109 protein-coding genes and 1 tRNA gene (2 of these 110 cut by a window edge) are annotated in these 115,343 nt (G+C 28.8%); 51 read left to right on the top strand and 59 right to left on the bottom strand.

The features are described 5' to 3' along the window. The 4 genes from M2325_RS04300 to mptN all read left to right on the top strand — a co-directional run. Positions 1-392 carry the 3' portion of a class III signal peptide-containing protein gene (locus M2325_RS04300; protein ID WP_209631784.1) on the top strand. It extends 280 nt beyond the left edge of the window, so only the last 392 of its 672 coding nucleotides appear in the window; its start codon lies off the left edge, out of view; the stop codon is at positions 390-392. A 247-nt stretch (positions 393-639) separates the two neighbouring features. Next, positions 640-1,974 (top strand): non-hydrolyzing UDP-N-acetylglucosamine 2-epimerase, encoded by a 1,335-nt coding sequence (gene wecB, locus M2325_RS04295; RefSeq protein ID WP_259051492.1) that lies wholly within the window; start codon positions 640-642, stop codon positions 1,972-1,974. 243 nt (positions 1,975-2,217) lie between these two features. Beyond that, positions 2,218-2,622 (top strand): pyridoxamine 5'-phosphate oxidase family protein, encoded by a 405-nt coding sequence (locus tag M2325_RS04290; RefSeq protein WP_209631786.1) that lies wholly within the window; start codon positions 2,218-2,220, stop codon positions 2,620-2,622. Between the two features lie 257 nt (positions 2,623-2,879). Beyond that, on the top strand, positions 2,880-3,794 hold the full coding sequence (mptN, locus tag M2325_RS04285) for a tetrahydromethanopterin:alpha-L-glutamate ligase (protein ID WP_209590880.1): 915 nt from the start codon (positions 2,880-2,882) through the stop codon (positions 3,792-3,794). Positions 3,795-3,840: 46 nt separating this feature from the next. Here the strand turns inward: mptN and M2325_RS04280 are convergent, their stop codons facing one another. The 8 genes from M2325_RS04280 to M2325_RS04245 form a co-directional block, all read right to left on the bottom strand. Beyond that, a complete protein-coding gene (locus M2325_RS04280) occupies positions 3,841-5,106 on the bottom strand; it encodes an MnmC family methyltransferase (protein ID WP_259051490.1) in 1,266 nt (421 codons plus the stop codon). Positions 5,107-5,258: 152 nt separating this feature from the next. Then, entirely contained in the window at positions 5,259-6,128 is an 870-nt protein-coding gene (locus M2325_RS04275; protein WP_259051473.1) for an Mrp/NBP35 family ATP-binding protein, read from the bottom strand. Positions 6,129-6,388: 260 nt separating this feature from the next. Continuing rightward, a complete protein-coding gene (locus M2325_RS04270) occupies positions 6,389-6,781 on the bottom strand; it encodes a Zn-ribbon domain-containing OB-fold protein (RefSeq protein WP_209590877.1) in 393 nt (130 codons plus the stop codon). Positions 6,782-6,916: 135 nt separating this feature from the next. Continuing rightward, a complete protein-coding gene (locus tag M2325_RS04265) occupies positions 6,917-8,095 on the bottom strand; it encodes an acetyl-CoA acetyltransferase (protein ID WP_209590876.1) in 1,179 nt (392 codons plus the stop codon). 166 nt (positions 8,096-8,261) lie between these two features. Then, positions 8,262-9,311: a hydroxymethylglutaryl-CoA synthase gene (locus tag M2325_RS04260; RefSeq protein ID WP_209590875.1), complete on the bottom strand. Its 1,050-nt coding sequence runs from the start codon at positions 9,309-9,311 to the stop codon at positions 8,262-8,264. A 221-nt stretch (positions 9,312-9,532) separates the two neighbouring features. Beyond that, entirely contained in the window at positions 9,533-10,222 is a 690-nt protein-coding gene (locus tag M2325_RS04255) for a helix-turn-helix domain-containing protein (RefSeq protein WP_209590874.1), read from the bottom strand. A 429-nt stretch (positions 10,223-10,651) separates the two neighbouring features. Next, on the bottom strand, positions 10,652-11,971 hold the full coding sequence (locus tag M2325_RS04250; protein ID WP_259051906.1) for a nucleotide sugar dehydrogenase: 1,320 nt from the start codon (positions 11,969-11,971) through the stop codon (positions 10,652-10,654). Between the two features lie 568 nt (positions 11,972-12,539). After that, positions 12,540-13,796, bottom strand: a complete 1,257-nt coding sequence (locus tag M2325_RS04245; RefSeq protein WP_209631788.1) for a cation:proton antiporter — start codon at positions 13,794-13,796, stop codon at positions 12,540-12,542. 925 nt (positions 13,797-14,721) lie between these two features. Here M2325_RS04245 and M2325_RS04240 point away from each other — a divergent pair. The 3 genes from M2325_RS04240 to purQ all read left to right on the top strand — a co-directional run bounded on the left by M2325_RS04240 (position 14,722) and on the right by purQ (position 16,568). Then, positions 14,722-15,432 carry a (5-formylfuran-3-yl)methyl phosphate synthase gene (locus M2325_RS04240; protein ID WP_209590872.1) on the top strand — a complete coding sequence of 237 codons (711 nt, stop codon included), beginning with the start codon at positions 14,722-14,724 and terminating at the stop codon, positions 15,430-15,432. Between the two features lie 139 nt (positions 15,433-15,571). After that, positions 15,572-15,645 (top strand) — tRNA-Arg (locus tag M2325_RS04235). Positions 15,646-15,890: 245 nt separating this feature from the next. Further along, on the top strand, positions 15,891-16,568 hold the full coding sequence (gene purQ, locus M2325_RS04230) for a phosphoribosylformylglycinamidine synthase I (protein WP_259051470.1): 678 nt from the start codon (positions 15,891-15,893) through the stop codon (positions 16,566-16,568). A 146-nt stretch (positions 16,569-16,714) separates the two neighbouring features. On the opposite strand, the gene M2325_RS04225 is transcribed toward purQ, so the two are convergent. After that, a complete protein-coding gene (locus tag M2325_RS04225; protein ID WP_259051468.1) occupies positions 16,715-17,035 on the bottom strand; it encodes a hypothetical protein in 321 nt (106 codons plus the stop codon). Between the two features lie 258 nt (positions 17,036-17,293). Then, positions 17,294-17,815, bottom strand: a complete 522-nt coding sequence (gene rplJ, locus M2325_RS04220) for a 50S ribosomal protein L16 (RefSeq protein WP_209590870.1) — start codon at positions 17,813-17,815, stop codon at positions 17,294-17,296. Between the two features lie 519 nt (positions 17,816-18,334). On the opposite strand from rplJ, the gene M2325_RS04215 reads away from it, so the two are divergent. The 3 genes from M2325_RS04215 to M2325_RS04205 all read left to right on the top strand — a co-directional run bounded on the left by M2325_RS04215 (position 18,335) and on the right by M2325_RS04205 (position 21,118). Beyond that, complete coding sequence (locus M2325_RS04215) at positions 18,335-19,114, top strand: 4-phosphopantoate--beta-alanine ligase (RefSeq protein ID WP_259051464.1); 780 nt, start codon at positions 18,335-18,337, stop codon at positions 19,112-19,114. A gap of 420 nt (positions 19,115-19,534) precedes the next feature. Beyond that, positions 19,535-20,194 carry a hypothetical protein gene (locus tag M2325_RS04210; RefSeq protein WP_259051462.1) on the top strand — a complete coding sequence of 220 codons (660 nt, stop codon included), beginning with the start codon at positions 19,535-19,537 and terminating at the stop codon, positions 20,192-20,194. Positions 20,195-20,230: 36 nt separating this feature from the next. Next, positions 20,231-21,118 (top strand): tyrosine-type recombinase/integrase, encoded by an 888-nt coding sequence (locus tag M2325_RS04205; protein WP_013179680.1) that lies wholly within the window; start codon positions 20,231-20,233, stop codon positions 21,116-21,118. Here M2325_RS04205 and M2325_RS04200 read toward each other — a convergent pair. Further along, positions 21,109-21,417: a hypothetical protein gene (locus M2325_RS04200; RefSeq protein WP_259051459.1), complete on the bottom strand. Its 309-nt coding sequence runs from the start codon at positions 21,415-21,417 to the stop codon at positions 21,109-21,111. The genes M2325_RS04205 and M2325_RS04200 overlap by 10 nt on opposite strands. A 197-nt stretch (positions 21,418-21,614) precedes the next feature. Here M2325_RS04200 and M2325_RS04195 point away from each other — a divergent pair, with 197 nt between their 5' ends. Next, positions 21,615-21,776, top strand: a complete 162-nt coding sequence (locus M2325_RS04195) for a hypothetical protein (protein WP_209591519.1) — start codon at positions 21,615-21,617, stop codon at positions 21,774-21,776. A 12-nt stretch (positions 21,777-21,788) separates the two neighbouring features. On the opposite strand, the gene cobK is transcribed toward M2325_RS04195, so the two are convergent. Together cobK and M2325_RS04185 are read right to left on the bottom strand one after the other, a co-directional pair. After that, on the bottom strand, positions 21,789-22,676 hold the full coding sequence (gene cobK / locus M2325_RS04190) for a precorrin-6A reductase (protein WP_209631876.1): 888 nt from the start codon (positions 22,674-22,676) through the stop codon (positions 21,789-21,791). 156 nt (positions 22,677-22,832) lie between these two features. After that, the gene (locus M2325_RS04185; RefSeq protein ID WP_259051456.1) at positions 22,833-24,317 is read right to left on the bottom strand and encodes a sodium:solute symporter family protein; all 1,485 of its coding nucleotides are present in this window, start codon (positions 24,315-24,317) and stop codon (positions 22,833-22,835) included. An 817-nt stretch (positions 24,318-25,134) separates the two neighbouring features. On the opposite strand from M2325_RS04185, the gene M2325_RS04180 reads away from it, so the two are divergent. From M2325_RS04180 to cbiB, 5 genes are all read left to right on the top strand, one after another. Next, positions 25,135-26,397, top strand: coding sequence for a dicarboxylate/amino acid:cation symporter (locus M2325_RS04180; protein ID WP_209591516.1), 1,263 nt, complete (start codon positions 25,135-25,137; stop codon positions 26,395-26,397). Between the two features lie 137 nt (positions 26,398-26,534). After that, positions 26,535-27,398, top strand: coding sequence for a UPF0280 family protein (locus M2325_RS04175; RefSeq protein ID WP_209591515.1), 864 nt, complete (start codon positions 26,535-26,537; stop codon positions 27,396-27,398). Positions 27,399-27,572: 174 nt separating this feature from the next. Continuing rightward, positions 27,573-27,962 carry a CBS domain-containing protein gene (locus M2325_RS04170; protein WP_209591514.1) on the top strand — a complete coding sequence of 130 codons (390 nt, stop codon included), beginning with the start codon at positions 27,573-27,575 and terminating at the stop codon, positions 27,960-27,962. A gap of 202 nt (positions 27,963-28,164) precedes the next feature. Next, the gene (locus tag M2325_RS04165) at positions 28,165-28,644 is read left to right on the top strand and encodes a YqaA family protein (protein ID WP_209591513.1); all 480 of its coding nucleotides are present in this window, start codon (positions 28,165-28,167) and stop codon (positions 28,642-28,644) included. 115 nt (positions 28,645-28,759) lie between these two features. Next, positions 28,760-29,683 (top strand): adenosylcobinamide-phosphate synthase CbiB, encoded by a 924-nt coding sequence (gene cbiB, locus M2325_RS04160; RefSeq protein ID WP_259051454.1) that lies wholly within the window; start codon positions 28,760-28,762, stop codon positions 29,681-29,683. Positions 29,684-29,731: 48 nt separating this feature from the next. Here the strand turns inward: cbiB and M2325_RS04155 are convergent, their stop codons facing one another. Both M2325_RS04155 and rbr read right to left on the bottom strand, forming a co-directional pair. Next, complete coding sequence (locus M2325_RS04155) at positions 29,732-30,136, bottom strand: DUF1894 domain-containing protein (RefSeq protein WP_209591511.1); 405 nt, start codon at positions 30,134-30,136, stop codon at positions 29,732-29,734. Positions 30,137-30,344: 208 nt separating this feature from the next. Continuing rightward, positions 30,345-30,923, bottom strand: a complete 579-nt coding sequence (gene rbr, locus M2325_RS04150) for a rubrerythrin (RefSeq protein WP_209591510.1) — start codon at positions 30,921-30,923, stop codon at positions 30,345-30,347. A 234-nt stretch (positions 30,924-31,157) separates the two neighbouring features. Between rbr and M2325_RS04145 the strand changes: the two genes are divergently transcribed. Further along, complete coding sequence (locus M2325_RS04145; RefSeq protein WP_259051431.1) at positions 31,158-33,116, top strand: hypothetical protein; 1,959 nt, start codon at positions 31,158-31,160, stop codon at positions 33,114-33,116. Between the two features lie 306 nt (positions 33,117-33,422). On the opposite strand, the gene M2325_RS04140 is transcribed toward M2325_RS04145, so the two are convergent. From M2325_RS04140 to M2325_RS04095, 10 genes are all read right to left on the bottom strand, one after another. Beyond that, the gene (locus tag M2325_RS04140; RefSeq protein ID WP_209591508.1) at positions 33,423-35,000 is read right to left on the bottom strand and encodes a COG1361 S-layer family protein; all 1,578 of its coding nucleotides are present in this window, start codon (positions 34,998-35,000) and stop codon (positions 33,423-33,425) included. 124 nt (positions 35,001-35,124) lie between these two features. Continuing rightward, positions 35,125-36,291: an efflux RND transporter permease subunit gene (locus M2325_RS04135; protein ID WP_209591507.1), complete on the bottom strand. Its 1,167-nt coding sequence runs from the start codon at positions 36,289-36,291 to the stop codon at positions 35,125-35,127. 417 nt (positions 36,292-36,708) lie between these two features. Then, positions 36,709-37,326, bottom strand: a complete 618-nt coding sequence (locus M2325_RS04130; protein WP_209591506.1) for a TetR/AcrR family transcriptional regulator — start codon at positions 37,324-37,326, stop codon at positions 36,709-36,711. A gap of 234 nt (positions 37,327-37,560) precedes the next feature. Next, positions 37,561-38,667 (bottom strand): sodium:calcium antiporter, encoded by a 1,107-nt coding sequence (locus M2325_RS04125; protein WP_259051428.1) that lies wholly within the window; start codon positions 38,665-38,667, stop codon positions 37,561-37,563. 281 nt (positions 38,668-38,948) lie between these two features. After that, positions 38,949-39,347, bottom strand: a complete 399-nt coding sequence (locus M2325_RS04120; protein WP_209591504.1) for a translation initiation factor IF-5A — start codon at positions 39,345-39,347, stop codon at positions 38,949-38,951. 771 nt (positions 39,348-40,118) lie between these two features. After that, positions 40,119-40,631: a hypothetical protein gene (locus tag M2325_RS04115; protein ID WP_259051425.1), complete on the bottom strand. Its 513-nt coding sequence runs from the start codon at positions 40,629-40,631 to the stop codon at positions 40,119-40,121. Between the two features lie 663 nt (positions 40,632-41,294). Then, positions 41,295-42,140: a CBS domain-containing protein gene (locus M2325_RS04110; protein WP_209591502.1), complete on the bottom strand. Its 846-nt coding sequence runs from the start codon at positions 42,138-42,140 to the stop codon at positions 41,295-41,297. 209 nt (positions 42,141-42,349) lie between these two features. Further along, on the bottom strand, positions 42,350-43,006 hold the full coding sequence (locus tag M2325_RS04105; RefSeq protein ID WP_209591501.1) for a CBS domain-containing protein: 657 nt from the start codon (positions 43,004-43,006) through the stop codon (positions 42,350-42,352). A 425-nt stretch (positions 43,007-43,431) separates the two neighbouring features. Beyond that, positions 43,432-44,061 carry a helix-turn-helix domain-containing protein gene (locus M2325_RS04100; protein WP_259051421.1) on the bottom strand — a complete coding sequence of 210 codons (630 nt, stop codon included), beginning with the start codon at positions 44,059-44,061 and terminating at the stop codon, positions 43,432-43,434. A 521-nt stretch (positions 44,062-44,582) separates the two neighbouring features. Beyond that, positions 44,583-45,143: a 16S rRNA 3'-interacting factor aDim2p gene (locus M2325_RS04095; protein WP_209591499.1), complete on the bottom strand. Its 561-nt coding sequence runs from the start codon at positions 45,141-45,143 to the stop codon at positions 44,583-44,585. A 335-nt stretch (positions 45,144-45,478) separates the two neighbouring features. Here M2325_RS04095 and M2325_RS04090 point away from each other — a divergent pair, with 335 nt between their 5' ends. Further along, positions 45,479-46,120: a CatB-related O-acetyltransferase gene (locus M2325_RS04090; RefSeq protein ID WP_245314927.1), complete on the top strand. Its 642-nt coding sequence runs from the start codon at positions 45,479-45,481 to the stop codon at positions 46,118-46,120. Positions 46,121-46,191: 71 nt separating this feature from the next. Here the strand turns inward: M2325_RS04090 and M2325_RS04085 are convergent, their stop codons facing one another. Beyond that, a complete protein-coding gene (locus tag M2325_RS04085) occupies positions 46,192-46,758 on the bottom strand; it encodes a cupin domain-containing protein (RefSeq protein ID WP_209591498.1) in 567 nt (188 codons plus the stop codon). A 325-nt stretch (positions 46,759-47,083) separates the two neighbouring features. On the opposite strand from M2325_RS04085, the gene M2325_RS04080 reads away from it, so the two are divergent. After that, positions 47,084-47,584 (top strand): 6-carboxytetrahydropterin synthase, encoded by a 501-nt coding sequence (locus M2325_RS04080; RefSeq protein ID WP_209591497.1) that lies wholly within the window; start codon positions 47,084-47,086, stop codon positions 47,582-47,584. A gap of 258 nt (positions 47,585-47,842) precedes the next feature. Next, positions 47,843-49,819 (top strand): DNA topoisomerase VI subunit B, encoded by a 1,977-nt coding sequence (locus M2325_RS04075; RefSeq protein WP_209591496.1) that lies wholly within the window; start codon positions 47,843-47,845, stop codon positions 49,817-49,819. A gap of 165 nt (positions 49,820-49,984) precedes the next feature. Here M2325_RS04075 and M2325_RS04070 read toward each other — a convergent pair whose 3' ends face one another. Continuing rightward, positions 49,985-50,704, bottom strand: a complete 720-nt coding sequence (locus M2325_RS04070) for an MIP/aquaporin family protein (RefSeq protein ID WP_310572592.1) — start codon at positions 50,702-50,704, stop codon at positions 49,985-49,987. 314 nt (positions 50,705-51,018) lie between these two features. After that, on the bottom strand, positions 51,019-52,518 hold the full coding sequence (locus tag M2325_RS04065; RefSeq protein ID WP_209591494.1) for a DUF2193 domain-containing protein: 1,500 nt from the start codon (positions 52,516-52,518) through the stop codon (positions 51,019-51,021). A gap of 408 nt (positions 52,519-52,926) precedes the next feature. Here M2325_RS04065 and M2325_RS04060 point away from each other — a divergent pair, with 408 nt between their 5' ends. Continuing rightward, positions 52,927-53,415 (top strand): peptidylprolyl isomerase, encoded by a 489-nt coding sequence (locus M2325_RS04060; RefSeq protein WP_209591493.1) that lies wholly within the window; start codon positions 52,927-52,929, stop codon positions 53,413-53,415. 119 nt (positions 53,416-53,534) lie between these two features. Here the strand turns inward: M2325_RS04060 and M2325_RS04055 are convergent, their stop codons facing one another. The 8 genes from M2325_RS04055 to M2325_RS04020 all read right to left on the bottom strand — a co-directional run bounded on the left by M2325_RS04055 (position 53,535) and on the right by M2325_RS04020 (position 62,648). Beyond that, a complete protein-coding gene (locus M2325_RS04055) occupies positions 53,535-54,284 on the bottom strand; it encodes an exodeoxyribonuclease III (protein WP_209591533.1) in 750 nt (249 codons plus the stop codon). A 592-nt stretch (positions 54,285-54,876) separates the two neighbouring features. Further along, positions 54,877-55,476, bottom strand: coding sequence for a class IV adenylate cyclase (gene cyaB, locus M2325_RS04050; protein WP_209591492.1), 600 nt, complete (start codon positions 55,474-55,476; stop codon positions 54,877-54,879). After that, positions 55,473-55,907 (bottom strand): Rrf2 family transcriptional regulator, encoded by a 435-nt coding sequence (locus tag M2325_RS04045; protein WP_209591491.1) that lies wholly within the window; start codon positions 55,905-55,907, stop codon positions 55,473-55,475. The genes cyaB and M2325_RS04045 overlap by 4 nt, the downstream gene beginning before the upstream one ends. 69 nt (positions 55,908-55,976) lie before the next feature. After that, complete coding sequence (locus M2325_RS04040; protein WP_259051419.1) at positions 55,977-56,807, bottom strand: AAA family ATPase; 831 nt, start codon at positions 56,805-56,807, stop codon at positions 55,977-55,979. A gap of 200 nt (positions 56,808-57,007) precedes the next feature. Beyond that, positions 57,008-57,739 (bottom strand): METTL5 family protein, encoded by a 732-nt coding sequence (locus M2325_RS04035; protein ID WP_259051890.1) that lies wholly within the window; start codon positions 57,737-57,739, stop codon positions 57,008-57,010. A gap of 261 nt (positions 57,740-58,000) precedes the next feature. After that, a complete protein-coding gene (locus M2325_RS04030) occupies positions 58,001-59,302 on the bottom strand; it encodes a hypothetical protein (RefSeq protein ID WP_259051407.1) in 1,302 nt (433 codons plus the stop codon). A 13-nt stretch (positions 59,303-59,315) separates the two neighbouring features. Then, positions 59,316-60,971, bottom strand: a complete 1,656-nt coding sequence (locus M2325_RS04025; protein WP_259051404.1) for a right-handed parallel beta-helix repeat-containing protein — start codon at positions 60,969-60,971, stop codon at positions 59,316-59,318. Between the two features lie 174 nt (positions 60,972-61,145). Continuing rightward, entirely contained in the window at positions 61,146-62,648 is a 1,503-nt protein-coding gene (locus tag M2325_RS04020) for a NosD domain-containing protein (protein ID WP_259051396.1), read from the bottom strand. A gap of 256 nt (positions 62,649-62,904) precedes the next feature. On the opposite strand from M2325_RS04020, the gene M2325_RS04015 reads away from it, so the two are divergent. The 4 genes from M2325_RS04015 (at position 62,905) to purF (ending at position 67,147) form a co-directional block, all read left to right on the top strand. Further along, positions 62,905-63,087: a hypothetical protein gene (locus M2325_RS04015; protein WP_209591486.1), complete on the top strand. Its 183-nt coding sequence runs from the start codon at positions 62,905-62,907 to the stop codon at positions 63,085-63,087. Positions 63,088-63,660: 573 nt separating this feature from the next. Next, positions 63,661-64,491 (top strand): 2-amino-3,7-dideoxy-D-threo-hept-6-ulosonate synthase, encoded by an 831-nt coding sequence (locus M2325_RS04010; protein WP_259051388.1) that lies wholly within the window; start codon positions 63,661-63,663, stop codon positions 64,489-64,491. 287 nt (positions 64,492-64,778) lie between these two features. After that, positions 64,779-65,444, top strand: coding sequence for a triose-phosphate isomerase (gene tpiA / locus M2325_RS04005; protein ID WP_259051889.1), 666 nt, complete (start codon positions 64,779-64,781; stop codon positions 65,442-65,444). A gap of 323 nt (positions 65,445-65,767) precedes the next feature. Next, complete coding sequence (gene purF, locus M2325_RS04000; RefSeq protein WP_259051357.1) at positions 65,768-67,147, top strand: amidophosphoribosyltransferase; 1,380 nt, start codon at positions 65,768-65,770, stop codon at positions 67,145-67,147. 77 nt (positions 67,148-67,224) lie between these two features. Here the strand turns inward: purF and moaC are convergent, their stop codons facing one another. Together moaC and tfrB are read right to left on the bottom strand one after the other, a co-directional pair. Then, positions 67,225-67,704 (bottom strand): cyclic pyranopterin monophosphate synthase MoaC, encoded by a 480-nt coding sequence (gene moaC / locus M2325_RS03995; protein WP_259051354.1) that lies wholly within the window; start codon positions 67,702-67,704, stop codon positions 67,225-67,227. Positions 67,705-67,791: 87 nt separating this feature from the next. After that, positions 67,792-69,420, bottom strand: coding sequence for a fumarate reductase (CoM/CoB) subunit TfrB (tfrB, locus tag M2325_RS03990; RefSeq protein WP_259051344.1), 1,629 nt, complete (start codon positions 69,418-69,420; stop codon positions 67,792-67,794). A gap of 344 nt (positions 69,421-69,764) precedes the next feature. Between tfrB and M2325_RS03985 the strand changes: the two genes are divergently transcribed. Further along, positions 69,765-70,217 carry a DUF2178 domain-containing protein gene (locus M2325_RS03985; protein ID WP_209591480.1) on the top strand — a complete coding sequence of 151 codons (453 nt, stop codon included), beginning with the start codon at positions 69,765-69,767 and terminating at the stop codon, positions 70,215-70,217. A 53-nt stretch (positions 70,218-70,270) separates the two neighbouring features. Further along, positions 70,271-70,465: a helix-turn-helix transcriptional regulator gene (locus tag M2325_RS03980; protein WP_209631895.1), complete on the top strand. Its 195-nt coding sequence runs from the start codon at positions 70,271-70,273 to the stop codon at positions 70,463-70,465. 91 nt (positions 70,466-70,556) lie between these two features. Here M2325_RS03980 and M2325_RS03975 read toward each other — a convergent pair whose 3' ends face one another. The 5 genes from M2325_RS03975 to mch form a co-directional block, all read right to left on the bottom strand. After that, complete coding sequence (locus tag M2325_RS03975) at positions 70,557-71,054, bottom strand: DUF61 family protein (RefSeq protein WP_209591478.1); 498 nt, start codon at positions 71,052-71,054, stop codon at positions 70,557-70,559. Between the two features lie 152 nt (positions 71,055-71,206). After that, positions 71,207-72,169 (bottom strand): DMT family transporter, encoded by a 963-nt coding sequence (locus M2325_RS03970; protein ID WP_209591477.1) that lies wholly within the window; start codon positions 72,167-72,169, stop codon positions 71,207-71,209. 76 nt (positions 72,170-72,245) lie between these two features. After that, entirely contained in the window at positions 72,246-72,821 is a 576-nt protein-coding gene (locus M2325_RS03965) for a winged helix-turn-helix domain-containing protein (RefSeq protein WP_259051341.1), read from the bottom strand. Between the two features lie 287 nt (positions 72,822-73,108). Then, positions 73,109-74,692, bottom strand: a complete 1,584-nt coding sequence (locus M2325_RS03960; RefSeq protein ID WP_209591475.1) for a Na+/H+ antiporter NhaC family protein — start codon at positions 74,690-74,692, stop codon at positions 73,109-73,111. Positions 74,693-75,034: 342 nt separating this feature from the next. Next, positions 75,035-76,009: a methenyltetrahydromethanopterin cyclohydrolase gene (mch, locus tag M2325_RS03955; protein WP_209591474.1), complete on the bottom strand. Its 975-nt coding sequence runs from the start codon at positions 76,007-76,009 to the stop codon at positions 75,035-75,037. An 829-nt stretch (positions 76,010-76,838) separates the two neighbouring features. Between mch and M2325_RS03950 the strand changes: the two genes are divergently transcribed. The 3 genes from M2325_RS03950 (at position 76,839) to M2325_RS03940 (ending at position 79,509) form a co-directional block, all read left to right on the top strand. After that, positions 76,839-77,300 carry an FKBP-type peptidyl-prolyl cis-trans isomerase gene (locus M2325_RS03950; protein ID WP_209591473.1) on the top strand — a complete coding sequence of 154 codons (462 nt, stop codon included), beginning with the start codon at positions 76,839-76,841 and terminating at the stop codon, positions 77,298-77,300. 251 nt (positions 77,301-77,551) lie between these two features. After that, positions 77,552-78,259 (top strand): ribose-5-phosphate isomerase RpiA, encoded by a 708-nt coding sequence (gene rpiA, locus M2325_RS03945; protein WP_209591472.1) that lies wholly within the window; start codon positions 77,552-77,554, stop codon positions 78,257-78,259. 293 nt (positions 78,260-78,552) lie between these two features. Then, positions 78,553-79,509, top strand: a complete 957-nt coding sequence (locus M2325_RS03940; protein ID WP_209591471.1) for a damage-control phosphatase ARMT1 family protein — start codon at positions 78,553-78,555, stop codon at positions 79,507-79,509. Between the two features lie 160 nt (positions 79,510-79,669). Here M2325_RS03940 and M2325_RS03935 read toward each other — a convergent pair whose 3' ends face one another. Together M2325_RS03935 and M2325_RS03930 are read right to left on the bottom strand one after the other, a co-directional pair. Beyond that, positions 79,670-80,539, bottom strand: coding sequence for a PLAT/LH2 domain-containing protein (locus M2325_RS03935; RefSeq protein ID WP_259051340.1), 870 nt, complete (start codon positions 80,537-80,539; stop codon positions 79,670-79,672). A gap of 228 nt (positions 80,540-80,767) precedes the next feature. After that, positions 80,768-81,616 carry a PLAT/LH2 domain-containing protein gene (locus M2325_RS03930; RefSeq protein ID WP_209591469.1) on the bottom strand — a complete coding sequence of 283 codons (849 nt, stop codon included), beginning with the start codon at positions 81,614-81,616 and terminating at the stop codon, positions 80,768-80,770. A gap of 488 nt (positions 81,617-82,104) precedes the next feature. Here M2325_RS03930 and M2325_RS03925 point away from each other — a divergent pair, with 488 nt between their 5' ends. The 3 genes from M2325_RS03925 (at position 82,105) to M2325_RS03915 (ending at position 84,670) form a co-directional block, all read left to right on the top strand. Continuing rightward, the gene (locus M2325_RS03925) at positions 82,105-82,866 is read left to right on the top strand and encodes an ABC transporter permease (protein WP_259051338.1); all 762 of its coding nucleotides are present in this window, start codon (positions 82,105-82,107) and stop codon (positions 82,864-82,866) included. A gap of 105 nt (positions 82,867-82,971) precedes the next feature. Then, positions 82,972-83,730 carry an ABC transporter ATP-binding protein gene (locus M2325_RS03920; protein ID WP_209631897.1) on the top strand — a complete coding sequence of 253 codons (759 nt, stop codon included), beginning with the start codon at positions 82,972-82,974 and terminating at the stop codon, positions 83,728-83,730. A 517-nt stretch (positions 83,731-84,247) separates the two neighbouring features. Further along, the gene (locus M2325_RS03915; RefSeq protein ID WP_209591466.1) at positions 84,248-84,670 is read left to right on the top strand and encodes a winged helix-turn-helix transcriptional regulator; all 423 of its coding nucleotides are present in this window, start codon (positions 84,248-84,250) and stop codon (positions 84,668-84,670) included. 97 nt (positions 84,671-84,767) lie between these two features. On the opposite strand, the gene thpR is transcribed toward M2325_RS03915, so the two are convergent. Continuing rightward, a complete protein-coding gene (gene thpR / locus M2325_RS03910; RefSeq protein ID WP_209591465.1) occupies positions 84,768-85,349 on the bottom strand; it encodes an RNA 2',3'-cyclic phosphodiesterase in 582 nt (193 codons plus the stop codon). A gap of 111 nt (positions 85,350-85,460) precedes the next feature. Here thpR and M2325_RS03905 point away from each other — a divergent pair, with 111 nt between their 5' ends. The 4 genes from M2325_RS03905 to M2325_RS03890 all read left to right on the top strand — a co-directional run bounded on the left by M2325_RS03905 (position 85,461) and on the right by M2325_RS03890 (position 89,377). Beyond that, positions 85,461-86,237 (top strand): HesA/MoeB/ThiF family protein, encoded by a 777-nt coding sequence (locus M2325_RS03905; RefSeq protein ID WP_259051336.1) that lies wholly within the window; start codon positions 85,461-85,463, stop codon positions 86,235-86,237. Between the two features lie 199 nt (positions 86,238-86,436). Further along, the gene (locus M2325_RS03900; RefSeq protein WP_259051335.1) at positions 86,437-87,096 is read left to right on the top strand and encodes a selenouridine synthase SelU-like subunit; all 660 of its coding nucleotides are present in this window, start codon (positions 86,437-86,439) and stop codon (positions 87,094-87,096) included. Between the two features lie 184 nt (positions 87,097-87,280). Next, positions 87,281-88,012: a rhodanese-like domain-containing protein gene (locus tag M2325_RS03895; RefSeq protein WP_209631899.1), complete on the top strand. Its 732-nt coding sequence runs from the start codon at positions 87,281-87,283 to the stop codon at positions 88,010-88,012. Positions 88,013-88,291: 279 nt separating this feature from the next. After that, positions 88,292-89,377: a M42 family metallopeptidase gene (locus M2325_RS03890; RefSeq protein WP_209591461.1), complete on the top strand. Its 1,086-nt coding sequence runs from the start codon at positions 88,292-88,294 to the stop codon at positions 89,375-89,377. Between the two features lie 117 nt (positions 89,378-89,494). Here M2325_RS03890 and M2325_RS03885 read toward each other — a convergent pair whose 3' ends face one another. Beyond that, positions 89,495-90,484 carry a hypothetical protein gene (locus M2325_RS03885; RefSeq protein ID WP_259051333.1) on the bottom strand — a complete coding sequence of 330 codons (990 nt, stop codon included), beginning with the start codon at positions 90,482-90,484 and terminating at the stop codon, positions 89,495-89,497. A 214-nt stretch (positions 90,485-90,698) separates the two neighbouring features. Between M2325_RS03885 and glmM the strand changes: the two genes are divergently transcribed. From glmM to M2325_RS03850, 7 genes are all read left to right on the top strand, one after another. Continuing rightward, on the top strand, positions 90,699-92,078 hold the full coding sequence (gene glmM / locus M2325_RS03880; protein WP_259051331.1) for a phosphoglucosamine mutase: 1,380 nt from the start codon (positions 90,699-90,701) through the stop codon (positions 92,076-92,078). 321 nt (positions 92,079-92,399) lie between these two features. Continuing rightward, positions 92,400-92,753: a 50S ribosomal protein L7Ae gene (rpl7ae, locus tag M2325_RS03875; protein ID WP_013179781.1), complete on the top strand. Its 354-nt coding sequence runs from the start codon at positions 92,400-92,402 to the stop codon at positions 92,751-92,753. 84 nt (positions 92,754-92,837) lie between these two features. Further along, positions 92,838-93,068: a 30S ribosomal protein S28e gene (locus M2325_RS03870; protein WP_013179782.1), complete on the top strand. Its 231-nt coding sequence runs from the start codon at positions 92,838-92,840 to the stop codon at positions 93,066-93,068. A gap of 129 nt (positions 93,069-93,197) precedes the next feature. Beyond that, on the top strand, positions 93,198-93,389 hold the full coding sequence (locus M2325_RS03865) for a 50S ribosomal protein L24e (protein ID WP_209591458.1): 192 nt from the start codon (positions 93,198-93,200) through the stop codon (positions 93,387-93,389). A 324-nt stretch (positions 93,390-93,713) separates the two neighbouring features. Beyond that, entirely contained in the window at positions 93,714-94,616 is a 903-nt protein-coding gene (locus tag M2325_RS03860; protein WP_209631901.1) for a DMT family transporter, read from the top strand. A 96-nt stretch (positions 94,617-94,712) separates the two neighbouring features. Then, positions 94,713-95,366 (top strand): class I SAM-dependent methyltransferase, encoded by a 654-nt coding sequence (locus tag M2325_RS03855; protein WP_259051329.1) that lies wholly within the window; start codon positions 94,713-94,715, stop codon positions 95,364-95,366. 403 nt (positions 95,367-95,769) lie between these two features. Further along, the gene (locus M2325_RS03850) at positions 95,770-96,150 is read left to right on the top strand and encodes a hypothetical protein (RefSeq protein WP_209591455.1); all 381 of its coding nucleotides are present in this window, start codon (positions 95,770-95,772) and stop codon (positions 96,148-96,150) included. Positions 96,151-96,400: 250 nt separating this feature from the next. On the opposite strand, the gene argF is transcribed toward M2325_RS03850, so the two are convergent. After that, positions 96,401-97,327, bottom strand: a complete 927-nt coding sequence (gene argF / locus M2325_RS03845; RefSeq protein WP_209591454.1) for an ornithine carbamoyltransferase — start codon at positions 97,325-97,327, stop codon at positions 96,401-96,403. Positions 97,328-97,915: 588 nt separating this feature from the next. Between argF and M2325_RS03840 the strand changes: the two genes are divergently transcribed. Further along, entirely contained in the window at positions 97,916-100,282 is a 2,367-nt protein-coding gene (locus M2325_RS03840) for a beta-propeller domain-containing protein (RefSeq protein ID WP_259051327.1), read from the top strand. An 82-nt stretch (positions 100,283-100,364) separates the two neighbouring features. Here the strand turns inward: M2325_RS03840 and M2325_RS03835 are convergent, their stop codons facing one another. From M2325_RS03835 to M2325_RS03790, 10 genes are all read right to left on the bottom strand, one after another. Beyond that, entirely contained in the window at positions 100,365-101,315 is a 951-nt protein-coding gene (locus M2325_RS03835) for a Gp37-like protein (protein ID WP_209591452.1), read from the bottom strand. Positions 101,316-101,352: 37 nt separating this feature from the next. Beyond that, positions 101,353-102,204 (bottom strand): hypothetical protein, encoded by an 852-nt coding sequence (locus M2325_RS03830; protein ID WP_259051326.1) that lies wholly within the window; start codon positions 102,202-102,204, stop codon positions 101,353-101,355. A 103-nt stretch (positions 102,205-102,307) separates the two neighbouring features. After that, positions 102,308-105,151 carry a phage distal tail protein gene (locus M2325_RS03825; protein WP_259051324.1) on the bottom strand — a complete coding sequence of 948 codons (2,844 nt, stop codon included), beginning with the start codon at positions 105,149-105,151 and terminating at the stop codon, positions 102,308-102,310. A 148-nt stretch (positions 105,152-105,299) separates the two neighbouring features. Then, positions 105,300-106,004, bottom strand: a complete 705-nt coding sequence (locus M2325_RS03820) for a hypothetical protein (protein ID WP_209591449.1) — start codon at positions 106,002-106,004, stop codon at positions 105,300-105,302. A gap of 32 nt (positions 106,005-106,036) precedes the next feature. Next, entirely contained in the window at positions 106,037-106,375 is a 339-nt protein-coding gene (locus M2325_RS03815) for a hypothetical protein (protein ID WP_209591448.1), read from the bottom strand. Then, positions 106,368-106,664 (bottom strand): hypothetical protein, encoded by a 297-nt coding sequence (locus M2325_RS03810; RefSeq protein ID WP_209591447.1) that lies wholly within the window; start codon positions 106,662-106,664, stop codon positions 106,368-106,370. The genes M2325_RS03815 and M2325_RS03810 overlap by 8 nt, the downstream gene beginning before the upstream one ends. A 70-nt stretch (positions 106,665-106,734) precedes the next feature. Beyond that, positions 106,735-107,508, bottom strand: a complete 774-nt coding sequence (locus tag M2325_RS03805; protein ID WP_209591446.1) for a hypothetical protein — start codon at positions 107,506-107,508, stop codon at positions 106,735-106,737. 110 nt (positions 107,509-107,618) lie between these two features. Then, complete coding sequence (locus M2325_RS03800; protein WP_209591445.1) at positions 107,619-107,957, bottom strand: hypothetical protein; 339 nt, start codon at positions 107,955-107,957, stop codon at positions 107,619-107,621. A gap of 86 nt (positions 107,958-108,043) precedes the next feature. Beyond that, a complete protein-coding gene (locus M2325_RS03795) occupies positions 108,044-108,817 on the bottom strand; it encodes a hypothetical protein (RefSeq protein ID WP_259051322.1) in 774 nt (257 codons plus the stop codon). A 194-nt stretch (positions 108,818-109,011) separates the two neighbouring features. Then, positions 109,012-109,251 (bottom strand): hypothetical protein, encoded by a 240-nt coding sequence (locus tag M2325_RS03790; protein WP_209591443.1) that lies wholly within the window; start codon positions 109,249-109,251, stop codon positions 109,012-109,014. A 324-nt stretch (positions 109,252-109,575) separates the two neighbouring features. Between M2325_RS03790 and M2325_RS03785 the strand changes: the two genes are divergently transcribed. The 6 genes from M2325_RS03785 (at position 109,576) to M2325_RS03760 (ending at position 114,915) form a co-directional block, all read left to right on the top strand. Continuing rightward, positions 109,576-110,028 carry a hypothetical protein gene (locus M2325_RS03785; protein WP_209631907.1) on the top strand — a complete coding sequence of 151 codons (453 nt, stop codon included), beginning with the start codon at positions 109,576-109,578 and terminating at the stop codon, positions 110,026-110,028. Between the two features lie 46 nt (positions 110,029-110,074). After that, complete coding sequence (locus tag M2325_RS03780) at positions 110,075-110,209, top strand: hypothetical protein (RefSeq protein ID WP_259051320.1); 135 nt, start codon at positions 110,075-110,077, stop codon at positions 110,207-110,209. Positions 110,210-110,356: 147 nt separating this feature from the next. Beyond that, positions 110,357-110,821, top strand: coding sequence for a hypothetical protein (locus tag M2325_RS03775; RefSeq protein ID WP_259051312.1), 465 nt, complete (start codon positions 110,357-110,359; stop codon positions 110,819-110,821). Positions 110,822-110,898: 77 nt separating this feature from the next. Next, entirely contained in the window at positions 110,899-112,575 is a 1,677-nt protein-coding gene (locus tag M2325_RS03770; protein WP_259051303.1) for a hypothetical protein, read from the top strand. 40 nt (positions 112,576-112,615) lie between these two features. Beyond that, positions 112,616-114,568 carry a hypothetical protein gene (locus M2325_RS03765; RefSeq protein ID WP_259051301.1) on the top strand — a complete coding sequence of 651 codons (1,953 nt, stop codon included), beginning with the start codon at positions 112,616-112,618 and terminating at the stop codon, positions 114,566-114,568. Between the two features lie 2 nt (positions 114,569-114,570). Then, positions 114,571-114,915, top strand: coding sequence for a hypothetical protein (locus M2325_RS03760; protein ID WP_209591438.1), 345 nt, complete (start codon positions 114,571-114,573; stop codon positions 114,913-114,915). A 43-nt stretch (positions 114,916-114,958) separates the two neighbouring features. On the opposite strand, the gene M2325_RS03755 is transcribed toward M2325_RS03760, so the two are convergent. Continuing rightward, positions 114,959-115,343, bottom strand: partial view of an aldo/keto reductase gene (locus M2325_RS03755; RefSeq protein ID WP_259051292.1) — the final stretch only. 860 nt of this gene lie beyond the right edge of the window; 385 of the gene's 1,245 nt are visible here — the last part of the coding sequence; its start codon lies off the right edge, out of view; it ends in the stop codon at positions 114,959-114,961.

Here is a 115,343-nt window from a genome sequence, read left to right as displayed (position 1 = left end):
ATTTATCGTTTAAAGAATGCCCCCTTACTAAAAAAAGTAACGGTAACTACTTATTTAGATTAAGAAACGGTAGTTCAAATAAATGGGACTATAGGATTAATCCCGCTACAAATGAATTATGTATTAAAAATGGGGATTCATTTGTAAAAAAATTACCGATTGGCGACTCTTTAACTTTAAAATTAAACAGTGGCTCAATAACTGCAGATATAGACGATAAAAATGGCAAATATCATTCAATAACACCTGCCCCTAAGTCTAACAAAAGAACAAATATTATCGATACTACATCATCTAAACCTTTTGAAGTCATAATATCAAAAACAGAAGATGGATACTCGATTAGCACTAATATGGAAAGTGATACTACGGACTTTCCATATTATATATAATTAAAATAATTAAACTAATCAAAATAATTAACTTTTATTTTATATTTTTACATATTATTTACATATTATATATTATATTTTAATATTTATTTCAATTTTTTAGTATTTTTTCATTGTCATTTTGCTCTATTTTTGTATATTTTTGTATATTTTTTTCATTTTGAGTTTTTAAAATCCATTTAATAACTAATAAATAGTATAAAAGCTTAAATTTTAATAATTAAAAATTAAAAAAGCGGGAAAGAAAATGAATAAGTTAAAAATTGCAGTTTTATTGGGTACGAGACCCGAAATTATCAAAATGTCACCCATAATACGATATTTAGAGAATGTTAACGAACTTCAAAGGATAAAAAAATTAAGTAAAATGGCAGGTTATGATTTATCCTCCGATAGTTCGAAATCAAATGCTAATGAAAATAATGAAAATAATGAAAATAATGAAAAAAAGGATAACGTTTTGTCTAAAAATACCTTGGATATTTTAGATATCGATAATACACGGGTAGAGTATATAATTATCCATACAAATCAACATTATTCTCAAAATATGGATAAAATATTTTTTGATGAATTAAATTTACCAAAATGCAAATATAATTTAAAAATTGGCTCGGGAAGACACGGTGAGCAAACAGGAAATATGATGATAGCACTTGAAAAAGTACTAGTTGAGGAAGAACCTGACGTTTTATTCGTACAAGGGGACACAAACACCGTGTTAGCTGGTGCAATCACTGCATCAAAAATGGGTATAAATGTAGCTCATGTTGAGGCAGGATTAAGAAGTTTTGATAGGACCATGCCTGAAGAATTAAATAGGATAATGGCAGACCATATTTCCGACTTTTTACTTGCACCTACAAATTTGGCAAAGCAAAACCTGTTAAATGAAGGTATCGATGAAAATAAAATTTTTGTTGTAGGTAATACTATAGTTGATGCTACATTGCAAAATTTAAAAATAGCCAAGAAGAAAATTGAAAATTTGGAAAGCTCCGAAAATATGTTATCAAACCTAGCAAGTGAAAAAAACGCGGATTATTTCTTGTTGACATTACATAGGGCAGAAAATACCGATTATTTCGATAGGCTATCAAATATAATTGAAAATATTGTTAATATAGCAGATAATTATTCAAAAATAGTATTCCCGATTCATCCTAGAACTTTCAAGAAATTAAAAGAATATGATTTACTTTCAAAGTTAGAGAATAACCCAAACATTCAATTAATAGAACCTGTAGGTTATTTGGACTTTTTGTTGTTGGAAAATAACTCTAAATTAATACTCACTGACAGCGGAGGGGTGCAGGAGGAAGCATGTATTTTGGGCGTACCTTGCCTTACAATACGTCAAAATACCGAAAGACCCGAAACCGTGGACGTTGGTAGTAACATAATAGTTGGTTATGATTATGATAACTGGGTAAATGGTCTAAATAAAATATTGGGTTTGGATTTAGAGAAGGATACCGATAGATGTACGCCTTGCAGTGCAAAAAAATGGGATAATCCATTCGGATGTGGAAATTCTGCCGAAAAAATACTTGAAATAGTATTTTCAAAACTTAAAAACTAAAAAATACAACTTAAAAATACAACTTAAAAATAAAAATTAGACATTAAAATTACATATAAAGTAAAAAAATTAAAATTAAATCATTTATTTTTTATATTATTATACAATATATACAATTTATATTTAACACAAATGTGGTAAATGTCAAAATCCAATATTAAACTTATTTAAATGTTGTAAACTATAACATATAAAATATACATACATTTTAAAGTTTTAATCAAAAACATCGAGAGGGAAAACATGGTAAAACTAAACGAAGAAATGCAAAAAGCTTTAAGTGGTTTATTATTCTTAGCAACTGCTTCAAAGGAAGGAATCCCTAACGTAGCACCAATGGGTGCAAATATAATCGTAGATGACGAAACTTTGATTATCTCCGATAATTTCATGAAGAAAACAATTGCAAATATTAAGGAAAACCCACTCGTAGCAATAAATGTTGCAGATTGTAGAGCTTGCTCATTACAATTCAAAGGAAAAGCTGAGTACGTTACAGAAGGAGATTACTTTGAAATTACAAAAAAATGGATGGCAGAAAAAATGCCAAACATTAAACCAAAAGGAGCAGTCGTTATTAAATTTGTAGAAATTTACAGCGTAAAACCTGGTGACAACGCAGGTAAATTACTCGAAACTGATGATTAAGTGATATATAATTAATATTTTAGTAATATTCTAAAAATATTAATTTTATTCTTTGTAATTTCTTTTTAATTTTTTCATTTCTTTTTTATTATTTTTAAGATTATTAAATGGAAATTATCCACTATTAATTTTAAAATACGATTAAATACCTTTTTATAACTTGTTTTAGATATACTATTGATACTAATGAGTTTCTATTTACTATTATATTTAGTATACGACTACAATTTAAGATTTTAACATTATGTGTGATATTTATGAAAATGGGCATTATTTCTGAGGAAAGAGACTGGATAACCGATGAATTAAAAAATAAACTGGAACAAAACGATATAGACCCAATACTTATAAAGCCATCCAAAATAGTAAACACCCTATCAAAAAAAGGCATAAAATTTGAACATAACAGTAGAAATTTATTCGATTTAGAATGTGCCTTTGTAAGAAATATTGGATTTGGCGATGAAATGATGCACAGATTCGATATAATAGAAAATTTAAGCCATTTTATACCTATTATAAACCCAACTCAGTCAATACAGGACGCAGGTAATAAGTACAGGACATCTTTTTTATTGGCAAAAAATGAAATACCTCAAGCAGAAACCATAATCTCCGAAGATATTAATAAAATATTGGCTTATTCAGATAAATTTGATGATAGTGTTTTAAAACCATTTTTTGGAAATGGAGGACAAGGTTTAGTTCGTTTAAAAGGTAGGTCTACAGTTACAAAACTAAATACTTTAAATACATTCAAAGAATCGAATCCTGCTTTTTATATGCAGAAATTCGTAAATAATCCAAATAACGTCTATAGGGATATTAGGGCTTTTGTAATAGGTGATAGGGTAGTTTCAGCTATGTACAGAGAATCTGACAATTGGATAACGAATATTAAACAAAATGGTACGCCCAAACAATGTGAAGTAACCCGAGAAATAAGTAAATTGGCATTAGCTGCAAAAGAAGCACTCGGTTTATACTACGCGGGCGTAGATTTAATAGAAAGTGAAACCGGTTTAAAAGTAATCGAAGTTAACGCTTGCCCTTCATGGGAAGGTCTTTCAAAAGTTTCCGAAGAAGATATTACACAATTATTGGTCAACGAAGCCAATAGAATTGTTAAAAAACATAAAATGGATAAATTAACTGAAAAATATGTTAGATAATATAGTACCATAAAATAATAAAATAGTAATAAAATAATAATTTAAATTATTTAAATAATTCTTTTTTTAATAAGTTAATACATTCAACAGAGTTTTTAGAATTTTTTTGTATTTTTAATAATTTTTCATCAATTTTACCAGATTTTATACGTTTTGTAGAATATATATAACTATTATGTTCATTATAACCCTCTATTGACAAATTATTTTTAAATTCATCTCGCATAATATCTCTATTGAAAATTATTTCTTCAGAAGTTTTATCTAATTTTTCATCATGATATGGAATCCCAATAGGTGATAGAGCAATAAGTCTTTCATCAACTTCCGAAATCCTTTGAAGTTCGCAATTATTATTCGTATTATGGTTATCGTTTTCGTTTTTATCTAACTTATTCTCATTAATGGCATTGTCATTGTTACAAATAGTATGATAAATAGGTTTACCTTTAAAAGCTATCGTAATACCCCTTTTACGACCCACAGATACACCTTCATATACGTTATATCCTATTTCAAACAAAGCACTCCTAAATGGAATTGAAGAAGAGTAGGAAATAACCATGCCTCCGTCTTTAAGTTTTTTATACATTAAATCTAAAAATTCAACCGTATAAAGCACAGGGTCACGAGCTGGGGAAAAAGCATCATGACAAACTATATCGTAGTAATTATTGGGCATTTTTTGTAATATAACTCGTGCATCGTCATTAAAAACTTGAATATTACCATTAAACTCTCTTTTGGAATTACTTTCCTTTTTTACCATATCCTTATCAATATCCTTATCAATATCCTTATCAATATCCTTATCAATATCAATATCGTTAAAATTATTAAAAAACTCAAAGTATGCCTCTTTGATAAGTTCATGCTCTTTTAATGGAATATCTAAACATAGGGAAAGAAATAAAGTTTCTTTACTTATTTCAACCATATCTATATTACAATTTTTGTTTTTAGAAAGGCAAGCCATTGCGTTATAGCCCATACCACTACAAAGGTCAAGTATATTGCAACTATCCCTCATTTCTACCATTGAAGGGATTGCAAACTTTTCAATGCCTTCAGTAAGTGCTCCGACTCTAGAGTGCATTAATTCGTCAGTATCTTCTGATTTTAAAGTATACGTTCCATCATCGGTTTTAACAAGCATATCTATTTCATTACTAGTTAATTCATCTATTAAATTCTTTGAAAGTTCCAAAAGTCCATTAGAATGTATGTCTTTTATTTCTTGAGTCCTTAACATTTCTAAGAATTTTCTTATATATTTATCAATTATTTCCGTAGCTTTTGAGTTGGGTAACATAATAACACCAAATAATTTATAAAAAATTATAAAAATTTCATAATTGAGTATAATATATAATGGCCATAACGGTATAAAAATAAATCTAAAAATAAATCTAAAAATAAATCTAAAAATAAAATATCTAAAATAAAAAAAGTATGGGAAGAAATTTATTGTTTTTTAACTATTTTAACAATTTTGTCAACAATCTTTTTAAATTCTTCTGAAGCTTTACAATCTAATGTAACCATTGGGATACCTTTGTCTGAAGCCTCTCTAGCTCTTACATCTAATGGGATAGGGCCAAGGAAGTTAACGCTTAAAGCTTTTGCTGCTTTTTCTCCCCCACCTTTTCCAAATACGTCTACTACTTCATCACAGTGTGGACATACGAAACCGCTCATATTTTCAACTAATCCGATAATAGGTATTTCGAGAACTTTCGCAGTTCCTACGGATTTTCTAGCATCCATAACTGAAACTTCTTCAGGGGTTGTAACAATAACCATACCATCGATGTCAGGTATTGACTGCAATGTGGTTAATTGTATATCTCCAGACCCTGGCGGTGTATCGATTAATAAGAAATCAAGTTCGCCCCATGAAACGTCGCTTAAAAACTGTTTGATAGCTCCGCTTGCTTTTGGACCTCTCCAAATAATAGGTGAATCTTGGTCAGGTAAGAAATAGCCAATTGACATTGTTTTTATGCCTTGTTGTGTAACGATTGGCATAATTCCGTTTTCATCACCTGTAGGTTGTACATCATGGACTCCTAACATTTGGGGAATGTTTGGACCGTGAATATCTCCGTCGAGTACACCAACAGAATAGCCCATTTGGTTTAATGTAGCTGCAAGGTTTACAGTAACTGTTGATTTACCAACTCCACCTTTACCACTTACAATAGCTATTTTATGTTTTATTTTATCCATTTTTTCTCTAATTACTCTATTTTGTTGTTCCATCATCTTTTTGGTGTCAGAACATGCGGAACTTTCTCCGCAAGAGTCGCAATTTCCACTGCATTCTTCTGCCATGGTTTCACCTTATATTTAATTAAGTTATTATTTATGAAATTTTAATATTTTTATCAATTTACCATAATTTACTATTTAATAATATCTTTGGTATTATTTAAATATTTAAACTTAAATCATTATGGATATTATTAAATAATATGTCATCCAATATAAACAGTTCTACAAAAAACACATATGCGTATAATTGAAAAATAAAACTAAATAAAAAAATAAAAATATTAAAATATTAAAATATTAAAATATTATGGTAAATAATATTAGTGTACTGTAGGTACAAATTTGTAACCGTAGCTGATTACACCTGATTTACCATCTTCTTTGATTTTTCTGAATTCTGTCTGAACAGGCATTCCAATTTCAATTTTATCAAGGTCACAGTCGATTTGACCAGTTATCTTTGTTCCTTCTTCTAATGCAATGATTCCCACGATGTACGGTGACTCTTTTTGGAAATCTTTAGGTGGTGCTCTTACAATTGAGTATGTGTACACAATACCTTTACCTGAGAGTTGGATATCTTCCATTTCTCCTTTTCTTCTACATTCTGGGCATACTTTTCTTGATGGGAAGTATACTTTACCGCAAGTCGTACATTTTTTACCGATTAAATTATATCGTTCTTGCATATGTCTCCAAGTTCTAACAACCATTATTCCACCAAATTTTTATTTATAATATCGTTGTTTAATTTAATATTCATTTCAATATTTATTTAATGATTAATTAATGATTAATTTTTAATAATATTCTATTTTCCGCTCTATTTTCCGTTTCTATTATATATTTTATCTGTCAACTGACAATAAGTGTGTACAAACAGTACCGCCGGTACCTCCTACGTTAGCAGCAATACCGTATCCGTTGTTAATAGCACTTTGTCTGTCTTTACATTCTTTATCTTGTTTAAGTTGCCAGTAAAGTTCCCCAACTTGTCTAATACCTGTAGCACCTAAAGCGTGACCAGCAGCTTTTAAACCACCACTTGGGTTGATTGTAACGAACTTATCGTTGTCAATTCTTGTGTTTCCTTCTTCGATGAATTTTCCAGCTGTACCTTTTTTACAGAATCCTAAATCCTCGGTTAAAACTAAACCGTTAATTGCGAAACAGTCGTGAACTTCTGCAACATCGATTTTATCAGCTCCAACGCCCGCCATTTTGTAAGCGTAGTTTGAAGCTACTTTTGCAGCCTCGAGTGTTGTCATATTTGGTCTGTCGTGTAAAGCAATTGTATCGGAAGCTTGTGTAAATGCTTTAATGTAGATAATATCGTCCTTATCTGCGTAATCTGTGGCTTTATCAGCGTCACATACAATCATTGAAGCAGCACCATCTGAAACAGGTGAACAGTGCAAGAGTGTTAATGGGTCAGCAACTGGTGAAGCTCTCATAACTTGTTCAACTGAAACTTTTGACCTAAATTGTGCGTATTTGTTGTTCACTGCGTTTTCGTGTGCAATTGAGCTCCATGTAGATAATTGTTCGAGTGTTAAGCCGTACTCATACATGTACCTTTTAGCCATCATTGCGTATAATGAAGGGAATGTAGCACCAACGAATGCTTCCCATTCCTGGTCTGAAGCTGTTGCAATAGCTCCTGTAGGGTCTGCAACATCAGTCATCTTTTCTACACCGCCAACAAGTACAACATCGTGTTGACCTGCTGCGATTGACATACAAGCACTTCTTAATGCTAAGCTACCCGAAGCACAAGCTGCTTCTACCCTAGTACATGGAATAGGATTTAAACCTGCATAATCTGCAATTAATGAAGCTGTGTGTTCCTGTCCAACGAATAAACCACCGCTCATTGTACCAACGTACATTGCATCGATGTCGTCACCATCTACTTTTGCGTTTTCAATTGCTTTTACTCCTGAATCTACGAGTAATTCTCTAAATGAACTTTCCCATAATTCACCGAATTTAGTTTGACCATATCCTATAATCGCTATATCTTTCATTATTTTCACCTAATAGGTAGGTTTTTTAATTTATTATAATTTATTATATATTCAATTTTATTAATTTTTCCAAATTTTATTCAATCATTCCGCAATTTAAAATATTCATTAAATAATACTTAAATAAATGATTAATCATTAAATAAATGATTAAATCTTAAAATCCTTACATTCTAATTTTTTCTCTGTATTTCATGTACACAGCATAGTCGATGTACTTTTTGTGTGCCAATAAAGTCTCTGTTGTAACTGCCTTTTCAGCTGCGCCTGCAATGTTGTCTGTAACAGTAATATCGAAAGCATCACTACCTGCACCACTACCGTATGAAACCGCAAAAATCCTGTCTCCTGCTTCTGCATGGTCTAAAATATTTGATAATCCCAAAGGAACAGCTCCTGAGTAGGTGTTTCCTAAGTATGGAGTTAATAAACCGTATTTCCATTGTTCCTGGTTGAATCCTAATTTTTTAGCTGCGTTAATGTAGAATTTACCGTTTGGTTGGTGGAATACACAGTAGTCGTAATCTGCTGGTGTTGTACCCATTTTTTCAAACATTCCTTTAGCTGCGTTTAAAACGTGCTTAAAGTATGCTGGTTCTCCTGTAAATCTACCGCCGTGTTTTGGGTAGTGTTCATGTTCTCTTCTCCAAAAGTCTGGCGTGTCTGTTGTAAAAGAGTATGTACCATTGAATTTTGCTAAAATTTCGCTTTTTTTGTTACCGATAATGTAAGCTGCACCACCTGCTGCTGCTGTATACTCTAAAGCATCACCTGGAGCACCTTGCGCGGTATCTGAACCTACGGCTAAACCGTATTCAATCATTCCACTACCTACAAGACCCATACACATCTGAATACCTGCGGTACCTGCTTTACACGCAAATTCTAAGTCTGCAGCTGTGTAATCTGGTGTAGTACATATAGCTTCTCCAACAATACCTGATGTAGGTTTAACTGCGTAAGGGTGGCTTTCACTACCTACGTATATAGCTCCAATCTTTTCAGGGTTAATATTTGCCCTAGCAAGTGCTCTTCTTGCAGCTTCTACTGATATTGTAGCTGTATCTTCGTCTGGTCCTGGAACGCTCTTTTCATTTACTACTAAACCTCTTTTAATAGCGTTAGCTTCTTTTCCCCAAACTTTAGCGATTTCTTCAACTTGTATTCTGTATTTTGGTATATGGCTTCCATATCCTACGATACCCACTTCGTTCATTTACTCACCATCATAGTATTTTTAGATTTTAATTGATGATATTTACTAATTTATCGATTTTATCGATTATTTAGCTGTTAATCTGTTAATTCATATATTTAGTTAATATATTGATATGATATTATCAAATAATTTTTGCTGTATTCTCAACAAAATAAACGTTATAACAAGAAATAATTATAATTTTAATAGCAATAAATAATTATATAATTAAAAAAAGCTTAACAAGCTTCTTTCAATTTTTTAAGTAAATCATTTGTATTCAATTCCGTTGTTATAAGGGTAATACCCTCTAACTCCGCTAGTTTAACGGCCAATCTGTCAAGATTTGATACTCCGTTAAATATTACAACTCTTGGCTTGATGTTGCTTACTCTTATCGCAACCATCGGACTCCTACCTGCAGAAACTTCTGTAAATACCAACGCCCTTTCACTTGTCCAACCATACAAATTGATGAAATCTTGACCATTCATTTCTAAAATCGCCTTTTTACTATCAATAACTGTATGTCCAAATATTTGGTGGCTAATACCAGACTCTCCGCAAATAATTTTGCCGCCTATGATTTCTAACATCTTCCCAACGGTTTTTGGATTTTGATACTCTTTTAACTGAAGTATCGCATTCATAGAAGTTGGATTTAAGACATTTTTAAGAGCTTTAATAGTATGCCCACCCTTTTCCTTGTCAAGTGCTATAAGTGCGTTTACGTATTTTTTAACAATGTTTACTCCAGGGTTTTTTCTTCTTCCGACCTCGTAATCACTTATGACTGATGGAGAGACATCCAAGTTTCGAGAAATCTCAACCTGGGGAATGCCAAACATTTCTCTCCATTTTTTCATAGTTTTACCGATATCGTCGGAATAGACTATTTCACCCATAATATGCACAGCTATTTTTTCCATATAACACTTATACCTAAAAAATACTATATAAATATTTCGATTGTAAATGTATAGGTTTTCGATAAATGACGATGTTTATATATTTGCAATATCACTTAAAACAAAATGAAAAAATAATATTTATTAAAAATCTCGATAAAATAGGCTATATTTTATATACTAATTTAAAAATTACCCAAATATTATATAATGATTACATAAATTTTACATTATTTTACCAAATATCTAAGAAAAATTATTATTTTGACGTAATTCAACGCAATTTTAAAAAAAATTTACAAAATATTTTGACTTAATCTATTTAACAAATTGACGAATTATACTATAATCACCCGATTAATAAAATAATATGAAATAAAATAATAATAAATAAAATAAAATAACATAAGCTATGAAATAAAGAATAAAAATAATAAAATAGTAAATAAATTAATATATTCTACCATTTCCTAATAATTTGTATTTAAATCCAAATTTTTCCCATAATTCTTGATTTAGTATATTTTTAGTATCAATAATATGCTTATTTCTAATTTTTGACTCGATAAATTCTATTTTTTCCGAAGTAGTTTCTTTAAACACATCATGGTCAGTTAAAACCAATATGCAATCTGCATTTAAAACACAAGTCTCTAAATCATAGAGTGGGTATTTAAATAATTCCGCGTGCGGGTCGTATGTCATTACTTTGTATCCTGCATCAGTTAATAAATCAACAACCTTTTCAGAAGGACTTTCTCTTGTATCCTCAACATTTCCTTTGTATGTAGCCCCAAATATACAAATTTTCATGTCTTTTTTGGATAACTTAAATTCTTCTTTATAATCTCTTAATTCGTCTTCAACTTTTTTAAATACGAAATTTGGCATATTATCGTTTAATTCACGAGCAGATTTGATAAATTTGGCATTATCTGAAACTTCAACGATAAACCATGGGTCAATACTAATACAGTGACCCCCTACGCCAGGCCCTGGGTTTAAAATATTAACACGAGGGTGCTTATTTGCTATATCTATAGCTTCCCAAACATTAACGCCTATTTCGTCACAGATTTTCGAAAATTCGTTGGCAAGAGCGATGTTAATATCTCTATACGTGTTTTCCATTAATTTTACCATTTCCGCAGTTTTCGAGTTTGTAGTGTAGATATTACCTTCTACAAATGACTTATATATATTTTTAGCCATTTCCGCAGATTTTTGGTTTATACCGCCAATAATTCTATCGTTACCAGATAATTCTTTTATTATCCGACCTGGTATAACTCTTTCCGGACAATGAGCAACGTAGATTTCGTTAACTGATTTTCTAAGCTCTTTGTAAACTTTTTCAGTAGTTCCTGGCGTAATGGTACTTTCAATAATAACTAAGTTACCATCTTTTACATAAGGTCTGATATTCTCTACAGCACTATTTATGTACTTCAAATCGCAACTTTTGGAACCATCGCTATTTGTACGAGCAGGGGTAGGCACACAGATTATAAAAACGTCTGCAGGTGCTGGTTGAGTATTAACTGTTAAATTCTTAGAGTTTATGGCTCCTTTCACAATTGTAGCTAGACCAGGTTCTTCAATTTTTAAGCTACCGTTTTTAATTTGATTAACTTTGTTTTGGTCAATATCAACACCTAAAACATTATAGTTATAGTTCGCTAACATTGAAGCCGTAGGTAATCCTATATATCCAAGACCAACGACGCAAATGTTGTTAATCCCGAATTCTTGTTTTGGGCGTAAATCCATCTCGGAATTTACTTCTTTATCACTTGCCATATTTCCAATGCCTGAATTTTCAATTTTTTGTAATTCTTTAATATTTGAATTTGAGCCACATGCCTCAATTCCTGAATTTTCCAACTCTTCTATTTCATTTATTTCCATATCATAAGATAAACTTTTAATTCTTTTTGAATCATTCATACTGTTAGATTCACTTAATGAAGTGTTTTCAAATTTTTCGTTTTTTTCAGTAAAATCCTTTTCCCCCTTATTATTGCCCAATTTAAGATTAGAATTTTCTACCTCCATTTAATCACCTACTAATTTGATATTGCCCATGTTAAGTACACTAATTGTAATTTTAATATGATATATTTTAACTTATTTTTAAGATTTTAATATATATTATATCGGTTATAAAATTAATTATAAAATATATAATTTTTATTAAGTAATTTATTTTTAAGTAGTTTACAAAATGCCTTAAAATTTTATAAATCCCATATCTCATCTATATACTATTTTTTTATATTTATCGGTTTTTATTTTTAATATAACTCATTATTTTTTAACCAATATATTAACCAATATATTATACATTAAATAGCTTATTAGCAAGACGGTAAGCCCAAGAACCTTCAATAATTACGCTGAAGAATATTGTTACAAAAGTAGTAACCAATATGGACCCTGCAATTGCTTCTGCAGGCATGTACGCGGTTATTGTGGATGGTATTATGGAAGGATTTGCCATAATGTTTGAATATATCATAGCACCCATTGCTGCAGGAACTACTCCACGAGGAGCCTCTAAAGCAAAGTAAACCCTTTCTTTGAGGGTATTTACGTTAGGGTATGCTGTACTTATTAAAACACCGATAGGTCTAGCAATGAATAAAGCAGCTAATGCACAAACTGAACCTATTAAGGCATATTCTTTCAATACCGTAAGACTTATACTTGCACCCAAAAATACGAATATTAGAACTCTAATAAACACAGATAAATGGTTACCAAATTCTGCCAAATTGTCAAGTTCCTCGGTTTTTGCCGGGTTTTTAGTGACTACGTTACCAATGTATAATCCCATGATGGCAACAGCCATATATCCGCTAAATCCATAACCTGTCAAACTTGGTATTACTTCTTCGCCTACATACCATATTAAAAATGCTATACCCATAGTTAATGGTGATATATACTCTCCAAAGTTCCTATTTCTAACTATATATTCGTAAATCTTTCCGCCAAGGTACCCGAGCCCTAAACCGCCTATAGCAAGAGTAAAAAATTCAATTATCGGATTTGCAGTACTTACAAATCCTAAACTCGTAAGGATTAATGAAGTGGCAACAATACCTAAAGGGTCGTTAAATACGCTTTCAGCTTCTAACGTAACAGCAATGTTTGGGTCAATATCAGAATTTGCAAATATCGGAATCAAAGTAGCCGGGTCTGTAGCACTGGTTACAGCACCAAATAAATAACCCACTGGGCTTAAATTTGGAATTCCAAATATTATGTTAAACAATAATCCTGATATAACAAGATAAATGATTAAGCCAACTGTATCAAGCCTTAGAACTGTACTTAAAACTCTTTTTAGTACAATCCATCGCATTTCAAAAGCTCCCATTAGTAGTAATACAATAAGACCTGCAGAGCCAATAAATGAGAATATTGTTTGAGCATCTATTGTTGATACAATCCCTAAAAATGGACCTACAAAAAGCCCGAAAGTTAGAAGTACCGGTATGTCCGGGATTCCCAATTTTTTTGCTATTTTGGCTAAAAATGACCCAAATACAAATAATAAGGCCATATAACCGATTAGTATCGGAACATCCATAGTAACACCCATTAATCCATATAACAAGTAATGTATATAATTGGTAATTTAATAAATTTTTAATAAGTTATTTTAATCTACTTTAATTTATTTTTAATTTTCAGTTAATTTATTCCACTTTACTTTATTAATTTATTATATGCGCTATTTATCATAATATTCGCGATAAGAGTAATAATTTAGTAATCAAAAAGTTTAATTATAATCTGATTATTTAATATACACATATAATCGTTTATTTTTTCATTTGTTAAATAGTTTTTGATTAATTATATATTGTATATGATATAACAGATTTTTTAAATTATTGAACTTACCATTTTCAGTTTTTTTTAATTTTGCCAATCCTAACTATATTAACGATATTTTAAAATATATAATAACTAATATTTGTTAATATTGGTTATTATAACGTGTTATACAATGTTTTTACCGTTAAATATATTTTATAGTCTATTTGTGGTTTAAAACTGGCTTTTTTATACTCGATAGAATTATATAATAATCTACATTAAACTATTTATAGTTAATTAGCCCTTTTAAATTAAAAATAATATTTTAAAAAATATATTTTAAAATTCCAAAATGCAATCTATAACTTTATAGGCACAATAATGAGCAGTATTAAAATAATAAAGTATAATTTATAAATAGTAAGGTTTAAAAACTATGATATAATATACTATTCAGCAAAACAATTTTAAAATATCCTTTAATAATTTAACTAATAGCTACAATTTAGTAATTATAAACTTTAAAATTTAAAATTATACCAATCATAAATATTATAAAACTAACAATATTAAAACTAACAATATTAAAAATATTACTAACTAATATACTGTAAAATAATATAAGTATATAAATAAGTAATAAAAATACAACTATTAACAAGATACTAACATACTAACAATATGGTGAAATCGTGATTATACTCGTAAGTCCTAAAAATATTGAAGAAGCAAAAGAAGCTAACGCAGGAGGGGCAGATATCATAGATGTTAAAAACCCACCTGAAGGTTCATTAGGTGCAAATTTCCCTTGGGTAATCAAAGAAACAAGAGAAGTAACCCCTAAAGATAAATTAGTTAGTGCAGCAATTGGAGACGTACCATTTAAGCCAGGTACAGTTACTTTAGCAGCTTACGGTGCTGCTTTAAGTGGTGCAGACTATGTAAAAGTAGGTTTGTGGGGTACAAGGTCATACCAAGAAGCTGTAGAAGTTATGAAGAATGTTTCAAAAGCTGTTAAATCAGCCGGTGAAGATAAAATCGTTGTGGCTGCAGGATATGCTGATGCGTACAGAATTGGCGCTGTAGACCCATTGGTAATCCCAAAAGTAGCAAGAGATTCAGGCTGTGACGTTGCAATGTTAGATACTGCTGTTAAAGATGGAAAAACATTATTTGACCACTTAAGCATTGATTTGTTAAAAGAATTCGTAGAAGAATCACACAAATATGGTTTAAAAGTAGCATTGGCTGGCTCAATTAAAAAAGAAGAAATCCCAATGTTAAAACAGATTAACTGTGATATCGTAGGTGTCAGGGGCGCAGCTTGTACCAAAGGCGATAGAAACGAAGGAACTATTCAAAGAGACTTAGTTGAAGAATTAGTAAAAATATGTAGAGAATAATTTAATTAAATTAACATAAAATTTCTCTCATAATTTATTTTTTATAAAAAGCTTTAAATAAAATGGATTACAAGGCAATATATTAGCAAGTCATTTGACGAATGTATTATTTTAATTAATTAAGTAAAACATTGATTATGCCCTCGTAGGCTAGTTAGGATAGACTCGTGGACTGCGGATCCATGGACTCGGGTTCGAATCCCGACGGGGGCGTTTTAATTCAAATTATATTAATCTATTTTTTAAAATACAATATTAACTTTTGAAAATAATATTTATACAAATATTTATTTATACAAATATTTATTTATAAAAATTTTTATACAAATATATTTTTATATAAGTATACAGTTATATACTCCTAATTCAAGATTTTAATCTTTTATCTTATGATAATCAGTAGGAAAATCAACAAACGAAATAATATACCTTAAAATATGGTTAATCACGGTGTAAAAATGAAAGTAGCAATCACAAAATTTTTGGGTACAAACTGCGACGGCGATGTATTCCACGCGGTAGAATTGGCAAAAGGAGAACCTGAATACGTATGGTTTACCGAACAAAACTTAGATAACTTTGGCGGAGCAGTAATTCCAGGCGGTTTTTCATACGGTGACCACTTGAGAGCAGGTGCAGTTTCAAGTAAAACCCCAATTATCGAAGCATTAAGGAAAATGGTAGATGATGGTAAGCCAGTTTTAGGTATCTGTAACGGTGCACAGATAGGACTCGAAGCAAACTTCTCAAAAGGAATTCTCACAGATAATAACTGTGCTCACTTCATTTGCAAATGGGTTTACATTAAAGTAGAAAACAACGAAACACCTTTCACAAAACAATATGCAAAAGGAGAAGTTTTAAAAATACCTATAGCACACGCAGAAGGTAAATTTTACGCAGATGAAGAAACTATCAAAGAAATGTACGAAAAGAACATGATAGTATTTAAATACTGTGACGCTGAAGGAAACGTTACAGAGGAAGCAAACCCTAACGGTTCAATTGATAACATCGCAGGTGTATGCAACGAAGCTGGAAACTGTGTTTTATTAATGCCTCACCCGGAAAGAGCAAGCGAAATTGAACTTGGTTCTGAAGACGGTTTAAAAATGTTTTTATCAATGAATGAATAATAATTAAATAAATAACCAATATAAATTATATAATAGCATATTATAATTTTAAATTAATCATTTATATCATTTTTATTAATTGATATTAAGTTTATTTATATAAAAATATCATATTTTGAATCGTCTGTTTTATCGTTACTTCTATACTAATCACGTTGATATTTATTGTTAATTTCTTGTAACTGATTAGTACTAATACTAAGTGATGAAGTAATATTTGATAAATTTTCATTTTGAATGTCTAAAATTTCATTTTGCTCAATTAAATTATTTTTGATATGTTCTAAAATTTCATTTTGTTTTTCAATTTGTGGATTAAATAATGGTTGAATAGATATAACTTCTGAAGATTCTTCATCTTCTATCATTAAAAATGAAAAACCATCTATTTCAATTTTTGAAAATATATGTTTACAACCCATTATGCCATCGTCAACTCGATATACATTTAAACTCTTGTTATCCATTTCCACTACCTCATTTACAAATATCATTTATTATTAATATATTGTATTAAATCATTTAATTCATTTTTGATTTTTTCAAAATAATCAATATAAAATAATATTCTTTTATTTAAATTTAAAAATAATGTAGCATAAATAGTATAAATAGTATAAAATAACAAATTTTCAATAAATATAAAAAATATTCAATAAAACAGTTTTTAATTAATGTAATTAGTAATATTAAAAAAGTAAATTTAGTAATGATTATTTAAAAAATTAATCTTTTACTAAGTCACTACCTTTTCTGAGTTCAATTTTACATGGTGTTGGCATTTTCATTGAACATCTTCTTAAAGCTTCTTTTGCAATGTTTGCTTTCTCAACTGTTGTTGAAATGGTAATGATTTCTTGTCCTTTTCTAACTCTTGCAGCTGTACCTGTAGCTTTACCAAATGACAATCTCATACCGTCAGAAATCCTGTCCGCACCAGCTCCCGCAGCCATTTTATTTTCTCTTAAGATTTGGTGTGGGTAAACTCTAATATGGAATTTGTAACCTAATCTACCGCATTCTCTTTGGATAAATTTGTTACCAGCAATCCTTGCTGATTCCAATGCGTTGTGTCTAATCTGACAGTCAGTTTTTGATACTAAGTGGTATTCTACTGGGAATTCTGTAGCCGTATTACCCATAACGTAGTGAACTACTCTTGGTTGTGGGACAGCTCTTACGTATTCTTTTCTTGTGTAAGAAGGCTTGTTTATTTCTCTGTAACATCTTCCTGGTCTTAGTGCCATAATTATTCCTCCGTAATCGTGTTTTAGTAAAAGAGTCGTCTTTAAAATATGATATAATATACATCTATCTAATAATATATAAAGATTACCTCTATAAATTATCCAATAATAGTTAAATATATTGTATTATACAAATATAAAAATTTTATTTATTGATTAATGTACTATTTAGCAATATTTCATTAATTTAGCATAAAATCATGCTTTATATCATATTATCTAGCCAATTATTTAAATGTAACTAATTTTTAAATAATCTTTTATCGACATAATCATTTTCAAAATATATATGTTATTCTTGTTTTTATATCTTATCATTTATCATTGATATACAAGACTATACCGGGGAATATATTAATAGCTATGCTTATAAAAAAGAAATAAATAGTATAACATAAAAATATATGTAACTAAATTATAAAATATTTAAAAAATATTTAAAAAATAATTATAATATAGATATAAAATAATTATAAAATAATTATAAAATCAAATTGATAAAATTACGAGATGATAAAGATGTCAATGGTTCCAGAATCACACCCAAGATACAAATCATTATTAAACAGAGGAAAAGTTGTAGATGCTTTTGAATCAGGAGTACTCGCAAAAGGCGGTTTAATTGCTCATGGAAGAGGCGAAACTTACGATTATCTTATAGGAGAAACTACCCCGAAAGTTGCAAAAGAAGCAATAAAAGCTAGTGCTGCAATGCTAATGCTTGCTAAAAACCCCGTAATATCTGTAAATGGTAACAGCATAGCACTCGCAAAAGATGAATTAATCGATTTAGCAGCAGAATTAAACGGAAAAATAGAAGTAAATTTATTTTACAGAACAGAAGCGCGAGAACAAAAAATTAAAGAACTGTTTGAAAAAAATGAAAGTAATAACGAGAATTATAAAAACAACAAAATAACAATCTTAGGAATCGATGATGCAAACAAACAAATGCCAAATGTTGACCATTTAAGGGGTAAAGTTTCAGAAGCGGGAATTTACACAGCCGATGTGGTTTTAGTACCATTAGAGGATGGGGATAGAGCCGAAGCACTCATAGAAATGGGTAAAAAAGTCATAGCAATTGATTTAAACCCTCTTTCAAGAACTGCGCAAAAATCAACAATTACAATCGTAGATGAACTTACAAGATGTATACCCCTCATAAAAGAAGAAATAATCAATTTAAAAAAGCAAAACTTATCAAACGAAGAATTAAACCAGATTACCAAATTTGATAATAACAAAGCATTAAACGAAATTTTAAAATTAATTTCCGATAAATTAACAAATAAATAATTTTAATATAGTTTAATTATTTTTAAAATAGAATAGTTATTTTATTTTATTTTATTTTATTTTTATTTTTATTTTTTCTTGGTAGCATGTCAGATAGTGCTGATATCGTCATCTGTATGAAGTCGTTTAATATATTACATTCTCATACATCAGCGGGGGTAACTGTCATCATCCATATCTCCAAGGTTTATACCAGCTTTTTTAAAGGAAACCGGTTTATCTAAAGCCCCATTTTAGATAATAAACATAGTGATAACTTCACTATGTTAAATAAAGGCTAGAACGCCGTTATAAAAATATTATTTTTTAATATTTGTCCGACAAAAAGTATACTTTTTTACTAAACACGATTATCCGTAAATACGGATATGTTACTAACTTATATAAATCTATTGCTACCTTACAGTTTTTTTAGAGGTGATGGCAATGCCTAAGATGTCATTTTACATGGTCGATGACAATGAGAAAGAACACTTTAAAAAGTTAGCAAGAAATATGGGTTTCAGTAGCATTTCCACATATGCAAAGTTTGCAATGGAATTCACAAATAAACAATACCCTCATTACATGGATTTATTAGCCCTAATGAATAGAATTGACTACAAATTAGATTTAATTAAAGTAGAAAATCCAAATAAACAAAATATAAACTCATACAATAACCCATACAATAATCAAAACCAAATAAATATGGAAAAAGAAAGAGAAAGAAACAGAAGTCCAAGTTATAACTATGAAGATATAGACAACGTCTTACCAGAAAATCAGGAAGACGTAAACAAAATAACAGACCTAATAAACAATAGTATATCAGGTTCAAACGTCTTAAAATTAAAAAGTAATCTTTTAAAACTTCTAAACACTGAACCGGACAAATGGTGGTCTTTTAAAAACATTTTAGAATATCTAAACATAGATAATAACCTAAAGCAAAAAGAATTTAGAATACTTTTAGAAAGAGACAGAGAATTCAACGCATTAGTTGAACGTAGCATCGGGCAAGATAGAAATACCTACTTTAAATTACGAGATGAAATGATACCACTTAACGAAGAATACGAAATAATAGCGATTAATTAATGAATAAATAATTAATAAAATAGAACAGGTGGTATAATGAACGAAGAATCAAGGAATTTAGCAAATAGATATTTAAACTTTTTATCTGCACGAAGTAAAGATACTTTAAAAAGTTATCGAGCTTCATTAAATATTTTTATGAACTTTTTCCAGGAAAAAAGTTGGGAAACTATAACCATCGACGATGCGTTATTTTTCTACAATAACTATCGAAGTCATAATGGAAAACCAATTCAGATAAGTACGACGATTAGACGTTTAACCGATGTAAATAGATTCTATGAATGGGCAATTGAAAATAAATATTTAATAAATAATCCTTTAAAGCTTTACGTACGGACTTTAAGACCGCAGTTAAAAGAAAGGCAATGTTTAAGTAAAAATCAAGCTAAACTATTACTTTCAAAAATCGAAGACTATCATTATTACATATTTACATTATTTCTTATAAAAACAGGCGTACGTATAAGTGAATTCATAAATATTTCGTTAAATGATATGGATTTATCGGATAGGTCGATTATAATCAAGAGCGGGAAAGGAAACAAGGACAGATACGTATTCATTGACGATGAATTATTACTTCACATAAAGCAATATTTAAAATATAGAGAATTTTTAAATCCTAAAATCGATAGATTGTTTTTAACCAAAGGCGGTTATAAACTTTCGGAGGGTCAAATATCCGATTATAGAAGATATTTAAGAACTATATCGAAAGATATCTTAAATATTATTGTAACTCCTCACGTACTACGCCATACATTTGGAACACTTGCATGTGAAAGCAATATGAATATTGAAATTCTTTCAAAAATAATGGGTCATGCAAACGTTAACACGACAATGACCTACATACATTCAAGTAAAGAGTTTAGAAAAAAAGAGTTTTTAAGAGTAATGAATAATAAAGACTATCTATAACCTTTATCTTTTTTATACTCTTCAAATACCATTTTACCGAAATCAGAGAGTTTATAATATACTTTTTCGCCAATAATTGCTTTTTCAGTATCTCTGTTTAAAAATTCATAATCGAGTAATGGTTTAGCCATTCCTCTTCTCATTTTATTTTTTACGAGATAATTGTTAATTTCTTTAACTCGTATGTAATCATCGGCTTCATACATGTTATTAATTAATGTATAGTAGCTTATATCATCCAATAGTTTATAAAATATCGTATAGTCTTTTAATAACTCAAAATCCTCTTTAGATATCATTTTATAAATTTTCGATTTATTCACTGCATAATAGAATCCATATTTATTAAATTTATTAAATTTCTTAAGGTTTCCATAACAACGTTAATTTTATAATTTCCTCTAAAAATTAATAAATATTATATATTTCAATTAATAAATATATAATTATACAATTATAATACAATAAATGACATAGCAATTATGAGGGGTTTATCATGTCTTTAAAAGTTATAAAAGGTAAAAAAGGAGATATGAGCATTTTTGGAGTCATGGCCATAATAGTTTTAATAATCTTAATTGCATTGTTTTTTTTCATAATAAATAATTTCCCCGAATTATTAACTAATACGTTAAATAATACATTCAATAGCACGTAACAATACGTAAATTTAAATATTTAAAAAATAATCTACTAAATCTTCTATTTTATCAAATTTTAACCTGTAATTTTGATTTAAATCACTATCTTCGTTAGAATCTTTAGAAACTGGTCTTTTTACAATTATTAAAGTAGCACCTGCCTCTTTTGTAGCTTCCATTTTTTCATAAAACCCGCCAGATTTTCCGCTATCTTTTGTTATGACTACATCGCAGTTATAATCCAAGATTAAATGTTTATTCAATTCTTTTGAAAATACGCCCTGCATAGCAACTATATTTTTAGACGGTAAAAGTTTTAACGCCTCATATACAGAAACAGGTAACATTCTAGCTATTATTTTATTTTTATCATACCCATTAGTTTCAGAAAGTTCAACTACGCTTTTTAGGTTTTTTATACCTGCCATAAAGAATATATTGGACTCTTTTTTATTAACTTCAAATGCTTTAAGAATTGCATCTTCATAATCTTCTGCAAAAATTATTTTATCATCATTTTTTCCTAAATTTTCTTCTAAAGCACTCCCTGGTCTTTCATATCGTATATAGGTTATTTTTAGTTCTTTACAAACCTTCAATCCTGTATCGCTAGCTTTAACAGCATACGGATGGGTAGCATCGATAAAATAATTTATTTCTTCCGTTATTAATTTCTGTTTCAATTCTTCATAGGGCATAGGTTTAGAAATTACCTTATCGGCGTTTATTTTTGCAATTTCTCCACCAAAATCTGTTGCAGTAGTTACAATTATTTTTAAATTTATATTATTTATATTATTTACACTATTTATACTATTTATACTATCTTTTAAATTATCCTTTAAACTCTGCACAATCTTTGTAGCATCGCTTGTGCCACCCCTAACCCATATATTAAACTTTAAATCTTTTTTCATAGAATCCCTGTATAGTTTATTGCTCAACTACCTTTTAAATAAATCTAATAATTTTATATTTATATTTTCCACGTATTTAATTATAAATTATATATAAAAATGTAAAAAAAAGATAATAATTAATTATTATTAATATTAATAATATTATTATTGTATTTATTGTATTTTATGGAAAGCTTCTTTTAATTTAGGACTAATTGGTTGAGGTTTTGTCATTAAACTAACGATAACCATTACAACTAATGAAACTAAGGCACTACCTGCATATATAAGCTCCCAAGGTCCGCCAACAATGTTTGTAAATAAATTAGCTTCCCTAGCATAGATTAAACCTGCACTTACAAGAGTACCTATAATCATTCCTGATAAAGCGCCTTCTTTGGTAGCTCTTTTCCAAACTAAGCCCAAAATCAATGGTATGAATACACCAGAGGTATAAACATCGTATGAGTAAACCATTAAGGTAAGAATACTGTCGAATTTTAATGACACGATTAATGCGAAAATACCAACTAATATGGTACTCCAAATTGATAAGTTCAATATCTTTTTATCGTCTACATCCGGATTATTTGGTTGGTAGAAGTCCTTTACAATGTGTGATGTTGAAGCAGTCAATAAAGAGTCTGACGTACTCATAACCGCAGCCAATATTGCAGCCAAGAACAAAGCACCTACTCCACTACCAAATACTGTAATCATAAGTTGAGGAATAGCTGTTTTAGGACTTGCAAGTATTGCTGCAGGGTCATTTGATAAAACTAGTGCAGCCATACCTGCTAAAGCTGGTAAGAAGGATAATACCATTAATAAAATACCTGCAATTATAGCACCATTTTTAGCTACTACTTCATTTTTAGCAGCAAATAATCTCTGATAGAAATCTTGACCTATCAAAGTGTACATGGTAGTACCGGCTAAAATAAGCGCAATGGTTCCGATTCCTGCTGAACCAAAGTTAAAATACTGGTCTGCAGATATTGGTAAAACATTAGCTTTTTGCAATGTTTGTAAACCTGTTGATATTCCACTTACGCCACCAACTTTCATAAATGCTAATGCTGTAGCTAATATAACCCCAATGCTACCAATAATAACTTGTATGAAGTCGGTTAATGCAACGGCCCATAAACCAGACGCTGCAGTATATGTAATAAATATAATTGTAGATATTATAGCACCCCAGAATGGGTCAATACCTAGAACTTGGAAAACTGATGAAGCACCAGTAACCAAAGCGGCAATGATTCCAATTAAAGCTACCAATGATAAGAATGCGGATATATACCTTATACTTCTACAGTTGTACCTTAATTCTAAAACTTCTGGAACTGTAAACAATGCTAAAGCCCTCATTGGCTTTGCAAGGAATAAACCCAATAATAAAAGACCGAAACCGCAAGCGAAACCGTACCAGATACCACCTAAACCAGACATAACACCGTGTTCAGCACCACCCAATATGAAGCCTCCACCGTAGTGCGTAGCTGCTAAAGTCGCAGTTGTTAAAAATATTCCTAAATTACGACCTGCGAGTAAAAAGTCGGTTGAGCTTTTGATAAATCTTTTTGCGTATAAACTTACGAACAACATTAACAATAAATAGCCGGATATAGTAACCCAGATTATTATATTATCCATTAAAACACCTCTAAAGGTAAAAATCTCTCTGTTTTTAATTATTTAAAAAAATTAGCTAATAATTATTATATATTAAATAGTCATATATTTTTAAATATTATGTAAAATATTTCGTATCAAATATATAATATCTAATATTGGTATATTTTATCTAACATCTAAATAGTTTAATAAAAGGTAGTGAGAATAATGTTAAAATGAACATAAATCGAATTAAACGATAGTGTCCATAATTTATCCTACTACGTTATAGTGGTGTATACATATTGCACAATAATAGGTTTACAAGTATTTTTAATACAATTTATATTTTAAATTTCTATTTTATTATCTATAAATTAACAAATAATTATTTAATTACAATACTTGCATAAATTTTTATTATGCAAATCATTATTATGTCTAAAGTATTATAAAAATCAATCTATTAGTTTTTTTAGAAAGTTATTAAATTTATTGATGATATTATAACAATATATGAATATAGCGATATTGGGATATATTGATTATTTTAATTCAAATAACAACTTTAATATAAAATATATGTCATACTTTTATTTGATATTCAGTTTTTAAAATTTTAATTTATTAACATACTATTCTAAAGTTGTTCTAAATGTTTAATTTTAATTTTAATTTTAAACGAATATTTACTATGTAGTATTTTTCATAACTAGTTAACTATCTAATTAATTAAATAACTACTAGATAATATTAGATAATTAGCAACTAATCCTAAATAATTAGCAACTAATCCTAAATAAAATAGTAAAATAGTAAACTAATAATCTAACAACTTTAAAACTACGGTGATATCATGAATTTACTAAAAGCATATTTAGACTACCCTGTTTTAAATAAAATACTCATTGGACTTATTTTAGGTACAATTGCGGGTATGGTATTTGGCGAGTCTATAGCATTTTTAAAACCACTCGGGGATTTGTTTATACGTCTTTTAAAAATGTTAGTTATTCCCATTATAGTCTCCACAATTATTATGGGTTCTGCAAGCATTAGTCCTTCGAGATTAGAAAGAGTAGGTTTAAAAATAGTATTGTTTTATTTGTTAACTTCAGCTTTTGCCGTAATAATTGGTTTAGCATTAGGAAATATATTCCAACCAGGTATGGGCTTACAATTAGTCGCAGATACCACAACAATGGCTGTTAAGCAAGCACCTTCTTTATTGGATACATTCTTAAATATCGTACCAACAAATCCATTTTCCGCTATTGCGTCAGGACAGGTTTTACCTACAATCTTCTTCTCCGTAATATTGGGTGTAGCTTTAAGTTACCTTATCGATAGCGATAATGAAAGGATATCCGGCTCTGCAAAGACATTTTTCAAAATGTTTGAAGCATTAGCCGAAGCTATGTACTTGGTAGTTAAAGGTGTTATGCAGTATGCTCCAATAGGTGTTTTCGCACTTATGGCGTATGTTATGGGTACACAAGGAAGTACCGCTATTTATTCATTATTTGGCATTACATCTGTTATATTTGTAGGTTACGCACTACAAATATTCGTTGTTTACGGATTACTCCTTAAAGTATTCAAATTTAACCCTTTAAAATTCTTTAACAAAGTAAAAGATGTAATCGTAACTTCTTTTGTAACTAGAAGTTCAAGTGGTACTTTACCAGTTACAATGGAAGTAGCAGATGAAAATTTGGGCGTATCTAAGTCAATCTATTCATTTACATTGCCATTGGGTACAACTTTAAATATGGATGGTACAGCAATATATCAAGGTGTATGCGTGTTATTCATTGCAAATGCAATCGGAATGCCTTTGGGCTTTGAACAGCAAATGGTTGTTGTTTTAACCGCTTTATTGGCTTCAATAGGTACCGCAGGTGTTCCTGGTGCAGGACCTATCATGTTAGCAATGGTTCTTGCAAGTATCGGCATATCTTTGGAAAACCCGTCAGTAGCTGCAGCATATGCTATGATATTAGGAATTGACGCTATTTTGGACATGGGTAGAACCTTAGTAAATGTTATGGGTGATACTGTAGGTACAACAATCGTAGCAAAATCCGAAAATGAAGTAGACAATACAAAATGGGAATAAATTAGGGTGTAGGCTAGCAGAAAGGTATTTAACATACAATACCTTATTTCCTACTAGCTCATGCTATTTCATTACCATGCTATTTCATTATTCTATCTTATTATTTTATCTTTTTTAAGGCACAATTTCGTGATATTATGGAATCAAAAAATTTAGAAGAATTTACAACAAAATTATCGATAAAAGAAACAAATATACTTTTAAAATTTAAAAATACGAATGCAAATAATAATAAAAATAATAATAAAAATAATAAAAACGATAAATTTTTAAAAATTGCAAAGGATACAATTATAAAAAATAGATTAATTCTCGAGAATTATATCAAAAGAAACCCCATATTTTTAACCTCTTACGAACCTTTAAATTTAAATCAATTGGATAATTCTTTTTTAAAATCCAAAAATGAAGAAAAATTAGAAATCCCAAAAGTGCTAGATTATATGATAAAAGGCGGTCAAAATGCAGATGTAGGGCCTATGGCAAGCGTTGCAGGTACTTTTAGTCAATTAGTGGTTGAAGAACTGGTTAATAACGATTGTATAAACCCTATGGCAGAAAATGGCGGAGATATTTACTTAAAACAGAATGGGAAAGAAAGTGATAACAAAGATACTGTAGTTGGGCTTTATGCCGGAAAATCTAATATAAGTGGACATTTGGGTTTTAAATTAAAAAAAGAAACTTTAAAAAAAGGTTATGGTATTTGTACTTCTTCGGGGACTGTTGGACATTCTGTTAGTTTGGGAAATGCAGATGCAGTCGTTGTATTTGCAAGAAACGCATATATCGCAGATGCAGCAGCAACAGCCATTGGAAACTATGCAAGGGGTACTTCAGAAGAAGCTATTTCAAAATGTCTTGAGCGTGCAGATGAAATTCCCAAAATCGACGGTGTTTTTGTAGCAGTGGGTGAAAATGTGGGCATACGTGGAAAATTGCCTAAATTAGTTAGTACAGATAAAAAAGAAACTTATGGTACTACATTTGAGTTAATTTAACTTAATTTACATACTTTACTTAATTTATTTAAATTAAATTAGTTTAATTAAATTATCGTTATCGATAGTGGTACACTATTAAATATTTAATTAATTGTTAAAATTCAATCAAAACATTTATTATATAATAAAACCAATAGATTATTAGAATTATAACTTAAAAATGGTGTAAATATGAACGTTGGCGAAGTAATGAACCCTAAAATATATAAAGTAAGCCCTGAAGAAAGTTTATATACTGCATTTAAGACTTTACACGAAAAAGGCGTTAGAAGAGTTTTTATTGAAGAAGAAAACGCTATTGTAGGTGTAGTTAGCTACAGAGATTTAGTAAATGTATTTGTAAACAAGGGTGTTTTTGAATTAATCGATACAAAAATAAAGGATTTTGCAATAAAAGACGTATTAAAAATAAGCAAAAATGAGGATGTCGCACACGCAGCTCAAATTATGTTACACGCTGACGTTTCCGGATTATTGGTAATTGATGAATATGAAAACCCTGTAGGCGTAGTTTCTCAAACTGACGTATTAAGAGTATTAGTTAGAGAATTTGAACAGTAATTGCATTATAATTTACGAAGGTAATTTATAAAATAAATTCTTTATTGACGGTATTAATAAACATTTTTCATATGAATATATTCTATCTTTTTTATATTAATTAAAAAAATTTACACAAAACAAAACAAGACGAAATAAGACGAAATAAAATAAAATATAAAAAAAATTTAAAAAAAATAAAATAAAAAATGGATGTGCAATTATGTTTGAATCGCTTGTAAATATTGCAGAGCAATTGGTTTTAGATTACGGGTATATAGGACTATTTTTGATTTCTTTCACAGAATCGTTTATTCAACCGATAATACCCGATATTTTTTTGGCAAGTAACACGTTGTTTGGTCTAGATTTAACAATTAGTGTATTGGTTGCAATTGTGGGTTCAGTATTGGGTGGTTATGTCGGTTATATTTTAGGTGAGAAACTAGGCGAAGATGCTTTTTTAAAAGTCTTCGGGGAAAAGAATTATAAACGAGGAGAAAACTTATTTAAAAAATATGGTGTTTGGGGCGTCGTTATTGCAGGATTTACACCAGTGCCTTATAAAGTAGTGGCTTGGTTAGCAGGTATATTTGAAATGCCAAAGAAATCTTTCTTAATAGCCACTTTTGTAGGCAAACTACCAAGATATGTATTAGTTGCTTATTTTGGAATGGAATTTGGAAAAATCTTCGGATTTTAATTTACTAAACATTAAGAATATCGTATAATAAAATTATTATTTATTAATTTATTATTTATTAAAAATTATCAAACATAACTTAGAAATAAGTACAATAGTTCAAAAAGATGATATAATGATTAATCCATTTGTTTTATTGGTTGCAGACCTAATTGACCGTACATTTGGGGAATTACCTGAAAAAGTACACCCTGTTGTTATAATCGGTAATATGATATCCAAAATTCAAGATATAATCCCTTCTTCTAATTCAAAAAACCCAAAATCGGATTTAATTAAGGGAATGGTATTAAATTTATCGATAATTTTTGCATTGTTAATCGTATGTTCAATTGTTGATTACATTTTAAATTTTTTACCAAGTTTTTTAAAATTAATCGGTCAATCAATTATCATTTCCACAGTAATTGGTCATAAATCCTTGATTGAATTTTCAAAAGCGCCCCTAGAATATATAAAAAATAATGATTTCGAAGGTGCAAGAAAGTCCGTACAACACATAGTGAGTAGAAACACGTCTGAATTGGGTGAAAAACATATTATATCTGCAGGAATTGAAAGCTCTTCGGAAAATATTACTGATAGTATTATAGCACCTTTGTTTTATGCAATATTCTTCGGTATCTCCGGAGCGGTTGTTTATCGTGCAATAAACACTATGGATGCTATGCTAGGTTATAAAAACGAAAAGTACAATTATTACGGTAGATTTTCAGCCTATATGGATGATATAGCCAATTTTTTGCCTTCAAGAATAGCTGGATTAATATTGGCAATTTCTGCACCATTTTACGGCGGTAATATACTCAACGGTTTGAAAGGTTATATATATCAAGGGCATAAAACACCGTCACCTAATTCGGGTTATACAATGGCAGTATTGGCAAACGCTTTAAATATGCAATTGGAAAAAATAGGATACTATAAACTCGGAACTGGGGAAATAACCTTAAAAAAAGGTTATCAATCTTTAAAAGCTATTGATTGTACTACATTTGGATTTTTAATAATTTATGGAATATTTTATTTATTAATTTAAGAAATTGAAAATAATATATTAAATTTATATTAAATATATATTAAATTTTTACCAAAACTTTAATTTTGAAAGAATTCCTTTTTTTTCTTCTTTAACTTCTTTATCTTCTTCAATTTCTTTATTTACGTCTTGTTTTTTATTTTTATCTTCGTTATCTTTTTCATCTTCTTCGGATTTTTTAACAATCGATGGTGCACATTTCATATAACTATCCATAGATATCCTTAAGACATGGGTACCGTAGCAAGGTTTTGTGTATGGAAATAGCACGTTATCATCGTTAAAGCCCATATATATTGGAGGAACACCTATAATCATTACTCCGTCCAATATTTCATCTCCAGGGTTTATTTCAACGATTGATTTACTATTTTCACGAATATAATCATTACATTCCTTAAAAGAACCTTTTAAAAGTATTTCATAGTGATATTGGTCAATACAAGATGCCATCTAATCCCCTATTTTGTTTTATTACTTATCTATATCATTTGTTAATATATAAGTCATATATGTAAATTTTATTCTTTTAAATTAGCATAAAAATAAACAACATAATAATTTAAAAATTAAAAAAGTGGTAGCATATAATTTATTTAGTAATATATAATTTATTTTACTTTTATTTGGCATATCTTAAAAATAAGATATTATTAGAAGATTAGAAGTCTTCACAAAGTTTTGAGAAGTATTCGTATGGGTGGTCGCATGATGGACATTCTTCAGGAGGTGTTAAGCCTTCATGTAAGTATCCACACTTTTTACATGCCCAAATAGTTTTTTCATCTCTTTTGAATACTTGTGCATTATTTATAAGGTTTAAAAGCTTTTTATATAATTCTTCGTGGTGCTTTTCTGCAATAATAATTGCTCTCATCCTATCTGCAATTTCAGGATATCCTTCTTCATCTGCAATTTTAGCAATTTTTGGGTATAACTCACTGTTTTCAAAATGTTCTCCGTGTATTGAAGCAGTTAAGTTTTCAACTGTAGTTCCAAATGTTGTAGGTATCCCTACTTCTTCGGAAAGTTCCAAATAGGTTTCATCTGGCTTTTTTAACCCATTTATCATTTTAAACATCCATTTAGCATGCTGTAACTCTTGTTCTGCAGTTTTTAAAAATAAATCCCCTATTTGTTGGTAACCTTCACCAATTGCAATTTTAGAATAAAACGTATATCTATTTCTTGCTTGGCATTCTCCGGCGTATGCCATTGCTAAATATTTTATAAGTTCCATGATTCACCCCTTATGGTAATTTAAATATTATTTTTTATTTTATTTATTATTTTAAATATTATTTTATATATTTTATTTTTTTCTTTTTTATTTTTATTTCAAGATATAATATTCATTTATAATTTTGTAATTTTTAATACATATATCTTTTTAAAAATTTCAAAACTCAACTAATATATTATTTAGTAAATCAATAATTATATGGGGACAAATTATAATTTAGGGGGTAGGATTATGAACTTAAAGAATTTAATATTATTATCTTTAGTATCTTTATTGGCGATATTTTTATTGTTGAATCCAACAATAGCCGAGGAAAATCAAAATCAAAATCAAAATCAAACCTTTGACGAAACTTTTAACGAAGCTTTTAACGAAACACATACGTATATGGCAGAATACGAAATAAACAAATCCGAATATTTACAAAAAACTCGTATTAATCCAACAATGAAACCCATAGAGGATGCAAATTTTGAAGGTTTACATAATTTTACAAATATACGAGGTTATTTATCACAAAAACCTTTTATCATGTCGAATTATACATTTAATTACTATATTACGGGCATCTACGAGGGTAATTTTAGTCAAAATGAAACTTTTAATAGGGATTTATTGCATTATTCTATGCTATCGTACATGTTTAATACAAACTACGATTCAGAGAGTTTTATAAAAGGTTTGAGATTTCAAGCTGATTTAAGACCAAATAGGCATTATAATATAACTAATTCAAATAATACCAATAAAAGTTTAATGGCATTACCTTCGTCCAATACTAATTCTTCATTGTTTGATAGTGGGCAGTATACTGTAATAGATGTTTCGGGTTATTGTGGTAAGCTAAATGAATCGAGAATACCGGAATCTTTAACTTTAAATTTAAAATCTAATATAATAAAAGATGGTGAATCATTACCCATATATGGTAAAACAACAGGAAATCCTGATAAATTATATATAAACATTTCAAATCAAAATATAGATAGAGAAATTTATTACAAAGTGCCTGTTACAAATAATAATTACGATGAAAATTTGGCGATACATACGCTACCATTTGGGGATTACATGATAACAGCAATGTTGCCACAGGGTATTTATAAGGTTTCGAAGTTTAAAAAGGTAAGAGATACTGAAACAGGATATTATCTAGGAATATATGGTAATAAAAATGATGAGGTCTATTCTAATGACCAGAATGGCGATTATAACATGTCTGATGATAGTATAATTGAATATTACGAACTAAATTACGAAAATTTAACGTATAATCCTTCAATACATTATTTAAAAAATTATACGTGGAATTATGGTTCAAAAAATCATACAATAGAATTAATAATTCCCGAAGTAATGTACCGATATTATCAAAGTAAACCTCATAATCAAGAATTCAATTACGCCCAATATGCGTTATCTGATAACGATAGGAAATTTGTGAAATACTTATCTAATAAATTTAATAATATAGCCATTGAAAACAACTATTCAGAATATGATACTGTACTTTTAATAACTACTTTCGTTCAATCCTTGAAATATACCTCTGATAACGTTACAACCGGTTACGACGAATACCCTCGGTATCCTGTAGAAACTTTAGTTGATGAAGGTGGCGATTGTGAAGATACTTCGATAATAATATCTGCCATTTTAAATGATTTGGGTTACGACGTTATGGTAATAGAATTTAAAGACCATATGGGCGTAGCTGTGAAGTGTAACGGGATGTATACGGGTACCTATTACACTTACAAAAATAACAGATATTACTATGTGGAGACAACTGGCGAAAATTGGAACATTGGAGAATTACCTGAAAAATATATGCAAGAGGATGCACTAGTAATTCCTTTGGTACAAATCCCACGTATGAACTTTGATTTCTATGCAAATCTCACTAAAACAGATACTTTATACGTTTACTACAACCTAGTATGTGACATCGAAAATGTGGGTTCGGGGACTGCAGAAAATCCGGAATTATATATAATGATATATAATAACAAAAATGAGCTTTTGGAGGATTATCATTTGTATATCGATAATAACTATCCTGAGGATAGCAAAGGTTATGCAATATTGAATATAAAAGTTCCAAAATACAATACGGCATATTTAAAGTGTATACTGTATGGAAATAATTTTGAGCCCGTAGTTTTATATTCAAATGAATTTAGAACCTAATTAAATCTAATTAAATCTAATTATACCTTAAATATTTTTAAAATAGCTATTTTTTATCTTTGTTTTAATTTGTGTTTAAAAAAGAAAAAAAAGAAAAAAGTTGTTTTTGTGTTGTTGTTTGACAAGTAGTATTAAATTAAAAAAATTTAATACAAATTATATTTTATTCCATATTATTTATATAATTTATTATTTTAAGTATATTTGGGCATTTTTAGGTATTTTAAGTATTTTTAATAGTATTCAAATTTTTTTACTTTCGGTTTTAAAATTTATGGAGTATTTATTTATTTATTTATTTAAAATTTAATTATCTTCTGATTTAGATTTCTTTTTTGGTCTGTATACTTTTAAATAGTATACCCCACCTGCCAGAACTACCACTACAACTAAAATCGGTAGTAAGTAAGAACCGGCAGGCCTTTCGACATGTACTTTAAGTGTTTTTTGGCTTACGTATACGTCTTCGTCCCCTAATTCATGGTCCCCTACAGAACGAACTTCCAAGTTAATTAAATAATCTTTAACGGCTGCGTTAGCTTCTGTTTCAATTACCAATCTACCAGTACCGTTTTCTAAGATTTCTAAAGTTCCTATATCATCAGTTTTTTCTTCATAATCGAAAGGCTGTGCTGAATTCTTTATAGCAGTTATTTTAACTTTTTCAGCTTTTTCAGTACCTATATTTTTCAAGGTAACTAAAATTTCAGTCTGTCTTCCAGCATATATTGTGAAGTCATTGCCTAATATTTCAAGTTCCGGTTTAGTTTTTACAAGTACAGATATATTTTCATTTTCCGCATGCTCCTTATTATACGCATCTAAGTATGTAATTTCAAGAGGTATGTCATAAGTTTGAGCATCTGCATGTTTATTTAAATCAACGTAAAATATTGCAGTTTTTGTATCTCCACTATTTAAAGTTCCTACGTTTTTAAAGTTTACATTACTTCCACTGTCACTGAATGGTTCGGAGGTTTTTAAGTTTAAATTTATGTTTTTAGCTTCACCGTGACCGTTATTTGTAATGTCTACGCATAATTTAATGTAATTTGTTCCAGGTTTTATTTCATTAGGTTCTGTAATTACATTGGAGATACCTAAATTAACATCTCCTTCTACAATTACCCCAAATTCAATTGTTTCGTTATGTTTTGTACCGTCTTCATCAGTCCAAACTAAAGTTACAGGTACAATGTATGAACCTTCTGTAGTTTTTGAATCAGCGTGTAAATTTAAAGCTACTTCGGTACTTCCAAACGGCTCTAGTACTTTTACATTATATTTTACCCCACCAACAGGGTTTATGTATGCAGAACTTCCCACTAAAACGTCAATATCTTTTGCAATTCCAGTACCAACGTTTTTAATTATTATTGGGTATTCCATATTTGAAGCAGGAATTAATTGAACATCTTCTGAAGTTAATTCAAAGTCTGCCTCTCCTTTAACTGGTAAATAATATTCCCTATCTCTTGATTCGTGTGTTGGATATTTATCGTCTACATCATCATAGATGTCATATGTATATTTTACCTTAATTTTAAAGTCATTAGTTTGAGCGTTTTTATCAATATTTATTTTAAAGTGTGCTAAATCCGATTCGCCTTTATTTAAATTGGATATTGTGTAAATTCCCTTTGTAGGGTTAGTTTGTTTTATCTCTATCGGATACCCATCTTCCAACTCTACGATTAAATTTTTAACTATCCTGTCGTTTCCTTCATCGTTTGTAAATTTAATCCAAATGTCCGCGTCATCCCCTGGTTTTATAACTGAAGGGTTGTATTGCGGGTCATCTATCTGAAGAGCACTTACTCCTGAGATAGCAGTTAGCGTGAGTATTAAACCCAAAAGTGATAATTTAAGAATTTTATTATTCATAAATTCACCTAACTTTACTAATTTATTTTTAAGTTACATTTAATTTATTTTTAATTTATTTTTAATTTTATATTATGGGTTATATTTCAATAGTTAATTCGTATTTAATATTCATTTTCAATAGTTAATCTTCTTTTAAGAATTTATTTTTTAAGAATTTTAATCCATTTAATAATTTTGGTGTGTGTTTCTCATCTATCACAATCAATGCAGGTAATAAAATAATTACCACAATCATGCTGAATGCAATACCTAATGCACACGTAATTCCCATGTTAGCCATCATTGGCAATGGCGCTATTGTAAGAGCTGCAAAACCTGCCACAGTTGTTGCAGTAGTTACTAATACAGCACTACCAGTGGATACAACCGCAGTTTCAATTGATTTTTCAAGTGAATTTCCAAGTTTCATTTCTTCCTTATATCTGTGGTAAAGGTGTATACCGTAGTCAATACCTAAACCAAGCAATAAAGATGAAACTAACGAGCTCGCCATATCTCTTGGTATGTTTAAGATACCCATAGAACCCTGTGACCATATTACCGCTATTATAACAGGTATAAGTGGTAATGTTGATTTTATTGGGCTTTTAAAGTATAGTAATAATATAAGGAATATGATAACCATTGCAAATAATGATGTAATCATCATTCCTTCGTCCATTAATCTATCCATCGTTTCGCTAATTGCAGGGGAACCTGTAACAACTGCCACAGTTCCAGGAGGTAATGGGGCTTCTTCAACTCTATCCATCAAATCTTTTGCAAGTTCTTTTTGTCTCCCAGAATCTGCATTCGTATTCGCAGAAATTAATATCATCGTATAGTCATTACCGAATACTTTTGGTTTAGCATCTTCAGGTAATTCCCTAAAGATATTTTTAACCGTTTGAATATCATTCGGTATTATTCCACCATTTTGTTGAATGATGATATCAGAAGTAGCCGAAACTCTCGTAATAGAATCCATCGTTTCTATGTCTTTTATAATATAATCGACAGCGTGCAAAACTTCGGGGTCTCGGATATCATTTACCCGGTTAGAGTTATCCGATGGTGCCAGTTTAACTGCAACGTTTATGACACTGCTACCTCCAAATTTATCCCTTACATCATCAAGTGCTTGTATGACGGGGTTATCGTCTGGTAACATTGATTCATAGCCAGTTTCAGTCTTGACATTTCCTGCCATGATGCTCATAAAAATTGTTATAAGCATTACGATAGCAACAACCATGAATGGTCTCTTTTCCGAAATATGAGCTATCTTGCCAAGTACTTTTTTTATCATTTAATCACCAATATCAAATGTGATATTGTAATACCTACCAGTAGGTATGTGTATTATCTACTATATAAACCTACCGACCTTCCGGTATGTAAATCTGTCCCATGTATCATGTTTTTAATTTTGCGTAAATTTTAAAGTTTATTTTATAATTTGCTAACGAAGCAGGTGACAAGATAGTACGTTCTAATAGATATACTTTTGACAATTTAATTTAATCCAAAACCTATTAATACAATTATACTATCAATAATGAAGTTTATTATCCAATTAAAAAGTAAAAATAAAAAGTAAAAATAAAAAGTAAAAATAAAAGTAATATATTAAAATAATAAATTAAAAAATAAGATAAAAAATAAAAAAGATAATTAAAAGAACACACATGCTAATTATAAAATATTTAACTATATTTTTGGAAAATTATTTAATTTTTATGGAATCCCATAATTCTTTTGCAAATTCTTTTTTTAATTCGCTAATATATTTTTCGATATCGGGTCGATTTGATTCATGTCTTAAACCTGTCACAATTGAAAATAACTTTACGGTGAATTTTACAGGATTAATTTCTGATTTAATTTGACCGCTATTCTGAGCTTCAATAAATTTTTTTTCAATTATTCTATGAAGTTCATTGTATTTTGTATCAATTTCTTTAAGAGATTTAGGAGTTTTCTCTAAATAATCAATAAAAAGTTTTAAATATTTGTATTTATCCCAAAGAGTTTTTGGTTCTTCATATTCTTCATCTAAATTTAAAGCTATCTCGATAATTCTTTTAAAAGATTTTTCTTTTTTTATATCTTCCAATAATGGGTTAAATAACTTTGAAAAAATATATTCTATAACTGCGTCATGCAATTTTTCTTTACTGCTGTAGTAATGATAAATGCCCCCTTTTGTAATTCCTGAAGATTTTGCAATCTCGTTTAAGGAAGTTCTATCATACCCATTATTTAAAAATAATTCTGTAGCATTTTGTAGTATTATTTCTCTCGTATCTGCATTCTGATTTTTCTCTAATTTAAGATTATTCATGCCTATCTACCTACCGTCCGGTATGTATCTATATGTTAGTACTATTATATAATAGTTTCATATTCGATATTTCAAAATAATATTATATTTTAATAAACGTATTAAAATTTAAAAAAATTGGAATAATTATCGGTATTTTAAATTATTCTATATTATTTTAAATTATATAACTTATTTATATTACTTATATTATTTTAACGTATTTTTAGATATTATAATGTATTATAGGGTATTTTAAATTTGAATTATGTTGAAAGTTTTTGCAACAATATATGCAATAAATAACAAATATACAAAGAACATTAAATATGCGTCTTTTTTTGTTATCTTGTTTTTCAATAAAAGCCCTGAAGTAGTTACCATTGAGATTACTACAAAGGCTAAAACTCCCAAACTGTCCGAAGGGTTCACTGGTAAAACTGCCCCCGCAATAATCATCGGTAAACCCAAACAAATACAAATATCGAATATATTGGAACCTATCGCATTAGCTATTGCACCATCAGCATCCCCACGCTTAGCAGAATTGACAGATAATATTGTATCAGGTATCGATGTACAAGCAGCTACTATGATAACCGAGGTAATAAACACAGGTATGCTTAATATACTCGATAACGTAATTGCAGCCTGAACCAATCCATCAATAGCGAACCAAATTATAAAAATTCCTGCAGTTATCCAGAACATAATTTCTGAATAAGTTGTATCTTCTTCTAATTCACATTCTTCGTCACAATATTCTCCATTTTGGATTGATTGTTGCATTTCTTTTTTATGAGATTTAAATTGTGAGTATAGTACTACTAAATACGCTAAATATATGGCTATCAAAACATAACCTGAAAAAGCGGTATATTGTCCTTGCAATGTGAAAAATATCAAAGCACCAATGGATAATATATAGAATAATGTATCTCTTAAAATTGTTTTTTTCTCAACCTTAATCGTGTCATTATTATTATTGCCATCGTTATCGTCATCGTCATCTTTGTTAATGTTGGCTTTACTGTTTTTACTAGTTACAGCAGCCTTATAGAAGAATATCGAGAACATTGGTATTATTAATATGTTAAAAATAGCAGAACCTGCTACCGTTGATAAACCTACATCTGAAAATTGGTTGTAAACTAAAACTGCAACTAATGCAGTTACCAATTCAGGAAATGAGGAACTTACTGCATCGAAAGTTGCACCCCTAACCGAATCTGGGATATGTAGTTTAACACCTAGCGTATGTAAACTATCGCCGAGTTTTGAAGAGCCCCAGTTTATAACGAGGGTTAAAATTACCAAAGCCATTAAAGAAGATGGTAAGTCAGTAATTATATTTTCAAACATTTAATCCTCTCGCAAATTAAATAATTAATTAACTTAACTAACACTTTTAAATATTGTAATTATTTTAAATATTTTAAATAACAAGTTTTAATTTTAATTTTAAATTTATTAATTGTTTTATTCTAAAGTATTACACTATAATAAAATTATACTATTAAAACATTATTAATAATTACTATAAATTATTATAAATTATTATAAATTATTATAAAATAACTTATTTTTAAAAAAGTATGAGAATATAAAAGTATGAATTAGATTTTTAGAGTTATTGTGCTTAATTATTTGCTGATAACTCTTGTGATTTTGTATCTACCCATAGCTTCGAAGTATTCTACTTCTACACCGCTTTCGATACCTGGAACATCTGAAGGCATATCTAATTCTAATGTTTCATATGTTTCTAAATCCATTAATTGAACTTGGTCTTCTCCAACAAGTGCTAAAATCTGTCCTTTTCTTTTGTCGATAAGTGGAACGTCGATTCTTGAGCTTGCAGGTCCAACGTGTTCTTTTTTGGTAGGTTCAAAGATGCCCATAGCGGTTAATCTTACTTTTGCACCACCGTGTTTACCAGGTTTTGAGTGAGCTGTACCTACAACTCTACATGCGATACCGTCAATAACTACGTATTGTCCTTCTTTCAATGCTCCTAATTCAGATGGTTTTGTTCCAGCCATATTTTCACCTTAATAGTGTTTATTTTTGATTAGTTGTATTTTTACGTATTTTTACGTATTTTATTACAGTTTCTATATTTTTTGATAGATGTATCTACCAGTGTTTTCTTATTATCATAAAAGAGCCAACGTATCCGCACATATTTAAAGCCAACCAACTAATTAACCCCGAAAGGTCTATTCGGTTAATTTAACTATAAAACATATCAGATAGTTCAAGCTATTGAAATGCAAATCATTTCAAATAATGAGTGTGCAACGAATTCATTTATCTTTATTAATTATTGATTAATAATGTACATATTAATAAATTATTACCTAATAAAGCTCGTTGAATTTTTAAAAGCAAATATTATTAAAAGACTCTTATTTGATTAATTTTTTAACTTTTTTACTATATAATATTTTATAATATTTATATGTAACTATCCTATTTTTATTCGGGGTTATATGCTAATTATATTTCCAAAGATATTTGGCAAAGGGTGAAATTTTACAAAATAGATATATGTTTATTATTGAATTTTATTAACTTTGTTAAATTATTTTTAAATATGCATAAAGTTAAAAATAGTTATTTGGTAAATTTTACTATTTATTTATTATATTAAGTACGTATCGGTTATTAATTTCTGTTTATGCTGGTATTAAGCAATATTTGCACCATTATGCAGTATTAATACAAGATTAATACGTAATAACTATATAAACACTATTTTAAAGTTATATAATACTTTACAATTACTATTTACAAATATTATTTTAAATTATTTAATACATATATTCCATAGAAATTTTACACTTGCCACTATCAAACAATTCTTTCAAATTTTCAAAGCCATTTTCATCAAATTCTTTGATTTTGTTAATTTTACAAACTATTTTTATCAAATAATTAGCAATGTGATTTAATATTTGGAATTTATGAGTTTGAGGGGCTTTTTCTACAAATTTTCCAGATATAATATAGTGCGTATTTTCTTCAACCCTTTTATACTCCAATATTTTTGAAGTATGGCTTTTTTCATCCATTAAGCCTTCGAAGGTCTCTAAATAATATAAAGCGTAGTTATTGCTCTTCGAAACTTTGAAATCTGCAATATGACCTTTATAAAGCAAGGACAAGTTTTCAAATAATCTCATGCAACTTGCAATTTTGGTCATTAATTCAGAAAAGTATTCTTTAATTTCAGGATTTCGTACGATACACTCTACAAAAGTATCGTATTTATCTATTAAACCTAAATAATAATCTGTTTCTACAATATCTAACCTATATTGCATTCTAGTCCACCTATCTAATTTAATCGCTATGATTTAAGATTACGGACACGTTTATAGCCATATTTATTCATATGCTATTTGGGGGTGTCATTTCTATTTTGCAATTAAAATTTGGCATCTTACAACAAATCATATGACAAATAACCAAATAGTTAATTGCATATTTGATATTTAATTCATGGGACATCTAATTAATTTTTCCACTAATTAATTTATTTCTAAGTTATTTTCAATTCGATTTACCGATACGTAAGACCGATATTTCCGTTTGTGGATGATATTGTCAGAATTTAGGGGTAAGTTACCATATTTATTAAAAAATATGCGGAATTGAAAGTATTATTATGTATTGTTATTTATCTATATATAATTTATTGATTTAACGGATTATATCCTTTAGTTTTGGTTGTAACTACTATAAAATATATATTTTTAAATATAAATGTCGATATGAGGAGAATTTATAAAATAAATGTATGTATTTCATTATTACTATATTTTATCAACAAATAAATAAAATAATAATAATAAAATAATAATCTAATAAAATAATAATCTAATAAGATAAAACTAAAAAATTAATAAAAAGAATATATTAAAAAAATAAAAGAATAACCTAATATAGAATAAATTAAGAATTAAAAAGGAGATTATTTAATATACTTATTTGCAAAAGCAAGATAAAATATCTTTTTCAGTTATGATACCCACTATTTTTTCAGGATTTTCTGGGTCTACAATAGGAATTGCTCCGAAATTATTGTTTAGTATTAAATCAACTGCTTCTATAATACTATTTTCTGGATTCAATGTTTTAACATCCTTATTCATAAGTTCACTAATTCTTGTATCCGTTATTTCTTCAATATTGCCCGTTTTAAGTTTTTCAAACGCCCAATCACTACCAATTAATTTTATAAAGTCCGTAGAGGTAATAATTCCTTTTAAATTACCCTCTGAAGCTACTGGAAGTCTTCTAAATCCATTTCTCAACATTACTTTGGCTACATCGCCCAAAGTTTGACCCAATGAGGCTAGTACAGGATTTTTAGTCATGCAATCCTTAATTTTTAAATTTTTATCTAATTTATCTTTTAATTTTGATAATAAATCTCTTTCTGTAACTAAAGTTATCAATATGTCCTCTTTTGTAACAATTGGTAGGCCACCATATCTCTCAACGAATAAAGAAACTAATTCTTTAGTTAAAGCTGTTTCTTTAACACTTATCGGGTCTTCTGTCATTATTTCTTTAATTGGTTCGTTTATCATTGCGTAAAAGTTTCCATTGTGTTTGGATTTAACCAAGTTATATTTTGAACCGCCACCAAATAGATTAACTATGTCCGTATTTGTTAAAACACCTACTACCCTATTGGTTCCTGCATCAACAACAGTTAATCTTCTTACATTTTTGTTGTTCATAATAGTTAATGCGTCTATTATAGATGTGGTAGGGAATAATTTAATTATTTGTTTTTCAGGATTAATTACGGAAGTTATTTTCAAAATATCCCTCTAATCTTCATTGGTTATGCGTTACATTTTTTATTTAAAATGTATGTAATATTCAATTATAATGAGTAAATTAGGTAATTAACTAACTAAATAATTAGTTAAATGACTAATTTGATATGTTGGTAGCATATAAAAAATTAAAATATATAAATTTTATTTAATTAGTGTATTAATTTTTGGATTATTGATTTTTATTTCACTTATTCTTTTAAATCTTCGTTCTGGTATTCTTCGTAATCTTCGTAATCTTCGTAATTTTCAGAATACTTTTCATATTCGTTCATTTCTTCTTCTTTACTTTGGAATCCACTTTCCAAACAGTTTCTACATACGTATTTCCCATTTACAAAGTTTACACTGTCATGAGCTCCACAAACTTCACAAATACCAGTCATTTCTTCTTTTTTTACGAAATCGTATTCATTTTCATTATTATGGATTATTGAAGCTTCCAAAAGTAAGTTAAATAACTCTGGTGAAACTTTTGTTATGTCACTAACTGTGATAATTCCAAATAGTTTGTCTCCATCGATAACAGGTAATCTTTTAACTGTTAATTCGTCCATTTTTTTAGCTGCATCCATCACTGTGGATTTTGGAGAGATGGATATCAATTTTTTAGAACTTATTATTTCCCTAACGGTTATTTCTTTTGATTTTAAGTTTCTAGCAACTACGTTTAAAACTAAATCTTTTTCGGTAATTATTCCTACAGGTTTTTGTAAATCGTTGAGAGCAATTAAACAACCGATTCCGTGTTCTTTTAGTGTATTGGCCACTTCATATAGTGTAGTATCCAACCCTACGGTTTTTACAGGAGCACTCATTGCTTCCGTAACTGAAACTTCGAGATTCATAGTATCACCGATTGGTAATTATATTTATTTAATTAAATAATACTAAAATACTAATAAATTTATATAAATATTGCTTATTAGGAATATTAATGATTTTAGGTATCACTTAAAGAAATAATTTTATATATTAATTTAATTAATTTATGACGTTATTGTTTTATATAATTTTTTATTTGATTTTAGATATTCGAATAATTATTGCTTTTTTTTAAATTAAAAGGAATTAACTCACTATTTTAATATTTTAAAAAAGAGTACGCAATTTTCGTATTAATTTTCATAATATTATAATAAAATAGGATAAAATAGGATAAAACTAATAGAATTAACATATACTAAAATTATAAATAATGTGGCATAATCAATAAAGGACTATAAAAAATTAAAAGTTAAAAATTAAAAATAAGGGGTTATTTTTGAAAAATCTATTTTTTGTTACCAATATTCACAAATACCGTTTTTGTTTCGTGCTTTGGGTTAAAGAACATATCTATATTTGCCAATAAATTTATTTTTTCTTGGAACGATTTTGATACCTTTCTAGCCATCATTGTAGGTTCTATTGCACAATAAACGTATGGTTTTTTACCAAATTTGCTTTTTTTGATTTTTTTTCTAATTACATAATCGTTTCGATACATTTCAACAATATAGTCTCTAACGGTAGACGAATAGATATTTGTACCTTCAGCTATTTCTTCCACGGTGCTTTCGGGACACATTCTTAGGAATATGTATATTTTAGCCCTTACCTCGCTTGAAAATAAGGCAGATATTTTCTTTAATATGCTAGGGTCAAACTCCTCTAAACTACAGACCCTACATTTTGATTTGAATATTTCAAAATCTGAGGCGTATAATTCACTAGAAATGTTTGAAATACTTGTTTCATTTACATTTTTAATATTGCCAATATCATCTTTAGGTTCATTACCTTTCTCGGCCATAGTTGTTTTTTCGTTTCGGTCGTGATTATTATATTTATTACTATTAAAATTACTAGGGGGGTCTATGCTTTTACTAAGGTTACTTTCTTTTAACTCCTCTTTCGTCATTTTAGCCACTCCAACTTGCATTAATGCTACGATTTAGATTAATAATTAAACCTATACTCGTAGATTAATTAGATACACAACTTTAATTTTTGATACATACTATATGAATTTATTAATAGTTTATACTTAATAATATAATAAGTATTCTATCTACAATATATAAATATTATGAATTAGTATCAATATACGATGTACAACGTACTTTTTTTATAATATATCGTACATAATAATATTATTTACGCCATGTTTATGAATATATCCTTACATATTTAGATGTATAAGTATTGATTAAATATATAATTTAGCATTTTATTTGTGGAAATTATACTGTGTCGTAAAAATTTACTGATAAAAAAGTAGGGCTATTTTAAAAATAATGACGATTTGAAACTATAGTAAAATATCGTAAAGTATAATAAAATAATAAATAATATAATAAAGTAAATACTAAAGTAAAATAGAATAAATTAAAATTATTTTGATATTACAACATAATAGAATACCTATTAAGTATCAATTAATTATTTCCATAATTCTAATTCTCTTCTTTTTACACTTTGTCTGTGTCTTTCAAGGAATTTGTACATCTTAGCGTGTGACATGCCTTTTAATATCATTTCTATGGCATCTTTTGATATCTGAACTTGCTCAAATTCTCCCAAGATTGAAACAGTTTTACCGTAGACTGAAATGTATGTCCCAGTTAATTCTTCAATATATCTTCTAGATTTTCCGCCACTGCCGATTATTCTACCTTTTACACGCATAATGGCTCTTTCTGAGTTTGCATATTCTGAAATATCCATTATTTCACACATGTATGTGTCAGAAAGTAATTTTAAAGATTTTTCTGGGCTAAAGCCTCTACCGATAGCCTTAACAATGTCTCTAGCTTTCCATAAAGAAAGGGCATCTTTTTGCTCTTCAGTTGAATATATTGTAACTTCCCCTTCTTCATCTATTTCTATTTCAATACCAAGAGCTTTTTCTATTTTTTTCTTGGTATCTCCACCTTTTCCAATTAAAACGCCAGTTCTTTCTTTTGGAATTTTCACAACTTCGATATTTTCATAATCAAGCATATTTTCACCGTGTTTAGTCCTTATATGTGAATTTTTCGCATAAGTTCATTGATTTATAATTTTTAACCTTATAGTTATTTAATTTACAGTTTATAATAATATACTCTTATAATTTTATAAATTAATATCTAATTTATAACTTTGTAATTTATTAAATTTGTATTTATAATATATAATATCATAGTATATGTAACTAAGTTTTTAAGAGCTTGTTAAAAGCTTATATATAGAAATTATATGATATATATTTTTGCAATATCGGCTAAACAATCTAAATAAATTAAAATGGTGAAATTATGGCTAAATTATTTAATTCATACCGGGATATTCAAATTATGAATATCGACAACTCAAGTGTGCACGATTTTGGAAAAAACGTTACAATAGAAGAAATAGACAACCCTCTAGTAGAAATCGGGGAATATACTTATTATTCCGGTTACTATCACGGTCATTCGTTTAGAGATTGCATTATGTACTTAGATGAGCAAGACAAGGGCAAAGATGTAGATAAACTAATAATCGGTAAGTTTTGTAGTATAGCTTCGGGTGTAAAATTCATAATGGGGGGAAATCAAGGGCACCGTTATGATTATATTTCTGCTTATCCATTATCTATCGTATCAAATAACCCTATTGATTTAGATACTGAAATCCCCGAAAGTTTTGTAAAAAAAGGTGACACTATAATCGGTAATGACGTTTGGATAGGTGCCGAATCTCTTATTATGCCAGGCGTAAAAATCGGGGACGGTGCCGTAATAGGTACTAGAAGCCTCGTAACCAAAGATGTAGCACCTTACACAATTGTAGGCGGTTGCCCCGCAAAAGTAATTAAAAAAAGGTTTAGTAATGAAAAAATAGAGCTTCTATTAAATATTAAATGGTGGAATTGGGATATTGAAAAAATAAGAGCTTCTATCTCGATACTAATGAGTGATAATTTTGAAGCATTAAAGGGATTAGAAAAATTATAATAAAAAGAGAAATAAAAGAAATAAAAAGAGAAATAAAAGAAATAAAAAGAGAAATAAAAGAAATAAAAGTATTATTTCTTACAATCAAATGAAACAAATTTTAAAAGTGTCTCTTCATTTAAATTACTTAGATTAACTTCATCAATACTATTTTTTAAATCTTCCAACGTCGCCATTTTAAAATCTACATATTCAAAACCCGGTGAAACAGTACAGCCAACGAGTGTATAATCCCCTAAAGGTTCAGCAGCAAACCATGTATTTTTTGGGACTGTTATTTGAAAATTTTCGCCTTCTTCCAAATTATTCCCCAATTTATTTGTTATAATTTTTCCATCTTGAATCGTGTAAATATTGAGTGAATTTCCTGCGTAAAAATGCCAAGTTTCATCGGATTTTATCCTGTGGAATTTTGAAACTTGCCCTTTTTCCAATAGGTAATAAATTGCAGTACATAAATATCTGTATTCTAAGCTTGTTTTTTTATTTTCGTTAGTATTACTAAAGTACTCTGGAAGTTGACTTATATGTATGCGTTCGGAAGATTCGTATATCCTTTTAAAATAACCGCCTTCAATATGCGACTCTAAATCTAATTTATTAACCCAATATTTTGAATTTTTTAAGTCCTTACTCATTTTTTCACACTTATAAAAGTTTATATAGCATCATGCAATAGTATATTATACATTATAACGAATATTTATTTTAAATTAATTTATTATAAAATACTTGCGTATTGGATAATTTGTATTTTAACACATTTTTAGGTATATATTTATATCTGATATATCCATGTAATAATTTAAACATTTTCAACAACTTCAAACAATATAAAAAATAAAATATAAAAAATAAAATAAAATAGACTAATAAAGTATAAAATAATAAAATAAAATAGACTAATAAAATAAAAAAATAGTATAATATAATAAAATAATATACATTGATGAAGGTGACAATATGATTATTGAATTAAACGGAATTTACGGCGGTTTAAGATTTTCCGCAGCTCACATTGTATTTGGACACGAAAGTTGCGGTGTAATCCACGGGCATTCGTATTATATAGACGTCAAAGTATCTGGTGAGCAAACGGGACAATTTGATTTTGTATGTGATTTTAAAGTTATTAAAAACATTGTAAAAGAGCTTGCAAATGAAATGGACCACAAATTGTTATTTCCAAAATACCACCCTGAAGTAAAATACGAAATAAAAGACGATTATTTGTTTATAGAGTATAACCATAACGGAACGCTTAAAAAATACATGTTCCCTTGCTGTGACGTTTTAATGTTGCCATTAAAATCCACAACTGCCGAAGAAATGTCAGAATACTTCGGAGAACATATTAAAAATGGTTTGGATAACTTAGGACTTTTGGATAGTATTGAATGGATAGAAACGACGGTAAACGAAGGAATTGGACAAGGTGCAAGAAGTAATATTCTTGTAAAATAATACTAAAGAATAAAATAAAGAATAAAATAATAATAAGAATGGTAAAAATGTCAAATATTTAGTAAAATATTTAAATTATATTATGATTTATTTAGCTATTTGGCATAATTTAAATTTTAGCATTTAATACTATATGTTTAATATACTACAATAAATATACTACAATTGATGTAAAATAAATAATAAATCAATTTACGTAAATTTAGATAAAATACATACAATTACACAATTATTTCTAATATTAATGTTGGTGATATTATGGCTGATGAAGTCAATTTATTCGATGAGTTTAAAGAACACTCAATATCCGAATTTTTTAGAAAAAACAAGCACATGTTAGGTTACAGTGGTAAATTAAGAAGTATGACCACCATCATACATGAATTGGTAACAAACAGCATGGATGCTTGTGAAGAAGCTGAAATATTGCCTGACATAAATGTAACAATCGAAAGATTGGGCAATGAATACTATAGGCTCATTGTAGAGGATAACGGTTCGGGTATACCTACTAAATACGTGCCAAAAGTATTTGGTAAGATGCTAGCAGGTTCAAAATTACACAGGCAAATCCAATCAAGAGGACAACAAGGTATTGGTGCAGCCGGTGTTTTGTTATTTTCACAAATGACCACAGGAAAACCTTTAAAAATTACAACTTCAACAGGCGATGGCATTATCCACGAAATGGAGATACAAATGAGTATTTCTAAGAACGAAGGGGATGTAGTAAGCCACAAAACACGAGAAGGAATGTACCGGGGTACAAAAGTAGATGGCGAGTTTAAAGAAGTAACCTACAGTAGGAGAGAGCAAGGACCTTTTGAATACCTTAGGAGAATTAGTTTATCAACACCGCACTCTAAAATAACTTTAAAAGACCCTGAAGAAGAAGTTTTATTCGACAGGACAGTTTACCAGGTTCCAGAAAAGCCTGAGGAAATGAAACCACACCCTCACGGTTTAACAACTGATGAAATGTTACACATTGCAAGAGAAACAGAAAGTTCAAGACTTTCAAGTATGTTAAGCTCTGAATTATCAAGGGTAACTACTAAAAGAGTTAAGGAATTAGAATTATACATTTTAAGGGATAAATTATTGGAACAGTACAGAGATAGCTTTTTCTGGGACACTGTTATAGAATGCTATCTAAATGCGGATTTTAAATATTACTTTGATAAATTCGGTAAATATTTAGATAAAAAAGAAATTGAAGAAGTAAACAATTTAATTTTGGGATTGCCTGAAGGTTTATCAGAATTAAAACAATACTACTTGAAATACATAATTACTGATTACTTATTTAATAAATTAGATGAAGAACATATCAAAGAAATTAGAAACCAATTTAAAAAGAAACCAGAGAATTTTGTAGAATATGTAAGCAAACAGTACTTAAATGCTTCACAAATGGATGATTTCAGGAAAAAAGTAAGGTATATTACAAAAAGACCCGAAAGCTTTGTTAACTCTTTGATAGAATTTTCGATGGTTTCCGATGAAGAATTGGAAAAATACAAGAAAGGAATTAAAAAATTATTAAAAAGTGACCCTAAAAAAATTGATTGGAAAGAAGCTGAATTATTGGTTTCAGTTCTCCAAGATATGGACTTTATGGCACCATCTACAATAGGTTTAAGACCTATTGGTGATGAAAACATATTGAAATCACTTGAAACACTTGAACCAAATTTCTTAAAGACCTTAACAAGAAAACCTAAAACCTATAAAGGGGGAATTCCTTTTGCGGTTGAAGTTGGTATTGCATACGGTGGTAATGCAGGAAGACTTGGGGAAAGTGGTAGAAAAATGGAAATTATGAGAAACTCAAACCACGTACCTTTATTATTTGATACCACAGGTTGTGGTTTAACAAATGCCGTTAAAAGTGTCAATTGGAAAAGATATGGTTTAAGAAGCGACGAAGACGCACCAATAACTATATTCGTTAACTTAATCTCAACACACATACCATATACTTCAGCAGGTAAGCAAGCAATTTCAACAGGTGCTGAAGATAACGAAGAGATATTTAATGAAATAAGGCAAGCTTTAATGATTTGTGGTAGAGATTTAAACAACTACATTTCAAGAATCAGAAAAGCTAAAGAAGAAGAGCAAAAGAGAAAATACGTTATGAAATATGCAATGGTATTTGCAGAAGGTTTGTCAAGTATAACGCAAAAACCTAAGGATGAAATTGAAGAAAATATCATCTATTTGCTTAGATAATGAATAAATAATAATAATAATAAATATTAATAAATATTAATAAATATCAATTTTTTTTAATTTTTAAATTAAACTTTTTAAATAATCTTTTAAATTAAACTTATTTTAAAAAAATGTAAAAATAGGAATATTTATTTTTTAAATACTTTTTTAAGCTTTTTATATTTATTCTTCCCTTATGTATTTATAAATGAAAGCACCGATTAATGCCCCCAATATTGGACCAATAACGTAGATTGGGTAGTATACCCATAAATTAATCCCGTAGAACATATCCATTAAGTAAGGTCCAAAAGTCCTTGCTGGGTTAATTGAAGCTCCTGAAATACCACCTATGGTGATAATAATTCCTGCAACTGCTAAACCGATTACAAGTCCTGCAAATTTGTTTGGAGCTTTTTTATCAACCGCTACACCCATTATGGTTATCATCAATAGGAATGTACCAACTATTTCAGCAAGCATAGCTTGCATATAAGTAAATCCTGCTGAAGGAGCCGTAGCACCCAAACCACCGATAGTAGCTGCCGAAGCACCTATACAGCCGATTAAAAGTATCGAACCAAGTGTAGCACCTGTTAACTGTGCTAAAATGTATGGTATAACATCTTTTGTCTCAAATTCCTTAACTGCCCACAAGGCTATTGTAACAGCTGGATTTAAATGTGCACCTGAAACAGCACCAACGGCGTAAATCGAAGCCGCTATCGCCAAACCAAATGCCATACCAATCGCCAGCCATTCTCCAATTCCACCGAGTATTCCGATACCTGTTGTACCTAAATCACTCGATATTAATAGTGCCATAATTGCAGAACCTGTACCAAAAAACACTAAAAAGCAAGTTCCAACCAATTCTGCAATAGATTTTTTAACAATGCTCATAATAACACCCTTTTATGCTACTAAAAAATCAAAATATAATTTATCAGTTATTTCAAACATTATAGAATTTATAGAATTTATTATCTATTAGATATACTAAGTATATTAATCTATTAGATATGTAACTATTACATTTATCATCTATATTAAAGTTACCTAAAATTTATTATAAAGCTTAGTTAAACAACCGATAAAAAATTAGAGTTGGTATGAAAATATTTAATTTAGTATTGTATTCTAAGTTATTTTATTTTAATCTATTTTAATTTATTCCTTATTTTATTTTATTTTATTTTTTATTAGCTATTCATGATTTAAACTGATTCTCTCCATTGACAGTATTCGTGTCTGAAGTCTACTAAACAGGATGAAGCACATTTTTTACATACTCTAGCAGGCGCTCCTGGGTTATTTTTGTGTAAAGCAATTACGTTTGTCATCATTGTGGCAGTAACTGGCTCACTTGTTAATAAACAAGGGTAATCTGCTAATCTCATTAATGATGAGAATCTAACTGTTATAGCACAGGCAGGATATGCGTATCTTTGTGGGTTCATTAAAACTTCATTTTCCGCAATTGGGTCTAAATCTACTGGCATATCATTAACCATTGGTACCAATTTAGCTCCTGAACCATTCTTCATTCTTCTAGCTTTATCAAGTGTTTTCCAACCTCTATATACCATGTCCATAAAGTCGTGGTTGTGCAATTCTGCAGCAGCCCCTCTTTTTGGGTATAATTGTACATAGTTATGGAATCTTTGTGTAAGTAATTCTACAACTGTTGGAGCATTAAATCCGTCAAGTTCTAATATATATTCAACAGCAGCAGCCGTGGAGCCGGTTGCTAAAGATAATACATCAAACTCTGTTTTGAACTTATCTAAGTTATTTCGCAATGTATTGTCCATTACTTTAGATGTAGCTTCTATTACTGCCATTATTACATCATCTTTACACATATTGTATGTAGATTGTGCAATGTGGTGAGAAATATCCCCTACGCAGTAAGCAGGTACTGTAACAATGTTTCCATAGTTTACTTCAGCATCTAAAGCTTTTTTAACTGTGCCATCCATTTTTTTCTTGTAGTCTTGCATATATTTAAATACATCAAAGCTTGTATGTCCCGCTTCTTCCATTAATTTAGTTTGTGCTTGTATTGGTGTATCATAAATCATCTTTATGGTATCTATTTCTTTATCCATAGCTTCATTAAGTGTTAATCCATCCTCTACCGCGTGGGCAAATTTATCTCCTATCCCGTATGATGTATTCATACCCCAAGATTTGGAAGCTAATATAGCTTGCTTGTAATGTTCAGGAATATCTGTTTTCCTAAGTATTTGATTTACAACATTACTGGTACTTCCAGGTATAAGTGCAAAATCAACTACACAAGTAGGTCCATAAAATCCGCCGTATCTTCTTACTACTTCTTTTCCAATTAATGCACGGTTCTTTTCAACCGCGTCTATAAATTTTTCAACGGCTTCTCTAAATTTAGGGTCTTCATTATAAAGTATTTCCAATATAGCGGGAGTCTGGTAGTGTTCTACAAATGGGTCGTCTTCTGGACGTACCGTATCTGTTAAATCACACAATGTATCGTAATGAGTTTGCACTGAATTTTTGTGTAAATCAATTACTTCTTTACATTGGTCACCAATTGCCTCCATTTTTTGAACTGCGTCAACGTATGGCTTACCATCTGTTAATTTGTACTCTGTACCTCTTTTGGCTTTTATAACTTCAACATCTGCCCATTGAGCAGCCATCGCTTCATTTACCATCTTCTCATACAGTTCTTTCATATTTGCACCCCTCAAATTATTTATTAACTGTATATTATATAATATGTCTATTATCCTATTATATACTTTTCATATGGGACAAGTCCAGTATCTATATATATGACCTACATCAAAGGTCATTTTATCGTATTGATAAAATTTAAATGCAATACTTCTTTATATAGTATGGTATCTAATTATAGTACATTGTAAGTTGGATAATAGTTTATAAATAAAAACAATTTTATAAAATGATGAAATATTAGAAAATAATAATATACTAAACAAATATTATATAAAATAATAAAATAAACTAATAATATAATAAAATAACATAATAAAACAATACTATATTATAATATACTATAATAAAATAGCATAATAAAATAGCATAATAAAATAATAGAGTATAATTAAACTGGTGAAATTTTGATTGCAACAATCGTTACAAACAAAGGTACAATGAAAGTAAATTTATTCGAAAAAGAAGCACCTATAACCGTAGAAAACTTTAAAAAATATGCTGAAGAAGGATTTTACGACAATACTATTTTTCATAGAGTTATAAACGGATTCATGATTCAAGGTGGAGGTTTTACAAAAGATGGGGTTCAAAAAGAAACACAAGCTCCAATTAAAAACGAAGCTAAGAACGGTTTATCTAACAAAAGAGGAACTTTAGCAATGGCTAGAACAAACGCTGTAGATTCAGCTACAAGCCAATTTTTCATAAACCACATTGACAATTCATTTTTAGATTACAAAAATGATATGAACTATGGTTACGCAGTATTTGCAGAATTAACCGAAGGTTTCGAAGTTTTAGACGAAATAGCAAAAGTTAAAACAGGAACTAAAAGCTACTTCCAAGACTGGCCAGTAGAAGATGTAATTATTGAAAAAATAACAATTGAATAATTTAATATTGAATATCTATTAAATAACTAGTAAATATCTATTAAGTAATTATTTAATAGATATTAAATTAATTTAAATTAATTTAATACTTTATTTTAATCATTTAACTTTTTTAATTCTTAACAATCCAATTCTAACTGTATGGGGCAATGGTCGGAACCATAAATTTCATCCATAATTATAGAGTTTTTTACGTAATCAACAAGTGAATCGGACGTACAAAAGTAATCTATACGCCAACCAATGTTTTTAGCCCTCGCATTGTGCATGTAAGACCACCAGGTGTAGTTGTCAGGCTCTTTATTAAATATTCTAAATGTGTCTACGTAATTATTTTCAACGTATTTATCAAAACCCATTCTTTCTTCTTCAGTAAATCCGGCATGTTTTTTGTTCGTTTTAGGATTTCTCAAATCAATTTCTTTATGCGCTACATTTAAGTCTCCGCAAAATACAACTGGTTTATTTTCATTTAAACTATTTAAATACTCCAAAAATTTGGAATCCCACGATATACGGTATTCTAATCTGGTTAAACCACGCTGAGAATTTGGCGTATATACATTTACAAGATAATAATTCTCGTATTCTGCAGTAATGACCCTACCTTCATCATCTGGAAAATTATTCATTCCATATGTAATATTTTCAGGCTTTTCCTTTGTAAATATTGCAGTTCCTGAATAACCCTTTTTAGAAGCAGTATTCCAATATTGTTTATATTCTGATAAATCAAGAATTTGAGATGGAGTGTTTGTTTTAATTTCTTGTAGGCATACTACGTCAGGATTTTTGTTTTTTATAAACTCAACAAACCCTTTTTGTAATATTGCTTTAATTCCATTGACATTCCAAGATATTAATTTGATATTATCCCTCTTTTAACATATAAATTTTATAAAAGATATTCTATAACATATAATTATTTATATTATCATATTTTAACGTTTTTATAATCAATCAAATAGATAAACAAATAATTAAAATTTAATCAAAAAAGTTTAGATAGTATATAAAATACAATATGTTGCCATTTTTTAAATATACACTATCTTATTTTCCCCTATATTCCCAATGGATGGTATATAGCTCCATATATACTCTATATGTATACCAAATAAGTACTGTAGAATTTTATTAAAAATTCATTAAAAATAACGGTATTGTCGAGCCTATCATCGCTAATCCAACGATTATGGCAACTAACTTCCTGCTATCCACAATATCCTCTCCAAATAAAGTTTACTTGATTCTAAATTTATTTAATTTTATATGGGTTTAAGTCACATTTTAATTTAATTAGTTAATATTTAAAGTTTTTTATATATATAGTTTATTATATCGATTTTTATCGAATTAACCGTAGTTAACTGACTTATTTAGGCAATTAATTAGTTAAACTTAAAGAATTAATTTTATATTACGTATTTGGTACGTATTATTAAGCAATTTATTAATTAATTAATTAATTCCTAATTTTTCGTCCCTTAATTCCAAGTAAGATTTTAATTCAAGATTATTTTTATCAATTCCAATTTCTTCCAAAACTGAAAATAATTTTCCAAGTGCTTCATCTTTTTGCTCAAAACTTTCCACAGTAATCTCCAATTCTAAATATTGTCCGACATTATCAACTTTATCTATGGAAGCTTCTATATATTCATCTTCTGTCGCACCAATTACTTTTCTAAGCAATTTTCTAACTTTACGAACTGGTTCTACGCTTTTAAACCCTAAACTTTTAAAAATGTTGTCCATCGTATCGATATCTTCAACCGCAGTTTCGTGCTCTACACGTGTTTTTGAAATCTTATCTAATTTTTTACCTTTATATGTCACGTAGGTATTTTCATTAATTACTGATAAATCCTCGTTTAAATTAGCAGAACGTCTAATTCTAAGAGCTTCATCAGTTTCTCTAAAATCTCTATCTATTCCATTATAATAAACGTCTATTTGTTCCTTAATACCTGATTTTTTGAATCCTATATCCTTTAAATCAGCTATTATCTTTTCAATATCTTTGTTTTCAAGAGAAACTTTTATTTCTACCTCAATCATACTAGCGACACCTTTATAACTTTATCTTTTAATATTTTCTTCAAATCATCAAAATCTAGATTTTCGAGACTTAACCAAACTACGACTCTTTCATCTTCCTTCTCCAAGGTAGTAGCTAAGATATTGCCACCTTTTCCAGAAATTGTTGACGTAATTTCTGCCAATAATCCGATTTTGTCATTTGCAACAATTCTAACCTTTATACTTATTAGATTTATATGTTTTTTCTTCAATAAGTATTTTCCTTCATTTGTAAGGCAAATACCTCCAAATTTACCCTTACGTGTTTCTACAAGTCCTAAATCCCTTAATACTCGAATATGCCGGTCAATATTTTTAGGGTGGGTTTCTAATTTTTCCGCTACTTCTTTTGTAGTACATATACCTTCGATAGCTTCCATGATTTCAAGAGTTTTCCCAGTAACTTCCATGATTTCCCTTTGATAACGATTAACGTATAGTTATATATTTTATATCAGCTTATATCGTTCTTTATTCTTTTATTCTTTTATATCTTTTATATCTTTTATACCATTTGTTATATTATTTAATTCGTTCTTAGAATTTTTAAACTTTTCTGATTCATTAAAGCCAGTTAACTCTTTTAAACCCTGCTGAACAATCTGAAAATCAATATATTCACCATCTTTATGGAATCTATGTTTTTCAAGTGTTAATCTTCTAAAATTTTTAAACTTTTCCAATTTTAGTATTGATTTACTCCAGTATGCTAATAATTTGCCCCCTGTAGGTTCAAAACTATCATCAAACGAATTTTTAACTTTAGAATTTCTAAAATTGTGATTTTTTCCTTCATTTTCACTAGAATCTTTATTATTGTAATCCGTATCTGAAATTTTATAATTTACGCTATCTTTCGCTTGGTTAGTTAAAAGTACGGCAGTATCGTTTTTTTTAGCAATTTTATTTAATATATGTATTTGTTTAGCCAAATTACGGTTTAATTCGGTATTATGGAATACATTGTTTGATAGCTCTAGCCTATATAATGATGAAATTCCGTCAACAATTATCAAACCGATATTTTCAACCGATTCTAGACTTTCAATAATGTTACACTGTTCTTCAAAAGTGTAAGGTTCGCAAAGTAGTGTATTTTTGAAAATACCGTCACTATCTTGAGGGCATATCTGTTTAACTCTTTCTGTGGATAAACTACCTTCTGTATCCATGTATATTACTTTTTGATTATTTTTAGCATATTTTATCATAGCAATAATACATATGTTGGTTTTACCACTTCCTGGAGGTCCATAAATTTGCGTTATGGTTTTTTTCTCGATTTCGCCCTTAATTATTCCTTTTAGCATATATAATCACTATCAATCATCATCTTTAAATTATTTTTAAATTATTTTTAACTTATTAGCATGTATTTTAATTTCTAAATTCAAGCCTTAAAAATTATAAAAACTATTTGTAAAATCTAATATATAATATATTCTAAAATAATTATATTCTAAAATAAAGTATGTTTAATTTTAATATTGTACTTAATTGAGGATGCTATTTATTCAATTCTATAGATATCAACGGGCACATTGACAAACTTTTTCTTATGGAATTCGTAAATAGCCGGAATTCTGAAATAAGCCTGAAATATATGGGTTATATTCCTTTCGTTATCCGCAACGTACTTTTTTATAAATTCTCGAGACGGAGTATTGTGTATCGTATAAACTACGTCTCCAACTTCCAAAGCTTTTTCAAGGAAAGCTCTATCGGCGAATTTATTAGTCGTTTGAGCCCCAAAGGGTGGATTTTGAATAACAATAATTTTTTCATCACCTTTGAGGTGCACCATATTTTCAATTTCAAAAGTTTCAAATATTTTTTCTTTTGAAAATTCTTTTATATCTATTGTTTCAAATTTACAGAGTTCATTTATGTCATTAACTCCATTTTCATCCTTGTTTTTATCTAAATTTTCGATTACGTATTTTAAATTAAATTTTTCTAATATTTCCATAATATTTCCTAAATTATATTTTGCAGTTTCAACCGATTCTTTGTCAATATCTATTCCATAGGCACTTTTGGCGCCAAGTAATAGCGAACCGATTGAAAATCGCCCAGTTCCGCAACCCAATTCAACCACGATATTGTTTTTTATATCGTCTCTAGCAAACATTAATAATTCACTTGCAAGATTCCCCTCTGTAGAATATTGTTCTAATTCTACTTTTGGATTAGGGTGAGCTTTTAAATTATCCAATACCATTTCAAGATGTTTCTTTTTTATCAAAATTCCACCAATTGAGATTATACTCTTATAAACTTTATCAATAAATTTTAAATTGTATATACTACTGTAGATTAAAATAGATTTTATTACTATTTAATTTATTGTTTTAATATTATTTTATAAAATAGTTGTTTTAAATTTTAAATGAATTGTAAAAATAAAACTAAAATAAAAAAAGAGAAATATTATTTTATAATTTATTCCACTAGCACTGGCTTACCATCCACCCGAAACTTTTAAAAAAGTTTCATCAAAAGGTTATTCCACTAGCACTGGCTTACCATCCACCCATTTAACTAAAATAGGTTCATCAGGCAATTCCGTAAGTGTTTTAAAGTATTCAACTGCAGCTTGTGTTCCATATCTATCGGAACCTGCAATATATACTATATAATGCGTTTGAACAATACCGCCTGCTTCTTCTTGTATCCTAAGAACTTGAATAACTCCCGTATTTTCTCCAGGGTAGTCATTAGTAACAGGTTTTTCAAACATATGGTTGTATTTATTAGCAAATGCGTTTGAAACCGGCCCTCCGATAATAACCGCATCTTCATTTAATGACATATCGTCTTCAGAACCGATTACATTATCTTTTAACTGTTTTCTTGCTAAATCTGCATCTAATGGGTCATCAGCAATTACATTTGATAATGTAACTCTATCCCTAATGTTTTGTGAGCCGAATCCTTCCCTAGTACCTTGTTTTTCTTGTTCTTTAACAATTGTTCCTTTTCCACTTCCACCATTTGGTGTTGGTTCTGGTTCAGGTGTTGGTTCTGGTCTAACTTTACCCATATAGTATTCTGGCTCATCTGCTAATGCAAAGATGTCAACTATTACGGGGTTTGCGTATGATGGAAGATTTTCAACTGTAGGGTAATATAATTCTTTAATAACGTAATTACTAGGAGCTTCTTTTAGCGGGTATGGGTCATATCCATCCCACTCATTAGATAACATAACACCGTTTAAAACTCCATCATTATCTGTATCTTTTAAGTCAAGAGCAGGTATATAGTAATTTCCAAGTCTGTAGGTGTGTTCCTTTCCCTTATATTCATAAACAGCTTTTGGAGAACATAATGGGTCAGAATTTACTCTAGATGATTGATTAGGTCCAAAAGTATTCAAATAAGTATAGAGTTCTGGACTACCCCTTACTATAATTACATGGGTATTATTCCAAAATTCACAGTTATGTATTGAAACTCTTTTAGCTTCCTCCATATAGATTCCTGATGAGAAATTTGATATATTTAAATTTTTAATTTCAATATCTCCATATATTTTATCAGTCATCCAATCGTAATTTATAAGTATTCCTATATTATCATGATTGTTATGACCTATTAATTTAAAATTATTTCCATTAATTGTAACATTACTCGCATTTATTAATATACCATATTTATATTCCGAAATAATTAAGTCTTCTTCAAGAGTATATGTCCCTGATTCATTTATTACCCAATCATATTCTATTGAATATCCATTACAAGTCCCTACTACAAAGAGTAAAAGGGATAATAGTAGTATATTTAAAGTTGAATTTTTCAATATTTCACCCCTTTTAATGTACAGTCATTGATATATCGCCATATGGTTTTACATATATTCCGTTTTCTTCTTCGCCTAAATCTTCACCATAGTAATTTCCAAGTCTTCCAGTGTATGTTTTACCATTATATGAGTAAGTCATAACTGGAGAATGTATATAATTAGTACTTACTGTCCCTGGGGCAATATGTTGCCAATTATTTTCAAATTTATTTAAATAGATATACAAACCAATACAATCTGATTCTAATCCATGTTCACAGTGACTAATATTATTTTGGAATACGGTAGTGTTATTTAAATCCCCTGTATAAATACCGATTCCCACCTTGTTACAGTGACTAATATTATTTTGGAATACGGTAGTGTTATTTAAATCCCCTGTACAAATAATGATTCCCGTATGGCTACAGTTTTCAATGTTATTATTGCTAAATTCACTGTCCAATAATAATTCACAGTCTACTGAAATAGCTATTCCTAAGTCACATTCCTCGGGTTCATCGTATATTATATCATTAAATGTATTGTTAGTTATTAAATTTTGAGAGTTATTATCTCCTTCCATACATATTCCATATTCCATGCAGTTTTCAAATTTATTATTTTCTACAGTACAGTTTTCAAATAATTTATAGTGTTGATATTCTATTCCACTGTCTTCTATCCCTTTAAACAAATTGCTTCTATAGGTATTATTTATATAATAATCCCCAGAACCTGCGTTATAAATTCCATACTGTCCATTTAAAAACACACAGTTTTCAAATACGGTGTTATTTCCAGAATCAACGTGCCTAATTCCGGTACCTGTATCATTGAAAGTACAATTTGTAACTAATGAATCGTTTACATTCTGAAGTTCTATTCCATACATACATTTATTAAATTCACAATTTTCCAATGTAATTTTGTTTGAATTTGCTATATCAAATGTGTATGCACATCTTTCAAATACGCAGTTTTCAAAAATTAATTCTTCGCTATTGTATAAGTCTACGCAGTACATTACAATATTGTTAAATGTATTATTTCGATATGTATTATTAAATGAAATTCCAGACATAGTGTTATCTCTTATGCCCGACCCGCAGGTTTCAAATATGCAGTTTTCAATAATGGTATTATTAATTTTACCTATCTGATATATTCCAGCAAATGTTGTATTTAGGTAACAGCCATCAATTGTTATATCACTACTACCTATTAGGAAAAGACCATTGGTACAATTGATTATTTCACAATTTTTAATAGTCAAATTTTTTGAATAAAAATTGGCAAATGCATCAGTACAGTTTTCAAATCTAACATTTTCTAAAGTTAAATTATCAATATAATACAATTCATTAACCTGTGTAAAATTATTAATTATAATATTTTTGATAGTAACATTTGTAAAATCATAGTCTGCATCTAAGCTAACAAAAGCCTTTGCAGTCTCATTTGTAGCAGTTATTGTATTATTTTGTCCATCAATTACTAAATTACTTGAATTTATTAATCCAAAAATTTCATAGGCCCCTAATTCATAACTTTCAGTAAGTACTGTATCGTTTGTTTCATTATATACGTGTATATAAGTATGGCCTACTGCACTACACGTATTTATACAAAATATCAACGATAAAAATAATATCAAATATAAAAGATATTTTGAATCTTTTTTCATTATTTAACCCCTTATTTTTATTATATTATTATTCCTTTTATTATTCCTTTTATTATTCCTTTTATTATTTTTATTTTATATATTAAAAATTTATTAATTAGAATGTTATAATTTATGATATTACCTTTCATCTTATTTATTCTATTTTATTTAATTTTCCTTAATCATTATCCATTAAAGGTCAGTTTCATGTATAACACATTTTGGGGTATTATATACACCACAAGTGTGTTTTCCACAACCTTTTCCATAATAATTTCCAAGTCTGCCAGTATATGCTTTATTGCCGTAAGTATAATTGATTATAGGTGAATTCATGTAATTACCTTTTAAGAAATTACCGTCTACAATATTTTTATTTTTGCAGAAATTATTTAAGTAAACCCAATTATCTTGAGATGTACCTTCTGCAGACAATGCGTACATTGAATTATTTACAAATCTGTTGTTTACAATTGTAATGTTTTTAAAGTGTGTATCTGGCTCACCACTAATTATATCATTATATACTCCACGTTCTCCATGGCTAAACGAATTATTTTCAATCTTTGCATCTTCCATACACGCTAGCTGTGCATTTAGGGTATTGCGACATAATTTAGAATTTTTTATAGTAACATTTTCCGTAATGATTAATAAAAGACCAACCTGGGAATTTTTAACGTCATATTTATTAAATACCATGTCACTAGTTCTAAGGATATACGTTCCACAGCTGTTATTCATTACAGTACAATTTTCGAGTTTTACGTCTTCACAGTATGCAGTATAGACTCCAGCACCACTATTTTCAATCAATACATTTTTTAGGACGATATCTTCAACCAGTATAAATGCGAAAGCTTGATTGAAATCTTTATTACAATAACAATTTTCATAATATGCTGAATCCGTAGTTGAACCTACAAATCCGTAACTAGTACTGCCTGTGACATTGCAGTTTATAAACGTCATGTTTTCAGCACCTTGGAATAAAAAACCGGTGTTACAGTCTATGGTACTACAATTAATAAATGTTATATTATATATACCATATCGGATAGCAGAACCAGCGTTATTCTCCACAACGTGATAGTTTTGAACTGTAATATTATGTACAGGTCGTAAATTAGTAATTCCTGCATTTGCAATGGTTGAATTAGAACGATTACTTGTAAGTATATGCCCCATTCCCTCAATAAGTACATCACTCGTATTCAAGCAAATACCCGGATATATGTCAATATCTTCGGTTATGTAGTATTTTCCACATGAGTTAATTACATAAGGATAATTTTTATTTTTACTAAAGTTTTCCTTTGATAGATAGTATTTCGGAATGTTCGTAGTTTTATTATCATCCACAATCCGAGATTTAGTTTGAACTTCTGGAACACTTCGCAATACTCGATAATCTTCATCAATATTTTGAACTTTACACCTATACGATATATTTTCCACATGATGTATTGCAGCACTTTTTTCAAAAGTTGTGGCATCTAATGAATCCAATACTTTATTATTCAATGAGCTAACATCGTCAAGATTGTCAATACAAACATATTCACTGGATAAAAAGCAATTATCTTCGTTTTGTATAGTGTCAGCAATTGCGAAATTGGAAAATAACATCAATGCCGTACAAAATATTAAAAATATTAAAAATATATCCCCTTTCAGATTATACAACTGTACCATTTTTCACCCCTTTTTTTAATAATGTAGCATTCTAAATCAGTTGGGTAACTAACTTTTACACCCACCCTCCATTTCTTATTTTAATTGTGATATATATGTAAAAATTTATTTTACAAAATATATATACGTATATATTCTTTTCAAATCATAACTAAATATGGTAAAATAACACATAAACTATATATACTATAGAAGTATGTTAATAATTATAAAATAGAATTAATTAATCTAAAAATAAACAATAAGGTGACTAAAAATGAACGAACTTGCAAATAATTGCAATAGCAAGTGTATGCTACCGGATAATAAGGTTAGCAATAGTAGTTTAGCTAACAGCATGGACAAATTGGTGAATAATATAACAGATAGTATTGTTAATGTTAAATCAAATGTTGGTATTTTTAGTTATTTTAGTTATTTTAGCTTCCAGTGGTATTAAGTTAGGTATCTCTGTGTATATTTATTAGTAGCGTATTACGTGAAATTGTTATAATTGATGTATTTATTAATTTAAGATTATACTCCGTTTATAGTATACAAACCTATAATTAAGGATAATGTAGATAATCGTATCTCTATGTACTCCATCTATATTTCATCTAGGTATTTCTAGGTATTCTATGATTTATACTTGTAACTAGGATGTAGGATTTATTTTTAATAATTGAGTCAATTTTGCGGTAAATCGTCTAATAAAATAATAAGATGTAATCTATTAAGATTTTATGTAGTTATTTATAAATTTTTATTGAATTTTACGTTATAATTCAAAATATGGAATATTTGAATATAATTATATTTAAATATAAAGTTATAACATCATATATAATATAGTACTCAAATACTTGATAAAAACTTAAAAAATAGATTATTATAGATTTAAATAAATGGGGTATTATGATAAATGCTTTAATTCATTATCAATAAAATATATGCCTAATTCATAAAAATTAAAACCAAATACTTTAAATTATATGACAAACAAAATAATAATGATAATAATGGTGAAATTATGGAAAGATTCGGAAACCTTAAAAATGTAGGAAAATTAATCAGATTAGAAAGAATATTCAATAGGAAAAGCGAAAGAACGGTTATAATACCTTTAGACCACGGTGTTTCATCCGGTCCTTTAGATGGTATTAAAGATATGCCAAAAACTGTGGATAAAGTAGCAGAAGGGGGGGCAAATGCCGTATTGGAGCATAAAGGTATTGTACGATACGGTCATCGCGGATACGGGAAAGATATTGGTTTAATAGTTCATTTATCGGCCGGTACATCCCTTTCACCCGACCCAAATAAAAAAGTGATAGTTACATCTGTCGAGGAAGCCATTAGAATCGGTGCAGATGCTGTCTCCGTCCACGTTAACGTAGGTGCGGAAACTGATGACCAGATGTACAAAGATTTGGGAAGAATCGCTGAAACTTGCGAATACTGGGGAATGCCTTTAATAGCAATGATGTACCCTAGGGGTAAGAAGGTAGTTGATGAAAGAGACCCAGAATACGTGGCACACGCTGCAAGATTGGGGGCTGAGTTAGGTGCCGATATCATTAAAACAAACTATACCGGAGATATTAATTCTTTCAGAGAGGTTGTACGTGGTTGTCCAGTACCTATTGTAATAGCAGGTGGCCCTAAGACTAACACTGATGAAGAATTCTTGCAAATGGTTAAAGATGCCATAAGTGCAGGCGCAATTGGCGTGGCTTCTGGTAGGAACGTTTTCCAGCATAGGGATGTTACAGGTATTACAAAAGCAATATGTAAGATAGTTCACGACAACACGAGTGTCGAAGAAGCTTTAAAAGAAATAAAACCTGAAATACAAGAATAATAAATAGGGTAAAAATAAAAATAAAAATAAAAATATCAAATTTCAATTTTTTTAACTTTTCTTTAACTTTTTTTAATTAAGACTTTACCATAATTGCCTAAATTTTATATAACTTAGTGTTTATAGAATATATTGAAAACTAAACCAAATATATCAATTAGGCATATTATAAATTATAAATTATAAATTATAGATATTAAATTATTAAGAATATTAAGAATATTAAGAATATTAAGAATATTAAATTATCAATAGTAATGGATTAAAACACTAATATCGGTGATAGTATTAAACCAGTTGTTATAATTAATTTCAAGACCTATTTGGAAAGTATAGGGGACAAAGGATTGCAAATAGCCAAATATGCTGAAAAAGTCAGTGAAGAAAGTGGAATAGAAATTTCAGTAGCACCTCAATTCACAGATTTAAGAACGATTGTGGAAAAAACAAATATAAAAGTTTATTCTCAGCACATGGATGCGATAAAACCAGGTAGTAATACCGGTAAGATATTGCCAGAAGCCGTAAGAAGTACGGGAGCAGTCGGAACGCTCATAAATCACTCTGAAAGACGCTTATTATTGTCAGATATTGAAGAACTCATAACTAAATCAAAAGAGTTAAAACTCGAAAGTGTCGTCTGTACAAATAATATCGGCGTTTCAAAGGCAGTTTCTGCATTAGCTCCTAATTATGTAGCAGTTGAACCTCCTGAATTAATAGGTTCAGGTACTCCAGTTTCAAAAGCTAACCCTCAAATTGTGGAAGGAACAGTTAGTGCGGTACATGATATCAACAAAAATGTAAAGGTGCTATGTGGTGCAGGCATCTCAAAAGGAGAAGACGTAAAATCAGCTTTAGAACTAGGTGCAGAAGGAGTATTACTTGCTTCAGGTGTCGTAAAAGCAAAAGACGTTGAAAAATCAATTAGGGATTTAATAAGCGAATTATAATTTTTAAATTCATTTTTCATTCATTTTTCAGTTATATTTGATTTAGTTTTTTTATTATTTATTATCAATTTTCCCAATTTTCAGTTTAATTTATATATTTGTTTTTTATATACATTCATATAAATTTAAAAATATTAACTCAAATCATCGATATTTTAATATATCAGATAGTTAATATTCATATTTTCATTATATTATCTTAAATTATCATTTCTATTAAATTATCATTTATCTTAAATTATTAATTGAAATTATTATTAATCAATACTAAATAAACAACAAAACTAAAGAAAATTAAAGTTTTAAATCGATTTTGTGATAAAATGTGCGGAATATTTGGTATATACTCACCAACTAAAAATAATATCGTTAAAAAAGTCTACTACGGATTATATGCTTTACAGCACCGAGGGCAAGAAGGTGCAGGGATTGCAGTCGGAAACGGCAAAAATATAGGTAGTTATAAAGGTGTTGGGTTAGTTCCTGAAGTTTTTACAAACAAAGAACTTCAAAATCTTTATGGTCATATAGGTATAGGACATGTTAGATACTCTACAACCGGTGGAAATAACATCGATAATTGCCAACCTTTCGTAGTAAATAGCTCTTTTGGAAATTTTGCAATATCTCACAATGGTGATATTGTAAATTCGGCATTATTAAGGAAAGAATTAGAGAAAAACGGACATATATTCATATCTACAACTGATTCAGAAGTTATTGCACAATTATTGGTTAGAGAATTGTTAAAAACTGACGATATTGTCCAAGCTATGAAAAACGTTTCTGAAAAGTTAAACGGGGCATACTCTATGCTTATTGTCTACAACGATATGATGATAGCAGTAAGAGACCCAAAAGGCTTTAAACCATTATGTATGGGAATGAAAAACGGTGAAATATACTTCAGTTCAGAAAGCTGTGCTTTAGATATCGTAGATGTACCCCTCGAAAGAGATATTAAAGCTGGTGAAATGATTGTTGTAAAAGGAAACAGTGTAGAGTCATATGATTTGCCAAACAAAAGTGAAAAAGCTTCAACCTGTATGTTCGAATACGTTTATTTCGCAAGACCTGATTCAACTATCGATGGAATCAGCGTTCACGAAGTAAGGAGAAACATCGGAAAAATCCTTGCAAAAGAAAATAAAACCGATGCAGATGTAGTTTCCCCAGTCCCTGACTCTGGCATTCTTTTTTCACAAGGATACACCGAAGAAGCAGGCATTCCTTACAAGGAAGTTTTAATCAAAAACAGATACATAGGAAGAACTTTCATCTTACCTACTCAGGAAGAAAGAGATTTAGCCGTTAGATTAAAATTAAACCCTGTAAAAGACATGATAAAGGATAAAAAGATAATTTTAATTGACGATAGTATTGTAAGAGGTACAACATCTAAAAAAATCGTTACAATGGTTAAAAAAACCGGTGCTAAAGAAATACACTTTAAAATAGGTTCCCCTAAAATCGTATCGCCTTGTTTCTATGGTATTGACATGGCAAGAAAAGATGAATTAATCGCAAGTACTAGAACTGACAAAGAAATTGCAGAGTCAATACACGCCGATTCAGTTCAGTATTTAAGTATCGAAGGTCTATTAGAAGCCATCGGTAGGAAAGATTTATGTTTGGCTTGTTTAAACGGTGAATACCCTACTGACGTATCTTGTAAATTATGTAAAAATAATAAAAATAACTAATAAAAATAAAAGAATTAAAATTAACTTAATGAATTAAATAATAAACTAAAAAAGAATAATTAATATTTAAATATTACTTATTCAACATCTCTTTTAATTTTTTCAACAACCCTTATGTTAAAAATGTTTGTATCAGGATATTGACCATTTTCATCTTTTTCTACAGCTTTAACCATATCCCAAACGGTTAAAAGAGCAACGCTAACTCCTGTAAGTGCTTCCATTTCAATGCCTGTTTTATATGTGCTTTTTACATTACAAACGGCTTCAACAGTGTTTTCTTTTTCATTAATGTCAAATCTAACTTTTACTGATGTAATAGGTACTGGGTGGCACATTGGAATCATATTTGACGTATTTTTGACTGCCATCGTCCCTGCAACCTGAGCAGTTGTTAAAACGTCTCCTTTTGCAATTTCATTCTTTACAATTGCTTTAATAGTAGAAGATTTTAATTTTATGAGTCCTTTAGCAGTACATTCTCTATATACGTCATTTTTTTTAGAAATATCCACAATTTTTACGCCATTTTCATCAACATGTGTGAGTTGTTCCATAAGTTCACCATTGTAATTTTTAATTTTAAATACTACTTTAATTTGATAAATGGGGATATATTATAATAAATTTTTTAATTAAATTTATTAAATAACCTTATCAAGTAATTTAACTATATTCATAACAGGTATATCAGAAACTTTGCTAAGACAATCTGCAATATGGTAATTACAGAAAGGACAGACGGTTATTACATAATCCGCTTTAGTTTCGAGTATCATTTCTGTTTTTTTCTCGCCGATTTTGTAGGCTACTTCAGGTTTTCCACTTCTAACACCGCCACCTGCACCACAGCATTGGTCGGGAATTTCCATTTCTATGAATTCTAATTCGGGAATACTATCTAATATGATACGTGGTTGCTCAAATATGTCTTGACCTCTTTTTAAATGGCAAGGGTCGTGATATGTAACTTTTAAATTACAAGGTTTATATTTTAATAGACCTTTTTCAACTAATAACTCTGTAATATCTTTTACTACGAATTGTTTCTCGTTGTAATCGTTTTTTAACGTACTACCGCAACCTGCACATAGTGTAACGATACTATCAAGTGATTTATCAGTAAATAACTTATCAAATATTGCGAGATTGATTTCTTTTAGCTCTTTTGCTACATCGGTTTGACCAGTCCTTATAAGTGGCGAACCACAGCAAACTTGATTAATCGGAATTATTACTGATATACCGTGGGCATTTAGCACCCTTATGCCAGACATTCCCAATTCTTGAAGTCTATAATCCATTAAACAGCCAGTAAATAACGCAACCGTAGCCTTTGGGTTTTTAGCCACATATTCAACACTTTTATTAATATTATCCTTATTTTCAATAACAATTTTTTCAGTGAATTCGTTATTAAATTTTTCAGGATTTGCGATTACATCTTCGAGAAATCCAATTTTTGGAGCTTCGGGTTTTGTAACTGTTCTTTTAGCCGGATTTTCAGTGATATTTTTCCTAACATCGAGGTGATTTTCCACATATTGACCTTTTTTGAATGAAAGTTCCCTTAATTTCTCAACGGCATTATGCACTGTATCAATATTGTTGGGACATACTTTTATACATCTTCCGCAGGTCGTGCAGTTGTATAAATTCTTTTCAAAAGCTTCTTTTACTCTATCTTTATTATCTCGGGCATCTCGGGCATATCTTGCCAATAAACGCATAAATGTAGGCCCCATATAATCAGAATACATTCGAGCAGGGCAAGTGGACATACAACTCATGCAGTCAATACAGTTTCTAACGCTCCCTATATCCGAAATACTTTTAAATAATTCATCATCGCTAAGAATTTTTAAAGTATCTTTTTTATTTTTATTTTTATTTTTATCTTTTTCTTTTTCTTTTTCTTTTTCTTCAACTTCAGAAGTTTCATGAATCCAATTTTCAAATTCTTTCTGAGCTTTGTAGTATTCTTCTCTATTTACAACCAAATCTTCAATTAAATCAAAATTTCTAAGCGGTTCTATTTTCATATCTTCTTTAACTTTAGTTTTACAAGCTAATTTTGGTAAACCGTCAACTGTAACCGCACAGCTACCGCACTGTCCCGCTTTACAAGATGAACGATATTTTATCTCGTAACCACTGTTATTTAAGTATTCTAGAGCCTCAATAATGGTTAAATCACTTGGCACCATGTATTTTTTAAATATTTTATTTCGCATAATATATATTGGAATCAATAAATCGTCAGTATTTTTCATAATTTCACACATAAATACGTTTTAAATAATAATTATCTTGATTATATATAAACTATCTTAACTATTTTAAAGTATGCCAAATTTAAACAGATGATATTTTAACTTATTGCAAAAACATTATACAAAAACTTTATATATAACTTCAATACTATATTGTAATGTAAAAGATACTTTACATAATTATAAGTATTTTTTACATTTTGTAAATAAATTACTACAAAATGGAATATTAAATTTACACAAAATACGACATTAATTTAAAAAGTTTTAATTAATCAATTAATTTAAACAATATAAATTTTAATTTTGAATATACAAATTATAAGACCTAAATTGGTGATATTATGAATTATGAATCATATAAGAAGTACAGATTACTTGTTATGGCTTATGTAGCACTGTTAACAATGTATGGTGTAACAATAAAAGAAGTTATAGTAGTATTTGGAGCAGTATTATCTGGAATGCTATTCATGTTCTTATTAAGGAGAAATTTAGATAAAGAAGAAGTTATAGTAGATGAATTAGTTTTAAAAGTAAGCGAAAAAGCAGCAAACGCCTCATTAGGTTTATGTACTGTAGCCTTTGCAGTAGTTGGTTTAATATTGATGAATATTGTATCCATACTCAGCGTTATTGACGGAGCACCTGTTTATGCACAACCTTGGGAAGGTCATGTAACTACGGGGATAGCACTTTCTTGGTCAGCTATGGCTTTATTACTTTCCTTTGTCGGATTCAAATATTATTTTGGTAAAAAATACGGTTTAATCGGTCGCTCAAGGCGAGACAATTAATAGAGTATTTATAAGAGACATTTAAAAGATAAAAGATAAAAGATTGTGATAATATGGACAATAAAATAAAAGTTTTTCGAGCGATGAATGATTTAACGCAAGATGAACTAGCCAAAAAAATAGGGGTTACTAGACAGACTATTTCTGCCATAGAAAAGGGTAAATACGACCCTTCTTTGATTATTGCGTTTAAATTATCGAAATTATTTAACGTATCGATTGAAGAAATTTTTACATACAAAGAATAAATAATGCCAAATATGGGGTTAAATTTAAAAATAAACTTAAAAATAAACTTAATAAAATAGTAATTAAAATTTACAAAAGGGTATTATAAATTTAATCTATACCCATTCTGAATAAATAAGTTGTAGTAGTCGGTAATTTTTTCCTAACGACTCTTAATTCTGGTTTATAGATATATAACAGGTTATTTTCTTCAAATTTATTAATTTCTTTATTTAATATTTTAGAAATTACATTTACTTCCTCTGTTCCTTCTATTTTAATAGTACCTTCGTTTAAATTAGAATCAACCTGTAAAACGATTGGTATTTTCAAATCTTTTGAAGCAATATCTTTTAAATAGTCTAACTCTCTCTGTTTTATCCTATGTCTTTCTCCATTTACCATAACTACCGGTTTATCTTCGTTTAAAAGTTCCCCTAAAGTTTTTTTGGTAAATGAACTTGTTTTTATCCCGCTAATAAGTCCATAAATGTGTTTATTAGATAATGAGCTGTTATTTAATGTTTTCCCCAATTCATTATTTTTATTGATATTTATATTAATAAAATTACTGGTATTATTAGCAATATTATTTGTTTTTCTGTCCATTGTTTCACCAATTAACTAAAATATCGTGTTCTGTTCCTTTTTTAACAATGTTTATTTAATATATTCTATTCTATCTTTTAAATAATTTAATAAACAGTAATTTAAATTAATTTAAATTAAATTAACTTAATTTAAATTATTTTATTTTATTTTTAATGCTCGCTGTAATAATTAGCTCCTATTACGCCCAATATTACCGCAGAAACCCCTATAATTTGATATAATGCAACTGTCTCATTCATAAAGATAATTGCCGAAATTATCGATACTACAACTGATAATTTTGAAATAATTGAATATTCTGCAGCTTTTATCTTACTTAGGCTATAATTAACTAAGAATGATGTAATAACTGATACTACAATACCTAAATATAATATAGAAGATATGAAATTGGAATTTAATAGTTCAGGGCCTATTACATATAATTTAGTGAAGATATTTGGAACGCCATAAAACGCCGAAATTCCAATATTTAACGCCGTAAAAACAATTGCACCTATTAACATCATACCATAAGTAATTGTTATCGGGTCAAGGTTCTTAGAAAGCTTTCTACTAGATACGGCATACATTGAAGTTGCAAATATGGAAACTAATATAAATATAACGCCCAATATATTGGATTCATTCGCAGGATTGAAATAACCGCCTATACCCCGCATAATGTAGATATATATTATCCCAATGATTGAAAGTGACATAAAAATTGCTTGTTTTAAATTTATAGTTTCTTTTAAAATTAATATCCCAAAAATGGTGGTTACAACAGGTGCTATCGAATACAATATGCCGACTTGCGCAACGCCCAAATAGTTAATTCCAAAAACTTGAAAGCCAAAAAATAACACTGGTTGAAATATCCCCAAAGCCAACATTTCTTTTTTAAATTCAAATAATTTCTTAAAATTAACCTTTTTTACACCTAATTTTAGTATTAATGTTAGAAAAGTAAACGCAATAATGAATTTAAGAGATAAAACTTCAAACGGCTCCACATATACTAAAGCATATTTTGTAAATAGAAATGTCAAACCGATTAATGTGGCGTTTAATGTAGCAGCGACATATGCTTTATTAACGTCCTTTTTAATCATTGTTTTTAGATTAACCACTATATCCCCGCCATAATTTTAATTTTTAAAAATTAATTTTGTTTACCATCAATTTTATTTTTATTATTTTAAGTATCTAATCTTCCCTAATTATGTAGTAAACCTGATATATTAAACTCAAAATCTTTTGTCCTTTACTGGTTAATATATAGTCTCCTCGGTCGTGGTTTTGAGATATTAATTTAGAGCATTGGAGTTTTCGCAAATGAAATAATAAATTTCCCCCACGTATTCCTGTAATATTCGATAATTCGGAATACGTTCTATCTGACGTTAAAAGCGAATTTAATATTATTAGCCTTCTTTCATTGGACAAAGGTTCAAATACCTCTATTACTTCCTTTTCAGATATTTCGCTAATTTTTATAGTATATTCATTTGTGATATATTTATTGTTGATATCTAGGTTATCATTTTTAAAATAGGTTTCATTATATCGAATATTTGTATCAGTAAATGTTTTAAATTCATTAGACTGATTTTCCAATGTAATTTCATTTTTTTCAAAATCTAATTCCGAAAAATTTTCAAAATCTAATTTGGGGTTATTTTTTATGCTAATATTGATATATTCAATTAAACATTTTTTTAATGCTTTTAATTCTTCCTTTATTGACTTTAATTCAGATAAATATTCATCATTATCTCGCACAATTCCACCGCACATGCCAATCCATTTTCATAATTTATATTATGTCGTAAATAAATATCTGTAGGTATCAATCTAATTATCAATCTAATTACACGTCTTTTTTTTAATCTATATATTATTATATTTATTGAATTTTTTGCTATATATTAATTACTAACTAATTTAGTTGGGATTATTTTAGAGTAATAATAATAATAATAATAATAATAACAAATAAAAAATAGTAAACGACAATAAACTAAATATAAAAATATAATCTAAAATAATAATTAAAAAGATTATATGTATTATAATCTTTTATGGAGTAAGTAAGCGAGTCCTATAACTGCTAAACCTACAAATCCTAAGTTTAAGAGCACTGAAACCCAGTAACCCATACTAACTGTGTAACCAACTATCAAGTAGCCGAAGAATGCACACATACCAATTAATGTTGTATATGGTAACTGTGTGTTAACGTGGTCAACGTGGTTTGTACCAGCACCTGCGGAACTCATAATTGTTGTATCTGAAATAGGGGACGAGTGGTCACCGTATATTGCACCACCCAATGTAGCTGCTACAAATGGAACAACTAATTCTATATTGCCTAAGCTTACCGCAATAGGAACTGCAATAGGTAATACTATACCAAAAGTACCCCATGAAGTACCTGTAGCAAATGCCATAAATCCTGAAATTGCAAATAATAATGCAGGTATTATTTCAACAGGTATTGAGCCTTGAATTACAGATGCAAGGAACACACCAGTATTTAAATCTCCTTTAATGATTGAACCTAATGTCCAAGCTAAAATTAATATACTTACAGCAGGCACCATTAATTTTGAGCCTTTTCCCCATAATTTAGCAATTTCGTTAACTGGAACAGCTTTTGTAGCGATGAAGTAAAGTGTAGTGAATAATAATGATACTAATCCACCCCAGAATAAACCCCATGAAGCATCAATACCTGTAATTGCGTCAAATAAACTTGCACCACCCAATATGCCTCCTGAAACAAGCATAGCGGACACGATTGAAACGATTAAAACCAATATTGGAACTACTAAGTAACTTACTTTTCCGTTTCCTAATGGTTCAATTTCTGATTCTGCTGAAGCTTTATCTGTATTACCGTGGAATAAATCTCCAGTTTCTTCTGCAACTTTCTCGTGGTCTTTCATAGGTCCAAAATCCCATTTTAATTTTGATATTATTACTAAAACCATGAATAAAGCAACTATTGCGTATGAATTGTAAGCAATCGCTGACATAAATACATCTGAAGGTGTCATATGTGCTAAAGCGTCACTACCTACACCTGCATCTTTTAAGTTACCTAAAACAGCAGCAAACCAACTTGAAACAGGCATAAGAATACATACTGGTGCAGCGGTTGAGTCAATAATGTAAGCCAATTTAGCTCTTGAAATGTTAAATTTGTCAGTAACTGGTTTCATAACTGTACCCACAGTTAAACAGTTAAAGTAATCATCAATGAACAACAATAAACCTAAAATTGATGTGGAAACGCATGCTCCCTCTTTTGATTTAATTTTCTGTGCTGCCCAATTTCCATAAGCGAGGGCTCCTCCTGCTCTTGTAATTAAAGCAATTAAAGCGCCCAACATAAATAAAAATAACAAAATTAACAAATTCCATAGGTTACCAGCTTCGGTAAATGAAGAAACGCCTGTAATTGACATAATTTCAAGACTACCTAAAAAGCTATCAATTAAGTGCATAGGTACGTTACCTAAGTTATTCATATTAAATATTAAAGAACCTGCCACAATACCTAAAAATAAGGATGTGTACACCCTCTTAGTTAAAAGTGCTAATCCAATCGCCACTATAGGCGGAACTAACGATAATAATCCAAAATCCATTGTTTACCTCCAATAAGTAATTTTAAAAACGTTTGTATACAAACTATATAAAACTTTTTAATTCATTACTGTGAATTAATGAATTTAGAGTTTAATTAAGCTTTTAATTTAAAATATAACCTCATATAGGATTATATATCTAATTATGTATCATATTATCATATATTCAATTATTATTAAATTTTGCAATTGTTTAAATTAATACATAACTAATTTTATTATATTCTATTTTTATAATTTTTGATTTAGAACAAGTCATTGTAAAAAGAAAAAAGAAAAGAAAAAAGTATATTTTATTTTATTAGTTTATTATTTTATTAGTTTATTATTTTGATTTATTAATTATTCTAATTCTACGTATTTTAATGATTTTTTAACAACTTCAGGGTTCATTTTACCAGCTGTTACTAATTTACCGGTTCTCATGTCGTTGATTGTAACAACTGCAGGAGCGAACATTCCTTTGTCGATTTTGTAGAAGTCGTATTCTGCTTCTTTAAATACTTCTAAGAATGGTTTTCCGTATGTTTCAGCTGAACATGAAGGTAACGCTTTACATAAAGCTTCTACGTCATCATTTTCATCGCTTTCAATGTAGTAGTATGTTCTACCGCCGTATAAAACCATATCGTTTGTAGCACCCATCATTTTCATGTCGTCTCCGATAATAGGAGCAACTGGAGCGATACCTGCTGCAAATTTAACTTTTCTTACGTCAAAGTGTAAAGCTTCTAACATTTTGTATGTACCATTTTCTACAACTCTACCGCTGATTTGGATAGCACCAACTATTGATGAGGTAGGAGCTACCAATAAGTATACTTTATCAACAGCTACGCCACATTTTTCAGCAACGAACTCAGCTACTTCTGCATTTGGTAATGTTGAAGCTTCTAAACATAAAATAGCAATATCTGCATCATCTTCATAGTCAATTTCTTCGTATGTAGCTTTTGGCATTTTTGCTAAAGCTCTCGCAGGTCCTGAACCCATAGCAAAGAATTTGCCAACTTTAATGCTCCATCCAGCTTTTTGAGCGCCTAATGTAGCGATTGCAGGTTGTGAGGTTTTAACTTTTACGCATGGTAATACTATACCATTTTCTAAGGTTCCAGCAATGCTAACACCAACGTGAGCAATTCCGCCTAAACAGATTTTTGTAAATAATTTACCAGCTTCAAAGCTACCGTCAACATTAACACCACAGTCTAAAACTGTAGCACCATTTTCTAATTTTAAAACATCGATTTTCATTTCTTCGGCATTTTCTATCATTTTTTCAACGATAGGTAATGATGCTTTGTTCACACTAATCATTTTTTCACCTTAGTCGATATTAGTTTTGTTTTATTGTTACATCGTTTTGTGTTACAATATCTATTTGATAATTTTGTAGTTTGTAGTATATGTCTATATTATATGTCTATTATATGTATTGTATTATAACGATTCTATTTAATTTAAATAATAAAGATTTTTTACGAAGAAATAATCTGTAAAGATTACTCCTTTAAAGTTTAATCTCTTTTAATTTTTATATGTTTTGATTTGATTTAAAAAAATTGTTTTAAAAACTTTGCTATATAAAATAAATACTAAATAATAGCTAAATAATAGATGAAAAATAGCTAAATAAAAAAATAAAAACTATAGTAATAAAAACTAAAAAATTAAATAAAACATATATTTGATAATAGATAATTTGATAACCAATAGCTTTATGGTTAAGCGTTTATAAATCGATATTTTGTTAAGTGGTATTAATTACAGGGTTTACTCAATTTCTTGACAAATAATAAAATATATATAATATAATGATGCGGATATATGTTTATAACTTCAATATGTATATCAAAATGTAGGCTATAAATTTTATATCAATAGATATAAAAATAATTAGCGTGTATGAATTTATTATGGTGAACTTATTTTAAAATAATGTTAAAATAATGTTTTAAAATAAAATGGAAATGTACTAAAAAAGTACAATAATGTACTAAAATATTTTAAAAATATTCAAAAATATTTCTAATAATTTAGACTTATTATTTCATAATTTTATAATAATCACTAGTTACTATCATACGTATATTTAAGATATGTAAAAATACATAATTTAAACATAACACGAGAGATGTGTGATAAAATGGTTTCAAAAGGAAGTAGAATAAAAGTAGACTACATCGGTAGATTTGAAGATGGAGGAATATTTGATACCTCTATAGAAGCAGTAGCAAAAGAAGAAGGTTTATACGACGAAAACAGACCTTACGAACCTTTAGAATTTGTAGTGGGCGAAGGACAAATGATACAAGGCTTTGAAGAAGCGGTATTAGACCTCAGCGTTGGTGAAGAAATCACAGTTACATTACCACCTGAAAAAGCTTACGGTCAAAGAAATGACGAATTAGTTGAGAAAATCCCAAGAAATTTGTTTGAAAATGCAGAATTTGAACCTGAAGAAGGTATGTGTATTATGTTGGGAGAAATGTACCCGCCAGCAATTATCGCAGAAGTTACTGATGAAGAAGTTGTTATTGATTTCAACCCTGAATTAGCAGGAGAAACATTAGTATTTACAATAAAATTATTAGAAGAAGTAGAATAAATAGAATAAGTAAATAAATGAATAAACAATTAAACAATATAAATTTCTAATAATTTTCGTAGTTATAATTTATTTAATTTAATTTAATTGTTTAATTGATTATCTTGTTTTTAAATATTTATTAAAAATTATCAAATTTATTAAAATTATTTAATTAATATTTATTTATGTTTATTAGCTTATTAAATTATTAAATTATTAACTTATTAAATTTATTAAAACTTATTATTTGGTTACAATACGGTGAAAAAATGGCTAAGAAAAAATCCGCAGAAACCCAGGACGATTTAAAATTAAAAGTAGCACAAGAAGCGTCAAAATTAGTGAAAGATGAAATGGTTATCGGTTTAGGTTCCGGTTCAACTTCAAACATGTTTATTAAAGAATTAGGTAAAAGAGTATTGGAAGAGGAATTGTACATTTACGGAGTACCTACATCCTTTGACGCTAAAATGTTAGCAAGTCAATGTGGAATACCATTAGTTTCACTCGACCAAGCAGGTCAAATCGACCTTGCAGTAGATGGTGCTGATGAAGTAGAAGAAGGGACTTTATCACTCATAAAAGGCGGTGGCGGTTGCCACACAATGGAAAAAGTTATCGATTATTGCGCTAAAGAATTTGTAGTTTTAGTTGACGAAAGTAAAGTAGTGCCTTCATTAGGTGAAAATACACCTGTACCTTTAGAAGTATTACCTTTCGCATATTCAACAGTTTTAAACACATTATTAGAAATGAACACTGCTCCTTCAATTAGAGTTTCAGGCGGTAAAATGGGTCCAGTTATTACTGACAATGGAAATATGATTATCGATGTATTTACAAAAATAGATGAAGCAGCTGTAAAGGAAAAAGAGTTAAACAACATCGTAGGAGTTGTAGAAAACGGTATTTTCTCAAAATGTGACAAAGTGCTCGTAGGTAACAGCTCTAAAAAAGTAAAAGTTTTAAAGAAGTAATTAACTAATTAACTAATTAACTAATTAACTAATTAACTAATTAACTAAATAGCTAAATAAATAAAATACAAATAACTTTTTTACTTTTACTTTATTATTTATTAGTTATTACTTATTATTTTATTTTTAAATTTGAATCTTAATTTGAATTTCCAACTTATTTTTTTATAATAAATCACTTATATTATTATATTGATTATATAGTTAGTTAATAATAATTATCCACAAATGTGGGTTAATCAATTATTTTAATTTGCGAAATTAATTTTAAATTTATCCAATAAGGTGATATTTTGAAAATAAAACCCTCATGCTCAATATGTATAAGTAGACAGATAGTTGATGCAATAAATGAAATAACGGATGACGACGAGAAGAAATTCGAATTAATAAAATCCACCATGCAGAAAATAACCGACGTTTATGGCGCTGATGCTGTCCCGGCGTGGATGGGTACTCATGTACATAGACATATAAAAGAAATCAGCAACTCTCAAGACCCTTATGAGAAATTAAAGAGAAATGCGAACATATATGCAAAGCAATATCTCACAAAAACCATTATCGATGAAGTAAACGAAGGAGATGAGTTAAAAAGATTACAAAATAAGGCAAAATTGGCAATTGCTGGAAATGTAATTGATTTTGGACCTTATGGGACTAAGGATAATATTGAACATAAGGTTGAACAAACTATCGAAGGAATTTTAGATATCGATTATTCAAAGGAACTTTTGGCAGATTTAAAACAAAGCGATGAAAACTCGAAAACAGGCACCGAAAATAAATCAAAAAGAAAAGAAAAGCTTAAAATAATATACATCTGTGACAATGCCGGTGAAATAGTATTTGATAGACCATTGGTTGAAGAATTAATGAATTATGCCAATGTTACGGTTGCAGTAAAAGGTAAGCCAATTTTGAACGATGCTACAATGGAAGATGCTATAGAAGCAGGTATTCCAGACATAACAAAAGTTATAACCAGCGGTACAGACGTAATCGGTACAAGATTTGAAGAATCTTCCGAAGAGTTTAGAAATGAATTTAAAAACGCTGATATCGTTATTTCAAAAGGTATGGGTAACTATGAGAGTTTAACCGAATATGAGTTATTAAAAAATGAAAATAGTGGTTCAAAACCTATATATTATATATTTAAAGCAAAATGTGAGCCTATTGCAGAATATAACAACGTAAACGTTGGCGCAAATGTATTATTAAAAAGTACAATCTTTTATAACTTTTAAAAGATTAATTTTAAACTTATTAATTTAAAAAAGAAAATTAAAAGAAGATATATAATTTAAAAGTATTTTTAAATTATTTTATTTTTTTATTTTAATATTATTATTATTATTATTATTCTTTATATTCTTTATATTCTTTTGTTTTATTTTAATCCCGAGATTATGGTTTTTTATGCCATTCAATTTTTTGATTATTGTCTCTATCCGTTATTATTAGTTTATAACCCCAATATTCACAAGAATATGGTACAAATGCTTTTAAAGAACAACTGCCCATTTCAATAAGCTGTCTATGATACTTTGTTTCCCAATATGGGGTTAATTCATACAATTTATATTGATATTCACGATGTGAAAAATCTGCCTCTTTGTACAAAGTTTCTTCAAATCCCAGCTTTTTCCCCATTTGATTTTCCAAAGCACCCTTACCTTCAGTTTCTAACCTATGTTTGAACCATTCAAAATTTTTGAGCCTATCTTCTTCAGTATCGAATATCCCTGACACATAATTGCCTATATAGTCAATATTGTATACGAATTTGTTTGTAAAAACAATTTCTTGATGGTTATAAGGGCTACCATCCCTATTGTCTATAGTTTTAGATTGACCAGGAATTAAAAAAGACTGCTCATCCGTAATCTGAATTTGCAGTGTTTTGTAATTTATCGAATTTCTTTCTATTTCTTTTCCATTTAACCACTCATTAATATAAAATTTATTTTCCGCCCTATTTCCATACTTATTCTTAACGGTGACGTACTCTGGCAACCACCCCGAATTCCCAACTGTAGCATCGGTGGATAATTTTATTTTGTAAATATCTCCAATATCTTTACCGTTATTCAATTCTAATTGTATTAAGGAATCTTGTTTAAATGGATTACTGTCCAAATATTCATTTAATATATATTGTTTGCTTACTCCCACGTCACCATACAGTCTTAAAAAAACATTTGAATCAGTACCTGCATATTCACGGTTTTGAGTCTTTATTTGGACGATATATTTTTTATATTCGTCTTCCGGCATATTTCCACCATTTTCAATTTATCTTTTTTAATTTTCCAATTAGTTTTTACATTTTAATTTTTAATTTTTAATTTTTAGTATGCTAAATTGGATTTAAATTGATAAATATGGTATATTAATTAGTAATTTGCGTATTTGCCGATAATTTCATATAATATTTCATATAGTAGAGGTGTGTAAAAAATATATTATAAATTATTATTTTATTTTTAAATTAGTTTTTAACCTTTATTTTTTATTTACCATAACGTTCTGGTTATTTTGAGCATCTATCCTAATTACCTTATAACCGCCAAATTCCTTTTGATATGGTACAAGTAGTTCAATAGAGCTATCCCCCATATTAACCATGTCCTTATAATAGTTTGTTATCCAATAGGGTGTTAATTCAATCATTTCCTTTGCAGGGATGGTCATAGCCACGCTTTCTTCAATCAATTCTTCGGTGCCTATTTTTTTCTCAATTTGATTTTCAACCGCTCCCGTAGCTTCTAATTTTACGCACATTTCAAAGTAATCTAAAAATGAACCCTTTATCTCAGTACCTGTCGAAATAGTCGAAGCTGTTTTTTCTAAAAAATCCATTTCAGTCGTAAACTTACTTAAAAATCTAAAGCTATAGTCTATAGGTTCGTTACCTTGCCTATTATCAAATATTTTAGTTTCACCCGCTACAGATATAGAATTTTGTTCAATCGGGTCAACTGACGCACTATTATAGTTTACAGCGTTTCTTTCAACTTCGTTACCATCAAGCCACTGGTTAACGAAGAATTTAGTTTCTTGCCTATCTGAACCATCATTTACAATTGTCATAAAATCAGGTAACCAGCCAGAACCTGCAAATCTACCGTCAGTAGATAATTTTATTTTATAAATATCCCCAATATCTTGTCCAACATCTAATTCAACATGGTCTGTTGCGTTTCTTTTAAAAGCATTTCCTTTAATGTATTTATTTAATCTGTAGGTTTCGCTAATCCCTCTTTCGCCATATAATTTTAAGAACACATTTGAATCAGTGCCTGCATATCTTCTATCTTCTGTTTTTATGTTTATTTTATATTTTACACCCATGTTCTCCCCTTTTTATTTTTGAGTTTATGGTTTTTTAACCATAGTTATTATTTTAAAATTAATTCTTTAAGTATATATTCATTGTGTTGGATATTCGAATATGTAATTACACTCATTCAACTAATTAACTGGCTAATTTGTAATTTACAGGGGGACGGGATTTATTTTTATAATATTCCATTGGATACTAAATATTATGAGGTATTATCAAAGATTACCAAATTATATATGGTATAGGTTTTTTATTACTCTTTTTATTACTCTTTTTATTAAGTTTCTTATAATCCATTATTATATTGTTATTTTTCGAATACACAATAATTATCTTGAAAATTTTCTATTAATGTCTAATCTTTATATACTATATTCCATATTATATTATTTAAAATACATTTAAATTTAGTTTTAATTCAATTAAACATATATTATAATCTAATCTCGTATTTAATTTAGTTTAATTTAATTTTAATAATAAATAGGTGTCATTCGTGAAGAATTTAAAAGGTATACTACTACCTGCATTAATAGTCGTTGCATGGGAGGTTTTTGCAATATATGTGGGAAAACCGACTGTAATTCCTAGATTGGAATCAATAATTGCAGTATTGCTAAACCCCACAATGACTCTGTTAGGTACTGGTACAATTATCGATAACTCAATTATAAGCATTACAAGAGTTTTAACCGGATTTTTGGTAGCTTTTGCAGTTGCAGTCCCTATGGGCATTATGATGGGATATTATAGGCCTATAAATGACATTTTCGATACGTTTATAGAACTTTTAAGGCCAATACCGCCATTAGCGTGGGTTCCTTTAACTTTAGCTTGGTTTGGTGTGGGCGACGTTTCAATAATTTTTATCATATTTATAGGTGCATTTTTCCCCATATTGATAAATACCGTCGCAGGTGTCAAAGAAGTCCCAAAAATTTTGATAGAGGCTTCAAAAACGTTAGGTTGTACTGGAGCCAACGTTTTGAAAAAAGTAATCATACCGGCAGCTTCTCCAAGCATATTAACAGGTTTGAGAGTAGGGGCAGGTATTGCATGGATGTGCGTGGTTGCAGCAGAGATGTTGCCTGGAAGTGACTCAGGATTGGGCTATTTAATTATGTACGCATATTCTTTAAGTAGAATGGATATTATTGTGGCTGCTATGATAGTTATTGGTATTATAGGCATAGTTTTAGACCGAGGATTAAGATATATCGAAAATAAGAAATTTAAATGGAAATCCATGGTTAAATAATTGAATAAAATAGATAATAAAATTAAAATATAAATAAATAAAAAATAAAAAATAAAAAAATTAAAAGAAATAATATACTTGAAAATTAATAAATAGGTGTACTTCATGACTTTGCAAATTAAAAACGTTACAAAGAGATATACGGGTAAAAATGAAGTACTTGCAGTAGATAACGTTTCCTTAGAAATCGGTGAAAATGAATTTATATCAATCGTGGGCCCTAGTGGTTGCGGAAAATCAACCCTTTTAAGAATGGTTGCAGGACTCGAATCAATAACTGATGGGGAAATAATATTCAATGGGAAAAAAGTAGAAGGTACAAACGCGGAACGAGGTATGGTATTTCAGCAATATACACTCATGCCTTGGCGAACTGTGCTACAAAATATCACTTTTGGTCTTGAAGTTAAAAACATTCCAAAAGAAGAAAGATTAACTATTGCAAGAAAGTACATACAAATGATTGGTTTGGAAGATTTTGAGAATTCATACCCTTATGAATTGAGTGGCGGAATGCAACAAAGAGTAGCAATAGCCAGAACCCTTGCAAATGACCCTCAAATTGTACTTATGGATGAGCCTTTTGGTGCTTTAGATGCTCAAACAAGGTCCATGCTACAAAATCATCTCTTAAAAATATGGGAAACTGATAAAAAAACAATACTTTTTATAACACATAGTGTAGACGAAGCAATTTATTTATCGGATAAAGTTGTCATTATGAGCGCAAGACCTGGCAAAATTAAAGAGATTGTTGATATTAATATTGAAAGACCAAGAAGTAGAATTAGCGCTGAATTTTTAGATTATAAGAAAAGAATATACGATAGTTTAAAGGAAGAAGTTTTAAAATCCTACAGGTAATTAAAATAATACCCAATATTAAAAATAATTACTATAGATTGCTATTGATTATTATTATTATTATTATTATTATTATTAATTACTATTAAATACATAATAAGTATTAAATATTTTATAAAATTTATTACTTATTCTTAAAAAATAAATGACCCGTTAAATACTTAAATAATAAAAGGTAATAAATAATAGTTAAATTTTTATAATTATATTAAACATTAATAATTATATTTTTTTAAAATATACCATATTTATAATTGTGAATGGATAACCAAGAACAATATCGTAATAACTATTTGGTATATTTTAATAATCTACAATATGATTAATAGTCGATGGCTAATAATCATAATATTTTATACTATATTTGGTAATATATTCATATAAAAATTAGGGTTTAATAGAGATGTATTAAATACTACTATTACTTATTTTATAGAAATTGTTCAAAATGTCTATATGGGCATAATTGATTCAATCTTACCAAGAAAATTATATGCCATAGGGTTTGGGTGATAATTTGGATAATAAAGATATGGATATTTTAAATATGCTTATGGATGATGGCAGAATGGCATTTACCGAAATTGCAAAAAAGCTTAAAACAAGCGAAAGTTCTGTTAGAAAGCGAGTAAAGAAGATGGAAGAAGAAGGGGTCATCAAGGGGTATACAACCAACATAAATACCTCAAAACTTGGATATGGCGTAGTTGCTCTAACTGGTTTTGACACAAACCCTGAAGACTTTTTATCCGTTGCGCAAAGTTTATGTGAGTTCGAAGAGATTAAAAAAGTATATACTTCAACTGGCGACCACATGATTATGACAGAAATATGGGCAAAAGATGGTAAAGAACTATCTGAAATTTTATTTAATAAATTGGGCACTATTAAAGGTATTAAAAAGATATGTCCTGCAATTATCCTAGAGCAATTAAAATAATATCCACAAATACTAAATAAAATCGAATATAAAGAATATAAAGAATATAATAAGGTAATAAAGTAATAATAAATAATTAACAAATAATCTTTAATTATTACTTATTTTTATATTCGTATACAGTCTCATATATCGGTCCATTTGGCGTCAAAGTGCTTTTCTTCAAAGAAATTTTAGTAATATTGCAACTTCCAAATTCAAGAGATTTATTATTTTTAACAAATTCCAATATCCACTTCTTAGTATCATAATCAATGTTTTTAATTCTTCCAATAGTTAGGTGCGAAATTATTTTTTTAGTGTAATTGACCCCATATTGTTTTTTAAAACCAATTTTGGACAATTTTTTGTCAACTTCTTTAAATTCGTCCTCTAAATCAGAAATTCCAACCCATAAAACCCTTGGTTCGTATTTATTAGGGAATAAACCTAAACCTTTTACCGTTATATTTTTATTAATATTCAATTTAACCTTTTTTAAATCTTCAAGTTGTTTTTCGGATATATCTCCTAAAAATTTTACGGTAATGTGTAAATTTTCATCTTCTACAAATTTTATACTATTTTTATTATTAGTATTATTTTTATTATTATTTAATTCACTTATCAAATCCTTTTTAAATTCATTTATCTTTAAATTAATTTCTTCGTCCAATTCAATAGCTAAAAAACATCTCATTTTTATCACGATGGCATATAATAAATAATTTATAATATATAGTGCAAGGGCGTATATATATTGATATATTGTTATTTTTATTATAATTATTATTCTAAATTCGGTGAAAATATGGATTATACACAAAATGAGATTAATTACAAAGATTACAAAGATTACAAAGATTACGAGAGATATGCTCGACAGATTAAGTTAGATGGATTTGGATATGAATCACAGGACAAATTACTCAGTTCTAAAGTTGCGGTGATTGGAGCGGGTGGTTTGGGCTCGATAGTTCTACAATACCTAACTTCTGCAGGCATTGGTGAAATTAACGTATTAGATTACCAAGATATAGAATTATCAAATCTTAATCGTCAAATAATTCATAATGAAACTAATTTGGGTCAATTAAAGGTAGATTCAGCAAAAGAAAAATTAGAAAAACTAAATTCTAATGTAAAAATAAATACTTTTAATCAGAAATTAGAGAAAAAAGACTTAAATTCAAATTTAAAATTTATAAAAGAAAGTGATTTAATAATTGATTGCCTGGATAACTTTGAAGCAAGATACATTTTAAATGATTTGGCTTTAAAATACGATAAACCACTGGTACATGGTGCAATTGAGGGAATGCACGGGCAAGCTACAACAATGGTACCCGGAGAAACTCCCTGTTTACGATGTATATTTAAAACAAAAGCAAATAAGGACAAAGTACCGGTTTTAGGATTTACAGCAGGTGTTATTGGCTCTATACAAGTAGGAGAAGCTATAAAATACATCACCGGATATGGTGAAACTTTAAAAAATAAACTATTGTCAGTAAATTTAAAAAATAATGAGTTTTTAACATTTAAAATTAAGAAAAATCCAAATTGTAGTTGCAATAGTACTTTATAGTACTAATAGTACCGTATAGTAATATATAATATCGTATTATTTTTTTAATAAATTTATATATCAATATATTTATAAGATTATATATTTAGATGTATTTAAACAATTAGTTTATTTAATAGGTATCAGATTTTTAATAGGGTTTTTATACTACGAAGTCATATGTACTTACAGTTACAAACTGAAATACATAGGTGCATAAATGATAATTATCGGATTATTTGGAAAAACGGGTTGTGGAAAGACCGAAATATTAGAATTGCTAAAAGAAAATAACTATTCTGTGGTGGATATAGAAGGCTGTGCAAACACCAAGGGAAGCGTTTTAGGGGACTTGTATCATTTAAAACAGAATGACCAAGAAACTTTTGACCGATTACTTAATGAACAACACGAAAAGGCATTAGAAAAAGGCTATTGTATCGTAGAATTTGAAGGTAGGTATATAGGTGGACAGGATAAGGTTAAAATACCTGAACCATATTCTGATTTGAAAAATTATAGTAACAATATTTTAATTGATTGCCCATACGATTGCCAAATGAAAAGGCTTTTAAAATGGTACGAACCTCAAAATAAAGAAGAAAAAGAAGTTTTAATAGGTAAAATTAACTTATTACAAAGTTTTTTTAAACATAAAATGGTTGACGTCCTTAAAGATATTGAAGAGCTAATTAAAAATGATGAATATTATAAAGCTTCCGAAATGATTGAAGAAAACCTTTACGCAGACCATTATTTAAGACATATTAAAAAAGTAGATTGTGCTTTGGAAATAAATAATATAGATTCAAAAGACTCTTTCAAAGAAGTAGAGAAATTTGTAAATTTGGTTTTAAAAGAAAACAATTTAAAAATTTAGGATTTAACAATATAAGGTACAATTTATTTTAATATCTTGATATACTAATATTCTAATATATAAATATAATTTTAATAATTTAATAATTTACTAGTTTAATATTTTGATAATATGTATTTTACTATTTTTAGTATGTTGATATTTACTTATAAAAAACAACGAATTATTGATATAATGTGATTTTATGGACGAAGAAATACTTTCAAGGTTATTAACTTTTAAAAAAGATGTAGTATTGGTAATTATGCTACATAATGGTTCAAAAGTAATAACTGATGGTGAAAAAATACTTGCAGGTAAATTGGGTGGAGAATTAGCATCTTTCATATTAAAAACTTCAAAAGGAATCAAAAAACCGGAAGTTTTTACATTTGAAAAGATTGAAAGCGAAAATAAATTAATTTATTTTGAGCCTATAAATATTAAATCTTTCTTGAGTTCAATAGGCAAGGAACTAGATGAGTCTTTAATAACAAATGAGGAATTAAACTATCTTTTACCAGATAACGACTTAGAATATGATGGAGTATACCTAATAGGTGACGAAGATGCAACTATAAACGATTTTAATGAGAATTACATATTAGTTGATGCAAGGTCACCTCACGAATATCATGAAAAAAGAATACCTCATTCAATAAATATACCTCTCTTTATGGATGATGAACATAAAAATATGGGCATTGTTTTCAAAAAAGAAGGTAAAGAAAAAGCCATAGAACTTGCAGGGCAATATATGAAGGTAGGAATTCCAAGATTGGTTGATGAATTCTTACAATTGGATAAAAGCAAAGAAATAATCGTATATTGTGCAAGGGGCGGTATGAGAAGCCAAACGATAGCTACACTCTTAAAATTAATGGGTTTTAAAACAAAGCGATTAGTAGGTGGCTTTAAAGCTTATAAACTTAAATAAAATTTAAATAAAATTTAAATTAAGTTTTACATATTTTCTATATTATTTTTTATTTCACTTTTGCCTTATTTTTATCTTATTCTTTTTATTCTTTATACTTTTTTTATCGCATATGTCATTATTTATGATGAAAATTAAATTAAAATGGATATCTTTATAAATTATCACTAAAATAATAGTTATGACAATAAATTACATAATAACGTATTAATTATTATTTATTATTAATACTAGAATTAAATAGATAATATATCAAATACGCCAAAATAAGGTGAAAAAGTGTCTACATTAGACTATTTAAAAGATTTAGCAACTGAAAAAGGTATTTCAGGAAATGAAGATAATGTAAGAAATTACATGAGAAAAGAATTAGAAAAATATGCTGACGAAATATATGAGGATAATTTTGGTAATTTAATCGCAAAAAAAGGTTCAAAAGGACCTAAAATAATGATTGCAACACACATGGATGAAATAGGTTTAATGGTAAAATACATTGATGATAAAGGTTTCTTAAAATTTGTTAAAATCGGCGGAATAAACGACCAAATGTTATTAAACCAAAAAGTAGTTGTTCACACTACAAAAGGTGACATAATCGGTGTTTTAGGTTCAAAACCACCTCATAAAATGGATGAAAGTGAAAGAAACAAATTAATTAAATCTGACTTAATGTTTATCGACGTAGGTGCTTCAAACAGAGAAGAAGCAGAAGCTATGGGTATCGAAATAGGAACCTCCATCTCATTTAGAACCGATTTTGATATGCTCGGAGATAAAAGAATAACTTGTAAATCCTTTGATAACAGGGCAGGTTGTGCTGTGCTTTTGGAAGCTATGAAACAAATATCAGCTTTAAAAGAAAAAGAAGGACTCGACTGTCAATTTTATGCAGTTGGTACCGTTCAAGAAGAAGTTGGTTTAAAAGGTGCTAAAACATCCGCATTTGGAATAAACCCCGATATAGCATTTGCTTTAGATGTTACAATCTGTGGGGACCACCCGGGAATTAAATTAGAAGACGCACCTGTAGAAATGGGTAAAGGTCCTGTTATTACAATTGCAGACGCTTCAGGAAGGGGTATCATCGTAAGTGGAAAAGTCTTAAAAATGTTAAAAGAAATTAACAAAAAAGAAGTTGAAGGAAAAATGGAAACTGAAATACCTGTTCAATACGAAGTGGGAGACGGTGGAACGACTGATGCAACAGCTATTCACTTAACAAGAGATGGTATACCAACAGGAGTTGTTTCAGTGCCTTCAAGATACATACACACACCAGTGGAAGTTATAGAAATTGAAGATTTAGAAAATACCACTAAATTAATCTTAAAATGTTTAGAAAATGTACATAAATACTTTTAAGATGATAAAATAGAATTTTAATTATTATTTATATTAGATAGTAATTAAATAATTATTATTTTTAATATTTACTATTCTATTATTTTAGCATTTTTACTATTTACGGTATTCACAGTATTATACACGTTCTCCGGGTCTTAAATAGGATTTTAACTGTCTTTTAGACCAATTACCGAAATAAGTATTATTTCCCGTTAAATCCATTCCTTTAAAATCAAGATTATACTTTATTTTCAATAATTTAGGTATTTTAGCGTAAACGGAAATATTTTCGACGCCATCAAATATAAAGAACGGCATTAAATAACTTATATTGGGATTGGTATACGCAGTATGTACCAAAACAGGATAGTATTTTCTTAAGAGTGAATTCTTATTTAATCCAAGTTTTGACATCATATTTTCAGAAAAGTTTTTATTTAAATGGACATACTGACAAAGCATACTATATTCTTCATGCCTACGTCTTTTACCAAGAAATTTATAGTCTATGTTGGCATATTTAACGTTATTATCTAACATATCGTCAAAAATCGATATTGATTTGGCCAATAGTAGTCTATATTCCATTAAATTTTCCATATGATTCTCCATAGTTTTATTTACTAGAGCGTATTCAACTTCCTTTAACTTCCCCATTTTTGCCAATGAATTTAAGTAGGCCACATACTTGCATAAATGTATTTTTTCCCCATTTTTATTGGTTAACCAATAATCACTACCCAATAAAACGTCTTCTACGATTTTTCTATATCCTATCGGTACTAAATTTTTAGCTTTCTGTAATAGTTTATCTGTAAGAACTTCTTTTTCAAAGTCGCTTAATTCATAATAGGAAGTTTCAGGAGTTATATTCATAGATTTTAAATAACTTATGGCTTCTAATTCAGTTCTAAATAACGGTATTTCATTAAAATCATGTAAACTAATATATAAAGGTCCTTTTTTATCATATATCAAAAGTTCGTCGATTTCTCGGACAATTCCATATTGTTTTAATTTACCATCTGATAAATTTATTTCTTTATTTTTATAATATTGAAATAGTATATCTACAAAATCTTTTAATTCCCCATCATTTTCAACCATTTTTAGAATTTTGTACATGGTTTTACCTTTTTCGTTGCGTTATTGGATTATTTGCTATCTTATAAACTAAATTTCATATCCCAACAATATTTATTATTTTATTCTTCCATATTATAATTTAAATAAATACAAATATATAAAATAATGTAATATTTAACATGATTAAGAATTATAGATTAATTTAAAAATAATTTAAAAATAATTCATACAAAATTGTACAAAACGGGATATTATGAAATTATTCGGAACATCAGGAATTAGAATGAAAAATTTAAGCCCAGAAATAGCATATAACGTGGGTTTCGCAATCGCAAAGAATTATAAAAACGTGGTAATAGGTAGAGACTCGAGAACAACCGGAGAATTGATAGAAAGTGCTATTATAACCGGTCTTTTAAATGGCGGTGCTACAGTAAGTAAATTAGGTATTGTACCTACCCCGGTTCTTGGTTTTGCTTCAAAAAAATACGACGCAGGAATTATGATTACCGCTTCACATAACCCTCCTGAATATAATGGTATAAAACTATTCAATAGCGATGGTACGGCATTTTTAGAAGAGCAGGAGCACCTTATTGAATCCATAATTGAAAATAAGGAGTATGAGCGAACCAATTGGAGTAAAATTGGCAAAGTGGTAGAAGATAAGTATTCTATAATGGAATACTGTAAATATCTTGTCGATAGCATTAACTCAAGAATAACTGAAAAACACAACGTTTTAGTAGATTGCAGTAACGCTGCAGCTTGTGAATTGTCCCCTTATTTATTCACTGAAGTGGGTTGTAAGGTAATTTCCGTAAATTCTCACTTTGACGGTCGTTTTGTGGGTAGAATGCCCGAACCAAACGAAAAGAACCTAACAGAAACAATGGATATGATAAAAGGATTAAATAAAATACCCCATAAAGATTATATCGCGATTGCACACGACGGTGACGCAGACAGAATGATAGCAATTGACGAAAAAGGAAGGATAACAGATTTTGATAAACTCCTTACGGCATACGCTAGGTTTATAGTGGAGACCACGGACACAAATACGATTATAACTACAATAGACGCTTCAATTGCATTAGATGAGTATGTAAATGCCAATACAAAAGGTAAAAAGGTAGAAATAGTACGTACAAAAGTTGGAGACGTTGCAGTGTCTAATAAAATTAAGGAATTGACTAAAAACGGCGAAAATATCCAATTTGGTGGCGAACCTTCCGGAACTTGGATTCATAGCGGAATACACATGACCCCTGATGGCATACTCTCCGGATTAAGGCTTTTAGAAATGATGGAACATTTTAATAAAAAATTATGCGATATAATGGATGAAATACCTTCCTATATAAATATGCGTGAAAAAATACCTTGTGATGATAATTGTAAAAGTGAAGCAATGAAACTCGTTGTAAAAGAAGGTAAGAACATATTCAATTGTGTTCCTAATACGCTTGACGGTGCAAGGTTTGATATCGTAGATAAGGATGCCTGGGTATTACTTAGACCATCAGGTACTGAACCATACGTTAGAATTAGGGTAGAAGCAAAGGATAAGAAAATTGCCGAAGAATTATTTAATAAATCAAAAGAATTATTGGATAAAATAATAAATTAAATAATAAATTAAATAATAAAATAAATAATAGAATAATAAAATAATTTAAAATATCTATTAATCTTAATATGATTATCAATCCATTAATTTAACTTATTTAATTTAATTGTCCGAAATATGGCAATTATTTTAAATTATCCAATGTTATTTTAATTTATTTTAAATTATTCTAAAATTATTTCTATTTTTTAAGTACGTCGACCGTAACTATTATATACTATTGTATAGTATAGTAGAGTACCACTCTTTTAATACCATGATGATATGAGTGGGTGCCATCCGGATAAAAAAATTTTTTTAAATAGTGAAGGAGGTCATAATATGGCTGTTTATGTAAAATTTGAAGTACCACAAGAATTAGAAGAGAAAACTGCTGAAGTAGTTTCAAAAGCTACTATGATTAAAAAGGGAGCTAATGAAGTAACCAAAGCAGTAGAAAGAAGTAGAGCAAAATTAGTAGTTGTTGCTAAGGACGTTCAACCTGAAGAAATCGTAGCACACATCCCTGCTATCTGTGAAGAAAAAGGTATCGCATACACATACTGCGCTACAAAAGAAGATTTAGGAAAAGCTGCAAACTTAGAAGTTCCTACATCAGCAATTGCTATTATTGAAACCGAAGATGCTGAAGGATTAAACGAGTTAGTTGAAAAAGTTAACGCTTTAAAAGCATAATTTGATTTAAAAATTTGATTTGCTTTCGAAAATTTATTATATTATTAGAAACACGAAGCATAAGCACAAATTAGGTGATTAGCAATGGCTGATGAAATGGTATACAAAGAGGCAGTAGCTGCTGAAATCATTCAAGTAAATGGTAAAACAGGAGTTACTGGCGAAATTTTCCAGGTAAGATGCAAAATCTTAGGTGGAAAAGACAATGGTAGAATTTTAACAAGAAACGTTAAAGGTCCAGTTAAACTCGGCGACATCATTATGTTAAGAGAAACCGAGAGAGAAGCAAAACCTTTAGGAAAAAGAAGAAGATAAGTGGATAACAATCCTAACATATTCTTATAATCGGATATCATATGGTAATTATAATTCATTACATAATATGGTATAATGTACTGTATATATGATTAATTAGATTACCTAAATTCCGACTTGGTGATGAAAATGGAATGGAAAACATGTAGCTTTTGCGAAGGTGAAATTGAACCAGGATGCGGAAAAAAATACGTTAAAAAAGATGGTTCAGTTATGCACTTTTGCTCATCAAAATGTGAAAAAAACTTCAAACTCGGTAGAGTAGGAAGAAGATTAAGATGGACAAACATCTTCAGAAGAATAACAAAAGGACAACAATAAATACAATAATTTAAGTTGAATAATTAACTAATTAACTTAATTTTAAATTTAAATTATTAGTTTTTTTCCTTTTATATACTTTGACGATACGTTGATTGAATTAACTAAATATTGTTTTTTATTGATTAATCTTAAGTAATTAAGAATTTTTGAATTGTTTTTATAATTTACAGCTTATACTATACCATATTTAGTTTAATTTAGTTTAAACTTAAAACATACTACGTAAATATACTAAAAATACAATTGTTAAAAAATATTAAAAATAAAATATATAAACACAAACACAAAAAAATGAACGATAAAAATTAAAAAGGTAATGTAATGTCTGCATCTAATTTAAAAGGGATATTTTATGTTTTATTGGCTTCTGGTTCTTATGGTATGGTGCCATTTTTTGCATTAATTGCTTTTGACGGCGGTTCTAATGCTACAACTGTTATATTGTTTAGATTTTTAATTGCAGCCATTTTTTTAGGCGCATATTTGAATATCAAAAAAGTAGATAAAAAAGTAACTACGACCAAAATATTTGACATAGCATTGTACGGGGCTTTATTTTATGTAGCAGCCGCTTTATCTTTGGTTTTATCATATTACTACATACCGACGGGTACTGCTACGGTTTTACACTTCGTATACCCGGCTTCAGTAGTTATAATAATGGTTACACTATTTAAAGAAAAAATACTCAAAGAAAAGATATTTTGCCTTTTACTCTCCATAGCTGGTGTAGTATTATTAGCAAATAGTGATGGTGGACTATTGGATCCTTATGGAATATTTTTGGGGTTAATTTCGGGTGTACTATATGCAGTTTACATTGTAGCAGCAGGACAGGGCAAATTGACATGTTCTGATGCTATTGTATCTTCATATTACCTGACAGTTTCAGCGTCTGCAATCCTTTTAATATATGGATTCCTCACAAACGGAATTGTATTGAATTTAACACCTATGGCTTGGGGAGCTATGGCTTTTATAGCCATATTTTCAACGGCAATCTCTTTAATTTTGTTCTTAAAAGGGGTTGGTGAAATTGGAGCGTCTAATGCCGCCATATTAAGTACTATGGAACCTATTATAAGTGTAGTCATCGGAGTTTTGCTATTGGGCGAATCCTTAAATTTTTCAATGGCTTCAGGCACTTTATTGGTATTAATGTCCGTAGGTCTATTAACACTCACAGAAAAACGAAAAAAAGTAGAGGTACCTACTTCATTATAATATCTTTTTATATTATAATTTCTTACACTATGTTAAGAAAATTAAAAAATTAAGTTAAAATTAAGTTAAAAATTTAAAAATTTAAAAGGTCAGAATATGCACTATTTTTCAGAGAACCCGAATTCTAAACACAATGAAACAACAATAAAAGGTACTATAAATAACAAAGTATTATCATTTAATACCGATGCAGGCATTTTTTCCCCTAATTACGTAGATAAAGGTTCTCAAATTCTTGTTAATTATTCAGAATTCAAAAAAGATGATGATATATTAGATATGGGCTGTGGTTACGGGGCTATTGGAATATCCTTAGCAGATGATGTTAATTCCGTTGTAATGACTGATATTAATAAAAGGTCTGTTAGTTTAGCTAAACAGAATGTAAAATTGAATCACGTAAAAAACAAAAACATAACAGTTTTACAGGGCAACTTATATGAAGAAGTCCCAAAAGACTCCAAATTTGATGTAATAATTTCTAACCCGCCTATAAAAGCAGGTAAAGTAATTATTCATCAAATAATATCTGAAGGTTTAGAATATTTAAAGCCAAATGGTAAAATTTATGTAGTTATTAAAACCAAACACGGTGCAAAATCTTTAACAGATTTCATGGAAAAAACATACGGTAATGTAGAAATTGTTAAAATAAAATCAGGATATAGGGTTTTATGCAGTGTAAATAATTTAAATAATAAAAATATTCAAGATACTAATGATAATCCCGATAATACGGATACCAACTAATTTATCATACTTTTTTAATAAATATTTTAAATTTATATTATATATTAATCAATATATTATTAATTATATTACTAAATATTACTTTTTTTATTAATTGTATTATAATATTGGCTATATGATAAGGACGATAACACATATCGAAAATACTATATACTATAATAATCAAAAATATTTATGACTATTACGTAATTACTAAACTTAATAATAACAGTATTAAATTAATATATTGACATTATGGCATATGATGACAATGTACACGGCGAAAAATACAACCCCAAAATAATTAAATGAAATATATTTTAAACTAAATGATGTATTCGGAGGGATTTGTTTGAACGTCTCTAGAAAGCGTTTTAAATTATACCTATCCTACTTTTTAGTAATATTGATTATCGGGCTATTTATGGTATTTTCACAATCTGCATACGATGTTGTACCCACATACACCCCCAAATATACTATAGAATATGATTTTGGAATCATAAAAGATAATTACAATAGCACAGTATCGCATATTAAATTTGATAAAAATTCAAAGACTTTACATGTATTTTTATCCAGTGAATGGCTTAGAAAATCATCTATAGAACAACAAATCCTTGCTAATGATATAGGCGTAGAATTAAATAGCGCTTTAAAAACTAAACACCTTTTAGAGAATAGTGATGAATTAAACGTTAATTATTATTTGGATAATAATCAAATGTGCACATATTCTTCTAAAAAAGGAGTTAAAATATTACAGGCTAATGAAGTTATAAATTTGGAAAACACGTCTGAATAATTTAAATGTTGATTTCCCACTTTTTTAAATTCTAAATGAGGCATATGAAAAATACGACATATAAAATAGAATGGACTACAATAAAATAAGATAGAATAGAATATAATAAAATAATAAACATTAAATCTAAAAGAAAAAAGAAAATTAAATAAAGTGTTTCTAGGATTTAATCATATTGTTTATATTTATATTTATATTTATTTTGTTTATTCTTTTGTTCATACATTTTTTAATTTATTCAAATTTTAATTTATTCAAATAAATATTTTAAAACTGCTTTTTGAGCATGCAATCTGTTTTCTGCTTCATCAAATACATACGAGTTTTTACTTTCGAATACTTCTTCTGTAATCTCCATACCCTTATTTGCAGGTAAACAGTGTAAAACTATAGAATCTTCTTTTGCAAGTTTCATCAATGCACTATTTATTTGGTATGGCGGGAATATTTTTTTAATAGAATCCAAGTCTTTATTTACATCGCTCATACTAATCCAGACATCCGTATATAAAACATCTGCATCTTTTGCAGCTAGTTCCGCATTATCAGTCAATGTAAGACTACCTTCGCCATACTTATCTATTATTTCGAGTGCTTTTTTAACGAAAAGTCCATTAGGTTCGTAGCTTCTAGGTGTAGCGATAAATACATCCATTCCAAGAATTGCTCCTGCTATCATCAAAGAGTTTGCAATGTTATTTCCATCTCCAAAATATGAAAGTTTTAAACCTTTAAATTCTTCAATTGATTTAAGTCCTTTTGTTTCTTTGATAGTTAATATATCCGCTAATATCTGACAAGGGTGTGCCAAGTCGCTTAAAGCATTTACAATCGGTATGTTACTATTTTTAGATAATTCTTCGAGAGTACTATGTTTTTTAACTCTGGCAACAATTGCATCAACAAATCTCTCCATTACTCTCGCCGTATCTTCGATACTTTCCTTTTTACCGAGGTGTATCTCATTATTATTCAATGTTAGACTATGTCCACCTAATTCATTTACTGCAAGGTCAAAGCTTATTCTAGTTCTTGTTGACGGACTTTCAAAAATCAATGCAATATTCTTGTTTTTTAGTACGTCGTGACCATACCTATTTTTTTTGAAAAATTCTGCGTAATCCATAAGTTTTGAAATATCTTCGCGTTCCAAATCCCAAAGTGTTAGTAAATCCATGTTACTCACCCATATTTTGAATAAAGAATTTATTTTTTTCAATTTTTTGATATAATTCCATTATTTCGATAATTTTGGCAAGTTATACTATTTATTACACATAATATATAAATTTGATTATTTAAGGATACGAATGTAAATATTTTTAATTTAAGCATGCTTAAATAATGTTCGGTGAGTACCTTACATAATACACATTGTTATAATAAAGTACACTAATATATTATATCAAGAGTTAAAAATCTATTAACTCGATAAATATGGTTATACAAACCTCCGAATTTAAATGCCGTACTTTAGTACAAATTTAAACTAGATTTATAATATATTTCAATAGTTAATATGCCAATATGTTAATGAATAAATAATTAAAAATAGTCCTAAATTTACAAAAAAATATTATATTTTATATTTTATATTTTATATTATGCCTCGTATGATTTAGTAAATATATTTAATTTAAATACTTTATTTAATTTATTTCATATCCTTAATATTTTATAGTTTAATCATATAGATATTGTTTATTTATTGTTTATTTATTAATAATTAAATTTAAATATACAAAAAGATACAGAAGGTGTCAAAATGGATTTAAAAAGATTTAGCATCCTTGCATTTATAATTGTAGCCGTGGGGGCAATAATTATTGGATTTAGCAGTCAAAATTATCTGACTGATAGTCAAGGGGATACTAAATTACAAAATTGGAATGGTTTGGACTTCAAGATGGTTCCTATAGGTTCAAAAGAGGTCTTAGAACAAAGACAGGAATTAAAAAATTCCCAATCTAGCATATATGGTGCTATGTCAGGCTTTAAGGATGGTATCAGTTACGCGACAACTGAAAATGCCAAAAGTATGGATGTTGACACATCATCTAATACCGGTACTTCTTCAGGCGGTACGTCAAGATATTCAGAAACTAACGTTCAAGTGAAAGGAGTAGACGAAGCCGACATTGTTAAAACCGATGGAGAAAAAATATTTTACTCTCCTAATAGATACAATGGTAAAACCTACATGATTGATGCTTTACCGCCAGAAACTGCAAAGTTAATTGGCGAAATCGGTAAAAGCGGAGAATTATACCTTCAAGGAGATAATTTATTAATAATCGAATACGATAAAATTTCTTGCTATAACGTTAAAGATATAAAAGACCCATATTTAAGCTGGTCTAAAAATATTAACGATACAAGATACATTGATTCAAGAATAATCGATGGAAAATTGTACATGATACTTTCAGAAAAATATGGGCCAATATTCTATGAAAACTATAATTTGCCATATGCAAAAATGTACTATCCAATATTACCTCCAATCGTAGATTATAATGACGAAGTAACATACATTATAACTAAAATGGACGTAAATAGTGGCGAAATCGAAGATTCTATCAGTGTAGTTGGTACCTATGATTCAACAGCCTACTTCTCCGAAGATAACCTTTACTTTACATACCATGTAACTCCAGAATACAACAAAGTAATGATGGAATACATCCTTGAAAACGGAAACAACTATTTCCCAAAAGACGTAATGGATAAAATCAAAAGAGTTTACGCTAACGAGGATTTTGGAGAACCTGCAAAATATCTCGAAATAATGACTACAATCGAAGAATACTACAATAGCCTTCCAAGTGAGGAAAGCTACAATTTAAGGGAAGAATTTAACAAAGATTTCGATAAATACATGACTAAAAAATGGGACGAAATTGAAAGTACGGGAATAATTAAAGTTAAACTCGACAATTTAAGCGTTTCATCAGGTAGTGTGCCAGGTAAATTATTAAATAAATACTCAATGGATGAATACGATGGTAATTTAAGAATTGCTACAACCAAAACCGGATATTGGGCTTCTGAAACTAAATCAACCAATTCAGTTTACGTGCTCGATGTAACAAACATTGAAAACAATAAAATAAATATAATTGGAGAATTAAAAGACCTTGGTTTAGATGAGAGAATTTACAGCGCAAGATTTGACAAAGAACGATTATACCTCGTAACATACAAAGATATTGACCCATTCATGGTAATTGATTTAAGTAATCCTAAAAAACCAACTTTATTGGGTGATTTGAAAATACCAGGATATTCAACATACTTGCACCCACTCGAAGAAAACATAGTTCTTGGAATTGGTAAGGATGAATATAACGATGTAAAAGTATCAATATTTGATGTAAGTGACGTTGAAAATCCAAAAGAATTGAATAGTTATGCAATAGCTGGTCAAAAATGGTCTACAGCACTTTACGAACCTCACGCATTCCTTTGGGACAATGAAAATAGAGTCGTTGTACTCCCCGCAGGTGACAGTGCATATATTTTAAAAATTGCAGAAGCAACCGAAGACTACAAAATAACAATGAAGAAACAAGATAAGCATGAAAACTATGTTTCAAGGTCATTGTACATAAATGATTACTTGTTTACCTTCTCATATGAAGAAATCCACATTATAAATCAAAAAACATGGGACATCGTTAAAAAAATTAAAATTCCATATGATGATATAAAAATTTACGACGATGAAAATGATGAAGATACAACTTCGGTAAAAATCTACAACGAAGACGATATAAAAACTGAAAATAATACTGAAATAGTGAATATTGCACCAGATGAAAACAAAAACATCGAAACAATCGTTAAAAACGTAGAATTAAGTGTAAATGAAACTTATGAAATAGAACTCGAGGAAAACCCTTCAACAGGTTACATTTGGGAATATAATTACACTAAAAACGACGATGTAGTAAAAATAATCACAGATAACTACTTCGCACCAGAAAATGACTTGATGGGGGCTTCAGGTACTCACAAATGGAAATTAAACGCTTTAAAAGCAGGTACTGCCACAGTTGAATTTGAATATTCTAGAAGCTGGGAAGAAGGTAGTACAACTAAAAAAGTTATTTATGAATTTAAAGTTAAATAAATTAAATAAAAAATAACATAAATAATTTTTTTTATTATTCTTTTATTATTCTTTTATTATTCTTTTATTTTTATACAGGTTATTATTTTTTAAAACCTTCAATATCTCCAAATTTAACGCTTAAATTAAAATTATTATTTTTAATCAATTCTGAAACTTCAATAACTGGTAAATCGATACTAAAATTAAATTTATTACTTTTACAAGTCACTATATCGCCTAAATCCCATAAATCTTTATAACCACAATCGTCACTAACTTCTGTATTTAAAGTTATTATTGTTTCAACAAATTTATCGTCTGTAAATTCAAATCTATCTATTCCAGAAGCAATTTCCGTATGATAAGGCGATTTATTAAATTTACTATAATTAATATCGTATTCTACATTTTTTAGTATTTTTATGTCTTTAATATATTCTTGATTATATATATTGCCAATTTCTGGGGAAAATATAATCCATTCGTTTTCAGATTGATTTATACCCCTATTTTTGCCAGTATAAAGTTCGTATATAAATTTTTTAGATATATAATCAAAAATCATTCGTTGACCGATGTTATTATCCTTGCAAATCGAGCTTAAAGTATTTCCTAAATCTTTACCTTTACATCTACATTCATAAATATTACCATCTGCAACAATGTTGGAAATATCGATAAAATCTATTTTACGAGTAGTATCCACTGGATTTGTAACATTCGCGTTAATTAATTCTAGGATGATTGCTTTAAATGGCTTTGCCATATTATTGATATAATCTTCATTAATTACTACCCTTCTGCCCAGTATAGACAATGGGCTTTTGCCATTTACTTGCATATATCCGTCAAGAGTTGTTTTTAGGTACTCAATAATACCAAAATAACCATTATAAAGCACATACTGCCCAACATCAATATCTTTATCATATTTACAATTAAATGAAAAAATATCGGGAGAATAAAATTTTCTATCCCATTTTAAATTCAATAATTCATTTATTTTTATTGCGTTAATGTATTCAAAATTTTTATTTAATATTTTTATCATAATATCACATGTAAATTAGCTTTAAATTAGCTTTAAATTAGTTCTGCGCTAAAAAGCTTGTACCATATTCGCCGATTATTTTTAAAGAAACGCACCGTCCAGGTCTATAATGGTCACTAGGCAATTGGGGGGTTACCTTCCAACTAATGGATTCACAAGCAGGGATTTTTTTGCAGAAGAATTTACAAGCTGCATTACTAGTATATAGTTTATGTGCTTCACCATTCACTACAATGTCCAATTCTACATCGTAAGACTCCACAGCTTGCCAAATTAATTCAAAACGGATACTATCATATAATTGCCAATTTGGAATTGTATATGGACTAGCCATTGTCTGGGTATTATTTATAAGCGTTATTTCACCAACGAGTGGTAGCCGATATTTTTCTTTCACGTGGTTAAACCACGTATCAATTTGTGATTCCTGGTTTGTAGAGTGGGCTACGCCACAAACGGAATAATCTTCTCTCATATCAATAATATTTTCAGGAATTACAAACGTTTGACCCGAATTTACAGTTATTTCTGCGAGTAATAAATCATAAATGGTTTCATTTCGTACTAGGTCACCATTGATAATCTTTAAACTTACATTTCGCACATTTTCACTACGGTCAAGCCTTAAAACTATTTTGTCAACCCTAGTTGAGCCACTGCCTACATCCAACGTAATTATCTTGTCTTCAGTAAGTTCGTAACCATAACCTTCAATAATTGCAGAACCTTTTTTTACGACGATATCCGAATTAGCAACGTGTTCAACCTTCAAATTATCTCCTAAATATAATAAACCCGAACTAACCAATTTAGTAATAAATTTGGCCCAGTCTACTGCATCATATTGTCTATCGCCGTTATTATCGTTAAAAAATCCACTCCATTCCATAATTTCACCTATTTAGAATTATTAAATATATTAAATATTATTTAGGATATTGATATTTTACAAAATTATAAAATTATAAAATTATAAAATATAAGTTTAATACTTACAAAGTTAAATTTCTAAACCGATAAGTCATTTTTAAAGTTAAATCGGGATTTGAAGTTGTTAATTCAATGTCATTAGTTCCAGTTTTTAAATTAAAGAATTTACTATCCATTGTAATATAATCAAAAGCTTTTTTAGTTTCTCCAGTATTTTTATTCATGTATAGGACGTTAATCGGTTCAGTGGTTATAAAAAGCGATTCATGGATATCAAGCTTTTTGCACAACTTAATATGTTCGCCAGTACTATTATTGGCTATTAAACAGTCATCGGCTGTATTCATGGGTCCGTTAATCTCTAATTTTAATGGAGTTTCTACATAACCAGAATTGATAATCATCTTATGGTTATTAACCCGTCCGAAGTTTATAGGTAATCTTAATGGATATTTAAATCCCAAAGAACCTTTTGAAAATTCAACAGATTTTTCACTAGATAGCCAATAAGGTTTTTCCGCTATTAATTCTATGGAAAATTCGCGCACTGTATCGGTTTTAGAGTCGGGTTCAGAGTTTATATTAATGTTACATACTTTACACGGACATTCGTAAGTTTCATCATACTGTAAGTATAAAACACCAGATTTAGTCGGTGAAAATATATTTGTAAGCTTTTTTTCAAGAAGTTCTGGATTTTTGGAAATAATCAACCCATTTATTTTTAAATTATACGGATTTAACGTACCATTATTAATTATTATTCCATTATTAGATTTTTTGGTCTCATAATTCATTTTTGAACAATTTAATCCATCAATATTTCTAAATATCAACGTATCAATATTATTATTCAATTTTTCATAATCAATATTTTTTTCAAAAACAATAATTTCGTTGTCATTATTGATATATTTCAAAGTATTTTTTAAAGAATAATATATTGAATATTTTTCAGTATATTTTGTTAAACCTTGCCCTTTGACCTGTAAATATAAATTATTGAGCCCTTCATTTAATTTAACTTTTTTACAATATTTTTTGTCGCCAATACAATCTAATCTAATTGAATTTCCGTTTAAAATTATGTAAACACCATCAAGCTGTAAATTCGTGTTTATAAAACATTCTACGTTATATATTGAGTCTGTTACTTTGTTAATCGGTTTTTCAAATATTATATCTAAGTGAGGAGTTAATTCTTGTCTAATCACGTTAACAGTTTCCTTATTTTCTTTAATAATGGTTTTAATATCTGAAATCAATTCATTACCATTATTATCTAACGAAATTATTCTTATTCTGTTTTCACCATCTACTAAATTTATTAATTTTTCGTAGATTCCATTTCCGACATAGTCCATATAATGTATTTTCGTTTCATTGCCGTAATGGACAACTTTTACATCTTTTAAACCACTTTCATCGTCGTAAACTTTAGCAAGAACCCTGTAAGGTTCATCTATACATTTAACACACATGGTGTCAAAAATAATTTTTGGAGCCGTTGTATCATTTTTGGTGAGGACAAGAGTTTCAGATGTGCCCAAATAATTTTTAACGTCTGAAGTAATTATATTAATATGATTATCGCCATAAAACAATGGCATATTACAACTATGTCGATTTATAGTGCCTTCAACCTTACTTAATTCAATGTAACCTTTTAATTTATTATTATATCCTCTAACGTAGAGTATATTATCGGAATCTGAAATATCGCATTGCAATGTAACGTAATTTTCACTCGTAACTTCTGGAATTGGGGGAGTTTTAATTATTGTTACAACGGGTTTATCTTCCGTAACAGGAGTTATTTTATTTACAATTTTAACGTCTGAATTTGAGACTATGTCCTCTTTATTAGTAGCAATGACTTTCAAATTATTAATGGAATCTGAAAGAAGTATGTTTGAACTATAAGTATTTTTTGAGTTATCCAATTTTACCATATCTTGGGCGATATACTGATTATTTTGAATTTTTACACTTTTTAAACCCATCCCGCAGGATACTTCGGCGTAAACTTGCAAATTATCCTGACTAGTATATAACTGTTGATTATTGAATACAATATTTACCTTTGTATCGTCCGTATCCAAAATTTTTAAACCCTCTGTCGATAAATTTAGCTCTGATACGTCAATATTAAGGGGATAATTCACTAAATCAAAGTTGTTATTATTGATGACTTTAATTTTCAACATATTATCTACAATAGTGGAAGTTATTTGGATATTCTCAAAATATTCAGCAATTGCGATATAATCTACATAGATGATACCCGAGCCACCACCTGAAGTGGTACTATGTATACGTAACTTATCAAAAACGCTAACGTCATAATTAATACTTTTTTCGAATATTGGTTCGTTATTTGCATAAAAACCTATTTTAGAATCCGTAACCTTATATTCTTGAACGTACCAGTTAGTATTTAATAAATTATATACACTGGCTATAGTTGAGTTATTCAATTTAATATATTGCCCTTGGTAAATATCAGAACTACTTGTACCGTCCCCATAGCTAATAGTATCGACATAACTTCCATAATCTTTCCATAGTGAAATACCACAATAAACATGCTCTGGTCTAAATCTACTTATAAGTCTGTAAGACTCGGGTAATTCAACATAGCGAATATATATGTTTGACGCATCGAGTCTCATAATTCCATTGCTAAATATTGCATTATCTTTTGAACCACTTTCTACGCTCCAATCTGAAAGTGAAGTAATATCTGAAAACTTCCAGAAGTATTTATAAGTATTTTTTGGGTCATTATATAGAATATGTTCAGAATTTTCTTCAATAGTTATATATTTGGTACTGTTTGCAGGAACAAAGGGAATTTTAACAGTTATATTGTTACTACTTGCTTCTTTATGATAATATAATGTCATTTTACCACATTTAAAATTTAATAATGTAAAATACTCTATAAATATGATTAAATTTCATAAAAAGAAGAGTTTTAGAGAATTTAAGGAATTTTAAAATAAATTCTATTGGAATTAATTAGCATGATTTTAATAACTCTTATATATTTGATTAAATGTAATCAATTATTTCCAGCTTTTGAACTGATAAATCAAAATTACGCTCTGCAGATGAGAATTTTAAACCTGAACTCTTCTTTTTAACGTTTTTTAAGATAATTAGCCGTTTTGGAGCTGTTGCACCATATACTACGTCAGCCTGCTCTTCATAAACTTGAATAGCAATAGTGGCAGTTTTAGAGCTACCATTTATATACTTACGATATTTGGGTGTAACTTCAATATTACCCCCAAATTCGACCATTGTATCGATATCACCAAGTGTTATAAGGTCTTTGAAGCTTGCACTCAATGAACTACCTTTTTCAATCTGTATTTTTGCATAACTGAAATCTATTGTTTTTTCTTCCGTTTCTATCTCTTCTTTGACTTCTAATTCACTAGCACCGCCCAAACCTTTGATTGCGTAGCTATATTCTACAGCTATCATATCAGTACTGCTCGGAGCAATATTAAATGTTATTTTATTAAAAATACCTAAAATATCGTTTATATTATAATCGGTACCTATTTTTAGCTTTAAGCCATTTTTAGTTACTATTTCAGAGCCTGAAAGAACTTCGTTATTCGACAATGAAAACTCTGTTTTTGTACCGTCTGTAGTAATTATCTCTTCTTTAGAGTCTGCCAATAGGATAGCAAGCTTTCCACTAGCAGATATTGTCTTTTGGTCAGGTTTTTGAATTGCAATTACCATTCATTCACCTTTTTTTAAATATATTTGGTATATTACTTTGTCTTAAATATCAAATTTAATTCAGAATTTTCATATTCAATATTTTCAAGTATTATATCATATTTTTGCAAAATATTTTCTATAATACCTATTTTAGAATTTATATCGTCTAATTTAGAATCATTTAATTTTAAACTGTTAAATTGTTTAGTTTTTAATTTCAATTCTATATTCCATACGTTTTTATGAAAATTTGGTTTTGCACATACATACAGTTCAAATAAATAATCTGAAATTTTGGGATTAAACTGTGATTTAATTTCAATATCGTTATTAACAAGTTCTTTGTTTACCTTATCCATTAAATCGCAATATTCAGAATATTTAATCATTATAACAGTCTCCCGTAAGTTCTTTAAATCCACGGTCAATATCTATGGTTCCATTCTTTATTTCTTCTACAGAATTTTTGTATATTTCCAAATAGGCATTGGAATTCTCATCATATGGTCTCATATACAAATAACAGGCATAAAATGTCACTATATTTAAATTTTCAACGGAACAGACATTTATAGCGGTTTTTGCACATTCTTGAGCGAATTCCATATTAGAAAACTGTTCCAAATTTAAATATATCTTCATTTTGGAAATTACGTCATTTAATAGGATTTCTGTCATATTATCCCAATATAAATCTTTTTAATAAATTTAAGTCTTACTAACTTAAGCCATATTTAACTTTTTATGCTTAAATACCTTTTAAAACCATAACTCCGTTTTTATCATCAACAGATGGACAAATAGCCTGCGTAGCAATCAATTTGGTTTGAGTTTTTTCGAAAACTTCTAAATCCACAGATAGGGGCGTAGCCTTGTTAAATGTTACAATACTAGCATCATAAGGTACTAAAATAGCTGTATCTGAATTTAAAAAGTTAGATGTGTATATATTAGCTATAGTACCATCCAATTCCCGAATTGCTTTTAAACCATAGTCATTTAGCTTATTAAGATATTTTCTCTTACTTGTAGGCACTATCATGTTAATGGGAGCGGAACTGTATTCCATTATCTCAAATACTCCATCTTCTACATCTTCAACCATTTTATTGATTGTACAAGTGTCCCAGGTATTTGCAGTAACTTTTTCAGTACCATTTGCCACTAATTCATTTATACCGTGGTAATTTATTGATTTGGTTATTATTTTAGCCAAAATTATTGAAAATTTAGATATTCCTTCGTTTGTCATCATTCTAGTAGGTCTCACTATTTTAGCATTTAAGTCAAATATACGTTTTACATCGTCGGAAACTCCATAAGGTATATTTATAACTTCCATATCTGATTTATCCAATATTGTAGTATCATCTATGTTAATGGTTTCCGTAATGTACTTTCTACTTGCTGAATCGATTATTGATTCAGGCATTACTTTTTTAACCACGTCTTGTGAGTCTTTAATGTTTTGAAACCTTTGTTTGACTATTTTTTGTTGTTCAGGTGTTAAACCATTGGTCATACCATCACCCAAGTTATTTTAATCAGTTATTATCATTTATTATCATTTATTGTATTTTAGTTCATTTTATAACGTATTTATCTCAATTATCTAATTATCTAATTATTTAATTATCTCAATAAAACGTCTATATAATTGCCGGAAACACGTGTAACTTTAAACCCTGACCCTGTTTCTGATTTTATGGCGTAACCATCCACATTGGAAACTACATAATCGCCCATGTGCAATAGTGAAGATTCGTTAGTTTTAACGCGCTGAATACCCAATACGTAAACATTTCCAATGGATTCAGCTTCCATTTTGTTGGTTTTTGTATCATAAGTACCCTCATTGGATAATATACCGATTATATTGGTACCACTAGCTTTTAAAACACCATTTTGACCAATTGTAACAAAAGTGTTTGGTTCAATGCTTTCGGCTAATTTTACAGAAATTACATCCATATAATCACCTTAAAGTGTAATTTTAGGTTTTTTATAATAATTGGTAAATATTATGGACAGTACCACAATATTAAGTAATAATAATGTTAAAAATCCATATTTATTGATTTTAAGCTTTTAGAATTTGGATTTGGCAAATTATCTTCTTTAATTTTATTTTTAAATGATTTTATTTTGTAATTATTTAAATCGTCTCCCGAATTATTGAATTTATCAAAATACATTGATGCCATAATTTCGGTTTTTTCGTCAGATTTTTTTATAATTGTTTTTAATAAAGAATTATTTTTATTACAAAAATCTCTTAAAACTTCTAATTCTGATAATATACTATTTATTTTAGATGAACAGTCTTGAAAATCTTCTAAACTTTTATTTTCGTCTTTATCTTCATTATTTTTATTATCTTTATTATCGTTATTATCGTTATTATCGTTATTATTTTTGCCAGATTTTTTGTTTTTATCATTTAATGATGCCAATATTTCTGCAACATCGATATTTCCTGTTGATTTGGCAAATTCAACTTTGGGTATCGTTTCAAAACAAAGTGCTAAAGCTCGAATAATACCTTCCTCTCCCGAGGTATTTTCGTTGTATTCTATTGAACAGCCTTTTAAATTACTTTTTAAACCGTATATTTCTTCAAAAACTTCAACAACTGCGTAAAGTTCGTTTGTTTTTGATAGTATTATCTCGGAAACATGCCCAACTGCATAATTACTTTTTTTATCGTAATTATGGTCTATATTAACAGGTTTGCCTCTTAATGTTTCATAATTCTTAGATAGCCATTCTTCAGTTATTTCAAAGCCGTCTATATTGGTTATATTTAGAACAGGCAAGAATAATTTTTGCATTGTATGACCTTAACTCATTTTATAGATTTTAGTATTGAATGTTAGATTTTAGGTAAGATAAGTGTATTTGATAAAAAGTTATTTAAGAAAATTTATAAGAGGGTTTCTAAATTTTTTATTCTTTAAATGTCGTATTGACCCATATTCATAGGATTTTTACGATTATATCTATTTTACCCTCTAATTTTGATATTTTAGACTCTAACATTTGAATTTTTGCTTTTTAAGTCTTTTAATTCTTCATAAACATTATCTTTTTCGACAACTTCGGTTGCAATTTTGTTCATTTTAAGTTCTAGAACTTCTTTCTGAACAGCTTCAAACCTGAGGTCTTTTTTCATATTTTCTGCCTCGTCTCTGGCTATTGACCTTACAACATCTCTCGCATTTGATTTTATTTCGCTTCCGTCATCTTTTCTGCTAAATAAAGCCATATTATCCCTTTGATTTCGTTTTTATTTGTCTACTTAATCCGTTACATTGGTTTCCATACTATCACAGTTAACCAACGTAACACATTCAAGAGGTACATTAAGACTCTTTATAGTTTACTATTTTATCTTTGAATACTGGCCTATATATTTCTTAATTAAGAAATAAAGCATATATACTAATTTAATTAATATATAGATTAAATAATTACACTAAAATTAAAAAAAAAGATTAAATCGTATTTATTTTTATAGAATACTTACGATTGTCGTACTAAATTAAACCATGTTGGAGTTTATTATTGTTTAATTTAAAGTGGTGAAGTTATGAAAATTAAATCAAAAAATAACTGTAAAATAAGGGCTAATGAGCATACAACTTATGATGAGCATACGGATTATAAAACGGTTAAGAACTTTAGGGGATTAATATATCAAATTTTCATAAATTTGACAATGATTTCTTATGCCATTTACACTAATGACTTTAAATCATTTCTAAATTTTCTTATAGTTAACATATTGGTACTTAATTTTATTTATGCAGATTTTATATTCTATTATGTAGTAAAAACTGGTTCAAACGTATTGAATTTTTATAAAACTCATGCAAAATGTTCCCATAATGTATTTAATAGCGTAAATAACTTTTCGAATATTGAATTTCCAAATTCTTCTAAAATTACAGGCATTAAACCCATTCAAAACATTCAAAACATTCAACCTAACAAAGCCGTTAAAAAGGGTAGTCCAGACATCGAATCGTTTCAACACATCTAGGATACTAAGAATATTAAAAGTGTCTGGCGGGTTTATATTGGGGATTATGTTAAAAAATATGGTTAAAAAAAGTTTTGAAGCCCTTTTAATTCAAATTATGCGATATTATGGTATTAGCATACTTTTAACCCCATTATTGAAGTTTTTCATAGATTTACTTATCGATATACTATTAAGCTAACTTATTAAGCTAAATTATTAAGCTAACTTAAGCTAAATAAATGATTAATATTGGTATTACTACCGATATTCGGTATTTTGAAACTCTTAAGGTCATAACTAGTACAAAAACTGTATAATACGATAATAATACGAACAGAGGTGTTTTATGGCATTATTCAAACCTGCAAGTGAATTAAACGAACAAAATATGGAAAGCATGACTAGTATAAATAATATGGAAAGTAGGGAAAGCATAAAAAATCAACAAAATTCTAAGATTTTACAGTTTTTGTATAATTTAAATTCTGAAAATTCACCTGAAGCTACAATGAATCTTTTTAGGGATAGATTATTGCCTTATTTAGATTACCCCAAAGATATTATTCAAAAAAACCGTAAAATTAAGCTAATAAAGATTTTGGATGATTTATTTGGTGCACATAATAGCAATGGCGAGTTGGATTACTTAAGTATATTGGACTCTATTCACGATTTATTATGCAATAATCAAATAGTTGAGGTAGAATATACCTATATGATTCAAATTTTAAGTTTTTGCACCTATAATGTGGTATTATTCGATAAAAACCTTGATTTGCAGATAATATGTAATATTATTAAAGAATTATAGATAAGTTAGGATATTAAGCTAAATAAGTAATTTGAAATGAATTTTTAAATTTTTAAATTTTTAAATGTGGTGAATAGATGTATTTAAAAAATTTGGTGAATCATGCAATTGCTACTAAAACCTTCAACGCGTCAGAATTTTTTAAATTATGTTCGGAACTAGATATTAACTTTAAAACACTTTTTAAAACAAAAAGAGACCTTAAAAAAAATTTTAAGAATATTTTTGAGGAATTTCTAGAGAAAATTAAAAATATGGAAATTATAGCAAGATGCAAGTATTTGTTGGATTTGGATAGTATAACCCCTAAACAGGCTGAAATTCTAAAAAACATGAAAAAAAATTATTTGAGTACCATTTTAGTTGGTAAAGGGGGAGGTAAGGATTTCATGACTTCACTATTATTTAATGACGAACTTATTGACTTGGTATTGTCAGAAGTAAATTATACAAGAGTGGATTTTATAAATATTGCACCTAATGCCGATTTGGCACATAATGTATTTTTTAGGGAGTTTAAACAATGGTTTAACCGTTGTAAGCTTTGGAAAATATTTAAAAAGAGTGATAAATCCCCTATAAAAATCAATAGTACGTCAATTAAGATAGGTGAAATCGTCAAAATTACGAGTGGACATAGCCGTTCCGCTAGCTTTGAAGGTACAAACCCAAAATGTATCGTTATTGATGAGATTTCTGATGAAAATTTCTTAAACGCAGAGAAAATATTTTATCAAGCTAAATCTTCCGTTCAAACGCGATGGGGGAAAGAAGGAAAGGTTGTAATGATTAGCTGGACTCGTTTTCCTACCCCTAATCCATTAGATGACGTGGGTTACAAAATTTACTCTGAAAACCTAGGTATCGGCGAAGTATATAGTTTTAAGGGTGCTACATGGGATGTAAATACTTATCGTAGTAAATCGGATTTTGATGACGATTATACGCGTAATAACAGCCTTGCAAAGAAAATGTATGAATGTGAACCCCCTGAATTAAGTAATTACTTCATTAATGCAGAAAAATTAAAAAATTGCTATATAAATAGCATTAACAAAGATTATGCAACCTCAAGGTTCAAATGCGAACCATTATTTAGTTGGTCTCCAACTTACGACGATAACGATGGTAAAGTTAAATTAAATTTTAAATTATTATCTAATACAAAAAATAACGAATTTTTAAATAGTAATCTACAAAAAAGTATCGATTTGTACGTTCATTTTGATTTATCGATTAAACATGATAGTACGGGGATTGCAATAGCCTATTATGATAAAAATAATAATACGGTGAATTTGGCAAATTTGATTGAATTAAAGCCCACAAATAATCATATAGTGGATTATAATTCATTAGAAGAATTTATAAGTTATCTAAAAAGTAATTTCTCCTTAAAACTAAGTTTTGACCAATTTAATAGTCAAGCTTTTATTCAAAAATTTGGTGGCGAAAGAATATCAAAAAGAATAGACAATTGGAAAATTTTTCAGCAATTGGTTGAAAATAACGAACTTTTAATAAATTGTAAGCCCGAAATTTGGGATAAATTGTATTTACAGATACTACAACACCAAATTAATGAAAATAAGGTAATTTATTACGGTAAGAATAGCCCAGACTTAGCAGATTGCGTTGTTCCTGCAGTATATAATTGTTATTTGAATAATTCAAAAGTTATACCTTCAGATGTTTTAAATGAGCTATTGGAGGACGTTAGGCATTCTAATAATTATGATATCACAATACTATAGATAAAGAGAAATTTTATCATTACACTAAGAGATGGTGGTTATGAGATTAAACGGCATTCAAATTAAAGGTACTAGTAAAACTAGTAATGATACTATTGTTAATAATAATAATAATAATACTAATATTAGTAATAAAAATACTAAAAATACTAAAAATAGTATCAAATCTAAAAATAATGAAAAATACGATAAAGATTCGATAATATTAAATGGAAATCATACTATAGATATATCAAAGGATGTGGCGGTTAACATGGCACTAAAACAACTTTATTCTCAAGTTTTTACAACATATACTGTTACATCAAGTTTTAAATTGTCTGATAAAGAGATATCCAATATATCCAATATAATCGATTCAAAAAAAGACGAGTTAAAAAAAGCTTTATCTGATTACTTACTACGGGGAAAATGTATATTATATAGACTTAATCGTATTGACCCACAAGGAATTGAGTTAAGGATAAATAACGATATAAACCCGTCTAATTACGATAAAAGTGATAAAATTAAGCTTATTAATCAATTTAAATATCTTAATAAGCAGGAAGAATACTTCATAAAATATTCTGCGACAAAAGCACAAGGCAATTGGTGGGACGGTGATTTAAGTGACGTAAATGTGGTTATTGCTCCAAAATACGTTTGGAATCAAGTAGAAGCTGATGAATATTATTCTGATATCTATTTATCTGTTTTTAATAATCCAATTCCAATTCATGATACCATACAAGAGCTTTCTAATCATAAATATTCATTAGGCTGTAGTATTATGCCAAAAATGGCTGAAAAATCAGTAGTGCCCACAATTATAGCAGTTTCTGATGATGTCAACGCTTTGAAGACCGCCAAACTTGGTTTATCTAATTACCAGAATGGAACAAGGATTATTATACCTTGCAGTCCTGAAAAATTCCATTCTGAAACAATTTCGATAGGAAAAGATATACCGGTTGATTTACTAAGTTTAATGCTAGACCACTATGAATCAGGGATTTTTATGGGTTTAGGAACCAGTATTAGTATAATAAAAGCTTCAGGTCAAGAATTAACTACTTCAAGAACCATATATAAAAATTTAATGGGCATTATCCGAGGATATCAAGATGACGTTGAAAGGTGGATTAACGACCAGTTGACCAAAATGGGCTATCCTGATATCTGGATTAAATTTGCAAATCCTGACCCCGAATTCGAATCTGAGATAATAGAAAAAGCCAAAGAAGTAGCCGAGCTTAAAAAATCGGAATCAGAAACGGGTCACGATTATTCTACGCTTGTAGAACGTATATTTCCAAGTAATGAATACGGAGAGATGATGGCATCCTACGAGAAATCAAATTCCAATTATTACACCATTGAAGAAATAGATTCTATATTGAATGATTTAAGAGCAATGGATGAGGGAAAAACTAAAAACGAAGCAGGTAAAAAATCAGAAGATGTTAATTACCCAAATTGTAAAAAAATAGATTTGGAACAAAATTTAAACGATTCTGTTACTAAAAGAGATAAATATTTTGAGTTGGTGGATGAATTTAAACTTATTTCACAAAATCTATCTAAATCATATGGTCAGGATAATTTTGGTCAAATTTTTGATAATTTATTTTTGGAATATTTGATTCCTAAATTAAATTCTTTGAATTTATTTGAAACTTTAGACTATTATACGTTGGAAAAAATCAACAAAACATTTAAAAAAGAAATGGAAATTTATTTAAAAGACTCAAATGGTAAAAAAATTAAAAATATCCAAGAATTGAGCAAAGATACGGAAATAACCATCTTGCAAAATATTATATTTCGGAATATTTTAAGGGCTTATAACATAGCAATGATAAAAAAGTACTGGAAAAAACGAATAATGATAGTTTCAAAAGACGAACACTTTAAATTAAATGGTTTATCCTTTTTACCTTTTGAATATCCTGAATTATTACCGCCTTACGATTTAAATTGTGAATGTGGTATAATATACTTTGGAGATTAAATATGATTGATGAAAATAAAAGATATAAACAATTAAAGCTTGATTGTTTTTCATTTTCATCTAAAAATAATTTTAATCATACTTTTGATAATCAAAAGATACAGGATAAGCAAGATAAACAGGAGTTATCTGATGAAACTGATTTAGAATCAGAATACAACACTGATATTATAAAATTAAATTATATGGTCGATAAAGGAATATTGTTATTGGAAAATAAAGTTAATTCAAAAGATTACAATTTAATATCTAATTCAGTATCTAAATTATTAAAAATAAAGTATGAAATAATAAATTACAAGTCTAAAAATGATGAAAATAATGATTTAGAAGATTTATTTTTATAAACTTTATAAACTTTATAAAATTTTTACAAATTTCCCTAAATTTTCATCTAAAAAGTTTTTCAACGAATTTTTGTAAGCCTGCAACGGTCTTAAATAATTTTACTTTGTACTTAAACCCTGTTTTTTCAAATTCTTTAGAAACTTCGTCGAGTAAATCTGGTATCGGCAATGATTGAGGACATTCTTTTAAACATTTTCCACAATGGATACATTTTGATGCAACCTTAGGTTCTGAAAGAACGCCCCCTAATTGAGCAGTATATTTAAAATCTGCTTCCATTTTAGCACTTTTACTGTCAAATAAGTATTTTGAATTGTAAAGTTCAAAACATCTTGGTATATCGACGCCTACGGGACAAGGCATACAATAATTACAACTCGTACATTTTATTTTCATTCTTTTGTTGAATATCTCTTTCGCTTTTGAA

The sequence above is a fragment of the Methanococcus voltae PS genome (assembly GCF_024807035.1).
Lineage (GTDB): Archaea > AGJL01 > Methanococci > Methanococcales > Methanococcaceae > Methanococcus > Methanococcus voltae.
The sequence above is the reverse complement of the archived record's forward strand: the minus strand, read 5'-3'. Positions and strand labels throughout refer to the sequence as shown.

Coding starts and splice junctions, on each gene's coding strand:
- moaC (WP_259051354.1), bottom strand. CDS start 67,704: ATGGAACAACTCACACATGTTGATGAAAATGGCGTAAAAATTGTGGAT.
- M2325_RS04290 (WP_209631786.1), top strand. CDS start 2,218: ATGGTAAAACTAAACGAAGAAATGCAAAAAGCTTTAAGTGGTTTATTA.
- M2325_RS04085 (WP_209591498.1), bottom strand. CDS start 46,758: ATGAGTAAGGACTTAAAAAATTCAAAATATTGGGTTAATAAATTAGAT.
- M2325_RS04140 (WP_209591508.1), bottom strand. CDS start 35,000: ATGAATAATAAAATTCTTAAATTATCACTTTTGGGTTTAATACTCACG.
- cobK (WP_209631876.1), bottom strand. CDS start 22,676: ATGAAAAAAGATTTAAAGTTTAATATATGGGTTAGGGGTGGCACAAGC.
- M2325_RS04250 (WP_259051906.1), bottom strand. CDS start 11,971: ATGGATTTACGCCCAAAACAAGAATTCGGGATTAACAACATTTGCGTC.
- mptN (WP_209590880.1), top strand. CDS start 2,880: ATGAAAATGGGCATTATTTCTGAGGAAAGAGACTGGATAACCGATGAA.
- purQ (WP_259051470.1), top strand. CDS start 15,891: ATGAAAGTAGCAATCACAAAATTTTTGGGTACAAACTGCGACGGCGAT.
- M2325_RS04265 (WP_209590876.1), bottom strand. CDS start 8,095: ATGAAAGATATAGCGATTATAGGATATGGTCAAACTAAATTCGGTGAA.
- M2325_RS04090 (WP_245314927.1), top strand. CDS start 45,479: ATGAATATCGACAACTCAAGTGTGCACGATTTTGGAAAAAACGTTACA.
- M2325_RS04155 (WP_209591511.1), bottom strand. CDS start 30,136: ATGGCATCTTGTATTGACCAATATCACTATGAAATACTTTTAAAAGGT.
- M2325_RS04270 (WP_209590877.1), bottom strand. CDS start 6,781: ATGGTTGTTAGAACTTGGAGACATATGCAAGAACGATATAATTTAATC.
- M2325_RS04255 (WP_209590874.1), bottom strand. CDS start 10,222: ATGGAAAAAATAGCTGTGCATATTATGGGTGAAATAGTCTATTCCGAC.
- M2325_RS04145 (WP_259051431.1), top strand. CDS start 31,158: ATGAACTTAAAGAATTTAATATTATTATCTTTAGTATCTTTATTGGCG.
- cbiB (WP_259051454.1), top strand. CDS start 28,760: ATGATTAATCCATTTGTTTTATTGGTTGCAGACCTAATTGACCGTACA.
- M2325_RS04105 (WP_209591501.1), bottom strand. CDS start 43,006: ATGAATCTCGAAGTTTCAGTTACGGAAGCAATGAGTGCTCCTGTAAAA.
- rbr (WP_209591510.1), bottom strand. CDS start 30,923: ATGGAACTTATAAAATATTTAGCAATGGCATACGCCGGAGAATGCCAA.
- M2325_RS03820 (WP_209591449.1), bottom strand. CDS start 106,004: ATGGTAATTGCAATTCAAAAACCTGACCAAAAGACAATATCTGCTAGT.
- thpR (WP_209591465.1), bottom strand. CDS start 85,349: ATGAGATGTTTTTTAGCTATTGAATTGGACGAAGAAATTAATTTAAAG.
- M2325_RS04260 (WP_209590875.1), bottom strand. CDS start 9,311: ATGAACGAAGTGGGTATCGTAGGATATGGAAGCCATATACCAAAATAC.
- M2325_RS03825 (WP_259051324.1), bottom strand. CDS start 105,151: ATGACATTATATTATCATAAAGAAGCAAGTAGTAACAATATAACTGTT.
- M2325_RS04010 (WP_259051388.1), top strand. CDS start 63,661: ATGGAAAGATTCGGAAACCTTAAAAATGTAGGAAAATTAATCAGATTA.
- M2325_RS04130 (WP_209591506.1), bottom strand. CDS start 37,326: ATGAATAATCTTAAATTAGAGAAAAATCAGAATGCAGATACGAGAGAA.
- M2325_RS04180 (WP_209591516.1), top strand. CDS start 25,135: ATGAATTTACTAAAAGCATATTTAGACTACCCTGTTTTAAATAAAATA.
- M2325_RS03850 (WP_209591455.1), top strand. CDS start 95,770: ATGGTATTTTCACAATCTGCATACGATGTTGTACCCACATACACCCCC.
- M2325_RS03855 (WP_259051329.1), top strand. CDS start 94,713: ATGCACTATTTTTCAGAGAACCCGAATTCTAAACACAATGAAACAACA.
- M2325_RS03935 (WP_259051340.1), bottom strand. CDS start 80,539: ATGCCGGAAGACGAATATAAAAAATATATCGTCCAAATAAAGACTCAA.
- M2325_RS04195 (WP_209591519.1), top strand. CDS start 21,615: ATGTCTTTAAAAGTTATAAAAGGTAAAAAAGGAGATATGAGCATTTTT.
- M2325_RS04165 (WP_209591513.1), top strand. CDS start 28,165: ATGTTTGAATCGCTTGTAAATATTGCAGAGCAATTGGTTTTAGATTAC.
- M2325_RS03770 (WP_259051303.1), top strand. CDS start 110,899: ATGTATTTAAAAAATTTGGTGAATCATGCAATTGCTACTAAAACCTTC.
- purF (WP_259051357.1), top strand. CDS start 65,768: ATGTGCGGAATATTTGGTATATACTCACCAACTAAAAATAATATCGTT.
- M2325_RS04170 (WP_209591514.1), top strand. CDS start 27,573: ATGAACGTTGGCGAAGTAATGAACCCTAAAATATATAAAGTAAGCCCT.
- tfrB (WP_259051344.1), bottom strand. CDS start 69,420: ATGAAAAATACTGACGATTTATTGATTCCAATATATATTATGCGAAAT.
- M2325_RS03815 (WP_209591448.1), bottom strand. CDS start 106,375: ATGATTAAATATTCTGAATATTGCGATTTAATGGATAAGGTAAACAAA.
- argF (WP_209591454.1), bottom strand. CDS start 97,327: ATGGATTTACTAACACTTTGGGATTTGGAACGCGAAGATATTTCAAAA.
- M2325_RS04200 (WP_259051459.1), bottom strand. CDS start 21,417: ATGATATCTAAAGAGGATTTTGAGTTATTAAAAGACTATACGATATTT.
- M2325_RS03900 (WP_259051335.1), top strand. CDS start 86,437: ATGATAATTATCGGATTATTTGGAAAAACGGGTTGTGGAAAGACCGAA.
- M2325_RS04210 (WP_259051462.1), top strand. CDS start 19,535: ATGGCAATGCCTAAGATGTCATTTTACATGGTCGATGACAATGAGAAA.
- M2325_RS04020 (WP_259051396.1), bottom strand. CDS start 62,648: ATGGTACAGTTGTATAATCTGAAAGGGGATATATTTTTAATATTTTTA.
- M2325_RS03810 (WP_209591447.1), bottom strand. CDS start 106,664: ATGACAGAAATCCTATTAAATGACGTAATTTCCAAAATGAAGATATAT.
- M2325_RS04205 (WP_013179680.1), top strand. CDS start 20,231: ATGAACGAAGAATCAAGGAATTTAGCAAATAGATATTTAAACTTTTTA.
- M2325_RS03765 (WP_259051301.1), top strand. CDS start 112,616: ATGAGATTAAACGGCATTCAAATTAAAGGTACTAGTAAAACTAGTAAT.
- M2325_RS03790 (WP_209591443.1), bottom strand. CDS start 109,251: ATGGCTTTATTTAGCAGAAAAGATGACGGAAGCGAAATAAAATCAAAT.
- cyaB (WP_209591492.1), bottom strand. CDS start 55,476: ATGATTGAGGTAGAAATAAAAGTTTCTCTTGAAAACAAAGATATTGAA.
- M2325_RS03795 (WP_259051322.1), bottom strand. CDS start 108,817: ATGCAAAAATTATTCTTGCCTGTTCTAAATATAACCAATATAGACGGC.
- M2325_RS03860 (WP_209631901.1), top strand. CDS start 93,714: ATGTCTGCATCTAATTTAAAAGGGATATTTTATGTTTTATTGGCTTCT.
- M2325_RS03870 (WP_013179782.1), top strand. CDS start 92,838: ATGGCTGATGAAATGGTATACAAAGAGGCAGTAGCTGCTGAAATCATT.
- M2325_RS04245 (WP_209631788.1), bottom strand. CDS start 13,796: ATGGATGTTCCGATACTAATCGGTTATATGGCCTTATTATTTGTATTT.
- M2325_RS03775 (WP_259051312.1), top strand. CDS start 110,357: ATGGCATTATTCAAACCTGCAAGTGAATTAAACGAACAAAATATGGAA.
- M2325_RS03840 (WP_259051327.1), top strand. CDS start 97,916: ATGGATTTAAAAAGATTTAGCATCCTTGCATTTATAATTGTAGCCGTG.
- rpiA (WP_209591472.1), top strand. CDS start 77,552: ATGGCTAAGAAAAAATCCGCAGAAACCCAGGACGATTTAAAATTAAAA.
- M2325_RS04095 (WP_209591499.1), bottom strand. CDS start 45,143: ATGCTTGATTATGAAAATATCGAAGTTGTGAAAATTCCAAAAGAAAGA.
- M2325_RS04215 (WP_259051464.1), top strand. CDS start 18,335: ATGTCAATGGTTCCAGAATCACACCCAAGATACAAATCATTATTAAAC.
- M2325_RS03830 (WP_259051326.1), bottom strand. CDS start 102,204: ATGGAATGGAGTGGATTTTTTAACGATAATAACGGCGATAGACAATAT.
- M2325_RS03760 (WP_209591438.1), top strand. CDS start 114,571: ATGATTGATGAAAATAAAAGATATAAACAATTAAAGCTTGATTGTTTT.
- wecB (WP_259051492.1), top strand. CDS start 640: ATGAATAAGTTAAAAATTGCAGTTTTATTGGGTACGAGACCCGAAATT.
- M2325_RS04175 (WP_209591515.1), top strand. CDS start 26,535: ATGGAATCAAAAAATTTAGAAGAATTTACAACAAAATTATCGATAAAA.
- M2325_RS04070 (WP_310572592.1), bottom strand. CDS start 50,704: ATGAGCATTGTTAAAAAATCTATTGCAGAATTGGTTGGAACTTGCTTT.
- M2325_RS04015 (WP_209591486.1), top strand. CDS start 62,905: ATGAACGAACTTGCAAATAATTGCAATAGCAAGTGTATGCTACCGGAT.
- M2325_RS04045 (WP_209591491.1), bottom strand. CDS start 55,907: ATGGAAGTTACTGGGAAAACTCTTGAAATCATGGAAGCTATCGAAGGT.
- M2325_RS03780 (WP_259051320.1), top strand. CDS start 110,075: ATGTTAAAAAATATGGTTAAAAAAAGTTTTGAAGCCCTTTTAATTCAA.
- M2325_RS03950 (WP_209591473.1), top strand. CDS start 76,839: ATGGTTTCAAAAGGAAGTAGAATAAAAGTAGACTACATCGGTAGATTT.
- M2325_RS03895 (WP_209631899.1), top strand. CDS start 87,281: ATGGACGAAGAAATACTTTCAAGGTTATTAACTTTTAAAAAAGATGTA.
- M2325_RS04100 (WP_259051421.1), bottom strand. CDS start 44,061: ATGACGAAAGAGGAGTTAAAAGAAAGTAACCTTAGTAAAAGCATAGAC.
- M2325_RS03835 (WP_209591452.1), bottom strand. CDS start 101,315: ATGATAAAAATATTAAATAAAAATTTTGAATACATTAACGCAATAAAA.
- M2325_RS03960 (WP_209591475.1), bottom strand. CDS start 74,692: ATGGATTTTGGATTATTATCGTTAGTTCCGCCTATAGTGGCGATTGGA.
- M2325_RS03805 (WP_209591446.1), bottom strand. CDS start 107,508: ATGACCAATGGTTTAACACCTGAACAACAAAAAATAGTCAAACAAAGG.
- M2325_RS04120 (WP_209591504.1), bottom strand. CDS start 39,347: ATGGCTGGAACAAAACCATCTGAATTAGGAGCATTGAAAGAAGGACAA.
- M2325_RS03980 (WP_209631895.1), top strand. CDS start 70,271: ATGGACAATAAAATAAAAGTTTTTCGAGCGATGAATGATTTAACGCAA.
- M2325_RS03885 (WP_259051333.1), bottom strand. CDS start 90,484: ATGTACAAAATTCTAAAAATGGTTGAAAATGATGGGGAATTAAAAGAT.
- rplJ (WP_209590870.1), bottom strand. CDS start 17,815: ATGGCACTAAGACCAGGAAGATGTTACAGAGAAATAAACAAGCCTTCT.
- M2325_RS04135 (WP_209591507.1), bottom strand. CDS start 36,291: ATGATAAAAAAAGTACTTGGCAAGATAGCTCATATTTCGGAAAAGAGA.
- M2325_RS03905 (WP_259051336.1), top strand. CDS start 85,461: ATGGATTATACACAAAATGAGATTAATTACAAAGATTACAAAGATTAC.
- M2325_RS03920 (WP_209631897.1), top strand. CDS start 82,972: ATGACTTTGCAAATTAAAAACGTTACAAAGAGATATACGGGTAAAAAT.
- M2325_RS04280 (WP_259051490.1), bottom strand. CDS start 5,106: ATGTTACCCAACTCAAAAGCTACGGAAATAATTGATAAATATATAAGA.
- M2325_RS03785 (WP_209631907.1), top strand. CDS start 109,576: ATGAAAATTAAATCAAAAAATAACTGTAAAATAAGGGCTAATGAGCAT.
- M2325_RS04040 (WP_259051419.1), bottom strand. CDS start 56,807: ATGCTAAAAGGAATAATTAAGGGCGAAATCGAGAAAAAAACCATAACG.
- M2325_RS03975 (WP_209591478.1), bottom strand. CDS start 71,054: ATGGACAGAAAAACAAATAATATTGCTAATAATACCAGTAATTTTATT.
- M2325_RS03930 (WP_209591469.1), bottom strand. CDS start 81,616: ATGGGTGTAAAATATAAAATAAACATAAAAACAGAAGATAGAAGATAT.
- M2325_RS04125 (WP_259051428.1), bottom strand. CDS start 38,667: ATGTTTGAAAATATAATTACTGACTTACCATCTTCTTTAATGGCTTTG.
- M2325_RS03800 (WP_209591445.1), bottom strand. CDS start 107,957: ATGGATGTAATTTCTGTAAAATTAGCCGAAAGCATTGAACCAAACACT.
- M2325_RS04065 (WP_209591494.1), bottom strand. CDS start 52,518: ATGAAAGAACTGTATGAGAAGATGGTAAATGAAGCGATGGCTGCTCAA.
- M2325_RS03865 (WP_209591458.1), top strand. CDS start 93,198: ATGGAATGGAAAACATGTAGCTTTTGCGAAGGTGAAATTGAACCAGGA.
- M2325_RS03985 (WP_209591480.1), top strand. CDS start 69,765: ATGAATTATGAATCATATAAGAAGTACAGATTACTTGTTATGGCTTAT.
- glmM (WP_259051331.1), top strand. CDS start 90,699: ATGAAATTATTCGGAACATCAGGAATTAGAATGAAAAATTTAAGCCCA.
- mch (WP_209591474.1), bottom strand. CDS start 76,009: ATGATTAGTGTGAACAAAGCATCATTACCTATCGTTGAAAAAATGATA.
- M2325_RS04025 (WP_259051404.1), bottom strand. CDS start 60,971: ATGAAAAAAGATTCAAAATATCTTTTATATTTGATATTATTTTTATCG.
- M2325_RS04225 (WP_259051468.1), bottom strand. CDS start 17,035: ATGGATAACAAGAGTTTAAATGTATATCGAGTTGACGATGGCATAATG.
- M2325_RS04275 (WP_259051473.1), bottom strand. CDS start 6,128: ATGGCAGAAGAATGCAGTGGAAATTGCGACTCTTGCGGAGAAAGTTCC.
- M2325_RS04185 (WP_259051456.1), bottom strand. CDS start 24,317: ATGGATAATATAATAATCTGGGTTACTATATCCGGCTATTTATTGTTA.
- M2325_RS04075 (WP_209591496.1), top strand. CDS start 47,843: ATGGCTGATGAAGTCAATTTATTCGATGAGTTTAAAGAACACTCAATA.
- rpl7ae (WP_013179781.1), top strand. CDS start 92,400: ATGGCTGTTTATGTAAAATTTGAAGTACCACAAGAATTAGAAGAGAAA.
- M2325_RS04080 (WP_209591497.1), top strand. CDS start 47,084: ATGATTATTGAATTAAACGGAATTTACGGCGGTTTAAGATTTTCCGCA.
- M2325_RS04115 (WP_259051425.1), bottom strand. CDS start 40,631: ATGCAATATAGGTTAGATATTGTAGAAACAGATTATTATTTAGGTTTA.